Annotated in this window: 116 protein-coding genes and 1 pseudogene (2 of these 117 cut by a window edge); 91 read left to right on the forward strand and 26 right to left on the reverse strand. The window is 42.1% G+C overall.

What is annotated here, in order from left to right:
• The 4 genes from ACI48O_RS08835 to ACI48O_RS08850 form a co-directional block, all read left to right on the forward strand.
• Positions 1 to 920, forward strand: partial view of a right-handed parallel beta-helix repeat-containing protein gene (locus tag ACI48O_RS08835; protein ID WP_435561397.1) — the 3' portion only. Its footprint begins 376 nt before the window's first position; 920 of the gene's 1,296 nt are visible here — the last part of the coding sequence; the start codon falls outside the window, past its left edge; the stop codon is at positions 918 to 920.
• Positions 911 to 1,507: a nitrous oxide reductase accessory protein NosL gene (locus ACI48O_RS08840; RefSeq protein WP_435561398.1), complete on the forward strand. Its 597-nt coding sequence runs from the start codon at positions 911 to 913 to the stop codon at positions 1,505 to 1,507. The genes ACI48O_RS08835 and ACI48O_RS08840 overlap by 10 nt, the downstream gene beginning before the upstream one ends.
• Before the next feature lie 264 nt (positions 1,508 to 1,771).
• Positions 1,772 to 2,596, forward strand: a complete 825-nt coding sequence (locus tag ACI48O_RS08845) for an ABC transporter permease (RefSeq protein WP_435561399.1) — start codon at positions 1,772 to 1,774, stop codon at positions 2,594 to 2,596.
• The gene (locus ACI48O_RS08850) at positions 2,593 to 3,309 is read left to right on the forward strand and encodes an ABC transporter ATP-binding protein (protein ID WP_435561400.1); all 717 of its coding nucleotides are present in this window, start codon (positions 2,593 to 2,595) and stop codon (positions 3,307 to 3,309) included. The genes ACI48O_RS08845 and ACI48O_RS08850 overlap by 4 nt, the downstream gene beginning before the upstream one ends.
• Before the next feature lie 37 nt (positions 3,310 to 3,346).
• On the opposite strand, the gene ACI48O_RS08855 is transcribed toward ACI48O_RS08850, so the two are convergent.
• Together ACI48O_RS08855 and ACI48O_RS08860 are read right to left on the reverse strand one after the other, a co-directional pair.
• Entirely contained in the window at positions 3,347 to 4,012 is a 666-nt protein-coding gene (locus ACI48O_RS08855; protein ID WP_435561401.1) for a response regulator, read from the reverse strand.
• Between the two features lie 3 nt (positions 4,013 to 4,015).
• Positions 4,016 to 4,840 carry a sensor histidine kinase gene (locus tag ACI48O_RS08860; RefSeq protein ID WP_435561402.1) on the reverse strand — a complete coding sequence of 275 codons (825 nt, stop codon included), beginning with the start codon at positions 4,838 to 4,840 and terminating at the stop codon, positions 4,016 to 4,018.
• Positions 4,841 to 5,080: 240 nt separating this feature from the next.
• On the opposite strand from ACI48O_RS08860, the gene purU reads away from it, so the two are divergent.
• Positions 5,081 to 5,980 (forward strand): formyltetrahydrofolate deformylase, encoded by a 900-nt coding sequence (gene purU / locus ACI48O_RS08865; protein ID WP_435561404.1) that lies wholly within the window; start codon positions 5,081 to 5,083, stop codon positions 5,978 to 5,980.
• Between the two features lie 48 nt (positions 5,981 to 6,028).
• Here the strand turns inward: purU and ACI48O_RS08870 are convergent, their stop codons facing one another.
• Positions 6,029 to 6,370, reverse strand: a complete 342-nt coding sequence (locus ACI48O_RS08870; RefSeq protein WP_435561406.1) for a cupin domain-containing protein — start codon at positions 6,368 to 6,370, stop codon at positions 6,029 to 6,031.
• Between the two features lie 198 nt (positions 6,371 to 6,568).
• Here ACI48O_RS08870 and ACI48O_RS08875 point away from each other — a divergent pair, with 198 nt between their 5' ends.
• Positions 6,569 to 7,258, forward strand: a complete 690-nt coding sequence (locus tag ACI48O_RS08875; protein ID WP_435561408.1) for a Crp/Fnr family transcriptional regulator — start codon at positions 6,569 to 6,571, stop codon at positions 7,256 to 7,258.
• Positions 7,259 to 7,298: 40 nt separating this feature from the next.
• Here the strand turns inward: ACI48O_RS08875 and ACI48O_RS08880 are convergent, their stop codons facing one another.
• Entirely contained in the window at positions 7,299 to 7,547 is a 249-nt protein-coding gene (locus ACI48O_RS08880) for an amino acid decarboxylase (protein WP_435561410.1), read from the reverse strand.
• 193 nt (positions 7,548 to 7,740) lie between these two features.
• Between ACI48O_RS08880 and ACI48O_RS08885 the strand changes: the two genes are divergently transcribed.
• From ACI48O_RS08885 to ACI48O_RS08895, 3 genes are all read left to right on the forward strand, one after another.
• Positions 7,741 to 8,088: a YckD family protein gene (locus ACI48O_RS08885; RefSeq protein WP_435561411.1), complete on the forward strand. Its 348-nt coding sequence runs from the start codon at positions 7,741 to 7,743 to the stop codon at positions 8,086 to 8,088.
• A gap of 83 nt (positions 8,089 to 8,171) precedes the next feature.
• Positions 8,172 to 8,648, forward strand: coding sequence for a Cys-tRNA(Pro) deacylase (ybaK, locus tag ACI48O_RS08890; RefSeq protein ID WP_435561413.1), 477 nt, complete (start codon positions 8,172 to 8,174; stop codon positions 8,646 to 8,648).
• A 113-nt stretch (positions 8,649 to 8,761) separates the two neighbouring features.
• Positions 8,762 to 9,853: a PRK06851 family protein gene (locus tag ACI48O_RS08895; protein ID WP_435561415.1), complete on the forward strand. Its 1,092-nt coding sequence runs from the start codon at positions 8,762 to 8,764 to the stop codon at positions 9,851 to 9,853.
• 332 nt (positions 9,854 to 10,185) lie between these two features.
• Here the strand turns inward: ACI48O_RS08895 and ACI48O_RS08900 are convergent, their stop codons facing one another.
• Positions 10,186 to 11,460, reverse strand: coding sequence for a YjiH family protein (locus ACI48O_RS08900; protein ID WP_435561624.1), 1,275 nt, complete (start codon positions 11,458 to 11,460; stop codon positions 10,186 to 10,188).
• A gap of 294 nt (positions 11,461 to 11,754) precedes the next feature.
• Between ACI48O_RS08900 and ACI48O_RS08905 the strand changes: the two genes are divergently transcribed.
• From ACI48O_RS08905 to ACI48O_RS08915, 3 genes are all read left to right on the forward strand, one after another.
• The gene (locus ACI48O_RS08905; RefSeq protein ID WP_435561417.1) at positions 11,755 to 12,414 is read left to right on the forward strand and encodes a DNA alkylation repair protein; all 660 of its coding nucleotides are present in this window, start codon (positions 11,755 to 11,757) and stop codon (positions 12,412 to 12,414) included.
• 81 nt (positions 12,415 to 12,495) lie between these two features.
• On the forward strand, positions 12,496 to 13,353 hold the full coding sequence (locus tag ACI48O_RS08910) for an HAD family hydrolase (protein ID WP_435561419.1): 858 nt from the start codon (positions 12,496 to 12,498) through the stop codon (positions 13,351 to 13,353).
• 49 nt (positions 13,354 to 13,402) lie between these two features.
• The gene (locus tag ACI48O_RS08915) at positions 13,403 to 14,491 is read left to right on the forward strand and encodes a PQQ-dependent sugar dehydrogenase (protein ID WP_435561421.1); all 1,089 of its coding nucleotides are present in this window, start codon (positions 13,403 to 13,405) and stop codon (positions 14,489 to 14,491) included.
• A 244-nt stretch (positions 14,492 to 14,735) separates the two neighbouring features.
• Here the strand turns inward: ACI48O_RS08915 and ACI48O_RS08920 are convergent, their stop codons facing one another.
• The 4 genes from ACI48O_RS08920 to ACI48O_RS08935 form a co-directional block, all read right to left on the reverse strand.
• Positions 14,736 to 15,398, reverse strand: a complete 663-nt coding sequence (locus tag ACI48O_RS08920) for a TetR/AcrR family transcriptional regulator (RefSeq protein ID WP_435561423.1) — start codon at positions 15,396 to 15,398, stop codon at positions 14,736 to 14,738.
• 54 nt (positions 15,399 to 15,452) lie between these two features.
• On the reverse strand, positions 15,453 to 16,481 hold the full coding sequence (locus tag ACI48O_RS08925; RefSeq protein ID WP_435561425.1) for an ABC transporter permease: 1,029 nt from the start codon (positions 16,479 to 16,481) through the stop codon (positions 15,453 to 15,455).
• Positions 16,471 to 17,208 (reverse strand): ABC transporter ATP-binding protein, encoded by a 738-nt coding sequence (locus tag ACI48O_RS08930; RefSeq protein WP_435561427.1) that lies wholly within the window; start codon positions 17,206 to 17,208, stop codon positions 16,471 to 16,473. The genes ACI48O_RS08925 and ACI48O_RS08930 overlap by 11 nt, the downstream gene beginning before the upstream one ends.
• Positions 17,209 to 17,333: 125 nt before the next feature.
• A complete protein-coding gene (locus ACI48O_RS08935; protein ID WP_435561429.1) occupies positions 17,334 to 17,720 on the reverse strand; it encodes a FixH family protein in 387 nt (128 codons plus the stop codon).
• Between the two features lie 209 nt (positions 17,721 to 17,929).
• Here ACI48O_RS08935 and ACI48O_RS08940 point away from each other — a divergent pair, with 209 nt between their 5' ends.
• The gene (locus ACI48O_RS08940) at positions 17,930 to 18,670 is read left to right on the forward strand and encodes a Crp/Fnr family transcriptional regulator (protein WP_435561431.1); all 741 of its coding nucleotides are present in this window, start codon (positions 17,930 to 17,932) and stop codon (positions 18,668 to 18,670) included.
• Between the two features lie 92 nt (positions 18,671 to 18,762).
• Here ACI48O_RS08940 and bshB2 read toward each other — a convergent pair whose 3' ends face one another.
• The 3 genes from bshB2 to pdxK all read right to left on the reverse strand — a co-directional run bounded on the left by bshB2 (position 18,763) and on the right by pdxK (position 20,805).
• Positions 18,763 to 19,431 (reverse strand): bacillithiol biosynthesis deacetylase BshB2, encoded by a 669-nt coding sequence (gene bshB2, locus ACI48O_RS08945; RefSeq protein WP_435561433.1) that lies wholly within the window; start codon positions 19,429 to 19,431, stop codon positions 18,763 to 18,765.
• A 21-nt stretch (positions 19,432 to 19,452) separates the two neighbouring features.
• A complete protein-coding gene (locus tag ACI48O_RS08950; RefSeq protein WP_435561435.1) occupies positions 19,453 to 19,800 on the reverse strand; it encodes a YojF family protein in 348 nt (115 codons plus the stop codon).
• Positions 19,801 to 19,962: 162 nt separating this feature from the next.
• The gene (gene pdxK / locus ACI48O_RS08955; protein WP_435561437.1) at positions 19,963 to 20,805 is read right to left on the reverse strand and encodes a pyridoxine/pyridoxal/pyridoxamine kinase; all 843 of its coding nucleotides are present in this window, start codon (positions 20,803 to 20,805) and stop codon (positions 19,963 to 19,965) included.
• Between the two features lie 550 nt (positions 20,806 to 21,355).
• On the opposite strand from pdxK, the gene fdhD reads away from it, so the two are divergent.
• From fdhD to ACI48O_RS09020, 13 genes are all read left to right on the forward strand, one after another.
• Positions 21,356 to 22,120, forward strand: a complete 765-nt coding sequence (gene fdhD / locus ACI48O_RS08960) for a formate dehydrogenase accessory sulfurtransferase FdhD (protein WP_435561439.1) — start codon at positions 21,356 to 21,358, stop codon at positions 22,118 to 22,120.
• A gap of 48 nt (positions 22,121 to 22,168) precedes the next feature.
• Positions 22,169 to 25,156 carry a formate dehydrogenase-N subunit alpha gene (fdnG, locus tag ACI48O_RS08965; protein ID WP_435561440.1) on the forward strand — a complete coding sequence of 996 codons (2,988 nt, stop codon included), beginning with the start codon at positions 22,169 to 22,171 and terminating at the stop codon, positions 25,154 to 25,156.
• Positions 25,156 to 25,983 carry a 4Fe-4S dicluster domain-containing protein gene (locus ACI48O_RS08970; RefSeq protein WP_435561442.1) on the forward strand — a complete coding sequence of 276 codons (828 nt, stop codon included), beginning with the start codon at positions 25,156 to 25,158 and terminating at the stop codon, positions 25,981 to 25,983. Before fdnG ends, ACI48O_RS08970 begins: the two co-directional genes overlap by 1 nt.
• A complete protein-coding gene (locus ACI48O_RS08975) occupies positions 25,976 to 26,686 on the forward strand; it encodes a formate dehydrogenase subunit gamma (protein ID WP_435561443.1) in 711 nt (236 codons plus the stop codon). The genes ACI48O_RS08970 and ACI48O_RS08975 overlap by 8 nt, the downstream gene beginning before the upstream one ends.
• 118 nt (positions 26,687 to 26,804) lie before the next feature.
• Positions 26,805 to 27,626, forward strand: coding sequence for a formate dehydrogenase accessory protein FdhE (locus ACI48O_RS08980; RefSeq protein ID WP_435561445.1), 822 nt, complete (start codon positions 26,805 to 26,807; stop codon positions 27,624 to 27,626).
• 69 nt (positions 27,627 to 27,695) lie between these two features.
• Entirely contained in the window at positions 27,696 to 28,295 is a 600-nt protein-coding gene (mobA, locus tag ACI48O_RS08985; RefSeq protein WP_435561446.1) for a molybdenum cofactor guanylyltransferase, read from the forward strand.
• Positions 28,296 to 28,331: 36 nt separating this feature from the next.
• The gene (locus ACI48O_RS08990) at positions 28,332 to 29,564 is read left to right on the forward strand and encodes a molybdopterin molybdotransferase MoeA (RefSeq protein ID WP_435561447.1); all 1,233 of its coding nucleotides are present in this window, start codon (positions 28,332 to 28,334) and stop codon (positions 29,562 to 29,564) included.
• A gap of 13 nt (positions 29,565 to 29,577) precedes the next feature.
• Positions 29,578 to 31,500 carry a molybdopterin biosynthesis protein gene (locus tag ACI48O_RS08995; RefSeq protein ID WP_435561448.1) on the forward strand — a complete coding sequence of 641 codons (1,923 nt, stop codon included), beginning with the start codon at positions 29,578 to 29,580 and terminating at the stop codon, positions 31,498 to 31,500.
• 247 nt (positions 31,501 to 31,747) lie between these two features.
• Entirely contained in the window at positions 31,748 to 32,212 is a 465-nt protein-coding gene (locus ACI48O_RS09000; protein ID WP_435561449.1) for a molybdenum cofactor biosynthesis protein MoaE, read from the forward strand.
• Positions 32,205 to 32,438: a molybdopterin converting factor subunit 1 gene (gene moaD, locus ACI48O_RS09005; RefSeq protein ID WP_435561450.1), complete on the forward strand. Its 234-nt coding sequence runs from the start codon at positions 32,205 to 32,207 to the stop codon at positions 32,436 to 32,438. Before ACI48O_RS09000 ends, moaD begins: the two co-directional genes overlap by 8 nt.
• Before the next feature lie 21 nt (positions 32,439 to 32,459).
• A complete protein-coding gene (locus ACI48O_RS09010) occupies positions 32,460 to 33,479 on the forward strand; it encodes a thiazole biosynthesis adenylyltransferase ThiF (protein ID WP_435561452.1) in 1,020 nt (339 codons plus the stop codon).
• A 507-nt stretch (positions 33,480 to 33,986) separates the two neighbouring features.
• Complete coding sequence (locus ACI48O_RS09015) at positions 33,987 to 34,250, forward strand: YwdI family protein (protein WP_435561453.1); 264 nt, start codon at positions 33,987 to 33,989, stop codon at positions 34,248 to 34,250.
• 59 nt (positions 34,251 to 34,309) lie between these two features.
• Positions 34,310 to 34,681 carry a DUF423 domain-containing protein gene (locus ACI48O_RS09020; protein WP_435561454.1) on the forward strand — a complete coding sequence of 124 codons (372 nt, stop codon included), beginning with the start codon at positions 34,310 to 34,312 and terminating at the stop codon, positions 34,679 to 34,681.
• A 62-nt stretch (positions 34,682 to 34,743) separates the two neighbouring features.
• On the opposite strand, the gene gerQ is transcribed toward ACI48O_RS09020, so the two are convergent.
• A complete protein-coding gene (gerQ, locus tag ACI48O_RS09025; RefSeq protein ID WP_435561455.1) occupies positions 34,744 to 35,283 on the reverse strand; it encodes a spore coat protein GerQ in 540 nt (179 codons plus the stop codon).
• A gap of 181 nt (positions 35,284 to 35,464) precedes the next feature.
• The gene (gene hemQ / locus ACI48O_RS09030) at positions 35,465 to 36,211 is read right to left on the reverse strand and encodes a hydrogen peroxide-dependent heme synthase (protein WP_435561457.1); all 747 of its coding nucleotides are present in this window, start codon (positions 36,209 to 36,211) and stop codon (positions 35,465 to 35,467) included.
• Between the two features lie 291 nt (positions 36,212 to 36,502).
• Between hemQ and pta the strand changes: the two genes are divergently transcribed.
• Positions 36,503 to 37,480, forward strand: a complete 978-nt coding sequence (gene pta, locus ACI48O_RS09035; RefSeq protein ID WP_435561458.1) for a phosphate acetyltransferase — start codon at positions 36,503 to 36,505, stop codon at positions 37,478 to 37,480.
• A 257-nt stretch (positions 37,481 to 37,737) separates the two neighbouring features.
• Positions 37,738 to 38,580: an octanoyl-[GcvH]:protein N-octanoyltransferase gene (lipL, locus tag ACI48O_RS09040; RefSeq protein WP_435561459.1), complete on the forward strand. Its 843-nt coding sequence runs from the start codon at positions 37,738 to 37,740 to the stop codon at positions 38,578 to 38,580.
• 97 nt (positions 38,581 to 38,677) lie between these two features.
• On the opposite strand, the gene ACI48O_RS09045 is transcribed toward lipL, so the two are convergent.
• Positions 38,678 to 39,436, reverse strand: coding sequence for an RsfA family transcriptional regulator (locus ACI48O_RS09045; protein ID WP_435561460.1), 759 nt, complete (start codon positions 39,434 to 39,436; stop codon positions 38,678 to 38,680).
• Positions 39,437 to 39,711: 275 nt separating this feature from the next.
• Here ACI48O_RS09045 and ACI48O_RS09050 point away from each other — a divergent pair, with 275 nt between their 5' ends.
• The 3 genes from ACI48O_RS09050 (at position 39,712) to ACI48O_RS09060 (ending at position 41,958) form a co-directional block, all read left to right on the forward strand.
• A complete protein-coding gene (locus ACI48O_RS09050) occupies positions 39,712 to 39,933 on the forward strand; it encodes a YuzB family protein (protein ID WP_435561461.1) in 222 nt (73 codons plus the stop codon).
• Positions 39,934 to 40,076: 143 nt separating this feature from the next.
• A complete protein-coding gene (locus ACI48O_RS09055) occupies positions 40,077 to 41,375 on the forward strand; it encodes an HD domain-containing protein (protein ID WP_435561462.1) in 1,299 nt (432 codons plus the stop codon).
• A gap of 76 nt (positions 41,376 to 41,451) precedes the next feature.
• Entirely contained in the window at positions 41,452 to 41,958 is a 507-nt protein-coding gene (locus ACI48O_RS09060) for a YwgA family protein (protein ID WP_435561463.1), read from the forward strand.
• A gap of 25 nt (positions 41,959 to 41,983) precedes the next feature.
• Here the strand turns inward: ACI48O_RS09060 and ACI48O_RS09065 are convergent, their stop codons facing one another.
• The gene (locus tag ACI48O_RS09065; protein WP_435561465.1) at positions 41,984 to 42,169 is read right to left on the reverse strand and encodes a 2-hydroxymuconate tautomerase; all 186 of its coding nucleotides are present in this window, start codon (positions 42,167 to 42,169) and stop codon (positions 41,984 to 41,986) included.
• A 441-nt stretch (positions 42,170 to 42,610) separates the two neighbouring features.
• Here ACI48O_RS09065 and ACI48O_RS09070 point away from each other — a divergent pair, with 441 nt between their 5' ends.
• Together ACI48O_RS09070 and ACI48O_RS09075 are read left to right on the forward strand one after the other, a co-directional pair.
• Positions 42,611 to 43,210, forward strand: a complete 600-nt coding sequence (locus ACI48O_RS09070) for a site-2 protease family protein (protein WP_435561625.1) — start codon at positions 42,611 to 42,613, stop codon at positions 43,208 to 43,210.
• A 19-nt stretch (positions 43,211 to 43,229) separates the two neighbouring features.
• Complete coding sequence (locus ACI48O_RS09075) at positions 43,230 to 43,739, forward strand: YwhD family protein (RefSeq protein WP_435561467.1); 510 nt, start codon at positions 43,230 to 43,232, stop codon at positions 43,737 to 43,739.
• A 142-nt stretch (positions 43,740 to 43,881) separates the two neighbouring features.
• On the opposite strand, the gene ACI48O_RS09080 is transcribed toward ACI48O_RS09075, so the two are convergent.
• The gene (locus tag ACI48O_RS09080) at positions 43,882 to 45,957 is read right to left on the reverse strand and encodes a transglycosylase domain-containing protein (protein WP_435561469.1); all 2,076 of its coding nucleotides are present in this window, start codon (positions 45,955 to 45,957) and stop codon (positions 43,882 to 43,884) included.
• Between the two features lie 451 nt (positions 45,958 to 46,408).
• Between ACI48O_RS09080 and speE the strand changes: the two genes are divergently transcribed.
• The 5 genes from speE to ACI48O_RS09105 all read left to right on the forward strand — a co-directional run bounded on the left by speE (position 46,409) and on the right by ACI48O_RS09105 (position 50,839).
• Entirely contained in the window at positions 46,409 to 47,236 is an 828-nt protein-coding gene (speE, locus tag ACI48O_RS09085; protein WP_435561470.1) for a spermidine synthase, read from the forward strand.
• Positions 47,237 to 47,332: 96 nt separating this feature from the next.
• Positions 47,333 to 48,205 carry an agmatinase gene (speB, locus tag ACI48O_RS09090; RefSeq protein WP_435561471.1) on the forward strand — a complete coding sequence of 291 codons (873 nt, stop codon included), beginning with the start codon at positions 47,333 to 47,335 and terminating at the stop codon, positions 48,203 to 48,205.
• Between the two features lie 165 nt (positions 48,206 to 48,370).
• Positions 48,371 to 48,817, forward strand: coding sequence for a YwiB family protein (locus ACI48O_RS09095; protein ID WP_435561472.1), 447 nt, complete (start codon positions 48,371 to 48,373; stop codon positions 48,815 to 48,817).
• Complete coding sequence (gene argS, locus ACI48O_RS09100) at positions 48,814 to 50,490, forward strand: arginine--tRNA ligase (protein WP_435561474.1); 1,677 nt, start codon at positions 48,814 to 48,816, stop codon at positions 50,488 to 50,490. Before ACI48O_RS09095 ends, argS begins: the two co-directional genes overlap by 4 nt.
• Before the next feature lie 169 nt (positions 50,491 to 50,659).
• Positions 50,660 to 50,839 (forward strand): XapX domain-containing protein, encoded by a 180-nt coding sequence (locus ACI48O_RS09105; protein ID WP_435561476.1) that lies wholly within the window; start codon positions 50,660 to 50,662, stop codon positions 50,837 to 50,839.
• A gap of 80 nt (positions 50,840 to 50,919) precedes the next feature.
• On the opposite strand, the gene uvsE is transcribed toward ACI48O_RS09105, so the two are convergent.
• A complete protein-coding gene (gene uvsE / locus ACI48O_RS09110; protein ID WP_435561626.1) occupies positions 50,920 to 51,876 on the reverse strand; it encodes a UV DNA damage repair endonuclease UvsE in 957 nt (318 codons plus the stop codon).
• An 86-nt stretch (positions 51,877 to 51,962) separates the two neighbouring features.
• Positions 51,963 to 53,165 (reverse strand): cardiolipin synthase, encoded by a 1,203-nt coding sequence (gene cls, locus ACI48O_RS09115; protein WP_435561477.1) that lies wholly within the window; start codon positions 53,163 to 53,165, stop codon positions 51,963 to 51,965.
• Positions 53,166 to 53,387: 222 nt separating this feature from the next.
• On the opposite strand from cls, the gene ACI48O_RS09120 reads away from it, so the two are divergent.
• The 9 genes from ACI48O_RS09120 (at position 53,388) to ACI48O_RS09160 (ending at position 67,595) form a co-directional block, all read left to right on the forward strand.
• On the forward strand, positions 53,388 to 55,499 hold the full coding sequence (locus ACI48O_RS09120) for a (Fe-S)-binding protein (RefSeq protein WP_435561478.1): 2,112 nt from the start codon (positions 53,388 to 53,390) through the stop codon (positions 55,497 to 55,499).
• 331 nt (positions 55,500 to 55,830) lie between these two features.
• Positions 55,831 to 57,018 (forward strand): acetyl-CoA C-acetyltransferase, encoded by a 1,188-nt coding sequence (locus ACI48O_RS09125; RefSeq protein ID WP_435561479.1) that lies wholly within the window; start codon positions 55,831 to 55,833, stop codon positions 57,016 to 57,018.
• A gap of 54 nt (positions 57,019 to 57,072) precedes the next feature.
• Positions 57,073 to 57,924 (forward strand): 3-hydroxybutyryl-CoA dehydrogenase, encoded by an 852-nt coding sequence (locus ACI48O_RS09130; RefSeq protein WP_435561481.1) that lies wholly within the window; start codon positions 57,073 to 57,075, stop codon positions 57,922 to 57,924.
• A 34-nt stretch (positions 57,925 to 57,958) separates the two neighbouring features.
• Entirely contained in the window at positions 57,959 to 59,095 is a 1,137-nt protein-coding gene (locus ACI48O_RS09135) for an acyl-CoA dehydrogenase (protein ID WP_435561483.1), read from the forward strand.
• A gap of 98 nt (positions 59,096 to 59,193) precedes the next feature.
• Positions 59,194 to 60,333: an acyl-CoA dehydrogenase gene (locus ACI48O_RS09140; protein WP_435561485.1), complete on the forward strand. Its 1,140-nt coding sequence runs from the start codon at positions 59,194 to 59,196 to the stop codon at positions 60,331 to 60,333.
• 120 nt (positions 60,334 to 60,453) lie between these two features.
• A complete protein-coding gene (locus ACI48O_RS09145; RefSeq protein WP_435561487.1) occupies positions 60,454 to 61,104 on the forward strand; it encodes a TetR/AcrR family transcriptional regulator in 651 nt (216 codons plus the stop codon).
• Positions 61,101 to 64,367, forward strand: a complete 3,267-nt coding sequence (icmF, locus tag ACI48O_RS09150) for a fused isobutyryl-CoA mutase/GTPase IcmF (protein ID WP_435561488.1) — start codon at positions 61,101 to 61,103, stop codon at positions 64,365 to 64,367. Before ACI48O_RS09145 ends, icmF begins: the two co-directional genes overlap by 4 nt.
• A gap of 677 nt (positions 64,368 to 65,044) precedes the next feature.
• The gene (gene rpoE, locus ACI48O_RS09155; protein ID WP_435561489.1) at positions 65,045 to 65,617 is read left to right on the forward strand and encodes a DNA-directed RNA polymerase subunit delta; all 573 of its coding nucleotides are present in this window, start codon (positions 65,045 to 65,047) and stop codon (positions 65,615 to 65,617) included.
• A gap of 373 nt (positions 65,618 to 65,990) precedes the next feature.
• On the forward strand, positions 65,991 to 67,595 hold the full coding sequence (locus ACI48O_RS09160) for a CTP synthase (protein WP_435561490.1): 1,605 nt from the start codon (positions 65,991 to 65,993) through the stop codon (positions 67,593 to 67,595).
• A 193-nt stretch (positions 67,596 to 67,788) separates the two neighbouring features.
• On the opposite strand, the gene ACI48O_RS09165 is transcribed toward ACI48O_RS09160, so the two are convergent.
• Positions 67,789 to 68,307: a DUF2529 domain-containing protein gene (locus tag ACI48O_RS09165; protein WP_435561491.1), complete on the reverse strand. Its 519-nt coding sequence runs from the start codon at positions 68,305 to 68,307 to the stop codon at positions 67,789 to 67,791.
• A 94-nt stretch (positions 68,308 to 68,401) separates the two neighbouring features.
• Here ACI48O_RS09165 and ACI48O_RS09170 point away from each other — a divergent pair, with 94 nt between their 5' ends.
• The 9 genes from ACI48O_RS09170 to ACI48O_RS09210 all read left to right on the forward strand — a co-directional run bounded on the left by ACI48O_RS09170 (position 68,402) and on the right by ACI48O_RS09210 (position 76,696).
• Positions 68,402 to 68,551, forward strand: coding sequence for a hypothetical protein (locus tag ACI48O_RS09170; protein WP_435561493.1), 150 nt, complete (start codon positions 68,402 to 68,404; stop codon positions 68,549 to 68,551).
• Complete coding sequence (locus tag ACI48O_RS09175; RefSeq protein WP_435561494.1) at positions 68,548 to 68,919, forward strand: response regulator; 372 nt, start codon at positions 68,548 to 68,550, stop codon at positions 68,917 to 68,919. Before ACI48O_RS09170 ends, ACI48O_RS09175 begins: the two co-directional genes overlap by 4 nt.
• 339 nt (positions 68,920 to 69,258) lie before the next feature.
• Positions 69,259 to 70,116 carry a class II fructose-bisphosphate aldolase gene (locus ACI48O_RS09180; RefSeq protein WP_435561495.1) on the forward strand — a complete coding sequence of 286 codons (858 nt, stop codon included), beginning with the start codon at positions 69,259 to 69,261 and terminating at the stop codon, positions 70,114 to 70,116.
• 109 nt (positions 70,117 to 70,225) lie between these two features.
• Entirely contained in the window at positions 70,226 to 70,867 is a 642-nt protein-coding gene (gene fsa, locus ACI48O_RS09185; RefSeq protein ID WP_435561496.1) for a fructose-6-phosphate aldolase, read from the forward strand.
• Positions 70,868 to 71,181: 314 nt separating this feature from the next.
• A complete protein-coding gene (locus ACI48O_RS09190) occupies positions 71,182 to 72,468 on the forward strand; it encodes a UDP-N-acetylglucosamine 1-carboxyvinyltransferase (protein ID WP_435561497.1) in 1,287 nt (428 codons plus the stop codon).
• Between the two features lie 88 nt (positions 72,469 to 72,556).
• Complete coding sequence (gene glpX / locus ACI48O_RS09195) at positions 72,557 to 73,519, forward strand: class II fructose-bisphosphatase (protein ID WP_435561498.1); 963 nt, start codon at positions 72,557 to 72,559, stop codon at positions 73,517 to 73,519.
• Positions 73,520 to 73,901: 382 nt separating this feature from the next.
• Positions 73,902 to 75,167: a transcription termination factor Rho gene (gene rho / locus ACI48O_RS09200; protein WP_435561499.1), complete on the forward strand. Its 1,266-nt coding sequence runs from the start codon at positions 73,902 to 73,904 to the stop codon at positions 75,165 to 75,167.
• Positions 75,168 to 75,425: 258 nt separating this feature from the next.
• A complete protein-coding gene (rpmE, locus tag ACI48O_RS09205) occupies positions 75,426 to 75,626 on the forward strand; it encodes a 50S ribosomal protein L31 (protein ID WP_435561500.1) in 201 nt (66 codons plus the stop codon).
• Positions 75,627 to 76,054: 428 nt separating this feature from the next.
• Positions 76,055 to 76,696 carry a thymidine kinase gene (locus ACI48O_RS09210; RefSeq protein ID WP_435561501.1) on the forward strand — a complete coding sequence of 214 codons (642 nt, stop codon included), beginning with the start codon at positions 76,055 to 76,057 and terminating at the stop codon, positions 76,694 to 76,696.
• Here ACI48O_RS09210 and ACI48O_RS09215 read toward each other — a convergent pair.
• Together ACI48O_RS09215 and ACI48O_RS09220 are read right to left on the reverse strand one after the other, a co-directional pair.
• Entirely contained in the window at positions 76,689 to 76,811 is a 123-nt protein-coding gene (locus ACI48O_RS09215) for a hypothetical protein (RefSeq protein WP_435561502.1), read from the reverse strand. The genes ACI48O_RS09210 and ACI48O_RS09215 overlap by 8 nt on opposite strands.
• A 328-nt stretch (positions 76,812 to 77,139) precedes the next feature.
• Entirely contained in the window at positions 77,140 to 77,442 is a 303-nt protein-coding gene (locus ACI48O_RS09220; RefSeq protein ID WP_435561503.1) for a hypothetical protein, read from the reverse strand.
• 337 nt (positions 77,443 to 77,779) lie between these two features.
• On the opposite strand from ACI48O_RS09220, the gene ACI48O_RS09225 reads away from it, so the two are divergent.
• On the forward strand, positions 77,780 to 78,214 hold the full coding sequence (locus ACI48O_RS09225) for a hypothetical protein (RefSeq protein ID WP_435561504.1): 435 nt from the start codon (positions 77,780 to 77,782) through the stop codon (positions 78,212 to 78,214).
• Positions 78,215 to 78,308: 94 nt separating this feature from the next.
• On the opposite strand, the gene ACI48O_RS09230 is transcribed toward ACI48O_RS09225, so the two are convergent.
• The 4 genes from ACI48O_RS09230 to ACI48O_RS09245 all read right to left on the reverse strand — a co-directional run bounded on the left by ACI48O_RS09230 (position 78,309) and on the right by ACI48O_RS09245 (position 82,994).
• Complete coding sequence (locus tag ACI48O_RS09230) at positions 78,309 to 79,217, reverse strand: DUF362 domain-containing protein (RefSeq protein WP_435561505.1); 909 nt, start codon at positions 79,215 to 79,217, stop codon at positions 78,309 to 78,311.
• 80 nt (positions 79,218 to 79,297) lie between these two features.
• Positions 79,298 to 79,873, reverse strand: a complete 576-nt coding sequence (locus ACI48O_RS09235) for a DMSO/selenate family reductase complex B subunit (protein ID WP_435561507.1) — start codon at positions 79,871 to 79,873, stop codon at positions 79,298 to 79,300.
• Between the two features lie 84 nt (positions 79,874 to 79,957).
• Complete coding sequence (locus tag ACI48O_RS09240; protein WP_435561508.1) at positions 79,958 to 82,342, reverse strand: DMSO/selenate family reductase complex A subunit; 2,385 nt, start codon at positions 82,340 to 82,342, stop codon at positions 79,958 to 79,960.
• On the reverse strand, positions 82,332 to 82,994 hold the full coding sequence (locus ACI48O_RS09245; RefSeq protein ID WP_435561509.1) for a TorD/DmsD family molecular chaperone: 663 nt from the start codon (positions 82,992 to 82,994) through the stop codon (positions 82,332 to 82,334). Before ACI48O_RS09245 ends, ACI48O_RS09240 begins: the two co-directional genes overlap by 11 nt.
• A 529-nt stretch (positions 82,995 to 83,523) precedes the next feature.
• Here ACI48O_RS09245 and prfA point away from each other — a divergent pair.
• The 34 genes and pseudogenes from prfA to nuoL all read left to right on the forward strand — a co-directional run.
• A complete protein-coding gene (prfA, locus tag ACI48O_RS09250; RefSeq protein WP_435561510.1) occupies positions 83,524 to 84,597 on the forward strand; it encodes a peptide chain release factor 1 in 1,074 nt (357 codons plus the stop codon).
• A complete protein-coding gene (gene prmC, locus ACI48O_RS09255) occupies positions 84,590 to 85,447 on the forward strand; it encodes a peptide chain release factor N(5)-glutamine methyltransferase (protein ID WP_435561511.1) in 858 nt (285 codons plus the stop codon). Before prfA ends, prmC begins: the two co-directional genes overlap by 8 nt.
• Positions 85,448 to 85,813: 366 nt before the next feature.
• A complete protein-coding gene (spoIIR, locus tag ACI48O_RS09260) occupies positions 85,814 to 86,743 on the forward strand; it encodes a stage II sporulation protein R (protein ID WP_435561512.1) in 930 nt (309 codons plus the stop codon).
• Positions 86,744 to 87,078: 335 nt separating this feature from the next.
• Positions 87,079 to 87,522 (forward strand): GNAT family N-acetyltransferase, encoded by a 444-nt coding sequence (locus ACI48O_RS09265; protein ID WP_435561513.1) that lies wholly within the window; start codon positions 87,079 to 87,081, stop codon positions 87,520 to 87,522.
• Between the two features lie 156 nt (positions 87,523 to 87,678).
• A complete protein-coding gene (locus tag ACI48O_RS09270; RefSeq protein ID WP_435561514.1) occupies positions 87,679 to 88,734 on the forward strand; it encodes an L-threonylcarbamoyladenylate synthase in 1,056 nt (351 codons plus the stop codon).
• 109 nt (positions 88,735 to 88,843) lie between these two features.
• Positions 88,844 to 89,398 (forward strand): manganese efflux pump MntP, encoded by a 555-nt coding sequence (locus ACI48O_RS09275; RefSeq protein ID WP_435561516.1) that lies wholly within the window; start codon positions 88,844 to 88,846, stop codon positions 89,396 to 89,398.
• 187 nt (positions 89,399 to 89,585) lie between these two features.
• Positions 89,586 to 90,029: a low molecular weight protein arginine phosphatase gene (locus ACI48O_RS09280; protein WP_435561627.1), complete on the forward strand. Its 444-nt coding sequence runs from the start codon at positions 89,586 to 89,588 to the stop codon at positions 90,027 to 90,029.
• Positions 90,030 to 90,043: 14 nt separating this feature from the next.
• Positions 90,044 to 91,339, forward strand: coding sequence for a methyl-accepting chemotaxis protein (locus ACI48O_RS09285; protein ID WP_435561517.1), 1,296 nt, complete (start codon positions 90,044 to 90,046; stop codon positions 91,337 to 91,339).
• A gap of 154 nt (positions 91,340 to 91,493) precedes the next feature.
• Positions 91,494 to 91,931: a ribose 5-phosphate isomerase B gene (rpiB, locus tag ACI48O_RS09290; RefSeq protein ID WP_435561518.1), complete on the forward strand. Its 438-nt coding sequence runs from the start codon at positions 91,494 to 91,496 to the stop codon at positions 91,929 to 91,931.
• A 289-nt stretch (positions 91,932 to 92,220) separates the two neighbouring features.
• Positions 92,221 to 92,790 carry a TIGR01440 family protein gene (locus ACI48O_RS09295; RefSeq protein WP_435561519.1) on the forward strand — a complete coding sequence of 190 codons (570 nt, stop codon included), beginning with the start codon at positions 92,221 to 92,223 and terminating at the stop codon, positions 92,788 to 92,790.
• Between the two features lie 286 nt (positions 92,791 to 93,076).
• Positions 93,077 to 94,318, forward strand: a complete 1,242-nt coding sequence (gene glyA, locus ACI48O_RS09300; RefSeq protein WP_435561520.1) for a serine hydroxymethyltransferase — start codon at positions 93,077 to 93,079, stop codon at positions 94,316 to 94,318.
• A gap of 242 nt (positions 94,319 to 94,560) precedes the next feature.
• Positions 94,561 to 95,190: a uracil phosphoribosyltransferase gene (gene upp, locus ACI48O_RS09305; protein ID WP_435561521.1), complete on the forward strand. Its 630-nt coding sequence runs from the start codon at positions 94,561 to 94,563 to the stop codon at positions 95,188 to 95,190.
• 139 nt (positions 95,191 to 95,329) lie between these two features.
• Positions 95,330 to 96,475 (forward strand): non-hydrolyzing UDP-N-acetylglucosamine 2-epimerase, encoded by a 1,146-nt coding sequence (gene wecB / locus ACI48O_RS09310; protein WP_435561522.1) that lies wholly within the window; start codon positions 95,330 to 95,332, stop codon positions 96,473 to 96,475.
• A 315-nt stretch (positions 96,476 to 96,790) separates the two neighbouring features.
• Complete coding sequence (locus tag ACI48O_RS09315; protein WP_435561523.1) at positions 96,791 to 97,786, forward strand: nuclease-related domain-containing protein; 996 nt, start codon at positions 96,791 to 96,793, stop codon at positions 97,784 to 97,786.
• A 142-nt stretch (positions 97,787 to 97,928) separates the two neighbouring features.
• Positions 97,929 to 100,373: a S8 family serine peptidase gene (locus tag ACI48O_RS09320; RefSeq protein WP_435561524.1), complete on the forward strand. Its 2,445-nt coding sequence runs from the start codon at positions 97,929 to 97,931 to the stop codon at positions 100,371 to 100,373.
• A 390-nt stretch (positions 100,374 to 100,763) separates the two neighbouring features.
• Complete coding sequence (locus ACI48O_RS09325) at positions 100,764 to 100,988, forward strand: AtpZ/AtpI family protein (protein WP_435561525.1); 225 nt, start codon at positions 100,764 to 100,766, stop codon at positions 100,986 to 100,988.
• 2 nt (positions 100,989 to 100,990) lie between these two features.
• Positions 100,991 to 101,365 (forward strand): ATP synthase subunit I, encoded by a 375-nt coding sequence (locus ACI48O_RS09330; RefSeq protein ID WP_435561526.1) that lies wholly within the window; start codon positions 100,991 to 100,993, stop codon positions 101,363 to 101,365.
• Positions 101,366 to 101,385: 20 nt separating this feature from the next.
• Positions 101,386 to 102,096: a F0F1 ATP synthase subunit A gene (atpB, locus tag ACI48O_RS09335; protein WP_435561527.1), complete on the forward strand. Its 711-nt coding sequence runs from the start codon at positions 101,386 to 101,388 to the stop codon at positions 102,094 to 102,096.
• Between the two features lie 73 nt (positions 102,097 to 102,169).
• Positions 102,170 to 102,382 carry a F0F1 ATP synthase subunit C gene (gene atpE, locus ACI48O_RS09340; protein ID WP_006838507.1) on the forward strand — a complete coding sequence of 71 codons (213 nt, stop codon included), beginning with the start codon at positions 102,170 to 102,172 and terminating at the stop codon, positions 102,380 to 102,382.
• A 259-nt stretch (positions 102,383 to 102,641) separates the two neighbouring features.
• Positions 102,642 to 103,169, forward strand: coding sequence for a F0F1 ATP synthase subunit B (gene atpF / locus ACI48O_RS09345; RefSeq protein WP_435561528.1), 528 nt, complete (start codon positions 102,642 to 102,644; stop codon positions 103,167 to 103,169).
• Complete coding sequence (locus ACI48O_RS09350; protein ID WP_435561529.1) at positions 103,166 to 103,702, forward strand: F0F1 ATP synthase subunit delta; 537 nt, start codon at positions 103,166 to 103,168, stop codon at positions 103,700 to 103,702. Before atpF ends, ACI48O_RS09350 begins: the two co-directional genes overlap by 4 nt.
• Positions 103,703 to 103,726: 24 nt before the next feature.
• The gene (atpA, locus tag ACI48O_RS09355) at positions 103,727 to 105,235 is read left to right on the forward strand and encodes a F0F1 ATP synthase subunit alpha (protein WP_435561530.1); all 1,509 of its coding nucleotides are present in this window, start codon (positions 103,727 to 103,729) and stop codon (positions 105,233 to 105,235) included.
• A gap of 38 nt (positions 105,236 to 105,273) precedes the next feature.
• Complete coding sequence (gene atpG / locus ACI48O_RS09360; protein ID WP_435561531.1) at positions 105,274 to 106,131, forward strand: ATP synthase F1 subunit gamma; 858 nt, start codon at positions 105,274 to 105,276, stop codon at positions 106,129 to 106,131.
• Between the two features lie 112 nt (positions 106,132 to 106,243).
• Positions 106,244 to 107,665 carry a F0F1 ATP synthase subunit beta gene (atpD, locus tag ACI48O_RS09365; protein WP_435561532.1) on the forward strand — a complete coding sequence of 474 codons (1,422 nt, stop codon included), beginning with the start codon at positions 106,244 to 106,246 and terminating at the stop codon, positions 107,663 to 107,665.
• A 22-nt stretch (positions 107,666 to 107,687) separates the two neighbouring features.
• A complete protein-coding gene (locus ACI48O_RS09370; protein ID WP_435561533.1) occupies positions 107,688 to 108,095 on the forward strand; it encodes a F0F1 ATP synthase subunit epsilon in 408 nt (135 codons plus the stop codon).
• 747 nt (positions 108,096 to 108,842) lie between these two features.
• A complete protein-coding gene (locus ACI48O_RS09375; protein ID WP_435561534.1) occupies positions 108,843 to 109,217 on the forward strand; it encodes an NADH-quinone oxidoreductase subunit A in 375 nt (124 codons plus the stop codon).
• A complete protein-coding gene (locus ACI48O_RS09380) occupies positions 109,208 to 109,720 on the forward strand; it encodes a NuoB/complex I 20 kDa subunit family protein (RefSeq protein ID WP_435561535.1) in 513 nt (170 codons plus the stop codon). Before ACI48O_RS09375 ends, ACI48O_RS09380 begins: the two co-directional genes overlap by 10 nt.
• Before the next feature lie 48 nt (positions 109,721 to 109,768).
• A pseudogene (locus tag ACI48O_RS09385) lies at positions 109,769 to 110,695 on the forward strand (NADH-quinone oxidoreductase subunit C); the annotation flags it as partial.
• A gap of 3 nt (positions 110,696 to 110,698) precedes the next feature.
• Positions 110,699 to 111,805, forward strand: coding sequence for an NADH-quinone oxidoreductase subunit D (locus ACI48O_RS09390; protein WP_435561536.1), 1,107 nt, complete (start codon positions 110,699 to 110,701; stop codon positions 111,803 to 111,805).
• Positions 111,805 to 112,812, forward strand: a complete 1,008-nt coding sequence (gene nuoH, locus ACI48O_RS09395) for an NADH-quinone oxidoreductase subunit NuoH (RefSeq protein ID WP_435561537.1) — start codon at positions 111,805 to 111,807, stop codon at positions 112,810 to 112,812. The genes ACI48O_RS09390 and nuoH overlap by 1 nt, the downstream gene beginning before the upstream one ends.
• 21 nt (positions 112,813 to 112,833) lie before the next feature.
• Positions 112,834 to 113,253 (forward strand): NADH-quinone oxidoreductase subunit NuoI, encoded by a 420-nt coding sequence (gene nuoI, locus ACI48O_RS09400; RefSeq protein WP_435561538.1) that lies wholly within the window; start codon positions 112,834 to 112,836, stop codon positions 113,251 to 113,253.
• The gene (locus ACI48O_RS09405) at positions 113,250 to 113,765 is read left to right on the forward strand and encodes an NADH-quinone oxidoreductase subunit J (RefSeq protein WP_435561539.1); all 516 of its coding nucleotides are present in this window, start codon (positions 113,250 to 113,252) and stop codon (positions 113,763 to 113,765) included. The genes nuoI and ACI48O_RS09405 overlap by 4 nt, the downstream gene beginning before the upstream one ends.
• Positions 113,762 to 114,076 carry an NADH-quinone oxidoreductase subunit NuoK gene (nuoK, locus tag ACI48O_RS09410; RefSeq protein WP_435561540.1) on the forward strand — a complete coding sequence of 105 codons (315 nt, stop codon included), beginning with the start codon at positions 113,762 to 113,764 and terminating at the stop codon, positions 114,074 to 114,076. Before ACI48O_RS09405 ends, nuoK begins: the two co-directional genes overlap by 4 nt.
• A gap of 206 nt (positions 114,077 to 114,282) precedes the next feature.
• On the forward strand, positions 114,283 to 115,343 hold the 5' portion of the coding sequence (nuoL, locus tag ACI48O_RS09415) for an NADH-quinone oxidoreductase subunit L (protein ID WP_435561541.1). The gene runs 805 nt beyond the window's last position; the window shows 1,061 of its 1,866 coding nt (coding positions 1-1,061); its start codon is at positions 114,283 to 114,285; its stop codon lies beyond the right edge, outside the window.

Raw genomic sequence — 115,343 nt, forward strand, 5'->3', positions numbered from 1 at the left:
ATGAAGCAAGTAAGATAGTAGTAAAAGAAGTAAAAGTTGAAGGTCTGCCAGGAGCACAGAAAGTAGGAAATGGAATTGATCTTTTCCAAGCAAAAGAAAATATCATTGAAAACAACACGGTTTCGGGCATAAGAGATGGGATTTATGTGGAATCTAGTGGCGCAAACAAGATAACCGGAAATACTGTGTCGAATTCTCGCTACGGACTTCATTTTATGTATACGCAGGATAATATTGTGAGGGGTAATACATTCACCAATAGTCATACGGGAAGTATGATCATGGTTTCTTATAATGAGTTATATGAAAATAATTATCTGTTAGAAAACAGGAAAAATGTTAACTCACAAGGTCTTTATTTATATGATGTGCATGACTCGATGTTTAGAGATAATCATATTAACGATAATCGAATCGGTATCATGATTGATAACAGTTTTACAAATACAATTAGTAGAAATGAGTTCAAAGGGAATGCATTGGGCATCATCTTTAAACAATCTACGGATAATAACATCACGAAAAATGATTTTAAAATAAATGTAACAACGATTCTGACGTATGGAGATAACTCTAAAAACAATAATCTTATAAATAATTACTGGGATAATCAAACCGGTGTGGATGCAAACGGGGATCATTTTAGTGATTTAGAGGTTGTCGCAGATCCTTATTTTATGGAGATCACCGACAAAAATTCAGCTTTTCAGCTTTTATTCCAATCACCGGGAATGGTCTTGATGGAGAAGCTGTTTAAGAGTGCCGAGGAAAATCTAGTTAAGGACTCGTCTCCTGTGATGGTTCCGAATATTCAGGAAGATGGCCGAACTGAACTAAATATGGGTATTATGTTAATTTCTATATTATTCATACTATCAAGCTTAAGTATTTATTTAATGGGGAGGAAGAAATGGCAATGAAAAGAAAAATGGGGTTCTTAATGTTGGTATTATTATTAGCGTTTGCGGTTGCAGGCTGCAACTCTGAGAAAACGGAAAAAGAAACCGACAAAAGTAAGGAAACAAAAGTAGAGGAAAAAGAAACTTCAAAAGTAGAACCAAAAGCAATTGACGAAGCAGTAGACAAATGTGAAAACTGTAAAATGGCTGTAGCAGATAATGCGGATGCGACAGAAATTGTCCTAAAAGATGGGAAAGTGCTTGTATTTGATGACATCGGCTGTATGGTCAATAAGTGGATAAAAGCAAATGGTACTGACGAAATCGAAACTGCATTTGTCCGTAGCCATCATGACAAAGAATGGTTAGATTTTGAAAAAGCGGTTTATGTATTTGACCCAAAAATTACAACCGCAATGGGATATGGGGTTATTGCATTTAAAGATGAAGCAGGGGCGCAAGCTTTCATTGATAAAAATGGAATGGGAACAATCATGACAAAGGCTGAGCTGGATAAGCATACATGGCCACAGGATAAAAACAATATGACAATGAAAATGCATATGGACAGCACTGACGGTGAGCACGAAGAAATGAATATGCAGTAATAACTGAATGGCTCTGTTAAAGAACAATTTGATTTTTGAGCACACTGTTGATTGGAGCGGAAGGTGCGAGACTCCTGCGGGAGAAGGTGTCACGGGAGACCCCACAGGCGCTATGGCGCCGAGGAGGCTCCCGGACTCCCCCGCGGAAAGGGAGCACCTGCAGCGGAAATCAACAGCCAATTTTAACAGAGCCAACTGAATAAAAGTTTGAGTGGGGCTGACTTGTCAGCCTCATTCAAATGAGCAGAAAAGAGGGGAATTTGCTTGGATTCCTTTGTATTTTTTCGACAGGAATGGATAACTTCGCTAAGACAAAAGTCTTTTTACTTATTTGCTGGTTTGTTTTTATTAATTATGATATTTATTTTTCTTATCCAATTAAATATTGGTGGATTAAGCAGTTATACCAATGTAACAGCAACTGCTTTTAATGTACTATTATACTCCTTGCCGCTAATTGTCATGTTATTAGGGGCATTTTCGATTACGGAGGAACAGGAAGCCGGGCGGTTTGCCCTACTCCTTACCTATCCGTTCAAAATGAGATCTTATATTGTAGGTAAATATCTTGGTCAGTTTTTAACCCATTTTATTATTATCACCTTTAGCTTTGGTGTTTTTAGTGCGTTAAGTTTTTTATTTAAAGCAGCAGACTCAGGCTCAGTGAAAGGGATCCTGCTCATCTATTTATTTGCACTATTGGTTACAGCCTCATTTTTAGCAATTGGAATTTTAATTGGTGTCCTATCCTCCACACGTTGGCAAGCGATGATGATTGCCATCTCTTTATGGTTTATTTTAATTATGATTTGGCCGATGCTGCTGATAGGCAGTTTAAGCTTTCTTCGGTATATGATGGTGAAGCCCATCCTAATGGTATTAACCGTTCTAAATCCGGCAGAGCTATTGCGTGTTTTTTTTGTGATTCAGTTTGAAGGTGGGTCTATTTTTGGACAGCAATATTATCAAATAATCGATTTTTTAAAAGGCCCAGCAACGCTATTATACTTAATAGTCTACCTTCTCATCTACGTAATCGGAATGTTAGCTGGATCGACTTTTCTAATAGGAAGGAAAGTTAAAAAATGAATCAGCCTATCTTAGAGATTAATAATATTACGAAAACCTTTCAAAAAACAGAAGTTGTTTCGCCCTTTTCTTTACAATTGGATGAAGGACAAATTGGTGTTTTAGTAGGCGGGAATGGTGCGGGGAAAAGTACGATTATTAAAATGATCGGCGGAATCTTTCAACCTAGCAGTGGGGAAATAACGGTTTGTGGATTAAATTACCGTGATCGAAAAAACTATCCAAATAAAATTAGTTATATGCCGGATGACTTTCATTTTCCCAGTGGGCTAACTGTAAAAGAATGGCTGAATTTTTATGCAAAGTTAAGTAAAGTCTCTGAAGGACAAACGGATAAGGCCCTAAAATTAGTTGGACTACATACGAAACAAGGAGAAATGCTAAGTCATCTTTCCAAAGGAATGAGACAACGCCTTTTATTTGCTCAAGCTTATATAAGAGATAACGATCTAATTTTATTAGATGAGCCTACAAACGGATTAGATCCGTATTGGGTTTCAAGCTTTGCGGATATTTTATTACAGTTGCGCTCAGCCAAAAAGACAATATTACTATCCACTCACCAGCTTGATGTTGCGGCAACCATTGCGGATGTGGTAATTTTCCTCCATCAAGGCAAGATCTATCATGAAATTGAAGTGAATGATGTCGATAGAGATCACTTGCACTCAAGACTTTATCAAATAAATAAAGAAATATATGGTTTTAAATAAAAAAACAGAGGCTTTAAAGAAGTCTCTGTTTTTTCTATTATTGTTCCACCCAACCATTTTCGATGGCATATCGGGTGAGGTGAACGCGGTTTTTTATATCTAATTTTTTTGTAATATTTTTTAGGTGGTTTTTCACGGTATATTCAGAGATAAAAATCATGTTGGAAATTTCTTTATTTGTATAGCCCTTGGCAACTAGCTTTAATATTTCCATTTCACGCTGTGAAAGCGGATTGGCTGGATGTGTATGGGTAGAGCTTTTCCTTGGATGGCTTGAAATCGTTTGGATAACCTCATTTACAAGTTCGTAGGACACCGGGATATTGTCGGAAACGACCGATTTCAAATAAGGGTACCAATCGCCAGGGTTCACCTTTTTGATGAGAAACCCTTGAGCACCTTGCTTTAAAGCTTCAAATAGATGGGTGCTGTCTTCAGACACAGTTAAGATGACAATTTTAATATTGGGGTGCCGTTCTTTAATCAGTTTGGTTGTCTTTAACCCATCTAAATCCGGCATATTAATATCCATTAAAATAAGATCAGGATGAAGCTGATCGGATAAGAAGATTGCTTCTTCACCGCTTCTTGCCTCACCAATGATCGTAAAATCCTCATACTCGCTTAATTGTTCTCTAATCGCTTCTCTAGCATGCGCATGGTCATCAACAATTAGCACTTTCGTTATCTTTGTTTCAATCATGTTCTATCCCCCCTTTACAATGGAAAGAACTGTTCCTGTATGGCTTGTTTCAATATTAAGAAGCCAGCCAATGCTGCGGGCACGGTCATTCATTATTCTTAACCCGTGGTGACTTTCAGCGTCGTTCGATGGGGAGTACCCTACCCCATCGTCTTGGATCAAACAAGATAATCCGAGTTCCTTTTCTTTTGCACTAATATAAAGATTGGAGCACTGTGAATGCTTGCGAACATTCATTAATGCTTCTTTCATGATTGAAATGAGCTCGAGCTTTTCTTTGTATGAAAGGGCTCTTTCCGGAAAATCCCAATCTAAGTGTACCTTAATATCTGTTTCTGCTTTGATTTCCTTTAATAAACTTTTCAATGATTGGTATAAATAAATTTGGTCAGCCTCTTGGGGCGGTGTCCGTAAATTTTGAATGGAGTAGCGAATGTCATCATAGATGTGCTGGACGGTCTGTTTGATTTTATCAACTTCGGCTAATTCTGGACCAGTCAGGTGCTTTTCTAACTTATTTACTTTAACAGATAATAAAAAGAGAGATTGAGAGATTCCGTCATGGAGGTCTTGAGAAATATTTTGACGTTCCTCCATCATTGCCTTATAAGCACGCTCTTGGTTCAATTCTTCTTGAATTTTTTCCAGTCTTTTAAACAAAGGAGTTGAAAAAATTAACGTAAAGAAAATAACAATCAGTGGTGAAAGCCAGTTCCCTGTATCCATTGAAATATATGGAAGTAAGAATTCATGGCGAATGTACTCCCATAACCCCACCATAAATGCTGGTGAAAGCAAAATAGACCATTTAATCAATGAATAGGACATAATTTGAATCCCCTCTATCAATTTATCAGAATTTATCAGAATAGTACGTCGTTTATGTCGCCTTTAGTATAACATTAAAAGCAAAGCTGCTCCAAAAAAATCATTATTCCTACTAATTCCTATCCTCTATCATTAGTGAAAGCACTCTAAGGATTAATGTCGAATTTTTTTGAAAAAATATTTTAATTAAGGGAATACTACCGTATAATGTGAACTAAAAAGTGAAAAAGAGGATCATTTATGAACCAAGAAATTTTTTCGAAAATAAATCGCTTTAAGGAAGAACAAAAAAATCGCGGCCGTTTGCTGATTAATTGTCCTGACCAACCGGGAATTGTTGCTGCTGTTTCTAAATTTTTATTTGATCATAATGCTAACATTATTGAATCAAGTCAATATTCTACTAATCCCGTAGGTGGAAATTTCTTTATTCGAATTGAGTTTGAATGTCCAGGTCTACAAGCGAAAAAGGAAGAGTTGAATCGTCAGTTCCTTGAGATTGCCGAGACATTTAATATGGATTGGAAACTGTCGCTTGTTTCAGAAGTCAAAAAAATTGCTATTTTTGTTTCGAAGGAGCTCCATTGTTTAAGGGAGCTTTTATGGGAATGGCAAAGTGGTGACTTGATGACGGAGATTGCTTTAGTGGTTAGTAACCATGAAGATTCCCGGGAAATAATTGAATCATTAGGGATACCGTTTTATTATATTCCAGCAAGTAAAGAGAATCGCGCTGAGGTTGAATCAAAGCAATTGCAGCTTTTGAAAGAGCATGAAGTGGATGCGATCATTCTTGCCCGTTATATGCAAATCCTTACGCCAGCGTTTGTGGCGGCTCATCCATTTAAGATTATTAACATTCATCATTCCTTCTTGCCTGCATTTGTTGGGGCAAGACCTTATGATCGAGCCTATCAACGTGGAGTAAAGCTGATTGGAGCTACTTCGCATTATGTAACGAATGATCTTGATGAAGGGCCGATTATTGAACAGGATACGATGCGCGTGGATCACCGCGATCAAGTTGAGGATTTGAAAAAAATCGGTCGTTCCATCGAACGAAGCGTGCTAGCTCGAGCCGTCCGTTGGCACTTAGAGGACCGGATTATCGTTCATGGGAATAAGACAATTGTATTTTAACAATAAAGACAGGCTGGCTCGAGTGAGTCAGCCTATCTATTAGAATCGTTAAATATTTTGTACGTATCGTTCATCTGGAACCTTGTTTAACATAACGTATAAGCTGACAGGGTCATTTCCGTTATTTTCAAAGGCTAAATCCTCTTCACCGGAGCAATGGACAACATCATTTTGACTGACCTCTGTAGTTGCTCCGTCAATCGTGAAGGTCCCGCTGCCATTGAGAACCAATAAATACACTTCTGTTCCTGGATGTTTATGAGTAGGAAGAGCTTGTCCAGGCATGAAATTTAACACAAACACCGTGCTGTCCCCTTTTTGAAAAACAATTCTTTTCGTAAAGCGCTCATCATTATATTCCTTCGCTACATCAACTGATTTTTTTTCCATACTCAAATCCCTCCGAATAATTTATTATTTAGTCGTTTTGAAAAATTTAATATCTTATAGGTTAAGGATAACGATTTTTACTAAACTAATCCTTGATTTACATCAAGAATAGTATGATCTGTTATGGTGATTTATAGCACTATTTTTCTTGGGCAAATCGTTTATGATAATAGATAAAGAAATAAATGAGGTGAGATGATGAACTGCCATTGCCAAACGCATACTGGATCCTGTGTGAAAAATGTCCCGATATTCAAAGGCTTAGATGACGATGAATTATGCCTTGTTCAAAAGGCAGTTATCAGTCAAACCTACCGAAAGGGAGAATATATTTTTCAAGAAGGAGAGCCGTCTGATTCTCTCTATATTGTTCATAAGGGTCTTGTTAAGGTTTCAAAGATTTCTGATGAGGGGAAAGAACAGATTATTCGGCTCCTATTCCCAGGTGATTTTTTTGGTCAATATGCCCTTTTAGAAAATAAACAACACTATGCCCACGCAGAGGTACTAGAGGGAACGTCGGTTTGCCTCATCCACAAGGACAAATTCCGCTCCATCCTAGAACGCAATCCCAATATAGCGATGAAATATATGTTAGTGCTGAGTGAAAGATTACAAGCGGCTGATGAATGGATTGGAGCAATCAGTTTAATGGAGGTTGAACGGCGACTTGCTAAAGCCCTTCTCACATTTTATGAGAAGGAGCAAAAGGATGAGTTTGAGCTTCCGGTTTCAAAAAAGGATTTAGCTGCGTTAATCGGGACAACCCCCGAAACGTTAAGCCGAAAATTCGTTTACTTTCAAACACTAGACTTGATCGATTTAAAAGGCAGAAAAGGCGTTAAGATAAAAGATGTTGAAAGATGGAAGGAAATTGCTAACTATTAACAAACAAGAGGCTGATCCCAAAAAAGGGTCAGCCTCTTATTTAATTCATTTTTAATGAAAGCAAACGGTAATGTCCTGGTCCTAGTTCATTCATAACACACTCAAGCCCTAATTGTTCAAGTGCAGCAATGAGCGGTCGGCCCGGATGCGGCAAATGAATCTCAAAAACGGTCCCCTTACCGGCCATTTGAACCGTTTCAATAATTTCGTTGCGCGGATGGATCCCCTGTTTAACCATTTCACGAACATCAATAATCACTCTTACACCCTCATATTTTACTGGTAACATTTGTGCCCACTTCCTTTCACAGTATTTTGGATTCGTTATCTAAACTATACAAACATTTTTATTCATAATCCTTGATACATATCAAGTGGACGAATGGAAATAATAGAATCGGAAAAAACTATTTGGAAAAACATACATAATCAAAATAAAACTGGAAAATAATAAATTGACCAATAAAAAAGGAGGATTTTTAATGCGAAAATTACTATGGAGCACGATGGTCTGTTTGCTTCTTTCGGCTACTACCTTTTCGGTGGCTTATGGACAAAATAATGGAGATAAGCAAAACCTGCAAGCACAACCAGAAGTTCAGTTAACTGAACAACAGAAAACAGAGTTAGCAAAGTTACATAAGGATATTCTGGATAAAAAGAAAGAAATGGTTCAAAAATACGTTGAATTCGGTGTAATTGAAGAGGAAAAAGGACAAATGATGATCGCCCATTTTGAGAAACACTATGAAATGCTTGAACAAAATGGTTTCATGATGAAGCTCCCCCCTCACCCTATGAAAAGTGATATGCCTAAAAAACAACCATAAAAGAGAGCTCAGTCACGGACTGAGCTCTTTATTTACGATGAAAATCCGCTATACTGAAAGATATCAAAAAAGGAGCGGAGAGCATGGCACAGGCAAAAACAAATGCGATGAGGATATTGGATGCACAAAAAATCGCCTATCAAACGTACCAGTATGATAATAAAGATGGGAAAATTGACGGTGTATCAGTTGCAGAAAAAATAAATAAGCAAACAGTAATGGTATACAAAACGCTTGTGGCACAAGGAGCAAGTAAAAATGTATATGTGTTTGTCATTCCAGTTGAGGAAGAATTAGACTTAAAAAAAGCGGCAAAGGCTGCAGGAGAAAAGAAATTAGAAATGCTTCCTGTAAAAGATATTCAAGCATTTACCGGATATATCCGCGGCGGCTGCTCACCAATAGGCATGAAAAAGTTGTATTCAACCTTTATAGATGATTCAGCATTAAAATTAGAGTCGATGATTGTCAGCGGCGGGAAAATCGGTCTGCAAATTGAGCTTAACGTTGAAAGTCTAATAAAACTAACCGCCGCAGAAACTCAATCCATTACAAAATAAAGTTTTATACGACCTTTTGTTAAAGAATCTTACAAGATGGGCATACACCTATGAAAAGCATTTGGCATAAAGTGAAGGGAGTGTAAGTACTTTTAACAAAAAGGAGTGGGTGTATGGCTGCAAAGATTTTAAATTACTATGCAGGTGGTAATACAGCAAAGGGTTTTTACAGCTTATACGAATCAAGCTTAAAAGATTTAGATAAACTTTTTATTTTAAAAGGTGGGCCAGGGACCGGTAAATCAACATTAATGAAGCGAATCGGTCAATCTTTCTATGAAAAAGGCTTCGACATTGAATATTTACATTGTTCTTCAGATAATAGCTCAATCGATGGTGTAAAAATCCCAGCATTGAAAGCGGGCATTGTTGACGGCACAGCTCCCCATGTAATTGAACCAAAGGCGCCTGGAGCGGTTGAGGAATATGTGAATTTAGGTGAAGCGTGGTATACCGCGAGTTTAACAGCTCAAAAAGGCGTCATCCTCGAGCTGACACATAAAGTGAGTGAATCTTTTCAGCAGGCATACGCCCTATTTGCAGAAGCCCTCAAGATTCATGACGAATGGGAAGAAATCTATATAGATAACATGGATTTTCAGAAGGCAAATGAATTTACTAGCCAGCTAATTCAAGAGCTTTTTGCAAATAAGATCGGGACTGGGGAATCGGTTGTTCGTCACCGCTTTTTAGGAGCCGCTACCCCTAAAGGGGCGGTCGATTTTGTCCAAAACTTAACAGAAGATACACCAAATCGGTATTTTATTAAAGGTCGTCCCGGGTCTGGAAAATCGACCCTCTTAAAAAAATTAGTTAGCCACGCTGAGGCTAATGGCTTTGATGTAGAGGTTTATCACTGCGGATTTGACCCTAACAGTCTTGATATGGTTATTGTCCGAGAATTAGGCTTTTCCATTTTTGATAGCACAGCCCCTCATGAATATTTCCCGTCTCGCCAAGGAGACGAGATCATCGATATGTATGAGCATTTAATCACCCCGGGAACGGATGAAAAATATCAAAAGGAACTGACTGAAATCTCGAACCGCTATAAAGAAAAGATGCGAGAAGCCATCTCCTTTTTGGCTCAAGCTAAAGCTTATCATGATGAGCTCGAAGAAATTTATCGCCCGGCACTGAATTTCGAGAAATTAGATCAGATAGCCGAAGAAATCCAAACGAAACTAACTGCCTTAATAAAATAAAAATAAAGAAGGTATACCCCTGTTCGAGGTATACCTTCTTTATTTTTAGGCTCTGTTATTATTCATTGTTGATTTTCGAGTAGGTATGAGAACGTATAAGCGGAGAATTTCCGGCTAATGTATATAGAGTCAGCTTAATAAGCAAATATAAGCGGAGATATTCCGATTAACTGCTCTAAATAAGACAAAATTCAAAGATTTGGAACAAATAAGCGGAAAAACTCCGCTTATTTTTAAGGAAATATGAGTAATTCCCAATTTAAACGGAATTTTTCCGTTTATTTTTCAAACACAATGAAATCAACATTCAGTATTAACAGAGCCTATTTTTATTAAAAAATGATATGTGCAATAATTACGATAACAGGCAGGGTAATAATCGTTCTTTGCAAGAAAATAATCACTAAATCCTTAAATGATACCGGGATTTTTGAACCTAGCAGCAATCCCCCGACTTCTGACATATAAATTAATTGTGTTACCGAAACACTGGCAACGACAAACCGAGTGAGTTCACTTTCGATACTTGCTGCCATAACAGAAGGCAGGAACATATCAGCAAAACCAACCACCAAGGTTGCCGAGGCTGCCTTTGCTTCAGGGATTTGCATTAACTCCAACAGCGGAATAAACGGTGTTCCAAGCCATTGGAAGACAGGTGTATATTCAGCAATCATAAGTGCTGTTGTCCCAAGAGCCATAACAATAGGAGCAACGCCCATCCACATATCCAGAATATTTTTCCCGCCATCTATGAAAAATTCTTTTACACCTTTGTTTGATTGAGCTTTTTCAAGCGCCTGCGTTAACCCCCATTGGAATGGAGTATAACCTTCAGGGATTAGCTCTGAGTGCGGTTTTGTTTCGTTTCGAACATAGGAATCGGGTTTTCTTGATAATGGAGGAATTCGCGGGCAAACGATTGCCGCAACGACTCCTGCTAAAGTAACAGTTAAATAAAAAGGAACAAATAAATGCTCAAGCCCTACTTGAGAAATGACAACGAGACTAAACGTAATCGATACGACTGAAAAAGTTGTCCCAATAATCGCTGCTTCTCTTTTTGTATAAAAGCCTTCCTCATATTGCTTACTTGTCAATAAAACACCAATTGTCCCATCACCTAGCCAAGAAGCAACACAATCGACGGAAGAACGTCCAGGTAAATTAAAAATGGGGCGCATTACCTTTACTAATAAAGCTCCAAATAGTTCAAGCAAGCCGAAGTTTAATAGAAGCGGCAAAAACATTCCGGCAAATAGAAAGACTGAAAACAGAATCGGCAATAAGCTATTTAACAATAAACCGCCTGTATTTTCCGACCAAATCCACTCTGGTCCAATTTTGAACAAGGTTAACACGGCATATACGGCACCAAGAGCCCTTGCGGCAACCCATATTGGCGAAACATCAAATAATGTTTTTAGAAATGGATTTCTGGCAAGAATGGCAGGTCTTATCATTTTAATCATAATCGTCACAACAAAAGTAATGACGGTAATAGAGGTCATAATTTGTGGCAGAAAATTGGCTAATCCTGTTTGAACCAAACCGGAAAGGATCGCAATTGGAATTGTCATTTGACCTTGATAAGATATAGGTAACATAAACAAAATAATTCCTAAAACAGAGGGAACTAAGAATAATAATATATTTACAATGGGTGTTGGTTTTTGAACCGATAAGGAATCTTTCACAAGTATTCTCTCCTGAAGTATATTTATAAGCCGAAAATTATTTTAATGCAATATTTTCTGTTTGCCAATCCTTTTTGTCGAATTTTAAATATTACCTTTTTTAATTATATTTTGTAAAGATAGATTTAATATTTTATTATTTTTAGAAACTGATTTACAAATCAATCACTTATAAATAATGACTAAAGAAGGTGTTGGTGGATCATGAAATTAGAGCTTGTCAGGGAAATATTAGAGGAGCACCGAAATGCTGAAAATGCTGGTCCGATGGCAAAGTATTTGAAAAATAAATTTCCTTTTTTAGGGATCAAATCACCTGAACGAAGGGAACTAACTAAGCTGATTTTTCAACAAATCGATGTTAAGAATGAACCGGTAGATGTTGAGTTTATTTTAACCCTTTGGGATCAAGCCGAAAGAGAATATCAATACGTAGCCCTTGATTATCTTGCAAAAGTAATTAAGAAGGTAAATAAAGCTGAAATTGGACTAATGGAAAAGTTGATTACGACTAAATCTTGGTGGGATACAGTTGATACATTAGCATCCCAGCCAGTTGGAACGATTGTGGCCGATGCAAAGGAACTGATTCCTGCTGTCATCGACGGCTGGTCCATTCATGAAAACATGTGGTTACGACGAACCTCGATATTATTTCAATTAAAATACAAACAAGCTACAGATGAAGAGCTACTGTATCGTTACATATTGGCGAATGCCGGGAGCAAAGAATTTTTTATCCAAAAAGCGATTGGTTGGGCGCTTCGGGAATATTCGAAAACAAATCCGGAGTCGGTTAAACAATTTATCGAAAAGAATACGCTCATGCCGCTTAGTGTCCGAGAAGGCTCAAAGTACATTTAAAACAATATTCTCAGGCAACATGTTAAAATAGCGAGGAATGAACATCAATCAATGACAGCATTAGAGCAAAGGAGAATGGAAATGATTAGATGCATTGCTAGTGATATGGATGGAACATTATTAACGGGGAATTCGGGGATTTCAGAGAGAAATAAACAAGCGATTAAAATGGCTCAGGAAAAAGGAATCGAATTTGTTATTGCAACAGGGCGCTCCTTCCAGGAGGCACAATTTGCATTACAACAAGCGGGCATAATCTGTCCGGTAATCTGCGTCAACGGAGCTGAAGTACGGACTGGAGAAGGCAAGATTGTTTCGTCCCACCCTCTTTCGAAGGAAAAAGCAGGACAAGCAGCGAATCTATTAGCCGATCATGAGATTTATTTTGAAGTATATACGAACAAAGGCACATTTACTTGTAACGTTGAGCAAGCCTTATCCGTTATGGTAGATGTGTTCACGAGTGCTAATCATCATTTTTCTCGGGAAGAAGTAGAAGCATTTGCCAAGGAAAGAATTGAATCTGGTTTTGTTCAATTCGTCAACGATTATCAAGAAATATTGAATAGTCCTAGCTTGGAAATCTATAAATTCCTAGCCTTTTCTGCTGACTTAGAACAACTTGCAATTGCCCGACAGGAAATTTCAACAATAAGCGGGATCGCTGTTAGTAGTTCAGGAGATGGAAATTTGGAAATAACCTCCGCTGATGCGCAAAAAGGAATTGCACTGGAGGAATTTGTAAAGCAAAACGGAATTTCACTTATAGAAACGATGGCAATTGGAGATAACGATAATGACCTTTCAATGCTAAGCCGGGTCGGGCGTTCCGTTGCAATGGGAAATGCGGCAGATCATATTAAAGAAAAATGCCACTTTGTAACGGAAACAAATGATCAAGATGGTGTCGCCCATGCCATTTTTGAAGCCCTAGTATAATAGAATCGAGATAAGATAATGAAAGGTTAATTAGAGAGAGGTGACGATCATGTTGAGGCGAATATCAATGTTGTTATTGATTCTTCTGCTTGTCGGTTGTACAGCAGATTCTTCGGAAAGCAAAAAGGAAGTTAAACAGGACAAGGCTGTGACAAAAAATCCTTCCAATCTAGAGGTACTGGCAGATCAACTTCAAATTCCATGGTCGATCACAAAATCAGGGAACACTTTCTATCTTAGCGAGCGTACAGGATCGATTATAAAAGTGGAAAATGGTGAAAAAACAAGACAAAAAGTCAGGCTCAATAAGAGTTTAGCCTCTGCCATGGAAGCAGGATTTTTAGGCTTAGAGCTTGCTCCCGATTTTGAGCAATCGCAAAGAGCATTTGCCTACTATACGTATCAAGATCCGTCCGGTCAATTTAACCGAATCATCGAACTTAAATTGGCCAACGGGGTATGGAGTGAGACGAAAGTTCTGCTTGATAAAATTCCAAGTGGAAACGTTCATCATGGCGGCAGGCTGAAGCTCGGTCCGGATGGTAAGCTTTATGCGACTACTGGAGATGCAGCGAGTGAGCCGGAAATAGCTCAAGATCTTCAGTCGCTCGGCGGGAAAATATTGCGCTTAAATCTTGATGGTTCTATTCCAATTGATAATCCCTTTCGAAATTCCTATGTTTACAGTTACGGGCATCGTAATCCGCAAGGACTGACGTGGGGGGCGGATCGTACTCTTTACGCCAGTGAGCACGGCCCATCAGCTCACGATGAGATCAATAAAATTTTACCTGGGAATAATTATGGCTGGCCAATAATAGTTGGTGCTGAAACGAGGGCAGGGATGGAACAGCCTCTCTTTCAATCGGGAGACGATACGTGGGCTCCGTCGGGAATGGCCTTCTATAAAAACAAGCTTTATGTTGCGACATTAAGAGGAAATGCTGTTCGCGAATTTGATCTTGAGAAAAAAACAACCCGCCTGGTCGTAACTGGCTTAGGACGCATACGTGATGTATGGATAGAGGGAGACATTCTTTATTTCGTTACAAATAATACGGATGGCAGAGGAACGCCAGCTGAAAATGATGATAAGCTGTATAAGCTCGAGCTGTCGGGTGAAGCGATAGGATTATAAAAGTTCCATGTGAAACAATGCAAAAAAGGAGTAAATGGCCGGTTCGGCCTTTTACTCCTTTTTTGTGTTTTAGGAAACTATAGATTTCAAAGTTGTAAATAACTATTGCACGGTTAGACTCGTCCAGCTCCAGCGCCCAGCTCCTAGTGGACTTCGCCCACCTCCCTACGATAAGTCAACATCGAATCGCTATCGCTCTTCGTGTTTCCTTTATCTCAGTCGATGTTCTCCAGTCCATACGGAGCTACCCGGGCGCTTGCGCTTTTGTTCCTAATCCATGCATGATGAATTGAACCGTTCGTTCGATTTCGAGTTCGTCATCCCAATCCATTTCAGGGAACAGCAGATAACGCCCAATTAAATGACCGAGGATGGAAGTAGCCATAAACCTTACAACGCTATAAGGAGGAAGATTAATAATGCTCCCGTTTTCCTGATAGTACTCAACGATCCCCTTAAGACGACCATATACCTTTGGCAGAATATGGGCTTTAAATTGAGCTTTCAACTCTGGTTGAAAAGGGATCTCCTGCAGTAAAATTCTAAATAAGCTGAGGTTTTCCTGTAAAAATTTTTGCCGGTTTACGATCATTGCTCTAAGGAAATCTTCATAGCGCTCATACTTCGTATTCAGGACTTTATTGAAATCGTTGATGATGAACGGAGCAAGAAACTTCGCCATTGTTGGGGCGACAATTGCCATCAGTAAGTCTTTCTTCGTTTTGTAATGCCGAAATATCGTACCTTCTGCTACCCCTGCTTTTTTGGCAATTTCGTTTGTTGAGGTGGCAGCGTACCCTTTTTCTGAAAAGGTTTCAATTGCTGCAAGCAAAATTTGCTTTTGCTTTTCCGTTAAGTCCTCAGAATCCTCCAGCAATTGCTGCAACATCAAGTCTTGATCGGACATGATCCCGACTCCTTCTACGTCTTTATTTATTAATTTTTTCAAAAATAAACCGGATTAAACCTTCCGATATTTTTTTAGGGCAAAAATATTGAGGGTGATAAACAGCAAGGAAAATCCACTAAGAATAAGCAGGTCTTGGTAAATTGTTCCCCACCCCAACCCTCTAACCATTACGTCACGAAGTGCATTAGCAGCATAATAAAGCGGTGTGCCCACCCCAACCCAGCTAAGCCATTCGGTAATCGTCTCTAGATTAAACAATCCAGAGAAGAAGAGTTGTGGAACAACCACTAACGGGATAAATTGGATCATTTGCAGTTCATTATTCGCAAACGCAGATAATAATGTCCCGAGCGTAAGGGCTGAGAGAGACAGCAGTAAAATAATCAGCAATACATAACCGAATGTTCCAGCCATTTGCATGTCTAAAATATAGATGGCATACCATGCGATGATGGTTGCTTGTATCATCGTAAATAATCCAAATCCTAAAACATAGCCAATGACAATTTCCCATTTTCGGAGTGGGCTTGATAACAGGCGTTCCAGCGTTCCACTTGTCCGTTCACGTAAAAACGAAACACCGGCGATCAGGAAGACAAAAAAGAAAACGAAAAATCCGAGTAAAACGGGCCCGAAATAATCAAATTGCCCCATGTCGGACGAACCGTGTAAATAGATGACTTCAGCCTCTTTCACGAGACCTTGTGCCTGTAAAGGTTTAAACGATGTTTGGACCCATTTCATGACCGCACCGTTTATTGACGGGTCACTACCTTCTAAAGTGATGGACGGTTTCCCGTCAGCAAACTCAATATAGCCATCTATTTCTCGATTTTCTAATGCTGTATTTGCTAGTTTAGTTGTTTCATATTCTGTAATTTTTGCATCATCTAAGTTAAGTTGATCTTGCACTGGACTAGGAATTCCGACTAGTCCTATCTTCGGTTCATATGGGTCACCATTAAATACTAGGTTCAGCATCGTTAATATTAGGATAGGAGCCATAATCATAAGCGCCATCGTCCGTTTATCACGTACAAATTGACGCAGTATTCTTATTACCAGGGCCTTAATTCTCATGATGTGCACCTCCGTAAGCAAGGAATGCGTCCTCAAGCGTTAAAGTGTTCGTGTTTTGCTTCAATTCCTCAGGAGTCCCGACGGCGATTAATTCCCCGTTTCGAATCATCCCAAGCCGGTTGCATTTTTCTGCTTCATCCATAACGTGTGTGGTTACGATAATCGTTACCCCTTTTTTATTGAGCTGATAAAAGCTATCCCAAATGCTCTTTCTTAATAGAGGATCGATTCCGACTGTAGGTTCATCCAGAATGAGGAGCTCAGGCTCGTGAAGGAGAGCGGCTGCTAGTGAGAGCCGGCGCTTCATCCCACCGGAATAATTAAATACGAGCTTATTTAAATCGTCGTGCAAATTGACGATCTCCATAACCTCTTTAATTCGTGTCTCCTGTTGTTTGCCCTTAAGTCCATAAAGAGAGGAGAAGAATTGTAAGTTTTCCTTGGCTGACAGTTCACCGTACAGGGCGTCGGACTGAGCCATGTAGCCGATCCGCTCCATCAAGGCTAAGGACGGCATTTTTTTGTTAAATACATAGTTCTCCCCTGTACTTGGAGTATCAAGCCCGGCTAACTGCTTAACTAATGTTGTTTTTCCCGCACCGGAAGGTCCGAGGAATCCGAAGATCTCCCCTTTTGTAATCTCTAAATTTACATCCTTTAAAACCTGTTGTTTTCCAAATGATTTTGACACGCCACAAATAGAAACAATATTTTCTTGTTTACCCATTGGTTGCCACCTCGATTTAGTAAAGTGAGTAATCACTCACTTAGATCATAAACAAAAAACGGCTTTGTGTAAAGTGAGTAATCACTCATTTTTGTAATATAATTGGCTGTTGCTAAGGTCTTTGTTTAACTGCTGGCAACCCCATCAGCCTTTTGTACTTCGATTTCGAGAATCTTTTCGATCGTATAACCTTCTTTTTTTAATGTGAAAGTGGCCGTGTAGGTTCCTGACATGGTGAGTTTAGCTCTCCCCGTATATACGCCATCCTTACCTTCTTTTAATCTTAAATTGACAGAGCCATGGTCCATTGCAGGCATTTCTAGGTGGGCTTTTGCGCTTATATCCGTAACCGGTTTGTTTTCCTCGGTTACGATAATTTCAATCGTCGATTCCTCCCCCTGCTTAAATTGAACAGTCTTCGTTAAGTTTACTTCCCAATTTTCCCCGGCACTACAGCCAGCAAGTAAAAAAATGGAACAAATAATCGTTACAGCAATAATTTTCTTTAACATGGTGTCCTCCTATCCAGTTAGCAAAATTAAATTATCTTTGTTCAATTTTAACCGTAAATGGAAAATTTCACACATCATAAATATTATTCCAGTATTTTATTTGTGATGAGTTTAATGACAAGCAATCACCGACTGTGAGTTTACTCACTTAATTAACCGGTTTCATTCGTTATTATAGAAATAATGAGGTACAGGGAAGGAATGATGAAATGAGCAATAAGGCAATCGACTCCCATTTGGCCATTGAAAAAGGATTTTTAGTAGAAGAGTTTTTGGGCAAGATTGATGTATTTAAAAATCTACCCAAAAAAACAGTTCACCTACTAGATAAACGGATCATGAGGAAGGGATACAAAAAAGGAGAACAGATCATTTCTGAGTTTGAGGAAGCGAGAGGCGTATTTTTTGTCCATTCGGGAATTGTCAAATTAACGAAGCAGGATGAACAAGGAAATGAAATCATTGTCTGCATTAAGAAAAAAGGTGAGATTTTTGCAGAAGCTTGCCTATTTAATCAAAATGCAAACCTTTACCCCGCTACAGCAAGGATGGTTCAAGAGGGAGAAGTATACTTTCTAAATACTGACGATCTAGAAGCTGAGCTAATGAAGTCTCCTGAAATGGCCGTTCAAATCATCCGCTATATGAGTGAACAGTTAAGAGATTTTACATCGATTTTAAGAGATATGGCTTTGTTAGATGTTTACACCAAAACAATGAAAACACTAGAACGGCTTGCGGAAAAGTTTGGTGCCAACCATTGTAACCGAGTCCATATCGAAATTCCATTAACAGTACATGAATTTGCTTCATTGGTCGGAACATCACGTGAGAGCATCAGCAGGGTTTTTTCAAGATTGAAAAAGGATGGGGTAATTGATGTACAAGGCAAGAAAATCATTATCCTCGATTGGTGCCATTTTTGTTCGCTCACTCATCAAAAGTTTTAAGTGATTCAGTAAACAGTAAAGCCTGTCAAGCAAATGTGACAGGCTTTTTGTTGTTCAGTTCTCAAATCTTCTCGTTTAGGCATTCTTTTAATTTATTCAAAGCGATAGGCCCAAAATCGTTCGTAGAGCCAGCGTGTAATGATTTCAGGGTCATTTTCATTTAGCTTATCTAACATATCGGCAGCCATTAATTGTGTTTGTGATAAGTGGGCTTTAATGGCATTTACTTTGATTTCGGCAACAGTTGTAACGTTATTAACGATATCTGGCTCCCCAATTTCTGCTTCACAGTTTTTGGAAAATGCTACACAGTGAAGCTTTGGTCGTTGATTTTCCGGCAGCATACCAACGGCGGCCACAACAGCCGCACCTGTGGCATCATGATCAGGATGAACGGAATAGCCTGGATAAAATGAAATAATCAGTGATGGATTTACCTCCTTTATCAGAGCTGAAACCATTTCGATTAGCTTATTCTCATCTTCAAACTCAATCGTCTTATCCCGGAACCCCATCATCCTTAAATCACTAATTCCAAGGACGTTAGCCGCATTTTGCAATTCTGTTTTTCGGATTTTAGGCAGTGATTCACGAGTGGCAAAGGGCGGATTTCCCATGTTCCGTCCCATTTCTCCAAGCGTTAAACATGCATATGTAACCGGCGTTCCATTTTGAACGTGAAGGGCAATTGTCCCGGAAACTCCAAACGCTTCATCATCAGGGTGCGGAAAAATCACCAAAAGTTGTCTTTCTTTTTCCATTTGGAAAACTCCTTTCCATATCTATTCGAACGGCGTAGGACTTAACTCAAGGGCTACGGCGAGTTTTCCTTGACTATCATGTCCGGCTAATAATAGCCTTTGTTCGTCGTCAATTTCAAAATGGGTAATCCCCTCTGCATAGACCCACCCTATCGAAAGCTTAAGCCCGACACGGTAGGGACCACTGCCAACTATTTTTCCGCTTTCGTACTGAATCAAGGCATTGCGGATATAGGCTCCCGCAGAGAAAAACGATTCATTATGATGAGATGCATAGGCTCCATTGGTTGTTTCAAGGTGGAGGTACACATCTTGATTCACGTAACGATTAATGGCTTCCTGAACCTTCTCTGGGATCACTTTCTCCATAGAAAATCATCTCCTTTCTGTTTAACAGTGTCGATATCAACACACATTATTTATATTGATTCAATGGCGTATCTCAATATTACTAAAAACAATATAGATTTGCGAAAAATTAACACCTCTAAAAAAACAGAGCCTAATGTAGGCTCTGTGTATCCGTTATATTTATTCATTAGATAACTGCTCTGCTTCTAATCGACCTGCGCCATAAGTGCGGTAGGCTTTGTGCATGGTTGGACCTACATATTCATTTAATTTAAATCCGTACCGAATTGCTTCGGTAATAAAATCTTTTGCCACTTTAACCGCTTCTTCAACGCTTTTCCCTTTGGCTAATTCTGCAGTAATGGCAGCTGAGTAGGTACAGCCCGCTCCATGAATATAGGTCGTGCTGATTCGGTCAGATTCTAATAATTGGAAAGTGGTTCCGTCATATAAAAGGTCAACGGCTTTTTCGTGCTCAAGCTTGCTGCCTCCTTTGATTAGCACAAACTTAGCTCCTAAATCATGGATTTTAACAGCGGCTTCTTTCATAGCATCAATGGTGCGAATCGCCTTTGTTTTTGCAAGTTGGGACGCTTCGAAAAGATTGGGAGTTACCACTGTAGCTCGAGGGACGAGAATCTCTCTAAGTGCGTCCGCCGTTTCAGGATGCAGGACTTCATCCTCCCCTTTACATACCATGACTGGGTCAATCACTACTCGATCTAATTTTAACTTATCTATTTTTTTGGCAGCGAGCTCAATAATCTCCACAGAACCAAGCATCCCGGTTTTCATTGCATCAATCCCAATAGAAAGTACGGTTTCAAGCTGAGCTTCCAACGTTTCAATGGCAATCGGGAATACATTATGGTGCCAATGGTTTTTTGGATCCATTGTTACAATCGTTGTGAGAGCGGTCATTCCGTAGACTCCGAGTTCTTGAAACGTTTTTAAATCAGCCTGAATTCCTGCTCCCCCACTTGTATCAGAACCAGCAATCGTTAACACCTTTTTCATTGTCATATTAAGTCCTCCTTAATAAATACCAGATCAATATGGAACAAAATTCCTACCTTTTATTATACCAATATAAATATAATACGATAACTTTTAGAAGTATTATTGAATATGCCTGTTTTTGATTGGAGCGGAAATCAACAGACAAGTGTAACATAGCCTATTTATAAAAAAAGTTAATAAAAATGTCAAAAATATGTCCGAAACGTGAGAAAAGTTACTGTGAATATTTAGAACAGATATTAAGATAAAAAAGCAAGTATTTATCGTTATTCTTATTATTTTCTTATTAAAGATTGTTATTGTGGTAGTTCACAAATTGTCCAAGAAAATGACAAGATTTCGATAAACCTTTGTCACAATGCAAGCGCTAACAGCGACTGTTTTTCGTGTACATTTAACGTAGAGACTAGTTTATTCTATTTCCCTAGTGTTTAACGTGAATCTTCCTGCTGTGATTTATGTCGCAGAACGTATAATATCGAGTCTCTAAAATGTAAAAGGGAAACAATTCAGTAAATCCCGGAAGGTTCCAAGTGCCAGAAAGGGGTGGATTATGAACAGAAAAGGTTGTCCAGAGGAATATCCAATTACATTAATTGTCAATGGATTTGAAATAGCTGTTTTTCAATTAACAAACTCTGATCTCGTTGATTGGGCGTTTGGTTATCTTTTTTCAGAAGGACTAGTTGAAAAGGTTGACGACGTGATTGAAGTCCAAGTGAATGAAGAAAAGGGAACCATTAACGTAAGTCTTAATGAGGCTTTTGATGAGGAGATCTTTTTTTCTAAGAAAAAGCATTATACAGCAGGATGTGGAAGAGGAGTTACCTTTTTTTCAATGACTGATGTTAAGAGCTTTGATAAGGTAAATTCACCACAAACCTATCCGTTAAGCTATTTATTAAAGAAGCGAAGTCAGTTTGCTCAAAATTCGCCAATGTATCTGGAATCAGGCGGTATGCATGGAGCCTGCATTGTTCAAGAAGATGGTAGCATTGTTATTCGTGAGGATATCGGACGTCATAACGCAGTTGATAAAATCATTGGTTATGCTTTAAGAAACCGTCTGAATCCTGAAAAACTGATTCTTTTAACGACGGGCAGAGTTTCATATGAAATGCTCTCAAAAGCAGCAAAATACGGTTTTGCAGTTATAGGGTCACGTACAGCTGCTACAAAACAAGCTGTTCAACTAGCAAAATATTTAAATATCGAAGTCATAGGTTATTTGCGAGGAAAGATGTCCATTTCCTATACCTCGTTTGGCAGAGTAATTAATGACCTTGAGGAAAGAAAAGTTGGGGGTTCTTCCTATTAATTAGGGTTTTATAGATGTTTTATACAAGATGTGGAGGGGGCTAGAAAGATGGATTTTACAAGAAGACAATTTTTGAAATTGTCCGGTGCTACAGCTGTAACAATGGCTGTGGTAGAGCTTGGCTTTGATGATAAAAAAGCGAAAGCAAGCACAAAAGAATTTAAGATTGCAGCTTTAAAACCGACACCAACCATCTGTCCATTCTGTGGAGTGGGCTGCGGTATCCTTGTTTATGCAAAGGATGATGATGTCGTATATACAGAGGGAGATCCGGACAATCCGATCAACGAAGGTACCCTTTGTAGTAAAGGGACTGCGCTTCGTCAGGTTTATACTTCTGAAAAGCGTGTGAAAAAACCTATGTATCGCAAGGCAAAGGGCGATAAGTGGGAAGAAGTAGAATGGGATTGGGCTCTAACTAAGATCGCAGAAAAAATAAAAGAAACTCGCGATCGTACATTCGTCCCACAACTAAATGGCGTCACAGTTAACAAGGTTGAATCGATTGCGAGCATGGGTGGAGCAGCGCTTGATAACGAAGAGGTTTATCTATTAAGTAAATTAATGCGCGCAGGTTTAAACTTAACGTATATCGAACACCAGGCCCGAATATGACACAGCTCAACGGTTGCCGGTCTGGCACCTACAGTTGGTCGTGGAGCAATGACAAATCATTGGATTGACTTAAAAAATACAGATGTAGCGTTAATCATGGGCGCAAACCCTGCTGAAAACCATCCAATTTCATTTAGATGGTTAACAAAAGCAAAAGAACGCGGCGCGAAGATTATTTCAGTTGACCCAAGATTCACAAGAACATCGAGTCAGGCTGATATTTATGCCCCAATTCGTTCCGGCGCTGATATCGCATTCTTAGGCGGAATGATTAATTATATCCTAGAAAACAAGCTGTACCATGAAGAATACGTTATCAATTACACGAATGCTTCTTTGATCGTTACAGATGACTACACCTTCGAGGACGGTATTTTCAACGGTTACGATGAAAATACAAGAAGCTATGACAAAACTAAGTGGACATTCAAGAAGGATGAACAAGGGGTTTTAATTCGTGATAATACCCTTCAAGATCCTCGCTGTGTGTTCCAAGTAATGAAGAAACACTATTCAAGATATGATATCAATACTGTTGTGGAAGTAACTGGTACACCTAAGGAAGATTACTTGAAGGTTGTAAAAGCATTTGCTGAAACTGGTAAGCCAGGTAAAGCTGGAACCATTATGTATGCAATGGGTACGACACAGCATACCGTTGGTTCACAAAACGTACGCGCGTACGGTATTATCCAGCTTCTTCTTGGAAACCTTGGTTTACAAGGCGGCGGTATCAACGCAATGCGTGGAGAGTCTAACGTTCAAGGTTCTACTGACTTTGGATTATTATACAACAACGTAAACGGATATATGGAGACACCAACTTCAACACCTGAGGAAGCAACATACAAAGGATTTTTAGAGAAGGTAACTCCTAAATCCGGTTATTGGACAAACAAGCCGAAATTCTACACAAGCATGCTTAAAGCTTATTATGGTGATAACGCTACAGCGGCTAATGAATTTGGTTACCACTTCTTACCGAAATTAACACCGAAAAAAGATTACTCTCATATGAGAATCTTTGATGCGATTTATAAAGGTGAAATTGAAGGCTTAATGATGTTTGGAACAAACCCAGTAGTAGGTGGACCAAACTCAGGAAAAGAGCAAGAAGCGTTAAGTAAATTAAAATGGATGGTGGCTGTTGACCTTTGGGAAACAGAAACATCTGCATTCTGGCAAGAAGAGGCTGGTTCAAGACCTGCTTCCATTGATACAGAGGTATTCTTCTTACCGGCGTGTTCATCGTTTGAGAAAGAAGGGTCTATTTCGAATAGTGGACGCTGGATGCAATATCGCTGGCAGGCGCTTAAGCCAAAGCATGAGTCTAGAGGCGATTTAGAAATTATTCATGAGTTAGCTCTTAAATTAAAAGAAGTGTACAAGAACGATAGCAGCCCTTCAGCAGCTGCAATCAATGCTATGACTTGGAATTATGGTGAAGGCGAGCATATTGACATTGATCTTGTTGCACGTGAAATCAATGGTTATGAAACAGCAACGAAGAAACTAGTACCAGGTTTTGCAAAGCTTATGGATGATGGATCTACTGTAAGTGGATGCTGGATCTATTCTGGTTTTTATCCTGAAGAAGGAAAGAACCTGTCCAAGCGTCGTGATAATAAAGACACAGGAAATGGCAACTATTTAAATTGGTCCTTTGCTTGGCCAGCCAACCGCCGTGTTCTTGGAAACCGTTGTGCAGCTAAGCCGGATGGAACTCCATGGTCAACTGCAGAAGGCAAAGCGGTCATTTGGTGGGATCCAGCTCAAAACCTATGGGTTGGTAATGATGTTCCTGACTTCCCTAAGGATCGCGCTCCAGAAGCTCCTGGCGGAAAAGATGCATACTTCATGAACGCAACAGGTCTTGGAGGACTGTATGCACCAATGAATGAAGGACCGTTCCCAGAGCACTATGAGCCATACGAAAGCCCTGTTTCAAATGCATTCTCATCTGTTCAATTAAACCCTGCCACCAAATTTGGTGTTGAAGAGTTCATGACTCAAGGGGATGCTTCAAAGTATCCGGTTATCGCAACAACCTATCGTGTTCCTGAGCATTGGCAATCAGGTGCCATGACTCGTAACCAGCCATGGTTAGCCGAAGTTGCAGCGCACATGTTTATTGAGATCAGTGAAGAATTGGCGAAAGAGCGAGGCATTAAAAACAAAGATAGAGTTTTAATTACTTCAGCTCGTGGCGAAATAGAAGCATATGCAATGGTAACAAAACGATTTAAACCGTTTAAAATTAAGGGTAAAACCGTTCACCAAGTGGGTATGCCTTGGAACTTTGGTTACAAGGGTATCGCAAAAGGCGGCATTGCAAACCGTCTAACACCGCATATTGGGGACGCCAATACGAATATTCCTGAGTATAAAGCATTCCTTTGCGATGTTAGGAGGGCAAAATAATGGCGACAAAGTACGTTAAACTAGTTGATGTTACAAAATGTGACGGCTGCCGCGCCTGTATGGTTGCCTGCAAAAACTGGAATGACCTACCGGCAGAGCCTGAACCATTCCAAGGAAGCAATCAATCTCATGCAAAGGTAACGGCTCATACATGGAATGTCCTTGAATTCATCGAACACGAAAATTCAAAAGGAAATTTAGACTATTTATTCCGCCACTCTGCATGCTTCCACTGTCATGAAGCTGCTTGTGAAAAAGTTTGTCCTGAAGATGCAATTAGCTACACTGAATTTGGTTCCGTTGTAGTAGATCAAGATAAGTGTGTGGGCTGTGGATATTGTGTTCAGAACTGTCCGTTTGATGTTATCTCTTTAGCAACTTACAAGGATAAAGCAGGCAAGGAATATCGTAAGGCTTCAAAATGTACCTTGTGTACAGATCGAATTGAGGAAGGTTTACAACCTGCTTGTGTAACCACATGTCACCCAGGTGCAATGGAATTTGGTGAAGAAGCGGAAATGCTTAGAAAAGCTGAAAAGCGTTTAGCTGAAGTCAAAGGAAGATATCCAAATGCAATGATCTACAACCCAGATGGTGTAGGCGGAACAAGTACAATCTACTTGTTAGCTGAAAAGCCATCCGTGTATGGTCTTCCAGAAAAACCAAAGGTTCCGACTTCTGCAGTTCTTTGGAAGGATTACGCACAACCACTAGGTAAAATGATGATTGGTGCAACTACGATGGGCGTATTAGGATTGTTTGTATCCTATAAATTATTTAATAAAGATAAAGAGCATGAAGAGGTTGGAGGTGATAGCCATGAGTAATCCAAAAGGACCTCAAGTAATAGTTAGACGTTTTTCGAAGGCGTTCGTTTGGGCGCATGCTATCAATTTCTTTTCTTTCTTAGCGTTATATATTACGGCATTGCCAATGTATACTGAGGCCTTTGACTGGCTTTATCCAGTTCTTGGTGGACCAGCAAATGCACGATTGCTGCACAGAATATTTGCGGTAGTGTTTATCACTCCAACATTCATCTGGTTTATTTGGGACCGTAAAGGCTTATTCCGCTGGTTCAAAGAAATCGTTACTTGGAAAAAGCGCGATATTGAATGGTTTAAAGAATCAGGTAAAGAACTTACAGGATTTAAATTTAAGCATGTTTCACAATCTTTCTTTAATGCAGGGGAAAAAATTAACTCTTGGATTCAGATTGTGACAGCAACGTTAATTATCGGATCAGGATTCACGATTTGGTTCCCACAATACTTTCCAAAGTGGGCAACACAGTGGGGCTATTTCTTCCATAGTGCCAGCATGGGTCTTGCCATTGCAGTAGTGGTTGGTCATATTTACATGGCAGCGGTCCACAAGCATTCAGCTCCTGGTTTTAAAGGAGTTGTAACAGGAAAAGTTCCTGCATGGTGGGCAAAGAGCCACTATGGTGACTGGTATGATGAAGAAGTGCGCAAAGGTAACTTCCCTGATATCGAAGATCCGCACAAAGATGAGCACAAAGGCGCTTAAAAATATAGCGGAAGTGTTGAATTAAGGGTTAATTCCTAAAGAAGCACAAATAATAATAGTTGAATGGCTGTCTGTAAAAGGACAGCCATTCCCTTTAAAAATGAAAGAGGTGCAGCTTATGAAGACATCTGTTGTATCAAAAGAATATCTCAATCTGCAAAAAGAAATCATCGAGCTTCAAGACCAATGGAAATCAGCAATTAATCCGGATTCAGTTAAGCCAAACTTTGAACAAGCTGCAGTAGAAACAGGTGTGCCACTAGCCGCTTTCACGGCGGTGGATTTTGATATTTCACTATTTTTACAGTGGTTAAAGGATTTGAAAGACGTTTTAATAAAAAGCAATCCAAATATTGAACAACAATTTGCAGTTATAGAAGATGTAGTAGATGAAAAAGTTGCGGAGCGCTGGCTTGAAGAGGCATTTGCGATTAACCACCTCTACTTTCATGAATTTGCAGAGGCACACCAAGTGGAGCAATGGCTCCCACAGTTTTTGGCCGAAACAATCTTGCGCCCATACTTGCAGGTCATTGCCGAGAAAGCCCAGCCAAAACTTAATACAGAAATGAAAGTCGTTCCTGGTTGTGGATGTCCTGTTTGCGGTGAACCAGTCCGTTTAGGACAAATTGAAGGGAAAGGGCAAAAGGTTCTTCATTGCCCACGCTGTTCAGCTTATTGGTTAGATAAAAAAATCTCCTGTTCTCATTGTGGGAACAACGATCATGAAACGATTCAGTTTTTGACGATTGAAGGAGATGCCTCTTCGCAAATTCACGTTTGTGAAAAATGTAAAGGGTATACTAAAGTAATCGATACGAGACAACATATCTCAAAGCCAGCCATTACATTGCTTGACTTGAACACGATCCACCTTGATTATATTGCCCAGGAAAAGGGCTATAAGGTTACTGGTGACAACACCGGTCAAACAAATTAATTATCGTAATAAAGTTTTTGAGTTATAGTTTAAAATAGAAACAAACTTAGAAAAAAGCAGGTGCTGTTCATGAAAGCTGGAGCCATTATTTTGTCAGGGGGAAAGTCCAGTCGAATGGGGACGAATAAAGCCCTTCTGAAATTAAAGGATAAGCCGAATATTGAAAGAGTCAAAGATGAGCTAAGCACGCTTGTTGATGACATCATTTTAGTAGCGAATGAACCTGACACCTATCAATTTTTAAAGCTTAAAACTGTGAAGGACGAATATCCTGGACAAGGGCCATTAGCGGGGATCCATGCCGGTCTTAAGGCTTCTCGTCATGATATAAATTTAGTTGTGGCATGTGATATGCCATTTGTTACGGCAGATCTTGCTCGTATTCTGTTAGAACGTGCTGAAGGATATGATGCCGTTATTCCAGTTATTAACGGGAGGCAACAACAACTTTTTGCGGTCTACCATAAAGGAATTTTGCAAGAAATAGAGAAGTGTATGAAGGGGGATAATTTTGCGATTAAGCATATGCTCGATCCGTTTAATGTCCTCTATATATCTGAATTTGATTTTCATGAACATTCTACTGAAAGTTTAGAACGTATTTTTTTTAACATGAATCGTCCCGAAGAATATGAACATGCAAAAAAATGGGTCGAAAAGGGAGAATAGCTTTTTTCATCGTCAGAGAAAGGGTGTTGGGGAAAAGTGGAATTTTTCAAAGTTAAAACAGTCGAGGAGACCTTTTCCTTAATCGATAGGATGATTGCTAAGATTGGGGAAACAGAAAATAGACCAATTGCGGATGCCCTCCATTATGTGCTCGCTAAACCAGTAATGGCAAAGGAAGATGTTCCAGGCTTTGATCGCTCAACGGTTGATGGTTATGCCGTAAATGCAAAGGACACATTTGGAACTTCTGAAACGATGCCGGGCTTCTTAACAGTAGTTGGAGAAGTTAAAATGGGTGAACAAGCGGTAAAACCGGTAGGCCGGGGCGAAGCGATCTATGTTCCAACAGGTGGAATGATTCCCCCTGGAAGTGATAGTGTCATCATGATCGAGCATTGTGAGGATTTGAATGGACTTTTAAACACTTATAAGCAAATTGCACCAGGTGAGAATATTATTCGAGCTGGTGAGGATATAAAAGCTGGCGCTGTTGTTCTTGATGCCGGAGTCAAACTTCGACCACAGGAATTGGGGGCACTCGCCTCATTAGGTATTACGGAAGTAGAAGTTTTCCGTCGTTTGAAGGTCGCTTATCTTTCCTCTGGTGATGAAATTGTCCCATATCAAACAGAAAAGCTAGAGGTTGGCCAAATCCGTGATATTAACTATTTAACGATATCTGGTCTTGCCAAAGAATGGGATATGGATGTTATATATGGTGGAATTGTTCCGGATGATTTTGCTGTTTTTTCTAAGCAGGCACGAGAATTATATGAGCAATCAGACTGCTTAATTTTATCTGGAGGAAGCTCTGTCGGTGCAAAGGATTATACGACAGAAGTGATTCAATCTTTAGGGGACCCTGGCGTATTTGTTCACGGTATCTCAATTAAGCCAGGCAAGCCGACGATTCTATCCGTTGCGAACGGAAAGCCGGTGATAGGTCTTCCAGGTCACCCCGCTTCAGCGATGATTATCTTTCGTTTATTTGGAGAGCGTATTCTCCGAATCCTTCAAGGGGAAAAAATCGACCGTAAACCAGATCGGATTTTTGCTCGGATTACGAAAAATATTGCGTCCGCACCTGGCCGTTCTGATTATATACGCGTCCGATTATTTGAAAAAGAGGGTGAATGGTGGGCCGAGCCGATTATCGGCAAGTCCGGTTTGATCACAACTCTTGTAAAAAGTGACGGGATTGTCGAAATTGGTTCAGAAAAAGAAGGGATATCCCAGGGGGACTACGTTCCTGTTTTGCAATCAAGATAAGGGGGAGCCGAAAGTGGAAGGAAAAAGATACAATCGCAAAATCTATTTAGAAGATAAACCTAGAGAGCAAGCAAAGAATGAGCTGCTGGAAGCGTTTGTGCTTCCTTTAGAAAAGGAACTCATTCCAACCATCGGCTCCCTCGGGCGAGTGACGGCTGAGCCGATATTCGCAAAAGTTTCGATGCCGCATTACCATGCTTCGGCAATGGATGGAATTGCTGTGAATGCAGAAGATACATATGAAGCACATGAGCAAAATCCCCTCCGTTTAACGAGAGGTGAGCAGTTTGTTTATGTCGACACCGGGAATGCAATCCCTTCACAATTTAATGCCGTTATTATGATTGAATATGTTGATATCATTGATGAGAATACGATCGAAATCATAGAACCGGCAACACCGTGGCAACATATTCGCCCAATCGGCGAGGATATTACCCAAGAAGAGATGCTGTTTCCACAAGGCCATATTTTACGTCCGGCCGATTTAGGGGTACTATTGGCTGCTAAAATTATTGAAGTGCCAGTAGCAAAAAAACCAGTTGTGACCATCATCCCTACTGGAAACGAGCTTGTTTCTGCAGATGACTCGTTGGCGTCCGGCCGTATTATTGAATTTAACGGGACGGTTTTTTCAAGCTTTGTTAACGAATGGGGCGGCGAGCCTAATCTTCATGACATCGTAAGAGATCAGCCTGAAAAAATTAAGGATGCGCTGTTAAATGCAGTTGAAACCTCGGACATTGTTGTCATAAACGCTGGCTCATCAGCTGGCTCGAAGGATTACACTGTACATATTTTTGAAGAGATCGGAACTGTATTTACCCACGGAGTTGCAACTCGGCCAGGGAAACCGGTTATTTTAGGGAAAATTAACGATAAAGTGGTCGTTGGTGTTCCAGGTTATCCTGTTTCCGCTTATCTCGCTCTAGAATGGTTTGTAAGACCACTTATTTGCAAGTATTTGCAAATACCTGAACCAAAACGACAGACGATACAAGTCAAGCTTGGTCGCCGCATTGTCTCCACCATGGGAGCGGAAGACTTTGTTAGAATGAATATCGGCTATGTGAACGGACAATTTATTGCTAATCCGCTAACGCGAGCAGCAGGAGTTACCATGTCCTATGTTAGGGCAGATGCACTTTTGATTGTACCTCCTGATCAGCTTGGCTACGAACAAGGAGAGGTCGTTGAGGTCGAGCTGTTGAAGCCATTGGAGGAGATTAAAAACGCGATTGTCTTCAGTGGAAGCCATGATCTAACAATTGATCTATTATCCTCAAACCTTAAAAAACAGCGGACTGAAATGAAAATAGTTTCTTCCCATGTTGGGAGCATGGCCGGCATCATGGCTATTAGAAAAGGGGAAGCCCACGTAGCGGGTATTCATTTGCTTGATCCGGAAACGAAAGAATACAATGTTTCCTATGTGAAAAGAATGCTGGGGGATCAAGAGGTTGTGATCTACCCGTTTTTAAAACGAACTCAAGGCTGGATGCTGCCGCAGGGAAATCCTGATGGAATTGCTTCAGTACACGATATTGCTGAAAAAAATATTCATTATGTTAATCGCCAAAAGGGCGCGGGTACGAGAATTTTATTTGATTTATTGTTAAATGAAGCGGATTTGTCACCGGAGAGAATAACAGGTTATGATCGTGAAATGTTTTCCCATTTAGCCGTTGCCGCTGAGATTAAGGGAAGTGAACATTCCGCGGGGCTTGGAATATACCCTGCTGCAAAAGCGATGGGCTTGGATTTTATTCCGGTCGGGGATGAGTCATACGATTTGTTGATGACGAGAGCTTTTTTTGAAAGTGAACAAGGAAACTGGCTTATCTCGGTGATTCAGAGCGAGAGCTTTAAAGCGGAGGTCGAGCAAATCGGCGGTTATGCAGTAGTCGACCACCCCGAGCCAATCATTTTTCCGTAAAGCTATGTAAAAGTTCATTGTTTACCTTGATCATAATGTTGATTGGAGCGGAAGGCGCGAGACTCCTGCGGGAGAAGGTGTCACGGGAGACCCCACAGGCGCAAAGCGCCGAGGAGGCTCCCGGACTCCCCCGCGGAAAGCGAGCGCCTGAAGCGGAAATCAACAAGTTAACAAGCCTAACATAAAGAGTACTTCCAATTAAAATAGGTTATCAATCTATAACCTGATATTTAGGGGTGAATCAGCTATGAATTTTGAAATATCTAAAGAAAACATTGATATTCAATCGGTCATTAATAAAGTCGTTCAGCGTGATGCCGGTGCCATTACCACTTTTATTGGAACGGTCCGTGAAATGACAAAAGGGAAAAAAACACTCTATCTTATCTACGAGGCTTATGAATCAATGGCAGTAAAAAAATTGGAGCAAATCGGTTCGGAAATTATTGAACGTTGGCCGGGAACTCAAGTAGCGATAACACACCGTGTCGGCAGATTAGACATTACCGATGTAGCTGTTGTCATTGCGGTTTCAACACCACATCGTGCCGATGCCTATGAAGCGAATCGCTATGCGATTGAGCGAATTAAGGAAATCGTTCCAATCTGGAAAAAAGAACACTGGGAAGACGGAGAAAAATGGATTGGCAACCAACTAGAGACAGTATCATATCCAACCGGAAAACCAGAAGAGGGGGATTTGCGTGAATAAGGTTATGTTTTTTGCTCACCTCCGTGATACAGTCGGGGAAGAATTTATTACGTTGGAGCTTTCCGGTAAAACAATAGCTGATCTTAAACAAATCCTTGCTGAAAAATACCCGGTTTTGAAGTTGGATACGGTGATGACGGCCATTAATGAGGAATTTGCTGCTAATGATGAGGAAATTCACGAGGGTGATGTCATTGCTTTTATCCCGCCAGTAAGCGGTGGTTGATCCAAGGGAGGTACACACACGATGTCTGAACGATATTCACGCCAAACCTTATTCCCTCCCATCGGTTCAGGTGGTCAAGATAAGATTAGCAGTAAACATGTATTGATTATTGGAGCGGGGGCATTAGGATCTGGAAGTGCCGAAATGATCACAAGAGCTGGAATCGGTAAACTTACGATTATTGACCGTGATTATGTGGAGGCAAGCAACCTGCAGCGCCAGCAGCTGTATACCGAAGAGGATGTGCAGGAAAAACTTCCAAAAGCTGCAGCAGCAGAAAAGCGGTTGAAGGCGATTAATTCTGATGTAGAGATTCGGGCTATCATCGGCGATGCAACCGCTGAATTATTAGCTGAACTTGTTCCTGGTGTCGATTTAATTCTTGATGCAACTGATAATTTCGAAACAAGAATGACGATTAATGATATTTCTCAAAAATATAAAATCCCCTGGATTTATGGAGCTTGCGTAGGCAGCTTTGGGATGAGCTTTACCGTCATTCCGGGAGTAACACCTTGCTTAAACTGTTTATTAAAAGCAGTACCGATTCAAGGGATGACCTGTGATACGGGCGGAATCATTGCTCCTGCTGTACAAATGGTTATTGCTCATCAAGCTGCAGAGGCATTAAAGATTCTCGTTGAAGATTTTGATGCGTTACGGACAGGATTTGTCAGCTTTGATTTATGGCGAAATCAGTTTTCTACCATGAAAATGGGCAAAGCAAAGGACCCAAGCTGTTTATCATGCGGGGAACATCCAACTTACCCATATTTGGACAGCGAAAATATGACGAAATCAACGGTGCTTTGTGGAAGGGATACAGTTCAGATTCGTCCTCCAAAACAAGAACAGCTGGACTTATCACGCTTAGCAAACCAATTAATGTCTTTAGGCTATGGTGTAAAGGCGAACCCTTACCTACTATCAGTCGATTATGATGGAACAAGGATGGTCATCTTCGGAGACGGCCGTGCCCTAGTCCATGGAACAAAAGATCTAAACCACGCCAAATCCTTATACCAAAGGCTGCTTGGCTAACAGCAAAACTCGTATCCTTATACGGGTTTTTTGTTTTGGCTTTGTTAAAGAACATTGTTGATTTTGAGCAAGCTGTTGATTGGAGCGGAAGGTGCGAGACTCCTGCGGGAGAAGGTGTCACGGGAGACCCCACAGGCGCTAGGGCGCCGAGGAGAAGGAAAAGCGGAAGCGGCTTGCCCAGGGGCGACAGGCATAAGACGAGCCGGCAAGAAGGTCGTTCTTTGACCTTCTTGCCGGATTGGCTTATGACCCCGAGCCCCTAGCCGCTGTAGCTAGACAGGCTCCCGGACTCCCCCGCGGAAAGGGAGCACCTGCAGCGGAAATCAACAGCCACGTTTACAAAGCTTGTTTTTTATAAGCTAAGTATTGTGAAAATAAAAAACAAATGAGTTAGAATAGAGTCAGTTGTTCTTAGATAAATTCCGACGATAAATTCCCTGTTTCACGTGAAACAGACAAATTATTTACACCTAGCCATGCAGCCTGCAGAAAATGAGGTGAGTTCAAATGACAATCACGATTCAAAAACTATTACAAAAAATGGAACAAGAGCTAAAGGAAGCGAAAGCCTCCGCTTCACAATCGGAAATACGCGAAAAAATCCAAGCGATTAAAACCTTATGCGAGCTTGTCTTAGAAGAGCCTGTAAAAGAGAGAACCGTAACAGAAAAAAGTGCTCCCATTGCTAAGCCGCCGATGAGCAGCATAATAACGCAGCCGCTTAAGGTGGAAGATGACGAAGCAAACGGAGATTCATTGTTTGATTTTTAAGAGGGATGTTTAGGGAGATGACCGTTTACTCGGTTGAACATAAAGGATGGGGGATAATTATGAAAGTTTTTATTATTTTAGGAGCAATCAACGCCTTTTTATCTGTGGCTCTAGGAGCTTTTGGAGCTCATGGTCTAAAGGATAAGCTCGATCCGTATTATTTGGATATTTGGAATAAAGGTGTTCAATATCAAATGTACCACGCACTTGGCTTACTGGTTGTAGGGTTTTTAGTAGCTAAATTGCCAGCTAGTTCGTTAGTTTCAACTTCGGGCTGGTTAATGCTCGCAGGAATTGTATTGTTTTCCGGAAGCTTGTTTGTACTGGCACTAACGAAAATTAGTATTTTAGGAGCGATTACTCCTTTCGGTGGAGTTGCCTTTTTAGCTGCGTGGATTTTGATTATTGTAGCGGCAGTAAAATACTTATAGCTTATCAAAGTTGTAAATGAATGAAGCCCGAGCTTGTCGTAAAATAAGCTCGGGCTTTACTTTTATCGAGGAGGATATGATGCGAGCGCAGGACCTGCCCCAAAAGGATATTCATATTCGATTTCTTCGTCAAAGGTTGCATAGTCAAAATAGACCATCGGAATTAAGAAGCGCATTCCTGTTTGTGGATCAGACAGGATAAGGTGATCTCTCCCCGCAGCTTCAATGATCCCTTTAAATATTTTGGCATTCCATTCTCGATTATTTTCAAAAGTTGCATAAACAGTAACAAGCTTTCCTTTGTTTAAACGCAAAATATTTTCAATATATGACTCTTCAATCGGAAGCATGCCCGGAACCTGGGCTCCTGGAGCTTGCATTGGCTGAGGCTGAGGCTGAGTTGGTTGAAATCCAGTCGGCATCGGCGGAATTCCGCCGGATGCAGCTGGCGGGAAAGCTCCCTGTGCAGCAAAACTAGGCGCTTTACCAGTAAAACCGGGCATTTGACCGGGCATTTGCGGCATTGGTTGTGTCCCTGCTCCATAAGAGGAGTAAGCTTGCGGATATACTCTGTAATCCAAATAAGGATTTGAATAGCTCAATTAGTTTCCCTCCTAAAACCATATTTAATAAAATCACTAATTAAATAATATGAAGCGAATGGAAAAATATGAGTATTGAGTTTGGATTATCTCGATAATCGGATGTAATAATGAGGAATGTTTTTGAGGTTAACACAGCTTAAAAAACTCCCAGACTAGGTATCCGGGAGTTTTATTATTGTTAATTTACGTGTAAAAATTTACTAACCTGATCTTCTTTAAGTAAATTTCCAACGAAGAAAGAGCCAAATTCTCCGTACCGGGCACTTACTTCGTCAAAACGCATTTCATATACTAGCTTTTTAAATTGAAGAACATCATCGGCGAATAAGGTAACACCCCATTCGTAATCGTCAAAGCCGACAGAACCAGTGATGATCTGTTTTACTTTCCCAGCATACTTACGACCAATCATACCGTGGCTGCGCATCATATCGCGGCGGTCTTCCATCGGAAGCATATACCAGTTATCATTGCCTTGGCGTCGCTTATCCATTGGATAGAAGCAAACGTATTTTGATTTTGGCAAAATCGGGAAAAGACGAGCCAACACTTGAGGATTTTGATAAGGATCCTCATCTGCCGGAAGATAATTGCTCAATTCAACAACTGAAACATAAGAATGAGCTGGAATCGTATATTCAGCCAACTTAGTTTTATTGAATTCGGTTTCAATTTCATTTAATTCTTCCATTGTTGGGCGTAAAATCATCATCATAAAATCTGCTTTTTGTCCAACAACTGTATAAAGAGCATGGCTTCCCTCTTTACGAGATTGAGTGGAATTCCATTTTTCGACAAGGCTTAAAAACTCATGGATTGCTGTTTGACGCTCATCGCTAGATAACATTTTCCAAGTTGTCCAATCGACGGTTCGGAAGTCATGTAAACAATACCAACCGTCAAGGGTTTGTGCTGCTTCACTCATTACAAATCACTCCTAGTACGTTTCTAAAAATTCTCAACATTACTATACCATAGTTTAGCCGTGACACATACGAATAAACACTGCAGGTGGAATAAATTGTCATTCTATGTAGAAAAGCGGATATGTTTCCCTAAAATAGGAGAATATAAATATGTATCGATAGTATTCTTACAATTAAAAAATTTAGAATAGAACAACTTTTTATCTGGAAGCGCTATTGACTCAATGAAATATTGAATTTTTCGGGTGGTAGAGTATTCTAAAGAAGAGTGTACTTAAGGAGGATAATTTATGGCAGATCTATTTACAGATTTAAAAGCAAAAGTGAATGGTCGGGATGTGAAAATTGTATTTCCTGAAGGACTTGATGAGCGTATTTTAACAGCTGCTGGCAGATTGGCAACTGAGAAAATATTGACTCCAATCCTTATTGGAGATATTGCACAGATTCAGGCGAAAGCAGCTGAGCTTAATGTATCAGTGGAAGCTTGTGAAATTTATGATCCAAAGAATTACGCAGCAATGGATGAGCTGGTAGCGTCCTTTGTGGAACGTCGTAAAGGCAAGGCAACAGAGGAAGATGCTCGCAAAATTCTTCTAGATGAAAATTACTTTGGAACTATGTTAGTACATACGAATAAGGCGGATGGTCTTGTCAGCGGTGCGATCCATTCAACAGCGGATACAGTTCGCCCGGCATTGCAAATCATTAAAACGAAGCAAGGTGTTTCAAAAACATCTGGCGTGTTTATTATGGTTCGCGGTGAGGAGAAGTATGTGTTTGCAGATTGCGCAATCAACATTGCTCCGGACAGCAATGATCTTGCTGAAATTGCCGTAGAAAGTGCAAAGACTGCAGTGATGTTTGATTTAGAACCACGCGTAGCGATGCTAAGCTTCTCTACAAAGGGCTCTGCGAAATCTCCGGAAACAGAAAAGGTTTCAGCGGCGTTGGAACTGGCAAAAGAACGTGACCCACAGCTCATCATTGACGGAGAATTCCAATTTGATGCGGCATTTGTTCCTTCGGTTGCTAAGTCTAAGGCACCAGGTTCTGTGTTACAAGGTGATGCAAATGTATTTGTTTTTCCAAGCTTGGAAGCTGGCAACATCGGCTATAAAATTGCCCAGCGCTTAGGTAATTTTGAAGCGGTTGGTCCGATTTTACAAGGCTTAAACCACCCTGTTAACGACTTATCCCGCGGCTGTAATGCTGAGGATGTTTATAAGTTAGCGTTGATTACGGCTGGACAGGCGTTAAATCAATAATAGGTTTTATGAGCTGGTCTTTAGGGGCTGGCTCTTTTTTGTGGTTTTCGAGAATGGAACCTTTTTATTAGTTTTGTATATATGTGACAATGTCCACATTGGCTCATAAAATCCTGAGATGGGCTCATAAATTTATTAAAACGGCTCATAAAATCCCGAAAACGACTCATAAACTTGCCAAAACGGCTCATAAACGAACAAACCACCCCCAATATGGTATAATATCTTAAAATTTTTTATCAAAAAGGAGCAAAATCATGAATGAAGCTCTTAGTTTATTGAGCCAAGCCCAGTGGCGGATTATCGATCAATCCGGGTTAGGCGTTCATTTTGATGCATTGCAGTCCTTTGGAATGGACGATACGCTGTGCAACTCTGTCGGGTCAAAAACAGCGCCGGCCACGGCTCGCGCATGGGTCCACCATCAAACAGTCGTGCTTGGCATTCAGGATACGAAGCTCCCCTTTTTAGCGGACGGGCTCAAGTATCTTGAGGAACAGGGCTATCACTTTATCGTGAGAAATTCTGGCGGATTAGCTGTCGTTCTCGATGAAGGAGTCCTAAATTTAACATTGGTCTTTCCTGAGGCAGAAAAAGGAATTGATATAAATCGAGGTTATGAGGCAATGTGGCTGTTAATCAAGCGGATGTTTGCTGATTTTCCTCATGAAATTGAAGCCCGCGAAATCAGCGCATCATATTGTCCTGGAAGCTACGATTTAAGCATAAACGGGAAAAAGTTTGCAGGGATATCGCAGCGCCGCCTGCGAAACGGGGTTGCCGTTCAAATCTATTTGTGTGTAACAGACAGCGGTGCGAAACGAGCTGAGCTGATTAAGGGGTTTTATGACCGAGCAACGCAAGGTGTGCAGACAAAGTTTAAATACCCTGATATTAATCCGGAAGTAATGGCTTCTCTATCAGAGTTATTCGGTACGCAACTAAGTGTCTCCGATGTCATGTTACGATTTTTAAAAACAATAAAGGAAACCGGAGGACATATTTATTCCGGGCAGCTGACAGTCGAGGAAACTCCGCTGTTTGCCGATTATTATCAGCGCGTGGTTGAACGAAACGAGAAAATGCTGCAGGAGAGCTAGAAGCCCCCGCGAATCAAAGACTTATAAAACCGATTAGAAAAAGCCGCTCCATGATGGATGCGGCTTTTTTTAAAATAGATGCGTTGCCAATTCTCCCTTATTCCGCAACTTTTTCAAGATTGCCGTTTCGGTCCATCTTAAAGGTTGTCTGCGGACGATCTTCTTCCTCGAACAGAACTAGCTTTCTTGCTCTGTTCATAATTTTCATTAAGGTTTCATAGTCTTCTTGGATCGTTTCCGTATCCTGTTCAAGATGGTTTATTTTTGCTTGCAGCTCTTGATTATGTTTCTTTAAATCAGCCAGTTCACGTTTCAATCTTTCATTCTCACTTTTTAAAATATCAACATGAAGATTGGAATGATTTAAGTTTTGTAAATACGAAATGATTGTCTCTATTGACATGCCGCCCGTTTGCGAGATGGTTACTGAACTTGAAGCAGTTTTCGGGATGGTTACCGAACTTGAAGCTGGTGTAACCGCAATAGCTGGCATTGGGTTTAACTCCTCTGCAAATTCCTCTTCGCTAGGATTAGGGGCTGTAATCATGGTTGGTTCAAAGTCACTAACCTGAACAACAGGTGGTGTATAAAGAAGCTTTTTCTTTCCACCTTGGTCCTTTCCTAGTACTCTTTGTCGTTGTTTTCGTTGCTTTTTAGCTAAATCCAGAGCTTTTTCATATTGATGGCGGACAACAGCGTTCCAGCGGAAACCGCATGCGGCAGATGTTCTGTTAAGCTTATCGCCAACCTCTTCAAAGGCGTTCAACTGAGTGCTGCCTTCCCTAACATGCCTTAACACGGTTTCTGCCAGCAATAAATCGTTCTCCTCCGTCCATGCGTCTTGACGTACTTTCATTTCCTCAACTCCCAAATCAAATGATTGAATTTTACAATTGTAGTCCTATCATTCCCTGTTATTTCAAGTTTTATACAAAAGTAATGCAAGGATAATAGATTTTTGCATATTTTACTATTCTGTTTGTAAGTTAATCCCGTTTAGGATGAATGAAAGTTTCAACTTGCATTAGACAGAGAGAAACTGTAAAATACGCTTAGTATTAAGACTGAAACATTTATCACTGGAAAAAATATAAAAGTTAAAATATAGATCGGAGAAAGGGTTGTCCAATAATGGCAAACGAATTTAGAGTTTGCGACGACTGTCAGGGTGTTAATTTAAAAACACTCCTGCCCCGTTTAAAGCAAATCGATCCTGAAGCGAAAATAGAAATTGGCTGCCAATCCTATTGTGGGCCAGGCCGCAAAAAAACATTCGCCTTCGTGAACAATCGGCCACTTGCCGCTTTAACCGAAGATGAATTGATTGAAAAGATCATAAAAAAGGTCAAATAAAAATCACCTTCGATTCTCATCCTAGGTGATTTTTATTTTTCAATAATACTGAAAAATGTTCACTGAATCGCTCGTGAATTGAAATAAAAAACGGGCTATAATAGATACATGTATGCAAGGAATACGATGAAAAGGGGAAACTAATGGAATATGCGGCGGAGAAATTAAATGAGGAAAAAGTATTTAAAGATCCCGTTCACCGCTATGTTCACGTTCGGGACAAAGTGATTTGGGACCTGATTGGCACAAAGGAATTTCAACGGCTGCGCAGAATTAAGCAGCTGGGGACGACATTTTTAACCTTCCACGGTGCCGAACACAGTCGCTTTAATCACTCGTTAGGGGTATACGAAATTATTAGAAGGATCATTGATAATGTGTTTGAAGGGCGTCCGGAGTGGGATCAAAGTGAAAGATTGCTATCCTTATGTGCCGCCTTGCTCCATGATTTGGGCCACGGTCCGTTCTCACACTCTTTTGAAAAAGTATTTGATTTTGATCATGAGGAATTTACTCAAGCCATCATTTTAGGGCGTACCGAAGTAAATCAAGTGTTAACGAAAGTTAGTCCTGATTTTCCGACAAAAGTGGCTGAAGTGATAGCGAAAACGTATTCTAGTAAGCTGGTTGTCAGCTTAATCTCCAGTCAAATTGATGCGGACCGAATGGATTACTTGCAGCGCGATGCGTATTTTACTGGGGTTAGCTATGGTCATTTTGATATGGAGCGGATTTTGCGGGTGATGCGGCCGCGTGAAGATCAGGTTGTCATCAAACATAGCGGTATGCATGCGGTTGAAGACTACATAATGAGCCGCTACCAAATGTATTGGCAAGTTTATTTCCATCCGGTTACCCGAAGTGCAGAAGTGATCTTAACGAAAATCCTGCATCGAGCTAAATATCTCTATGAAAACAAGTATGCTTTTCAATTTGATCCGGTGCACTTTTCTTCTTTCTTTGAAAATAAAGTTAAGTTAGAAGACTATTTAAAATTAGACGAAGCGGTGATCCTTTATTATTTCCAATTATGGGAGGATGAAGAGGATCCAATTTTGCGAGACTTGTCGCGTCGCTTTTTGAATCGTAATTTATTTAAATATGTAGAATTTGATCCAGCTAAGGAATATCGCAAGCTTGCTGAATTATCAGCCCTTTTTAAAAAGGCTGGTCTTGATCCGGACTATTATTTGGTTGTTGATTCCTCTTCCGATTTACCGTATGATTTTTATCGGCCTGGTGAGGAAGAAGAACGACTGCCAATCCACCTGCTTATGAAAAACGGGGAGCTGCGCGAGCTGTCACGGGAATCTGACATAGTCGATGCCATTTCCGGGAAAAGACGCACGGACCATAAGCTCTATTACCCAGCTGATTTCATTGAAGATCTTTCATCGAAGAAAAATGTCAAAAAGCAAATTCGAGAGCTGTTAGAGCAGTGATCACGATAGATAAGGTAATAGATCATACATGCATTTTTGTTAATACTCCACTAGGAAAAATAGGAGCTGACTTGTTTTGTTAAAAGACCATGCGAAAATAGTCAACGCGATTGCCGTGTCCGGAGAAATTACCGGCCGGAAGAAATTGCAAAAGATGATTTATATTGCGAAAAAAATCTCGTTTCCTTTTCAAGAACGCTTCCAGTTTCATTTTTATGGTCCCTATTCCGAGGAGCTGACGTTAAGGATTGAGGAGCTTTGCAATATGGGCTTTGTTAATGAAATAAAAGAGAATAAAGGCGGTTATTCCCAATACCGCTATGAGCTGACGGATACCGGAAAAGAGTTTTTGAGTGTAAATGAAGTCGATATGCCGGCGCTTCCGGAATGCCTTGTTGATATGAACGGTCAGAATGCTAGATTTCTTGAGCTCGTTTCGACTGTTTTATATTTTAATAATCTTCCAAAGGAAGAGGTACAGGAAAAGGTGTTTACACTGAAAAGCAATCAACGTTACACGCTTGAAGAAATCGACGAAGCCTATGCCTATATTGATGCATTAAAAGAAAAAGCTAAGCACTAGTGCTTAGCTTTCTTTATTGCAAATATTACTTGTCGCTTAGGCGAACCCCAGCAACAGCGTAGTGATTTTTAGGCATTTCTTCAATAAATACAACAATATTTTCTTTAGGAGCTCCAGCAGTTTCACTTACAGCTTCAGTTACTTTTTCAACTAAGGCCTTTTTCTGTTCTTCAGTGCGGCCTTCTAACATTTTTACCGTTACGTATGGCATATGTAGTTCCTCCTTTTTCTATTGTCGTAAGTAGTTTTTCATATTTTCTATCATAAAGCAAGAGCCTATCCATCATTTTTCACATTCTGTCTTGTTTCATGTATACTTTTAGTGAGCCTTGTAATCATTATTAGTGGAATACGTATAGTAGTAATGAGAGAAACTTACAGCTAATCAAAAAAGGTCGGCTAAAACAACATGAAATAGTATGCTTTAAATAGATTTATTTTTTATCAAGGCTGTGTTAAAGCTCAGTGTGATTTTTTTACACAATGTTGATTGGAGCGGAAGGCGCCCGCCCCGCGGAAAGCAAGCGCCTCTCGCGGAAATCAACAGTCAAGTTTAACACAGCCTTTATCAAAAGGAGTTGAGGGAGTGGACCAGTTCGCTCAGTTTTTAAGATATTCAATACAGGATCTGCCTTATGTTATCATCACCTTAATGGTTGCCTTTACGGTGCACGAGTTTGCCCATGCTTTTGTGGCCTATAAGTTTGGTGATTCAACGGCGAAGAATCAGGGGAGATTAACCTTGAACCCTATGAAACATTTGGACCCGATTGGGACGCTGTTGATTTTTATTGCTGGTTTTGGCTGGGCACGACCGGTGCCAGTTAACCGCTTTTTCTTTAAAAATCCGCGGCTGGCTGGAATATCCGTTTCCATTGCCGGACCACTTAGTAATTTAGTGATGGCAATGCTCGGCTTTTTGACATGGTACGCCTCCGTCAGAGCAGGATTAGCGGAGGGAACGCTAATGAATCTACAAGATTTTCTAAATATCTTTATACAATTAAACCTCGTGTTGTTTGTGTTTAATTTATTGCCATTCCCGCCATTGGATGGGTATCGAATTGTCGAGGATTTAGTTCCAAAGCATATCCGACCACGGCTGACACAATATGAATCCTATGGCGCGCTTATATTTTTAATTTTGGTAATCACACCGCTTGACCAATACACGATTCATCCAATCATGAATTCGGTCATTCCATTTATTGCAGATGGGTTTAATCAGTTCTTTTCACAGTTGCTAATGTAAAAGTTAAGGGGGTATAAGAATGGAAGAAAAGAAAAAGAAGCCAATTGGCTTTAACATTATTAAAAATGATCCGACTGAAGGTCATGGAGGGTACGGGGCTGGAACACTCAGCCTGGATAATATTTCACCGGTTATCATTGATGTCGATGCCGGAGTGGCCGAGGTTGATGTCGGCGCGATGCATGCCCGAAGCGTTGTTGAAAAGGGGATTAAATTTCTGCCGAACCGTGACGAAGTGCCAAATGGCAAGCCGTATTGGCTCGTTTGGGTAACGATTGACCGCAAGGAAGAAGGGCCTTATTACGCTGGGGTGACAGCCTGTGAAATGACCGTTGACCGCGAAATCCGCCGCGGCTATAAATCATTGCCTGAGCATGTCAACCGGATGGATAAATCATTAAAGCGCCAGATTATTGTTGATCATATGGACCCAAAATCAAAGCAAATATTAACGGACTATTTGCAAAATCATAATTTGAAAATGTGGGAGCTATCCTCACAACAATTAAGAGATGATTTAACAGTTTGAAAATTTTTTTAATTAATATCTTGCAGGTTTTGGATAAAAATTGTAAACTAGTGACGAACGTTACGAGAAAATGAAGCTAGGACACGAAAAACCCCGGATTATTTCCGGGGTTTTTTGTTGGGAAAAGCGAGCTGGCTCTAGACTAGGAGCCGAATATTCGCTTAAACCAAGGCGCTTTATCGCCCTCTTCCTGTTGTTTCGTTTGTTTCGGCTTTTTCGCCTTACCAGGATTATCAATATGGTCAGTACAATAGTCAGTCGGCTCTGTACCGGCTGCAAAATACGTTTTCCGTTTAACAGGACAATCCTTTGTAGCGAGCAGACCGTTTTCGGGATCAATTTGGACCCCGACGACACCTTTTGGTGCTTTAAACTTTTTTACGGGTGCGTCCTTTAATGATTCTTCCATAAAGTTTACCCAAATGTTTTTTGCATATGTTTTTTCAACGGTCAGCTCGAGCGGCTTTCCTTTATCATAGCCCGTCCAGACTGCGGAGACGAGCTGAGGGGCGAAACCGATCATCCAGCTGTCCGACTCTGTCGTCCCAGATTTTCCGGCATACGGACGGGTCATTTTATTGCTGAGAGAGCCCCCTGTTACGCTTGCATATCCATTCAGTTTTTTATCAAACATCCCCGTCATCATCTGGGTCATCACATAGGCAAGCTCTGGCTGAAGGATTTGCTCCTTCGTTTGCTTGTTATTGTAGAGGATATTTCCATGTTGATCCTCCACTTTTTCAATTAATACAGGTTCCACACTTTTGCCGCCGTTGGCAAACAGACTATAGGCATTGGCCATTTCCAACATTCTTACCACTGAGGTGCCAAGCGCTGCGGACGGGACATTTTCAATCTTTGATGAAATCCCAAACCTTTTAGCCGTATTAGCGAGTGTATCCTCACCTAAAAATAAATGAGTTTTTACCGCAAAGACATTGTCGGAGACAGCAAGAGCTTGAGCCATGGTGATGTCTTTTTCTGCATACTGATTATTGAAATTATGAGGCGTATATTCCGGCTGATTGTTTTCAAAACGGAATGTTGTCAGCTCGCTTTTCATCGTTGTCGACGGTGTGAAGCCGTGCTCTAATGCTGCATAATACACAAGCGGCTTGATCGTTGAACCCGGCTGCCTTAACGCTTGAACGGCGCGGTTAAACGGGCTTTTTTGATAATCTCGGCCGCCGATCATGGCCTTTACCTGACCGGTGCGCGGATCCATTGCCACAAGTCCTGCTTGAATCTCAGATTCATTTGAAATGAGTTTTTTTACGGTTTTCTCGGCAATTTCTTGCTGCTTTAGATTAAGGGTTGTGTAAATTTTTAAACCGCCCAGCTCAATGGTTCGTTCGTCGATTTGCAAGTCAGATGTTAAGGCTTGGCGGACGGCATCCTGAAAGTACGGAGCAATTCCGGTTTTCGTATGCTGATGCTCGCCGACAATGGAAATCGGCTCCTTCGCTGCCGCATCTGCTTTATTTTTAGCAATAAGATGGTTGTTGACCATTGAATTTAGGATGAGCTTTTGACGTTGCTTGGCTTTATCCATCGAGACAAGCGGCGAATAGACGCCAGGACCTTTTGGAATTCCGGCTAACATCGAGGCTTCCGCCAACGTTAACGCGCCTGCGTTTTTGCCAAAATAATACTGGCTTGCTGCTTGTACGCCATAGGCGCCGTTACCAAAGTAAATGGTGTTTAAGTAGCCTTCTAATATTTCTTCCTTTGAGTAGTTCATTTCTAGGCGAATTGTGTAGAAGGCTTCGTGGAGCTTCCGTTTCCACGTTTTATCGTGCTCTAAAAAAAGGTTCCGGGAATATTGCTGGGAAATCGTGCTGGCCCCTTGTACCTTGGCCATTGCTCGAATATCGGCAAGCGCTGCCCCGGCAATCCGTTTATAGTCAAAGCCATTGTGTTCGTAGAAATTTCGGTCTTCTATCGCAATGATCGCATCTACTAATGAAGGAGAAATTTTTTCAAGCGGGAGCCAATAGCGCTTTTGCCCTGAATTGCTTTCCCCAATGATGGTCCCATCGTCGGCATAGTACAGGGTTGATTGTGGGACAGCAAGAGGCGGTGCCCCAAGGAATTTGGCATAGCCCAGCACGCCGAATAACAGAATCATCATGATAATGAATCCTAATAAACTTATAAAAAATAGCGCTCGTAAATATTTAATCGTTCTGCGAAAGCGATGATCCGTTATAATTTCCATTTGAGTCACCTCTCTTTTCTTAATAGTTTGTTGTGTTAATGCTTATTGTTGACTATGTTGATTGGAGCGGAAGGCACGAGACTCCTGCGGGAGAAGGTGGCACGGGAGACCCCACAGGCGCACGGCGCCGAGGAGGCTCCCGGACTCCCCCGCGGAAAGGGAGTGCCTGGAGCGGAAATCAACAGGCTAGTTTTTTGTAAAAAAACAATATTAACAGTATGGAATAAAAAGGGTATTTTTAAACATTTTTGTTTGGGAAAAAAGCGGGCTAGTATTTTTGCTTTTTAAAGAGCAACTTGATTGGGGGAGTTCCCCAATTTCGACAAAAAAATCTAAAATTCTGCTTGCAATTTTGCTAGTTTCCACTATACTTTTTCTCATGTTTGTAATTATTCGGATGGGGAAAGATAATTGAATATAGGTACTATTTTTAATAGAGGAGGCGTTAAGAATGGGTCTTTGGTTTACGGAAAAGCAAACAGAAAACTTCGGGATCACAATGAAAGTGGAACGCACCTTACATACAGAGCAAACAGATTTTCAAAAGCTTGAAATGGTTGAAACTGCGGAATGGGGCAATATGCTTCTGCTTGATGGTATGGTTATGACCTCTGTTAAAGATGAATTTGTCTATCATGAAATGGTGGCGCACGTGCCTTTATTTACTCACCCTAATCCGGAGAACGTTTTAGTAGTAGGCGGAGGCGACGGCGGCGTAATCCGTGAAGTATTGAAGCATCCCAGTGTGAAAGTGGCGACGCTTGTTGATATCGATGGCAAGGTCATCGAGTATTCGAAGAAGTTCTTGCCCGAAATTGCCGGAATGTTGGATGATCCGCGTGTGGATGTGCAGGTTGATGATGGCTTTATGCACATTGCGAACAGTGATAATCAGTACGATGTAATTATGGTCGATTCGACTGAGCCTGTTGGTCCTGCGGTGAATTTGTTCACGAAGGGATTTTACGCCGGCATTTCAAAGGCTTTAAAGGAAGATGGTCTTTTTGTTGCGCAATCGGATAATCCCTGGTTTAAAGCGGATTTAATCCGTAACGTCCAAAGAGATGTTCGTGAAATCTTCCCAGTTACGCGGCTTTATATTGCCAATATCCCAACATACCCAAGTGGAATGTGGGCGTTTACAGTTGGATCGAAGAAATACGATCCACTAGAGGTTGCGGAGGACCGCTTCCACGAAATCGAAACAAAATATTACACAAAAGAACTACATAAAGCCGCCTTCGTATTACCAAAATTCGTCGGCGATTTACTAAAGTAAAGCAGTGGGGGACAGTCCCCCGTTGCTTTACAGCGGTGCCGTGCTGGGGGACTGTCCCCCACTGCGGTGCTGTATTATAGGAGGAGGAGACTTTTTATGCGTTTTGATGAAGCTTATTCGGGTAACGTGTTTATTAAAAGCCATCCGAGCTTTGAGGAGAGTCAGGTTGTTCTTTACGGAATGCCGATGGACTGGACGGTAAGTTATCGTCCTGGCTCACGCTTCGGCCCCGCAAGAATCCGTGAGGTATCGATTGGATTAGAGGAATACAGCCCTTATTTAGACCGTGAATTAGATGAAGTAAAATATTTTGATGCTGGGGATATCCCGCTTCCATTTGGGAATCCACAGCGCAGTCTTGATGAAATTGAGGAAGTCGTTTCCCAAATTCTAGCTGCTGATAAATTCCCATTTGGAATGGGTGGAGAGCATTTAGTAACATGGCCGGTTATCAAGGCGATGTACAAAAAATACCCGGATCTTGCCATCATTCACATGGATGCTCATACGGACTTGCGCGAAAGCTATGAAGGCGAACCGCTTTCACATTCAACGCCAATCCGTAAAGCCGCCAATTTAATTGGACCTGGCAATGTTTTTTCATTCGGGATTCGCTCAGGCATGAAGGAAGAGTTTGAGTGGGCGAAGGAAGTGGGCATGCATATTTCCAAGTTTGAAGTTCTCGAGCCTTTGAAGGAAGTTCTGCCAAAGCTTGCGGGCCGTCCGGTTTATGTTACGATTGATATCGATGTTCTAGATCCGGCTCATGCTCCAGGAACAGGTACAGTAGACGCTGGCGGAATCACTTCTAAAGAATTACTCGCTTCGATTCACGCAATCGCTAATTCAAATGTCAATGTAGTGGGCGCGGACTTAGTCGAAGTGGCACCAGTTTACGATCATTCTGAGCAAACTGTCAATACAGCAGCGAAGTTGATTCGTGAAATGATTTTAGGCTGGGTAAAATAAATTTTGTTTTTAAGCGGGGACTGGTTGATGGTCTCCGTTTTTTTCGGTTTCACTCCTTGCGCTTTCCAAACGGTAAATTTATACTAAAAAGGTTATAATAGATGAAAAATGCCCAAAAATATAGACAATCAAACGAAAAGCATACCAACAAAGGGAGTGTTGCCGTTGCCTGCTAAGATGACGACGGAACCAATACCGGTAAAAATAAACGTAAAAACGATGATTGATCATGGTGATCATACCGAAACGTATGAGTTAACCGCCTTTGGCCGTTACCAGCAAACCGCAACGGCGAGCTTCCTGCGATACGAGGAAGCAATGGAGGTTGGCCCTGTCAATACAATGATCAAAATGGCCGAGAACGAAGTGTTAATTCTCCGCAATGGAGCGGTCAAAATGCGGATGGTATTCCGGAAAGGACTGGCAGTATCCGGAACATACCATTCCCCACACGGATTGATGGAAATCATAACGGAAGCCAAATCAATTGACCATTCCCATAACAAAGAAACAAACGAGGGAATGATCAATCTGCACTATGACTTATCGATGCAAGCAACCCTTGCCGGTACATATCATCTCGAAATCAAATACGAGGAGGAACGTAAATGAATATTGCTGAACAGGTTCAATCAAAGCTAAAGCAAGAAATCAAACAAGCTGTTATCAAGGCGAAGCTTGCCTCAGACACAGAAAACAATATTCCTGATGTTATTTTAGAAACACCGAAGGACAAGTTACATGGAGATTATTCCACGAACATGGCGATGCAGCTGGCTCGAATTGCGAAAAAACCGCCGCGTGCTATCGCGGAAGAAATCATCCAAAACTTCGATACCTCAAAGGCGTCAATTGAAAAGTTGGAAATTGCCGGACCGGGGTTTATTAATTTTTACATGAATAACAGCTATTTAACAGAGCTGATTCCGTCAATTTTAAATGCAGATGAACAATACGGCGAAACAACCGTTGGGAATCATCAAAAAATCCAAGTGGAGTTTGTATCGGCGAACCCAACGGGGGACCTCCACCTTGGACATGCCCGTGGTGCAGCTGTCGGTGATTCGCTTTGCAATATTTTAGCAAAAGCGGGCTACGACGTTTCCCGCGAATATTATATTAATGACGCTGGAAATCAAATCAATAACCTTGCCCTTTCCGTTGAAGCTCGCTATTTCCAAGCGCTCGGCATGGATAAACCAATGCCGGAAGACGGCTACCATGGGGAAGATATTATTGGAATTGGCAAGCGTTTAGCTGAAGAATTTGGCGACAAATACGTGCAAGTGGATGAACAGGAGCGTTTTGACTTTTTCCGCGAGTACGGTTTGAAGTATGAAATGGAAAAGCTAAAGAAGGACCTTGAAAACTTCCGTTGCGGTTTTGACGTTTGGTATTCTGAAACATCGCTTTATCATAATGGAAAAATTGATGCAGCACTAAAGACGCTAAGAGACAACGGTCATATTTACGAGGAAGAGGGAGCCACTTGGCTTCGCACAACGCCGATGGGTGACGATAAGGATCGTGTTCTTATCAAACAGGACGGCTCTTACACTTACTTAACGCCAGATATCGCGTACCATAAAGATAAGCTTGAGCGCGGTTTTGAAAAGCTGATCAATATTTGGGGTGCTGATCATCACGGCTATATTCCGCGGATGAAGGCGGCAATTGAAGCGCTCGGCTATGACCGAGAGGCACTTGAAGTAGAAATCATTCAGCTTGTTCACCTTTATAAAAACGGTGAAAAAATGAAAATGAGCAAGCGGACCGGTAAGGCAGTAACGATGCGTGAGCTTGTTGAAGAAGTGGGCCTTGATGCGGTTCGTTACTTCTTTGCGATGCGCTCTGCAGACACTCATTTAGATTTTGACTTGGATTTGGCGGTTTCCCAATCGAATGAGAATCCAGTTTATTATGCGCAATATGCTCATGCTAGAATTTCAAGTATCCTTCGCCAGGGAGAAGAGCAAGGCTTAACCCTGGATGAGAATGCTGAGTTCTCGTTAATTGGGGCTGAAAAAGAAATCGAGCTGTTAAAGAAATTAGGCGAGTTCCCGCAAGCCGTTTCTGAAGCAGCGCAAAAGCGGATGCCACACCGCATTACCAATTATATTTTTGATCTGGCTTCCACTTTCCACAGCTTTTACAATGCTGAAAAAGTATTAGATCTTGAGAATAAACAAAAGACAAAAGCGCGTCTCTCATTAGTAAAAGCAGTGCAAATTACACTTCGTAATGCCTTGGCATTGATCGGGGTTTCTGCACCTGAAAAAATGTAAACCATGCGTAACGAAGGCTGTCCCATTTCGGGTCAGCCTTTTCTTCGTTTTTCTCAAAAATGGCAATAATTTCAGACAAACAAACTTAGATGGCGTGGAAAGCTAATCATATGGTAAAATAACAAAGGTGGGCTGACGTCTGACATCTCTAACCGAAGGAGGTTAAAATATGAAAATCATTGCTCTATCTTTAATAACTGGATTTCTTGTTGGGTTTATTTTTGCTTTATTTAAACTGCCAATCCCTGCTCCTCCTGCCCTCGCTGGAATTACTGGGATCGTTGGAATTTATTTAGGTTTTCAAATGTTTATCAAGATATCTCCATGGCTCGGGAATTTCCTTAAATAATTTTATTAAAAAAGCAATATTTGCAAGCGGTTGCACATAAATGCAAACTCACCAGAACAGGTGAGTTTTTTTATGTGGATTTATTTAAGCTCAATGCAAGTACCAGTTAATCTTTTAATACCACGCTGCTTGCTTAAGTCCTCGACAAGCCTTAATAACGCTTGATCCTTCTTTTTCGCTTCAATCATAAAATCGACATCGATGTTAATTTTTCGAACGGCTGCAAGCAGGGGCTCGAGAAACACGGGGTCAACGAAATCAGCATGGGAGCGAAACGCTTGCATTGTTTTTGGTGAGGAAATATGGATTTTGGGCGGGTTATTCTTGTATTGCCAAGTTTGGAATGCTGCTGGTAGGAGCTCTTCCAGCGTCTTTTCGCCGGGATTAGCAACATGGTGGTGATAGTCGAATACAAACGGGACCGCTTCCTTTTGGCAGGCTAATAGGGTTTCATCAGCAGTGTACGTCTTATCATCATTTTCAAGGGTCATAATCTTTTTAATATTGGAGGGAAGGGAGCGGAGATTTTCATAGAAACGATCAATAGTCTCCAGCTTGTTTCCGTAAGCCCCGCCGATATGAATATTAATGACAGCATTATCATTGACCCCCATCGCCTCAAGCATTTGATAATGATAGATCATATCTCTAATCGCATTGGCGGTAACCTCTTCGCGAGGGGAGGTAAATAATGTGAACTGGCTTGGATGAAAGCTGACCCTTAGCTTAAAGCGGTTCACCATCTCACCAATTTCCTGCCATAAGTTCCGAAGCGGGGTGATGAAATCCCAAGCAACTTCAGGATGGGTAGCCAAGGGGGCGATGGAGCTTGAAAAACGGTAGACCAATATTTGTTGTCCGACATTGTAATGTAGCATCCTTAATGTATTGAGTAAATTCGCCCGCGTTACTTCTAAAAGCTTTTCCTGTCGTTCCGCTTTCGGCAATTGTTTGTATCTTGTAAAGGTAAGTGCTTTAGCTGGCGAAGCGTCCCAAAGGCTGACTGCATGAGAAACGTATCCAAATCGGATAATCAACATTATCGCTCCTTTTTCGAAATCTCCAGGTTGGTTCACTGACCCAGCCGCCTATTTTGAATAACAGGCTACGAAATCTATCCAGGCTACAAAAATCGAGCCATTGGTTTAGCAATGGTCTCTTTCACCTTAGTTAGCAGACCTACATGGGTTAAATCAGCTAAAGACAGCTTTTTGGAGGTTTGCAGATCTTTATTTATGAACGCTTTAATCTTGGTAACGGTTGTTTGATCAGCAATAAAACAATTGATTTCATAATTTAAAAATAAGCTTCGCTGATCAAAATTTGTTGTCCCAATATCACAAATCCTATCATCAAAAAGCATCATTTTAGCATGATAAAACCCGTTCAAATATTGGTGAACCTCAACCCCGGATTTGATTAAGCGGCGAAAATACCAATAAGAAGCCTCCTGTACAAGAGCATGATCCGTAATACATGGGACAAGAATCGTAATACGGACACCCCGTTTTGCGGCAGCCAATAAATCATTAAATAATAATTTACTTGGAATAAAATAAGGAGTGCCAATGAAGATCGATTTTTTCGCTTCACGAATTCGTTTTGAAAAAATCTCCTCCATAAACGCACCTTCGGATGTAATCGCCTGGATAATAGCCGGACCTCCTTCCGCAGCCGGAAAATAATTATTTGAATAGGTCTCTTCATTTTGCCTTGTTTTTTGCCAATCTTGTAAAAACTGTGTCTGCAAATCATGGACTATTTCACCGGTTAATTTCATATGATAATCTCGCCATGGTGAAAGCTTTGGATCTTGATTGATGTATTCCTTTCCGACATTAAAACCGCCTAAATAGCCTATTTTTCCATCGATAATCGTTATTTTACGGTGATTACGAACATTTGCTGTATAAAACAAATAAGGAAGCTTCGGAACATGACAAAAAGAAAACTGAACATTTGCTTCCTTTAGCTTAGCAATCATTTGTTTAGACACTTTATTACTGCCAAGCCAATCGAGAAGGAGGCGAACTTCAACCCCTTCTTTTGCTTTTGCTGTTAATAATGAAAAAAATTCATGGCTAATTTTGTCATTACGGACGATATAAAATAAAACGTGGACGTGATGTTTGGCCTGTTTTATTTCGTCAAACAGGTCTTTGAATAAATCCGGTCCTTTGTTAAAAAACTCAACATTTCCGGGCCTAGCCGGATATTCTTTTCGGTCACTCGTAGCGACATGTTTTTTTCTCCCGAGCGTATAATCTAAATAGAGCCATATGACAAGAATGAATAAAAGTGCTAACACAAAAAAGACAGTTTTCACATCCATTCTCTCCTCGATTCATTTCCACATAGTTTTTCCGAAACGACAACTTCTATGTTCCATTCATAAAATAAATCGAAAGTTTAACAAATAAATCATTGACTGAATGCTCATTCACAATATAATAGAGTTAAGAGTAAAATTCAGAATATTTGCAAAGAATATAATATTCTGTCGAAATTACACGAATTTATAATTTAATCGAAAGGAGCGTGGGTTTTGATGAACGGATTGTTGTGGGCAAATCTTATAGCTTTTTTAGCTGTAACCGCTTACGCGATAAGCTTGTTTGTGTATGTAATCAAGACAAGAATCTCGTACATCAAGCTCGGGAAACAAGTAGAGTTTGACAATCGGGTAAAGGAAAGACTCGACAAAATTTGGGTAAACGTTTTTGGACAAAAGAAACTGATGAAGGATAAGAAGAGCGGAATTATACATGTTATGTTCTTTTATGGATTTCTTCTCGTCCAATTAGGGGCAATTGATTTTATTTGGAAGGGGCTTAAGCCCGGTTCCCATTTGCCGCTTGGACCACTATATCCTGCCTTTAATTTTTTTCAGGAAATCGTCACATTAGTGATATTAGTGGCTGTCGTTTGGGCCTTTTATCGCCGCTATATTGAAAAATTGGTGCGCTTAAAGCGTGGTTTCAAAAATGGTCTTGTCTTAATTTTTATTGGTGGATTAATGGTCTCCGTTCTGATTGGGAATGGAATGGGAATGATATGGCATGGTCATGAGGCTTCCGCTTCTGAACCAGTTGCATCTTCGATTGCTGCCCTTTTTTCAGGAATCGGTGAAACAGCAGCGATCGCCGTGTTTTACATTGCATGGTGGGCACATTTATTATTCCTGTTATCTTTCCTCGTCTATGTTCCACAGGGGAAACACATGCACTTAATCGCAGGGCCAGCCAATGTTTATTTAAACCGCTTAGATAAACCTGGGAAATTAAAGAAAATAAACTTTGAAGATGAGTCACAGGAATCATTTGGTGTTGGAAAAATTGAAGATTTTACTCAACTACAGCTTGTTGATTTATATGCCTGTGTGGAGTGTGGACGCTGTACAAATATGTGTCCGGCTACTGGAACAGGAAAAATGCTTTCGCCTATGGACTTAATGCTAAAGCTGCGCGATCACTTAACTAATCATGGTGCGGCAGTAACATCGAAACAGCCATGGGTGCCAACCTTTGCATTTGCTAATACAAAGGGAAATCAATTGGCATTAGCTGCCGGCAGTCAAGGTGCAGAGGAAGCGGCTGCTGCCCTTCAATATTCACCAAGTCTAATTGGTGATGTCATTACTGAAGAGGAAATTTGGGCTTGTACAACTTGCCGCAATTGTGAAGATCAATGTCCGGTAATGAATGAACATGTTGAAAAAATTATTGACCTTCGTCGCTATTTAACGTTAACAGAAGGAAAATTGGATGCAGACGCACAACGGGCAATGACAAATATCGAGCGTCAAGGCAATCCTTGGGGCTTAAACCGGAAAGAGCGCGAAGCATGGCGCGATGTCCGTGAGGATGTTGTCGTGCCAACTGTAAAAGAAATGAAAAAAGAAGGCGAAGAGTTTGAATACTTATTCTGGGTAGGCGCAATGGGCTCATACGATAACCGTAGCCAAAAGATCGCTCTATCTTTCGCTAAGCTACTGAATGAAGCAGGCGTGAAGTTTGCCATTTTAGGAAATAAAGAAAAGAACTCAGGCGATACACCGCGTCGTCTTGGCAATGAATTCTTATTCCAAGAACTTGCACAAAACAATATCGATGAGTTTGAAAAGAATGAAGTCAAGAAAATTGTAACGATTGATCCGCATGCTTATAACATTTTTAAAAATGAATATCCTGATTTTGGTTTGCAAGCAGAAGTGTTCCATCACACCGAGGTTCTTGCTCAGCTTGTAAAAGAGGGAAGACTGGTGCCGAAGTATGAGGTGAATGAGACGATTACGTTCCACGATTCCTGCTATTTGGGCCGTTACAACGAAGTATATGATCCACCACGGGAGATTCTTAACTCAATTTCAGGAGTTAAATTAGTTGAGATGGAAAGAAATCGCGAAACAGGAATGTGCTGTGGCGCCGGCGGCGGTTTAATGTGGATGGAAGAAGAAACAGGCCATCGTATTAATGTTGCCAGAACCGAACAAGCATTAGCAGTGAAACCGTCCGTCATCAGCGCGGGCTGCCCATACTGCTTGACGATGCTTTCAGACGGAACAAAAGCTAAAGAGGTAGAAGAAACCGTTCAAACTTATGATGTAGCTGAATTACTAGAAAAAGCGGTTTGTGGTGACCAGAAGGAACTAGTGTCGTAATTTAGGAGCAATAGGGAAGGCATCGGTGCCCCTTGTTGACCCGAAGTGCCTCCCTGCTTATTTGATGTCAACCGTAAAAAATGTCGAACATTTAATATTTAGAATTTTTGGTAAAATTATTCAAATTCGAGTTACTCTGAAGTAATATAAATGTATAAAGCGTTTTCAAAAGTTGCTCCTTTATCATATAAAACAATTACTCTCGTCTCTGTGTGTGTAGGTCTATTCATTCAATGCGTCTGTTTGCCTGATGATTGAGCGAGCGTTCAGTCACTTCACAGCATCAACGCATTATAGCCGGTGAATTTAAAGACAAGGAGTGGAATTTTGAATGGGGAAAACAGTTATTTTAAGCGGGGTTCGTACACCATTTGCTAAGTTTGGTGGAGGATTGAGCCAATTAACAGCAGCAGAGCTTGGAGGAATCGCCGTTAAGGCCGCTATAAATCGTGCAAACGTAAATTCCGAAGAAGTCGATGAGGTTATTTTAGGAACCGTTCTTCAAGGGGGCCAAGGACAAATTCCGTCTCGTCAGGCTGCTCGAAATGCAGGGTTACCTTGGGATGTTAAGACTGAAACGATCAACAAAGTTTGTGCTTCCGGAATGCGCAGCGTCACATTAGCCGATCAAATTATCCGAGCAGGAGATGAGGAAGTCATCGTAGCAGGTGGAATGGAGTCGATGAGTAATGCTCCATACTTTCTTCCGAAGGCACGCTGGGGATTAAGAATGAATGATGCGGCTGTCAAGGATCTTATGGTCCATGATGGTTTAAGCTGCAGCTTCACCGGTGTTCATATGGGAAGTTACGGAAACTTAACGGCAGAGGAGCTTGAGCTCAGTCGTGAAGAGCAGGATAAATGGTCATTTAGAAGTCACCAACGAGCTATTGATGCGATTCAATCTGGAAGACTTGCAGAAGAAATCGTTCCGGTTGAAGTGCCAAGCCGTAAAGGCCAGTCAACAATTGTTGAGCATGACGAGTCTCCACGAAATGACACTTCACTTGTAAAGCTTGCAAAACTTTCTCCTGTGTTTAACGGAGAAGGTACGATTACAGCCGGTAATGCACCTGGGGTGAACGATGGGGCGGCCGCTCTTGTGTTAATGAGCGAAGAGCGTGCTAAAAAAGATGGAAGAAAGTCTGAAGCGTTCATTGTTGGTCATGCAGCCATTGCCTTAGAGGCAAAGGATTTTCCAAAAAGCCCAGGTATTGTCATCAATGAGCTTTTAAAGAAAACAGGCAAAACGGTTGATGAAATCGACCTGTTTGAAATTAATGAAGCATTTGCTGCGGTTGCACTAGCAAGCAAGCAAATTGCCGGGATTGATCCTGAAAAGATCAATGTCAATGGCGGAGCAGTTGCTTTAGGCCATCCGATTGGTGCAAGCGGAGCCAGAATCATCATTACCCTTATGCATGAGCTCAAACGCCGGGGCGGAGGTCTTGGTATTGCGGCAATCTGTTCAGGCGGAGGCCAAGGTGATGCCATCATGATCGAAGTGCCGAAACAATAAACAATTTACAAATTACTATGCGCCACGCGCTTTTCTTGAGGAGGATATTATCTAATGAACGTTCAAACGATTATGGTTATTGGTGCCGGACAAATGGGCTCTGGAATTGCCCAGGTTTGTGCCCAAGCAGGCTACAAAGTCCTATTAAACGATATTAAACAAGAATTTGTTGAGCGCGGCCTTGGGGGAATCAATAAAAATCTTTCCCGCAATGTTGAAAAAGGGCGGATCACAGCCGAAACTCGTGATCAAATAGTAGCCAACATTACTCCTTCAACCAATCTGCAGGATGCCGAGTCAGCGGACCTTGTAATTGAAGCAGCTGTTGAAAACATGGAAATCAAAACAAAAATCTTTTCACAGCTTGATCAAATCGCGCCAGAACATGCTATTTTAGCAAGCAACACATCTTCGCTGCCAATCACTGAAATCGCAGCAGCGACAAACAGACCGGAAAAAGTAATCGGTATGCACTTTATGAATCCAGTTCCAGTCATGAAGCTTGTCGAAATCATTCGCGGTTTAGCGACGGCAGATGAGGTTTATCAAACAATTGAAGAGATCACAAAAACGTTAGAAAAGGTACCGGTCGAAGTTAATGACTTCCCAGGCTTTATTTCAAACCGAATCCTTTTACCAATGCTTAATGAAGCAATCTATTGCCTATACGAAGGAGTAGCATCAGTAGAAGCAATTGATGAGGTTATGAAGCTTGGCATGAACCATCCAATGGGACCACTAACTCTAGCTGATTTCATCGGTTTGGATACATGCTTATACATTATGGAAACATTGCATGAAGGCTTTGGCGATGATAAATATCGTCCTTGTCCACTACTGCGTAAATATGTGAAAGCTGGCTGGCTTGGTAAGAAATCAGGCCGTGGGTTCTATGTCTATGAGTAAGGCAGCGCAAACGCTACTTCAGGAGGGAATGGCAATGAACCTCAAGTTTACTGACGAACAAGAAATGATGCGCAATATGGTTCGCGATTTTGCCAGAACGGAGATTACCCCTTTCATTGAAAAAATGGAGCAGGGTCATTTTCCCCGAGAAATTTTAGCCAAAATGGGTGAATTGGGCTTAATGGGAATCCCTGTACCTGAACAGCTTGGCGGAGCAGAGATGGATTTTCTCTCCTACATTATCGCCATTAATGAGCTGTCAAAAGTAAGCGCAACGATCGGTGTCATCCTCTCGGTTCACACATCGGTTGGCACGAATCCGATCCTTTACTTCGGTACAGAAGAACAAAAGCAAAAATACGTTCCTAAGCTTGCCGCAGGAGAATATTTAGGTGCTTTTTGTTTAACGGAGCCGCAGGCAGGTTCGGATGCAGGTAGTATCAAGACGAGAGCAGTAAAGGACGGGAACGATTATGTTCTAAACGGCTCAAAGATTTTTATCACCAATGGCGGTGAGGCTGATGTGTATATTGTCTTTGCTGTCACCGATCCAAATGCAGGGTCAAAGGGCATCAGCGCCTTTATCGTGGAAAAAAATACTCCAGGGTTTATTGTTGGAAAAGATGAGAAGAAAATGGGTCTTCACGGTTCGCGCACGGTGCAAATCACCTTTGAAAATATGAGAGTTTCAGAGGCGAACCTGCTTGGTCAAGAAGGGGAAGGCTTTAAAATTGCGATGTCCAATCTTGATGTTGGCCGGATTGGTATCGCTGCACAAGCATTAGGGATAGCCGAGGCAGCATTAGAAGCCGCTGCAACCTATGCCAAAGACCGTCATCAGTTTGGAAAGCCGATTGCAGCTCAACAAGGGATTGCTTTTAAGCTTGCTGACATGGCAACTGCTATTGAAGCGGCAAGACTATTAGTCTATCGCGCGGCGGACCTTCGTGCAAAAGGGCAGAAATGCAGCCTTGAGGCATCGATGGCAAAGCTGTTTGCATCGAGAACAGCTGTTGAAGTGACAACGGAAGCGATTCAAGTACTCGGTGGCTATGGCTATACGGAGGATTATCCGGTCGAACGTTACTTCAGAGATGCAAAAATCACTGAAATTTACGAAGGCACAAGTGAAATCCAACGCATTGTAATAAGTAAACATTTAACAACATAACCTCATGTGACTTTTCATTCATATAAATTGAACTAGTTAATTCATAGAAATATCTGTATCCATAATTAATCTAATATATCCAAATGGGGGAAGTAACAATGAATTTCCAATTAACTGAAGAACATGAAATGATTCGTAAAATGGTCCGCGATTTCGCGCGCAATGAGGTTGCTCCAAGTGCAGCTGAACGCGATGAAAACGAACGATTTGACCGTGAAATTTTCGATAAAATGGCTGAGCTAGGCCTTACCGGGATTCCTTGGCCTGAAGAATACGGCGGAATCGGCAGTGACTACTTAGCATATTGTATCGCAGTCGAAGAACTATCTCGTGTATGTGCGTCTACAGGCGTTACTTTGTCAGCTCACACTTCATTAGCAGGTTGGCCAATTTTCAAGTTCGGAAACGAAGAACAAAAGCAAAAATACTTGCGCCCAATGGCTGAAGGTAAAAGCATTGGCGGTTACGGCTTAACGGAGCCAGGCAGCGGTTCCGATGCAGGCGGCATGAGAACAACTGCACGTCGTGAAGGGGATCATTATGTTCTTAACGGCTCAAAAATCTTCATCACAAACGGCGGCGTGGCTGATATCTATGTTGTTTTCGCGTTAACTGATCCAGAAAACAAACAAAAAGGCACAAGCGCATTTATCGTTGAAAGTGGTTTCGAAGGCTTCTCAGTAGGTAAGAAGGAAAAGAAACTCGGCATTCGTTCATCACCTACAACTGAAATTATTTTCGAAGATTGCAAAGTTCCAGTTGAAAACCTACTTGGTCAAGAAGGCGAAGGCTTCAAAATTGCCATGATGACTCTTGATGGTGGCCGAAACGGAATCGCTGCACAAGCGGTTGGTATTGCTCAAGGAGCTCTTGATGCTTCCATCGATTATGCAAGAGAACGCGTTCAATTCGGTAAACCAATTGCTGCTCAACAAGGAATTGGCTTCAAATTAGCGGATATGGCTACAAGTGTTGAAGCGGCAAGACTATTAACCTATCAAGCTGCTTGGCTTGAGTCAAAAGGTCTTCCATATGGTAAAGAATCTGCAATGTCTAAGCTTTTTGCGGGTGATGCGGCAATGAAGGTTACAACAGAAGCTGTACAAATTTTCGGCGGTTATGGCTATACAAAGGATTATCCAGTAGAGCGTTATATGCGTGATGCAAAAATCACTCAAATCTATGAAGGAACTCAAGAAATTCAACGACTTGTTATTTCCCGGATGATTACAAAATAATCAACTTTAATGCGGCTGGCAGAAGTGGGTTTATCAGCCCATTTCGCCAGCCGTTTACTTTTTGGTTGTGTTTAACTAACTATTAATAAACGTAAGGAAGGTGGAAGGGCGGTTGGAATCATGAAAAAGCGTGAAGTGCATGCATCGGTTAAGGATGAACGTCTTGTGAAAATAAGGCGGAACCAAATGATAAAAAGCGCCATTGCTTTGTTTAAGCAAAAAGGGTTCCATCGCACCACTACAAGGGAGATAGCCAGAGAAGCAGGTTTCAGTATTGGAACTCTTTACGAATACATCCGCTCAAAGGAGGATATTTTATACCTCGTTTGTGACAATATCTACGATGAAGTTCAGGATCAATTAGCGCAGGACCTTGTCTCTCATCAAGGAACACTGGCCAGCCTAAGGCACGGTATCGAAAATTTCTTTCGGATCATGGATGGTGTCCAAGAAGAAGTCCTCGTCATGTATCAGGAAGCAAAATCTCTGACGAAGGATGCCCTGCCCTATGTACTAAAGAAAGAGATTGCAATGGTTTCGATGCTAGAAGATGTGATCCAATTGGTTGTCGATAAAGGAGAACTCAATATGACACCAAAAGAAGTGAACCTGCTTGCTCATAATATCGTTGTCCAGGGCCAAATGTGGGGGTTCCGGCGCTGGACGATCCAAAAGCAATACAGTCTCGATGACTATATCAAAATGCAAACTGATTGGATTTTTCAAGGCTTAAAGGGATATATGGTAAAAGAACCGGAGGGGAGAATATGAGTACGACAAAAGTTTATAAGCCAAAGCATCATATTAGATTTGTAACAGCTTCAAGTTTATTTGATGGTCACGATGCCTCAATTAATATTATGCGCCGCATTATTCAAGCGAGCGGTGCGGAAGTCATCCACCTAGGGCATAATCGCTCAGTGGAAGAGATTGTTAATGCGGCCATCCAGGAAGATGTTCAAGGGATTGCGATTTCCTCCTATCAAGGTGGGCATGTGGAGTACTTTAAATACATGTACGACCTTCTTAAACAAAGAGGCGCTGAACATATCCGTGTTTTTGGTGGCGGTGGCGGGGTTATTATCCCGAAAGAAATCGATGAACTTCATGAATACGGAATTGCGAAGATTTTTTCACCGGAAGATGGCCGTTTATTAGGCTTGCAAGGCATGATCAATTACATGCTTGAGCTTTCGGATTTTCCAACGGTTGGTCAAGACACAGCCGAAGATATTAAAAAACTGCAATCAGGTGAAGTCAATTCTATTGCCAAGCTTATTACTCTTGCCGAGCAGCATGTTGAACTCAATTCGGAAGCAGCGGCTGCAGCAGAATCTGTATTGACAGAAATAAAAACGTTACAGCACACTGTCCCTGTGATCGGGATTACCGGTACGGGCGGAGCGGGAAAAAGCTCGCTTACCGATGAACTGATCCGTCGCTTCTTAAACGAAATCCCTGAGAAAAAAGTAGCCATTCTTTCAGTTGACCCTACGAAACAAAAAACAGGCGGAGCACTGCTAGGTGACCGGATTCGTATGAACGCCATTTTTAATCCACGTGTTTATATGCGCAGCTTGGCAACAAGACATTCGAAAAGTGAATTGTCGTTAGCGATTAAGGATGCTATATCCGTCGTCAAAGCGGCCGGATTTGATCTTATCGTTGTTGAAACAAGCGGGATTGGTCAAGGGGATGCAGAGATCGCTGAAATTTGTGATATTGCCCTCTATGTGATGACAAGCGAATTTGGAGCGCCATCTCAGCTCGAAAAAATCGACATGATCGACTATGCCGATCTAGTTGTGATTAATAAATTTGAACGTAAAGGTTCAGAAGATGCTTTGCGTCAAGTACAAAAGCAATACCAACGCAGCCGTGAACTATTTGATCGCGATTACACAGAAATGCCAGTGTATGGCACGATTGCGAGCCAATTCAATGATCCGGGCACAAACGCTTTATTTGCCGCTTTAGTTGAAGTAATCAATCAAAAAGCCGGCACGAACTGGACAACAACCTTCTCAAAATCAGCTAAAGTTGAAAAGCAAAACGTGATTATTCCAAACGACCGCCGCTATTACTTGCGTGAAATCTCTGATACGGTGCGCGGCTATCATAAAAAGGCGGCCGATCAAGTTGCGGTAGCGCGCCGCTTGTTCCAGCTTGAAGGGGCCATCGAAGCCGTTAAAGAAAGAGAAGCCAATTCAGAAGTTCTTACTTCTCTGGAAGCTTTAAAGCAAGAAACAGAAGCAAAACTTACTCCTGAATCAAAAAGCATTCTTGCCAACTGGGAAAAGACAAAGGAGAAGTATGCAGCTGATAAATTTGTCACCAAGATTCGCGATAAGGAAATCGTGACAATTCTAAAAACCAAGACACTTTCCGGACTTGATATTCCGAAGGTTGCCTTACCAAGATATAAAGAATACGGCGAGATCCTAAGCTGGGTTTACCGTGAAAACGTTCCAGGCTTCTTCCCTTATACAGCCGGGGTATTCCCATTCAAGCGCGAAGGTGAAGATCCAAAGCGCCAATTTGCTGGTGAAGGTACACCTGAGCGTACGAATCGTCGCTTCCACTATCTTTCAAAGGATGATGATGCAAAGCGTTTAAGTACGGCATTCGACTCCGTTACTCTATATGGAGAAGATCCGGATCACCGTCCTGATATTTTTGGGAAAATCGGTGAAAGTGGCGTAAACGTATGTACATTAGATGATATGAAAAAGCTGTATGCCGGTTTTGATTTATGTCATCCGTCCACATCTGTTTCGATGACGATTAACGGACCAGCGCCAATCATTTTGGCGATGTTCATGAATACAGCGATTCACCAACAAATTGCTGTAAAGCAGGCGGAGCTCGGTCGCGAGCTGACTGTAGAAGAAGTTCAAGCAGTGAAGGAGCAAACTCTACAGACTGTTCGTGGTACGGTTCAAGCTGATATTTTAAAAGAAGACCAAGGTCAAAACACTTGTATTTTCTCAACAGAATTTGCTTTGCGTATGATGGGAGATATTCAGCAATACTTTATCGACCATAAGGTGCGCAACTACTATTCTGTATCCATTTCTGGCTACCATATTGCTGAAGCTGGAGCGAACCCTATTTCGCAGCTGGCATTTACGCTTGCGAATGGATTCACTTTCGTTGAGTACTATTTAAGTCGTGGTATGCACATCGATGACTTCGCGCCGAATCTGTCTTACTTTTTCTCAAATGGTCTTGATCCGGAATATACTGTTATCGGCCGCGTTGCTCGCCGTATTTGGGCAACGACGATGCGCGACAAGTATGGCGCAAATGAGCGTTCGCAAAAGCTGAAGTACCACGTGCAAACTTCAGGCCGCTCGCTGCACGCTCAAGAAATCGACTTCAACGATATCCGGACAACACTTCAAGCGTTGATGGCGTTGCATGATAACTGTAACTCGCTTCACACCAACGCTTATGATGAGGCGATTACGACGCCAACGGAAGAATCCGTGCGCCGTGCAATGGCGATTCAAATGATTATTACGAAGGAGCACGGCTTAACGAAGAACGAAAATCCGCTCCAGGGCTCATTCATTGTTGAAGAGCTAACTGATTTAGTGGAAGAAGCTGTTCTGAAGGAATTCGAGCGTATGGATGACCGCGGCGGGGTGCTTGGTTCAATGGAAACTCAATATCAGCGCGGAAAAATCCAGGATGAATCGATGTATTATGAAATGAAGAAGCATACTGGTGAGTTGCCGATTATTGGGGTCAATACGTATTTAAATCCAAACCCGCCTTCATTAGAAGAAATTAATAATATGGAAATTGCCCGTGCTTCTAATGAGGAAAAAGAGTTACAGATTACCAACTTACGCGAATTCCAGGCTCGCAATAAAGATAATATTGATGAAGCATTAAACCGCTTGAAGCAAGTCGCGATGAGTGGCGGCAATATTTTTGCAGAGCTGATGGAAACCGTCAAATTCGCCAGCCTTGGCCAAATTACCCAAGCCCTATACGAAGTAGGCGGCCAATATCGCCGCAACATGTAACGGGCAAAAAGCGAATTGTATTAAAAAAGAAATAGCAGAGCGTTTACTCTTAAAGAAAGGCTGTGTTATTTTGTTGATTGGAGCGGAAGGCGCGAGACTCCTGCGGGAGAAGCTGGTCTTGGGAGACCCCACAGGCGCAAAGCGCCGAGGAGGCTCCCGGACCGCCCGCGGAAAGGGAGCGCCTGGAGCGGAAATCAACAGGCAAGCTTAAAGCAGCCAAAGAATTAATGTAAAAAAGTGTAACAGGTCTGACACGAAAAGGGTTTTCCTTTAAAAGTCAGACCTGTTTTTATTAGAATATATCTTATATAATCAAATTGATGCAGTAAACAGAAAAACAAATACATAACCGAATTGGATGTGAAAAAAGTGAAGCAAGTCATTTTTTTTCTGTTAATCATTCTAGCAATTTTCATGACTTATTATCTCTATTCACACCAACTAGGTGCCGTTTCCTTTTTTCTTATCTCCTTTTTCCTCTTTTATCTTGCTTTTAAGCAATATAAAAATTTAAAGGAGAAAGAGAATCCTTCTGATGACTCACTTAAATAGTGAAAAAAAGTAGTCAGCTAATAGATAGAACTAGCATAAACGGTAAGATTTTGTTTATAATGAAGAATATGTATTTTGGGAGGAATATTCCTTCAGGGTGTGAATAGTGAAAGGAAGTGCGGAGATTGAGTCTTGAACAATACTCAAAAGAGCAAGTGCAAGAAATGTCCTTTATTGAAGTTTCTTACATTTTATTGGCAGAAAAAAAACAAGCGTTAACCTTTAAAGAAATTATGGACGAAATTACCAAAATTCTTAACCTTTCTGAGGCTGACGTAAAATCAAAAATTGCACAATTTTATACGGATTTAAATATAGACGGCCGCTTCTTATGTTTAGGTGAAAATCGTTGGGGACTTCGTGTTTGGTATCCATTCGATCAAACGGAAGAAGAAATTGTTACACCAGTTAAACCGAAGAAGAAGAAGGCGAAAAAGGTTCTTGATGATGATCTTGAAGATTACGATGATCTTGATGAAGATGAAGATCTTGGCTTTGATGACATTGATGAATTTGAAGAAGAGGACGAAGTTTTGGACGATGATGACATCTTCGATGAAGATTTAGACGAAGATTTAGAAGACGATGATGAAGATATCATTGATGAAGATGACGCACTTGAAGAAGAGTTTGATCTGGATGAAGACGAAGATCTTGCGGACGAAGACGAAGATCTTGATTTGGAAGACGAAGACTAAGATTTAATATGCAGCTTTAATAGAGCGAGCTGCCTTTAGCTTTTCTTATTATCAGCTTGACTTTTTTATAAGTGCCTTGTAGAATCATTTTTGGGCTCCTTAAAAAAGGAACGACGATTAGATTGCTCTTATAACGCTCCCTTACCCCAGCGGTAGGAGGAGCGTTTTTTTATTTTTCTACTAAAGGAATAAATTACATATTATTCTTATTTCATTCTGTAATTTATAAAAAGTAGAACAGTATCATAGGGCTTTATAAAAATATTTTTTATCAATGTATTAACCTGATCTTTCCCCACCATATGAATTTGCGATGTAAGTCTTTAAATAAAGGCTAAATTGTACAAACTGTTTTTAAGAGGAGGCATCTTTTATGACAAAGTATATTTTTGTTACGGGCGGTGTAGTTTCATCGTTAGGAAAAGGGATTACAGCAGCATCACTTGGGCGGCTGTTAAAAAACAGAGGGTTAAGTGTAACGATTCAAAAATTTGACCCATATATTAATGTGGACCCAGGGACAATGAGTCCATATCAGCATGGTGAAGTATTTGTTACCGATGATGGTGCGGAAACAGACTTAGATTTAGGTCACTATGAGCGGTTTATTGACATTAACCTAAACAAATTTAGCAATGTAACAACAGGTAAAGTTTATTCATCTGTTTTGAAAAAAGAACGCCGCGGGGACTACCTTGGCGGAACGGTTCAGGTTATCCCGCATATTACGAATGAGCTGAAGGAACGTGTTTTCCGCAGCGGTCATGAAACGAATGCGGATGTTGTTATTACCGAAATTGGTGGAACAGTAGGGGATATTGAGTCATTACCATTCCTTGAAGCGATTCGTCAAATCAAGAGTGATATTGGAACTCATAATGTTATGTATATTCACTGTACTTTGGTTCCTTATATTAAAGCGGCTGGTGAAATGAAGACAAAGCCAACCCAGCACAGCGTAAAAGAATTACGTAGTTTAGGTATTCAACCGAATGTGATTGTGGTACGGACTGAAAAGCCGATATCACAAGATATGAAGGATAAGATTGCTCTATTCTGCGATATTGATAAGAATGCAGTAATTGAAGCGCAAGATGCGGATACACTTTATTCGATTCCATTATCATTACAAGAGCAAAACCTAGATCAAATCGTTTGCGATCATTTAAAGCTGGCTGTTCCAGAAGCGGATATGACAGAATGGAAAGCTCTAGTTGAAAAAGTTTGTAATTTATCTTGCAAAACAAAAATTGCCCTTGTTGGTAAATATGTCGAGCTCCAAGATGCATATATTTCGGTTGTTGAAGCACTAAAGCATGCCGGTTATGCTTTTGATGCTGATATTGAAATTAAGTGGATTAATGCGGAGCATGTTAATGCTGGGAATGTTCACGAATTGCTTGCGGATGTCGATGGAATTCTTGTTCCAGGCGGATTTGGCGATCGCGGTGTCGAAGGAAAAATTCTTGCCACTCAGTTTGCCCGTGAACAGAAGAAGCCGTTTTTAGGAATTTGCTTAGGAATGCAGTTAGCGTCCGTTGAGTATGCTCGTAATGTCCTTGGTTTGAAGGATGCGCATTCATCTGAGTTGAATCCTGAAACAACAAATCCAGTGATTGACCTTCTTCCTGAACAGAAGGATATCGAGGATCTTGGCGGAACATTGCGCCTAGGTTTATACCCTTGTAAATTAACAGAAGGATCTAAAGCCTTTGAAGCGTACGGTGAAGAAGTCGTTTATGAGCGTCACCGTCACCGTTACGAATTTAATAATCATTACCGTCAAGCAATGGAAGCAGCTGGCTTCGTGTTTAGTGGTACAAGCCCAGACGGCCGCTTAGTAGAAGTGATCGAGTTAAATGATCATCCATGGTTCGTGGCTTCACAGTTCCACCCAGAGTTCAAGTCTAGACCAACTCGCCCACAGCCGTTATTCCGTGATTTTATTAAAGCTTCCTTACAATTTGGGGAAAAATAATCGTAAACAAACCTCGCCGAGCTGAGCTTCGGCGAGGTTTGTTTTTCTGATTTTACCGCAAAAATTGCTTTATCGGCGGTTTTCGGGGTTTTATCGGCGGTTTTTGCAAATTTATCGACGCAATTTCGATTTTTATCGACGCTTTTTAAACATTTATCGGCGCAAGTGGACAAAGTCACACACACTTCCCCTACTAAAAATCCTCCAAAATCTCCTCAAGCGTAAATTTTAAAGCGTAATAGACAAACAAGCCAGCCATCGCAGTTGGAAAACCAACCCGATTTCCAGTCTCAGTAGGCAACAAACCTTTCGACAACTTCAAATCGATGACAACATCTGCTAATTCGCCAATATTTTCCGCAGCATCCTCAACCACTGTACAAACGGCAACAAATGGGATCCCTCGCTCACCAAGTCTTCTTGCCAACTGAACAGCTTCGGCATCATTTGAAAATCGGCTAAACAAAATGACGCGGTCTGCCGAGGTCACCTTTTCAACACCATTCCACTTTTTCACAAAAGCTAAAGGTTCAGCGCCTTCAGTCGCTTCTACCGATACGGCGGCCATTTCAGCCACACCATATATATAGATGGCCCCATCACCAACAGCGGCTTGGGCCAACAAACGAGCTCCGTCCTCTAGTTCAAATTCATTCTGCTCCTGGATTTTTTTAAATAATCCAGAAAGCTGAGTCGAAAACATTTTTAACATTAAGCTCACGCCTCTCTTAACAAATTCTCTTAAACGATTATAGCCTTAATAAAATGAAATCTCCAAGTAGCAGCAAAGCTTGGTCGGCTGAAATATGAAAAAAATCGGAGAATCTGTCGAAACATTATTGACAGAAATATGGTCGCAAATATTGGGATTAGCAGGAAAACAAACGTTAAAACTAGAAATATACCTATTGGATAAAAAACAGAAGCATCAAAAATTAAAGAGGTGGATGGCATGAAAGGCAAGGTTTTAATCGTAGACGATCAATTTGGAATTAGAATACTACTTAATGAAGTACTGCAAAAGGAAGGTTATCAAACATTCCAAGCGGCTAATGGGGTGCAGGCGTTGGAAGTTGTAAATAAAAATTCGCCCGATCTTGTGTTGCTGGATATGAAAATTCCTGGAATGGACGGAATTGAAATATTGAAGCGCATGAAGGTGGTTGACCCTGATATCCGCGTCATTATTATGACTGCCTATGGAGAATTGGACATGATTCAAGAAGCAAAGGACCTCGGCGCATTGACTCATTTTGCTAAACCATTTGATATTGACGATATCCGAGCAGCCGTCCGTAAATATATTCCGGTATCTTCAAATTAATTTTTTTGGATCGAGAAGAAGCCGCGACTGCGGTGCAAAAATTTAACAAGAAAACATCTCGCAAAAAATCCCAATTTTTCTAAAAATTATTCGATGATTTTCTACAATTTTCAAGAAAATCACAAAGAAAACGTTTGCTTTATGAACAATGTTTAAATCGCTTGCTGAAGCATAGCATTTCTATTTTCTTTTTGGTATTATACTTATGAAGTTCGATAGGGTCGTTTGTTTCTTTTTACAAAAGCATCCCATACATAAACAAAAGTGTTGCAGGTTAACCTGTAAAAGAATACTGCTGTTGTTAAAGCGACTGCGATCATCAAGAAGGAGGAAATAAGAATGCCTTTAGTTTCAATGACTGAAATGTTAAATAAAGCAAAAGCAGAGGGCTATGCTGTAGGACAATTCAACATCAATAACCTTGAATTCACTCAAGCAATCCTTCAAGCTGCTGAAGCTGAAAAATCACCTGTAATCCTTGGTGTTTCTGAAGGTGCAGCTCGTTACATGTCTGGCTTCAAAACAATCGTAAAAATGGTTGAAGGCTTACTTGAGGACCTTAACATTACGGTTCCTGTTGCCATCCACCTTGACCATGGTTCAAGCTTCGAAAAATGTAAGGAAGCAATTGATGCTGGCTTTACATCTGTTATGATCGATGCTTCTCACCATCCATTTGAAGAGAACATTGCGACAACTGCTAAAGTAGTTGAGTATGCTCATTCAAAAGGCGTTTCTGTTGAAGCAGAATTAGGAACTGTCGGCGGACAAGAGGACGATGTTGTTGCAGAAGGCATCATTTATGCAGATGCAAACGAGTGTGTTGAGCTTGTTAAGCGCACTGGTATTGATTGTCTTGCTCCAGCACTTGGTTCTGTTCATGGTCCATACAAAGGTGAGCCAAAATTAGGTTTCCCTGAAATGGAAGAAATCGGTAAATTAACTGGCGTTCCGCTTGTACTTCATGGTGGTACTGGAATCCCAACTCATGATATCCAAAAATCTGTTTCTCTTGGAACAGCAAAAATTAATGTAAATACAGAAAACCAAATTGCTTCTGCGAAAGTGGTTCGTGAAGTATTGGCTGCAAAGCCTAACGAGTATGATCCTCGTAAATACTTAGGACCAGCTCGCGATGTAATTAAGGAAACCGTAATCGGAAAAATCCGTGAGTTCGGTTCTTCCAATAAAGCATAGTTCTGTTGTATAGTTCGTTATTGAAACCGTCCTCGATTAGAGGCGGTTTCAATTCATTTTTAAAAAACTAAAATATTTCGTTCAAACAATCATGAATGGGGGAAAAGAAATGAAGTTTTTTATTGATACAGCAAACATTGATGAAATTCGGGAAGCGCATGCATTAGGGATTTTAGCAGGAGTAACAACAAATCCTTCCCTAGTGGCTAAGGAAAAAAATGTTACTTTTCACGATCGTATTCGTGAAATCGCTTCACTAGTTCCAGGTTCTGTTAGCGCAGAAGTTATTGCACTTGATGCAGAAGGTATGATCAAGGAAGGAAAAGAGCTGGCAGCGATTGCGCCAAACATTACAGTTAAGCTTCCGATGACTCCAGATGGGTTGAAAGCTTGCTATGCTTTAACTCAGGAAGGAATCACTACAAATGTAACGCTTATTTTTAATGCAAACCAAGCATTGCTTGCTGCTAGAGCAGGTGCTACATATGTTTCGCCATTCCTTGGTCGTTTGGACGATATCGGTCAAAACGGTTTAGATTTAATTTCTACTATCTCAGAAATTTTTAACGTTCACGGCTTAGATACGCAGATTATTGCTGCATCAATCCGCCATCCAATGCACGTGACAGAAGCTGCGCTTAGAGGCGCTCATATTGCAACCATTCCGTTTAACGTTATTGCGCAATTAACGAAGCATCCGTTAACAGACAAAGGAATTGAAGCATTTCTAAAAGACTGGAATAACCGCTAATATATATATAAATTGCCTGTATAAAAATAAGTTTTTTGTGTGCAAAATGCTAGTAGAATCGACAATGCCTTTTGCGAATGGAAAATGATACCTGTATAATAGGGTATGGGTTTAGATTTATATTGAATATAGAAGGCGGAGGCCCCTGAAAAGCGAACGTTTCCAGTCGCCGGGCGGCTTGCGCTTGACACTGATTAAAATGCTATACTTCTTTTTTTTAAGAAGACAAGCCTTTAAAGGTGTGGTCTGTGTCAGTGCCTGATATTCATCAACAATCGACCAATCTTCACTTTAGGCTTAGAAGGGAGTAAAAAATGGAAAAGCTTAAAATTGCAGGCGGCTATCCTTTAAAGGGTACAGTTCGAATTAGCGGTGCCAAAAACAGTGCAGTTGCCTTAATTCCAGCGACAATTTTGGCCGATTCACCTGTAACGATAGAAGGATTACCAGATATTTCAGATGTTCAAATCTTAAAAGGGTTATTAGAAGAAATTGGTGGTAAAGTTGAAATTTCGAACAATGAAATGACAGTGGATCCGTCCTCAATGATTTCCATGCCCTTGCCGAATGGGAAAGTTAAAAAGCTGAGAGCTTCTTATTATTTAATGGGGGCTATGCTGGGTCGTTTTAAAAAGGCGGTCATTGGCTTACCTGGAGGATGTCACCTTGGTCCGCGTCCGATTGATCAGCATATTAAAGGCTTTGAGGCTCTTGGTGCCAAGATTACCAATGAGCAAGGAGCGATTTATTTGCGTGCTGACGAACTTCGAGGTGCACGTATTTATCTTGACGTTGTCAGTGTTGGTGCGACGATTAATATTATGTTGGCCGCGGTAAGAGCAAAGGGTCGGACTGTGATTGAAAATGCTGCAAAAGAACCAGAAATCATTGATGTCGCAACTTTGCTAACTAGTATGGGAGCGAAAATTAAAGGTGCCGGCACCGATGTAATCCGGATCGATGGTGTTGACCAGCTTCACGGATGCCGTCATACGATTATCCCGGATCGAATTGAAGCAGGAACCTATATGATTCTTGCAGCAGCAGTTGGGGAAGGTGTGCTGATCGATAACGTGATTCCAGAGCATCTTGAATCACTGCTTGCCAAGCTTCGCGAAATGGGAGTTCAGATCGAGGCAAGTGACGAACAGGTGTTTATTAATCCAACCGAAAAATTGAAAGCGGTTGATATTAAAACGTTAGTGTATCCGGGCTTTCCAACCGATTTACAGCAACCGTTTACTTCACTTTTAACAAGGGCTGATGGGTCAAGTGTTGTTACCGATACCATTTATGGTGCCCGATTTAAGCATATTGATGAGCTTAGAAGAATGAATGCCGGAATTAAAGTAGAAGGGCGCTCAGCGATTATCAATGGACCTGTTCAGCTGCAGGGAGCAAAGGTAAAAGCAAGTGATCTTCGTGCCGGTGCTGCTCTAGTCATTGCAGGCTTAATGGCCGAGGGGATTACTGAAGTAACAGGGCTTGAACATATTGATCGTGGTTACAGCCACATCGTTGAAAAGCTTCAGGGACTTGGTGCAACCGTTTGGCGCGAAGAATTAACGAAAGAAGAAAAAGAACAATTAAAAAATATATAGAGAAATAAGTGATATAATTTTTATGTTCAGTAAAAAGAGATAGACTTCCTAGAAATAACACCAAAGACAATTGGGAGGCGGGAAACCGATGGAGAGAAGTTTAACAATGGAGCTAGTCAGAGTAACAGAAGCTGCTGCACTTGGTTCTGCACGATGGATGGGTCGTGGAAAAAAAGACGAAGCTGATGATGCAGCAACATCTGCGATGAGAGATGTTTTTGATACGGTTCCAATGAAAGGAACGGTTGTAATTGGCGAAGGGGAAATGGATGAAGCTCCAATGCTATATATCGGCGAAAAGCTTGGAACTGGATTTGGTCCAAGAGTCGATGTCGCAGTTGACCCATTAGAAGGTACGAATATCGTTGCAGCTGGAGGTTGGAATGCTCTAGCGGTTGTTGCGATTGCTGATACTGGCAATTTACTTCATGCTCCAGATATGTATATGGAAAAAATCGCCGTTGGTCCTGAAGCGGTTGGGAAAATCGACATTAATGCATCTGTTTTGGAAAATTTACAAGCAGTAGCTAAAGCGAAAAATAAAGAGGTATGTGACATCGTAGCAACGGTCCTAAACCGTCCGCGTCATGACCACATTATTGCTCAGCTTCGCGAAGCGGGTGCCCGAATTAAATTGATTAACGATGGTGACGTTGCGGCGGCCATTAATACCGCGTTTGAGCACACTGGCGTTGATATTTTATTCGGTACAGGCGGAGCACCTGAAGGCGTTCTTTCAGCCGTTGCATTAAAATGTCTTGGTGGCGAAATTCAAGGGAAGCTAATTCCGTCTAACGACGAAGAAATCGCTCGTTGTCAGAAAATGGGGATTGAAGTGAACAAGGTTCTTTTAATGGACGACCTCGTAAAAGGTGATGACGCGATCTTTGCTGCAACAGGCGTAACAGATGGCGAATTGCTGCGTGGTGTTCAATTTACTGGAAAGTATGGAACAACTCACTCTGTAGTAATGCGTGCTAAATCCGGAACAGTCCGTTTCATTGAAGGCACTCATTATTTAAACAAAAAGCCACATTTTGTATGTAAATAATTAATCAATCAACTTTGAGGCTGACTAAAAAGGGAAAATTTCTACCACCTGCTGATTATGTTAGAATATTAAAAGTTGTAATTAGTTTTGTGGGAAAAATTCCCTAAAGAGTCAGCCTCCTCTATATAAAAGCCGCAAACGTCCTGCCCAACTTCAAATCGTTCCTTTTCTAAAAAAATTAGTTGCTTATTTTTTAAAAATAGAGGTACAATATTAATTGTTTTTTCTTAAAAAGTTTTCTGCATAATAACATACTCTTCTTTTACTTCTAGAAACCTTCTAACAAACAAATCTTACTTATTTTTCCATCCATATCATTTAAAAAGAATATTTGACCATTAATATGGGGGAACATACGAATCTGTTAAAGTGTGGTGTAATAATGGAACTTACCATTTCAAGTTTAGAAAATATGAAGCTCAAGGAACTTTACGAGCATGCTCGTCAGTTGAAGGTATCATATTACAGTAAATTAACGAAAAAAGAACTTATTTTTGCAATTTTAAAGGCGCGAGCTGAACAACAGGGCTATTTCTTTATGGAAGGTGTCCTTGAAATTATTCAATCCGAGGGCTTTGGCTTTTTACGGCCGATCAACTACTCGCCTAGCTCGGAAGATATCTATATTTCCGCATCCCAAATTCGTCGTTTTGACTTAAGAAACGGGGACAAGGTATCCGGTAAGGTCCGCCCTCCAAAGGAAAACGAACGATATTTTGGCTTACTCCACGTAGAAGCTGTCAATGGAGATGACCCGGAATCAGCGAAGGAAAGGGTTCATTTCCCTGCCTTAACTCCATTATATCCAGACCGCTTAATGAAGCTTGAGACTACTCCAAGACATCTGTCAACAAGAATCATGGATATCCTTGCTCCGGTTGGCTTCGGACAACGTGGCTTGATCGTTGCGCCGCCTAAGGCTGGTAAAACGATGCTACTGAAGGAAATTGCCAACAGCATTACCACGAATCATCCGGAAGCGGAATTGATAGTATTATTAATTGATGAACGTCCTGAGGAAGTAACAGACATTGAACGCTCTGTTGCCGGTGATGTTGTTAGCTCCACATTTGATGAGGTTCCAGAAAATCACATTAAAGTGGCTGAGCTTGTTCTCGAACGGGCGATGAGACTTGTTGAACATAAACGCGATGTTGTAATTTTAATGGATAGTATTACACGTCTTGCACGTGCCTACAACCTGGTGATCCCGCCAAGCGGTCGTACGTTATCAGGGGGGATTGACCCGGCAGCATTCCACCGTCCAAAGCGATTTTTCGGGGCAGCCCGTAATATTGAAGAGGGCGGCAGCTTGACGATTTTGGCGACTGCTCTTGTCGATACAGGCTCGCGTATGGACGATGTAATTTATGAAGAATTTAAAGGAACAGGGAATATGGAGCTTCATCTTGATCGCTCTTTGGCCGAGCGCCGTATTTTCCCAGCCTTGGATATTCGTCGTTCTGGTACTCGGAAAGAGGAGCTGCTGTTGCCGAAGGATCAGTTGGACAAACTATGGGCGATGCGCAAGGCAATGACCGATTCACCAGACTTTGCCGAAAAGTTCCTGAAAAAGCTAAGAACAACAAAATCCAACGAAGAATTCTTCGCCAAACTAGGCGAAGAAATGAAAGCAAAACGCTCATAACACTGTGGTGTGGTAAAGCAGTGGGGGACAGTCCCCCGGTGCTGTGATACGGTAAAGTGATGGGGGACAGTCCCCCAGTGCTGTGAAGTGGTAAAGTGTCAAACTGTGTATTTTGCCATAATTACTTTATTGCAAAACGGTGCCTTGCTTGTTATAATAATTTCAGTGTGTTTTTAAATTTACAGAGTTAGGAAATGATTCTAGCCTGTAGTATATAACTCTGTTTCGAAAGATTCAGGGCGGAAGGAGATGAAAAGAATGAAAGCAGGAATTCATCCAAATTACAAAACAATCACGGTGAAATGTGCTTGTGGTAACGAGTTCGAAACTGGTTCAGTTAAAAACGAACTTAAAGTTGAAACTTGTTCTGAATGCCACCCATTCTATACAGGTCGTCAAAAATTCGCTGAAGCTGGCGGACGTGTTGACCGTTTCAACAAAAAATACGGTCTTAAGTAATAAAGCGAAACTTTCTGTTGCGAAAGTTTTAATTCCCGCAATCGCGGGATAATTGCATAAAAACAGGCAAGAATGAACCATTCTCCTTGCCTGTTTTTTATTTTTCAATTAATCGACAACAGCAGGGTGGAATCGACCTAAACAGCTTACAGCTGTGGTGGTTTTTAACCAGGCTTTTATTGGATAGGCTGTGTTAATTTTGAGCACTCTGTTGATTGGAGCGGAAGGTGCGAGACTCCTGCGGGAGAAGGTGTCTCGGGAGACCCCACAGGCGCTATGCGCCGAGGAGGCTCCCGGACTCCCCCGCGGAAAGGGAGCACCTGGAGCGGAAATCAACAGCCCCAGTTAACACAGTCATTGGATAAATCGAGCAAATTCGTCAATGTTAAACATAAACATGTCAATGGACGTAAAAGGAGAGGCCGTTCATGTACGTAATGAAGCAAAGCGGTTGGGTTGAGGTAATCTGTGGCAGCATGTTTTCCGGAAAATCGGAAGAACTGATTCGCCGTGTCAGACGGACTCAATTTGCCAAACAAAAAGTAGTCGTGTTCAAACCAAAAATCGATAACCGTTATAGCAAAGAGGCTGTCGTTTCTCATAATGGTACTACAATTGTTGCAAATCCTATCTCTCATTCAAGTGAAATTTTCCAAAATATCGATGCAGAGGTAGACGTAATTGCCATTGATGAAGTCCAATTTTTTGATGAAAACATCGTTGCCGTCATACAACAATTGGCCGATAGCGGTTATCGCGTCATTACTGCGGGCTTGGACCAGGATTTCAGGGGAGAGCCATTTGGTCAAATGCCAGCGTTAATGGCTATTGCTGAGCAGATTACCAAGCTCCAGGCTGTCTGTTCTGTTTGCGGTTCACCGGCCAGCCGCACCCAACGCTTAATTAATGGCAAACCGGCCTCTTATCACGATCCGGTTATTTTAGTGGGGGCGGCAGAAGCGTATGAAGCGCGCTGCCGTCATCATCATGAAGTCCCGTTAACGGAACGACAAGCAGATCCATCCGAAGCATCCGCGGAAGAGGAAGTATCTGCGGAAATCATTAGCTAATTTGCTTTGGTAAGTTGTGGTTGCGAAAACAGGCAGTCAGTCGGAAGGCGTATAAATAGTACACCAAAAGCATGGATTCACGATGATCCATGCTTTTTGGTATATTAATTTGCATGATTTGGGTTCCTCCTAAAATTTTTGCCGGCCATCAGGTCCGTTATTTTCATGAAAAACAGCACTTTTTGATTTTTTCCGGACACTGAGTCCTCTATTTGCTAAAAAATCATCCAAAATGATAGCTTTTAAGCCAAATAAGGGATCGTATGTCCGCTAAAAGGTGGAAACCCCTGATTTTGATTGAAATAGCGGAACGTATGTCCGCTCAAACCGGCAAGCCCCTAAAATTTGTAAGCAAAACAGATTAGCATTTAAATAGTACACCAAAAGCATGGATTCACGATGATCCATGTTTTTTTGTATATTAACTTGCACAATTTGGGTTCCTAAATCTTTTGCCGGACATCAGGTCCGTTATTTTCATGAAAAACAGCACTTTTTGATATTTTCCGGACACTGAGTCCGCTATTTGCTAAAAAATCACCCAAAATGATAGCTTTTAAGCCAAATAAGGGATCGTATGTCCGCTCAAAGGCGGAAACCCCTGATTTTGATTGAAATAGCGGAACGTATGTCCGCTCAAACCGACAAGCCCCTAAAATTTGTAAGCAAAACAGATTAGCATTTAAATAGTACACCAAAAGCATGGATTCACGATGATCCATGCTTTTTTGTATATTAATTTGCACGATTTGGGTTCCTCCTAAAATTTTTGCCGGACATCAGGTCCGTTATTTTCATGAAAAACAGCACTTTTTGATTTTTTCCGGACACTGAGTCCGCTATTTATTAAAAAATCACCCAAAATGATAGCTTTTAAGCCAAATAAGGGATCATATGTCCGCTCAAAGGCGGAACCCCCTGATTTTGATTGAAATAACGGATTGTATGTCCGCTAAAAGGCGGGAACCCCTGATTTTGATTGAAATAGCTGATCGTATGTCCGCTCAAATCCACACCCACCTAAAATTTGTAAGCAAAAAGAATCATTTCCCCGGACATACTACGATCAGGAGGTATGTCAAAATGAAAAAACTGAATTTGCTCATCTTATTCCTACTATTGATCACCACTGGCTGTGCCTCAAATGAACAATATAGTGCAAAGAAAATGGAAAATCGCAATGACCAACGCATAAACACCCTTCAACAGGGCAATCAAGTGAATGAAATCCGCGGCCGGACGATGAGCGACCAAAATCCGAACCTGGTAAATATTAATGGGAGAAGCTACGACCGCGGGGATGATGTCGACCATGCCCGAAGTGTCATTAACCGGATGGAAGGATTTCGCCCGGGCGCAATCTGGATTAATGGAAGTGGAATGTGGGTAACAGCTTATAAAAAAGGAATGATGACGAATGACGAAAAAATTGATGCAGAAGCGAGCTTACATGAGCGTCTAACTCGGGCATTACCACGGTACCGAATTGAAGTCCGTGTGCTTGAGGACCGCTCCTAGCTGTTTCAAAAACCCAAAATCCGACCCAAACAAAAAGGACAGCCGCACATCTACGGCTGTCCTCAATAAATCGAACAAACAACAATCTTAAAAACTACGGCATAAGCCAATCCGATGGAATTTTGGTGCAAACGTGGCACAATCCGCCTTCATCATCTGCGAACGATAAATACGTTTGCTTGCATCGTTTACATTTTCCTTCCACAATCGAAAACCGTGATAAGGAACTTTCCCCTACATTTTCCGAAATTGAGATCGCCCCTTCAGGACAAGCATCCTCACAAAGCCTGCAATTTGGGCATTTCTGATGATCAATGACAAGCTCAGCATCAGTCACGCTGAAAACACCCTGAGGGCAAAGGATAAAGCAGCCCTTGCAAAGAGAACACTTTTCACGGTCCAGGCTAGCTTCGAAAAACTGAACATCAGGATAATAGAAGGGAAGTGACCAGGCATTGGAATTTTGCTTCCAGGAAGCAGGGGCTAAATCCTTGGCCAAGCTTTGCCCTTTATGCTTCGCGGTTACAAGTAATTGCCGCCTTGTCATTTCAGGTTCCTTCATTTCCTCTGCTTTTTGAAAAAAGAATGGCTGCATATTTAAGCTTAATAATATTTCATTCGCTTCACTGATTGCCTTTTTCCATTCAAGGTCTTGCCAGTAACTTGGAACCGATATTCCTTTAATCCCTCTTTTGCGAAAAATCAGCAATTCTTTAACGGTTGGACAGTAATGGGGCTCGTAGCAAAGCATTCCGTTTTTCACCGTTCGGTTCGGTACTGTTCCGTTAATGGCGCCGACTGGACAAGCGGTGATGCACCCGCCGCATGAATCACATTTATCTAAATCATGCCGAACTCTATTGTTTTCGATTGATAATGCCTCGACAGGACAATGATCCATGCAGGTGGTGCAGGTTGATTTCGGACTGACCTCCCGCGAACAACGCTCCGTAATCGTAACATCAATTGAAAGGCTTTCAAGCCATTTAAAAATAAGTGACATGTGCTCACCTGCTTAGAGAATGAATTTTAGCCTATTTATTTCTCTATGGCTTAAGAAATTGTTCGAAAAAATAATTCAAATTACAACTTGGCATCGCGGTGCGGTGTAATCACCAGGTTTGGACGGGTAACATCGGCGTTTGGCATTCCTTTGATTTGGTTGACATCCCCGTACTTTTTGCGCAACTCATCAATCGGTCCAAACTCAATGGCCCGCAGTGGACAGGTGGCGACGCAAACAGGATCTTCCCCTTTTTCGAGAAGGTCGATACAAAGATTGCATTTATTTGATTTCTTAATTTCTTCGTTATATTGTGGTGCTCCGTAAGGGCAGGCTTGAATACAATATCTCGTACCGATACAAACATCCTGCTTGATAATAACAACACCGTCTTCGGGACGCTTCTCAATCGCTCCGGTAGGACAATTTTTTAAGCACGCAGGTGCTTCACAATGATTGCAGGAGATTGAAAAAGTAAAAGCTTTAACATTCGGCGTAATCGCGTAGCCGTTTTCCGTATAATCGCCCTCTTCATAAGAATAAACGCGGCGGTAATTAATGCCCACATCCAGGTCATTTTTATCCTTACAGGAAACGGAACAGGCTTTACACCCGATACAAATGGCTTGATTTATATAAAATCCCAACTGCGTCAAGATTCTTCACTCCTTTAATAATGGGTTAAGTTCATCAATAAAAATTTCAGTGTTTTTCTAAAAGGTTTTATGAATGACTTGACGCTAAGCCCGCTCAATTTGAACAAGATTGGTTAGCTGTGGATTCGCCTTGGCCAGCGGGGTAGGGTGATGCTTCGTAAGAACATTCACTGAACCTCTTTGGTCAATTCCTTTTTCATTTGGAGTGTACCAGCCACCTTGTGGAATCGCGGCTACTCCAGGCATGATCCGGCTTGTCACCTTCACATCAATTTCAAGTTCGCCCCTTCCATTAAACACTCTCGCTCTGTCTCCGTCTTTGATTGAACGTGCCTTTGCGTCGACGGGATTAAGCCACATTTCCTGTTTTGCTGCTTCTTCAAGCCATGGGTTATTATCATGGGTTGAGTGAACTCTCCGCTTGTAGTGCCAGCTAATTAATTGCAATGGATAGGTTTCCTTCAGCGGATCCTCTGGACCTTCCCAAGCTGGAACATACTTGGCAATCGCCGGAATTTCCTTTGGATTGTTCATATCATAAAGAGCTTTAGAGAACAGTTCGATTTTTCCGGATGGCGTTTCGAACTTGTTGTTGGCCGGATCTTCAATTTGTTTTTGGAAGGCAATGTTCGGCGCATCGTGCTTGAAATAATAAACGCCCATTTTGCGGAACTCTTCAAATGTTGGGAAGTCAGGATGCATCTCTTCCTTCGTCCGCTTGATGCTTTCCTTCACCCAATCGAGTGCCGTTTTTCCTTCAGTAAATTTATCTTTAACGCCTAATTTATCAGCGATTTCGGCAAATACATCGTATTCGTTTCGGCATTCAAACAATGGATCGATAACTTTATCGCCAAAAATAACGTAGTCACCGGTACCCCATGGCGTTCCGATGTCATAACGCTCAAAGAAGGTCGTTGCCGGTAAAATAATATCGGCGTACTTCATGCTAGGCGTCATGAAAATATCGCTGGCCACGATAAATTCAACCTTACTTTCATCTACAAGAAGTTTATGGGTCCGATTAATATCGGAATGCTGATTGATCAGCATGTTGCCGGCCATGTTAAAAATAAGCTTAATATTTGTATTTAACTTATCGGCTCCTTGCAGGCCGTCTGCAGCAGTCAGCTCAGTGCCTCTTTCAACTGCTTCGGTCCACTGGTAACAAGGAATCGTCGCTTTAATCGGATTTTCGAATGTGATTGGGAAGACGATGCCTGAACGTGGTTCGCTATAACCTGTTCCAGCTGCCCAACCGCCAAGCTTACCAACATTTCCGGTTAAACATGCAAGCTGTGCGCCACCGCGCATAACCTGTTCGCCATAGGCATGACGCTGTGGTCCCCAGCCTTGAATTAATGCGGCCGGCTTCGCTGTTGCATATTCACGAGCGATTTGCCGGATTTTTTCGGCCGGAACGCGCGTAATTTTCTCAGCCCATTCAGGCGTTTTTGCGATACCGTCTTTTTCGCCAAGCAGATAGCTTTTCAATGATTCTTTTTTATCAACGCCGTCAGGCATGTGATCGCTATCAAAGCCGACGCAGAATTGATCCAGGAAGGCTTGATCATGTAAGTTTTCAGTAATGATCACATAGCCCATCGCGTCCATCATTGCATTGTCAGTGGTTGGTAAAATCGGAATCCATTCGTCGGCAAATGCAACAACCGTATCTGTGTAACGCGGGTCAATTACGACGATTTTCGTGCCGTTTTTCTTCGCCGCTAACAGGAAATCACGGTATGGAGTTGAGAAAATAATCTCGGCAGGATTTTGCCCCCAAAGGATGATATATTTTGAGTGAAGCAAGCTGTCATAGCTGTTTCCTGAATTATTTGATCCGTAAGTATACGGGGTAGCAACGTTACTTGCTCCGGAGCTATAATCATTCCGATAATGAAGGAAACCGCCGGTTAAGGCCATTAATCTTCTTGCACAAGTCCGTCCGGCATAAAGCCCTTGGTTACCGGATGCATAATTGGCATATCTTGAATCTGGGCCATATTTATCGCCGATCCTCTTCATTTCAGAGGCAATCGTGTCAACGGCTTCTTCCCAGCTGATTCGTTCGAATTTTCCTTCGCCACGCTTGCCAACCCGCTTCATTGGGTATTTCAGGCGGTCGGGATGATACAGCATCGAGCGATAGCTTCTTCCTCTGACACAAGCTCTTAATGCAGGAGTGGACAGATCGTCACCTTTGTTGGTGTCCGTACTAATCCGAACGACAACGCCATCTCGCACATGTGCTTTAATGACACATTTTCCACCGCAGTTGTTTACACTACAAGTAGAAACGACGGTTTCAGTAACCTCCTTAATCTCCGGACTTTTTACTTCCTTCTTATCTATTAAAAGCTTCGTGCCGATTCCCCCGGCAATAACCGGAACGGCTGCTGCACCAGTCCATTTTAAGAAGGTTCGGCGCTTCATATTCGTTGAAATTAACGGCTTTTTATCTGACATTTGCTAATGCCTCCTTTATCTCTATCAATGATTCATAATCAGATTCGATAAAATCCTCAAGCAGCATGGCTGCTCCTTTAAATAAAAGACTGTCAGTATTCTTAGTAATTTTCGCGCAAAAAGCCGGGATCCATTGACGTATGTGCTGGTCAAGAAAGTCAATTTGATGGTCTAACAGAGCATCAAGCTTGGCAAAATCCGCTTCCTGCAAACATAAGTTATTTACATGCATTAAAAACTCTAATTCAATCGTAATGTGGTCATCCGGTTCATTGTTTTCACGGACAAACTCTAGTCCAAACTCGTGATAACAACGGCGAACCTGGTAAGTGGATTCATCAAAAAGGAGTTGTTCTTTGCTCCGATAGACAGATTCCCAAGGAGGAGCCACGATCATACCCGGCCCTAAGAATAGGCGGTTAAACTCTGCCTCTGCTTCCTGAAGCTCGGATTCTGTTACTCTATTAAAAAATTGATAGAGATATTCGCCACCTTGATTAAGTTCTTGTAACCCTTGAAAGCTGCCTTGATCTTTGAGCTCGGAAATCGTTGTTGCGGAAAGAGGTTTGAAAAATAACAATTGTAAAAACTGGTAAAAATTTTGTCTAACCTTGAAGTAATCCAACAGTGGGGCAGCATCGATTGTTTGCATAAGTCCACTCCCTGCAGAAATTTGTATTTGTGAATAATTTCACAATATTTATAGCCATAGTTCTCCCATATAAAAAAATAGGGAAGTGAAATTACTCACATCATTCATTTCGGTATATCAATATAATGAAGATTTATCTATCATCTTGATTTTACAGCATTCCATATATATAGAAATTAAGCGTGGGAATTCTTCACATATTATTCAAAATGTGTAGACAAAATATGGACGATTTTATAAAATTAATATTTTTTTAATATATTGATGCAAGGGGACGGTTCTCCTGCATCAAAAAGGAGCAGGAGAACCGTCCCCATGATTCAAAAAGGAGCGGGAGAACCGTCCCCTTGATTGACTGGGGGGAGTGGCTGTACTATAATTAGAATGTTATGGGTTCTTTCTGAAGGGGCTTAAGCGGCGCACGGGAATCGTTATGAACGTGCTTTTTGAATGGATTTTGAAGATATTAACGCAGTGTATAAGACTGGTTTATTTTTATAAAAAAGAAAAAATTTAGAGGTGAAGAATCATGTTTGATCGTCTTCAAGCGGTTGAAGATCGTTATGAGAAGCTGAATGAGCTTTTGAGTGATCCGGATATTGTGAATGACCCGAAGAAGCTTCGCGATTATTCGAAGGAGCAAGCTGATATACAGGAAACGGTGCAAGCATACCGTGAGTATAAGGATGTTAGGGAGCAGATTGCTGATGCGAAGGCAATGCTCGATGAGAAGCTGGATGCGGAAATGCGCGAGATGGTGAAGGAAGAGTTAAGTGACCTGGAGGCGCAGAAGGTTGAGTTACAGGAGAGAATGCGGATTCTCTTGATTCCGAAGGACCCGAATGATGATAAGAACGTTATCTTTGAAATTCGTGGTGCTGCCGGTGGTGAGGAGGCTGCATTGTTTGCGAATACTCTTTACCGGATGTACAGCCGTTATGCGGAAACGCAGGGCTGGAAAACGGAAGTAATCGATGCGAATCCAACTGGTCTTGGCGGTTTTAAAGAGATTATCTTCATGATTACCGGTAAAGGTGCTTATTCGAAATTGAAGTTTGAAAATGGGGCCCACCGCGTGCAGCGTGTTCCGGAAACGGAATCTGGCGGCCGGATTCATACGTCAACGGCGACGGTTGCTTGTTTGCCGGAAGCGGAAGATGTGGAAGTGGAGATTCATGATAAAGATGTCCGCGTCGATACGTACTGTTCAAGCGGCGCCGGCGGACAATCGGTTAACACGACTGCGTCAGCGATCCGTGTTACGCACATTCCAACTGGGATTGTGGTAACGTGTCAGGATGAGAAGTCGCAGCATAAGAATAAGGACAAGGCGATGAAGGTATTGCGTGCCCGTGTGTATGATAAGTTCATGCAAGAGGCGCAGGCGGAATATGATGAGGTGCGTAAGAGCGCGGTTGGAACGGGTGACCGTTCGGAGCGGATTCGTACGTATAACTATCCGCAAAACCGTGTAACCGATCACCGTATTGGTTTGACGTTGCAGAAGTTAGATCAAATTATTGAAGGCCGACTCGATGAGATTATCGATGCGTTGATTTTAGAAGACCAGTCTAGCAAGTTGGAGTCTGGTTCAGATGAGTAAGATTTATGAAGCCCTGCACTGGGCTTCTTCTTTTTTAAAGGAGAAGGCTCGGGATGAGAATGCCGGGGAGCTGTTGTTGCGGTTTGTGACGGGGAAGTCGCGCTCGGAGTTGTTTGCGAGTTTTCATGATGAGCTTTCCGCTGATGTGGAGGCGCGCTTTCGGGCTGCAGTCGAGACGCATGCAGCGGGGCGGCCGGTTCAGTATATTATTGGGTATGAGGAGTTTTATGGACGGCGCTTTTTGGTGAATGAAGAGGTGCTGATTCCGCGTCCGGAGACGGAAGAGCTTGTGTATGGGATGCTGGAGCGCGTTGGGGCTGTTTTTGGTAAAAATAAAGCCGTGGACGTTGTCGATATTGGGACTGGCAGCGGCGCGATTGCGGTGACGTTGAAGCTGGAGAATCCGGCGTTGCAGGTTGTGGCGAGTGATTTAGCGTTGGCGTCTTTGGAGGTTGCGAGGGAGAATGCGTCGCGGCTTGGCGCAGCGGTGGAGTTTGTTCACGGCGATTTACTGCAGCCGTTTATTGCCGAGGGCCGGAAGTTTGATGTGGTGATTTCGAATCCACCGTATATTCCGGTAGGCGATATCGCCGGGATGTCCGAGGTGGTGACGGAGCACGAACCACACCGCGCGTTGTTTGCGGGTGATGATGGTCTGGATTTATACCGCCGCTTTATGGAGGAACTGCCGCTTGTGTTGAAGGAGCGGGCGCTGGTCGGCTTTGAGGTCGGCGCCGGTCAAAGTGAGGCGGTGGCGGAAATGCTACGGGCGACTTTTCCGGGGGCTTCGGTTGAAGTCGTGTTTGATATTAACGGCAAGGACCGGATGGTGTTTGCGACGATTGAATAGATTTTGGTGGCGTTCGCCGCGGTACTGAGTTTTAGTGCCGCGCTTTTTTGTTAGAGGGATGTTTGTGTCCCAAATACGTTTTGGCGGATAGAAGTGCTTTTTTAGCGGATAGCGCCCACGTTTTGGCGGATAACCGCTGCATTTTGGCGGATAGACACCACATTTTGGCGGATAGCAGCCTTTTTTTAGCGGATAGCCATTTCATTAGCAGGGGAACCGCCCCAATTTTATGCAAAAAATCAGAAACAGGCTATTCATTCGTAAATTTCCAGTATGAAACCTGCACTATCAAAATTTTTCATTTTACTAGTTTAAGAATGTTTGATGCTGTCCACAATGGGTTAGTGAGGGGACGGTGGCAGAGAGATGAAAAATAAAATTATCACAGCTTATATCATTTTATTATCATTCGCAACGATTTTTAGTTTATATATTCCAAAAAACGAAGTAACCGCTAAAGAGGAAATTGTCATTCCAAACGAGGCGATTCGCCTGCGTATTTTAGCCAATAGTGATGCAGAGGCGGATCAAGCGCTGAAACGAAAAGTTAGAGACGCGGTGAATGCAGAAATTACGAAGTGGGTTCAAGATTTAACTTCATTAGAAGAAGCTAGAACAGTGATTCAGTCGCATCTTCCGGAAATTCAACAGATTGCTGAGCAGGTGGTTGAAAGTGAGAATGCAACCCAAACGGTTACAGCTCAATTTGATAAAGTAGAGTTTCCGACGAAATTATATGGGCAGTTCTTGTATCCTGCTGGAGAGTATGAAGCGATTTTGATCACGCTTGGTGAAGGGGAAGGGGCCAATTGGTGGTGCGTTTTATTCCCGCCGCTGTGCTTCTTGGATATATCAAATGGAGTGGCTGTTAGTGACGGATTTGATGAAAAGAAACCGAAGAATGAAAAGCCTGCCAGTAAAAAAGTAAAACAAGCTGCTGAAGAAAGCAAAAATGCTCCATCAGCGCCGGAAGCAACCAGCACACCAGTTGAACAACCTAACGATGAAGAGGTAAACATCGAGACAGCTTCATCGGGCCAAACCCAAAAGGTTGCCCAGGCGTTAACTGCAACTCCTGCAAAAGTTGAGATGACGAAAGCGGAAGTTGCCCAAGCGGAAAAAAGTGAAGCTGTAAAATCAGCCCAACTTGAAGCAGAAAAACAAGCTTCACCGGCGGTGACCGCTGGAGAAAAAGCTGACAAAACGGAGCAAAAGGCACCTGTATACACAGAAGAAGACGAACAGGAAGTCGAAGTGAAATTTTTCATTAAAGAATTGTGGACAAAATTGTTTTAATAAACGAAACAGCCTTCATTTCCAGCCGTAAAGAAACTGGAAATGAGGGCTTTTTTATCGAAATGGCGGTTCTACTTTCTCTCTTTTTTCATATTTATGTTAATAGAATGGACAAAAGCGCAAGCGCCCGGGTAGCTCCGTATGGACTGGAGCACATCGACTGAGATAAAGGAAACACGAAGAGCGGTAGCGATTCGATGTTGACTTATCGTAGGGAGGTGGGCCGAAGTCCACTAGGAGCTGGGCGCTGGAGCTGGACGTCTCTTACGTCTTAAACCTTGTCCACAAAGTAAAAATCTATAATTTCCTATAACATGATAAAAGAGGTGGAATAAATGAACACAACGATACGTTTTGCTGACCGTCAAGACACCCTTAAAGTGCTGGCCTACTTAACGAAAGCCAATCTTGGCACGGAAGGGGTAGCGGATTCAATCGATTATTTTCTGTTAATGGAGGACTCGAAAGGGGAGATCTTGGCTACACTAGGAATCGAGCCGTGTGGAACGATCGGTTTGCTGCGCTCGTTAGCAATGTCCGCCACCCTAAAGGAAGCGGATATCCTCGCGCTGTTTAATCAAATGTATTTATTGGCCAAGGAAAAATCCTTGTCCACACTATACTTAGCGACCAATAAGCCCGATTCGGTGTCGTTTTTTCAAGTGTTAGGGTTTAATTTACTAGATTCAAAAGATGTGCCGGTGGAATTATTGGAACTGAATCACGTGCAGCATATTTTCACTGTGGATAACTCGTTTTTTATGCAGTTAAATCTTTGATCTGTGGATATATCCACAAAGTTATCCACGGATTGCCATTATTTATTCACATTTTGTGGATAAAACCTTGTATTCCCTCTCATCTTCTTTTATACTTTCAACAGAAATGAAGGTCAAACCGTAGATACATAGACCTATTTTTAAAGGTGGATGAAAATGAAAACTCATGTTTGGTCCGTGGATAAGTTTGTGGACAATCTTGAAAGTTACCCACAGATTACACAGGCAGCTAATTTTTTGAAAAATAATGAAGTGGTCGCATTCCCGACTGAAACCGTGTATGGACTAGGCGGCAATGCCGAAAGCAGCGACGCTGTAGCGAAAATTTTTGCTGCAAAAGGGCGCCCGTCCGATAATCCATTAATTATACACATCGCCTCAACGGAACAATTAGCGGCGTTTGTTAGCAGCATCCCGCAAACGGCGGCCGTATTAATGGACAACTTCTGGCCCGGCCCGTTAACGATTGTTTTAAATAAAAAGGAAGGGAAGCTTTCGGAGCTCGCGACAGCAGGGTTATCCACAGTCGCCGTCCGCATGCCTGACCATCCGATTGCATTGGCGCTTATCAAGCAGTCCGGTCTACCGATTGCTGCACCGAGTGCCAATCAGTCCGGAAAGCCGAGCCCGACGCTGGCACGCCATGTCTTTGAAGATTTAGATGGGCAAATTGCCGGTATTGTCGACGGCGGTCCGACTGGAGTGGGCGTCGAGTCAACGGTGATTGATTGTACTGAAGCGATTCCGGTCATCCTTCGCCCGGGCGGGGTCACGAAGGAGCAAATCGAAGCGGTAATCGGTGAGGTGGCGGTTGATCCGGCTCTTAAAAATGCGGAGGCGGCCCCGAAATCGCCGGGGATGAAATATCGCCACTATGCGCCGAATGCCCCGTTATATTTAGTCGCTGGAAGCCATGCTTTTTTACAAAAGCTTGTTAATGAACAGCGGGCAACTGGTGCAAAGGTTGGTGTTTTAACAACGGAGGAAGCGGTCCGCGACTATGATGCGGATTTGGTCCTGCCGTGCGGACGTCGTGATCAGCTGGAAACGGTGGCAGCTTCCTTGTATGGAACGCTGCGGGCCTTTAATGAGTCTCGAGTTGACGTTATTTTTAGCGAAATCTTCCCGGAGACCGGTGTAGGACAGGCGATCATGAACAGGCTCAGTAAAGCCGCTGCCAACCAAGTCATTACCGAACCCGTTGAAGGCTGAAGTGGCAATGCCATTTAGTTAAATCCGATAAACCTGGGCGCCAATTTCATATTCTAAACCCCTTTGGACGTGCATATGCTGAATTAGTAAGTCCAAGGGGGAAAGACAATTGGCGGCAATCATAGGGGAAATTTTCACATTAAGTATCATGGCATTTGCATTGGGTATGGACGCATTTTCCGTCGGCCTTGGGATGGGAATGATCAAGCTGCGCATGCGGCAAATCTTCAGGATTGGCATTACGATCGGCTTATTTCATGTTTGGATGCCCTTGCTTGGAATGATCGCCGGAAGGTTTCTATCAGATAAATTCGGCACGATTGCCGGCTATGCAGGAGGCTTGCTATTGCTTGCGCTCGGGCTGCAAATGATATGGTCCAGTTTGAAGAGTGATGACAGCAGGATGATCACCCCGGTCGGCTATGGCTTAATTGTGTTCGCTTTAAGCGTTAGCTTGGACAGTTTTTCGGTTGGACTGACGCTCGGGATCTATAAAGCCAAAACCGTGGCCGTTCTTGTTTGCTTTGGACTAGCCGCAACTGTATTAACGTGGGCCGGGCTGTTAGTCGGTCGAAAGGTGCAGGGCTTGCTTGGTACGTACAGTGAGGCACTCGGCGGGAGCATCCTCCTCGGCTTCGGGCTTAAGCTGCTGTTGCCGATATAAAATGAACCTACAACCTTAGTTAATCTGGCGCTAAGGTTTTTTTTGCGGAAATCGAGCTTCTTGAGCGGGAATCAACACCGCCATTATAAAACAAACAAGTTTGTCGCTTTTGAAACGTTTTTGTCTTATCACTATTTTAATAGGAAAATATTGCTTATAATGAAAATGGATAAAGGAGGCAGGGATGATGGTTCGAGTTTTGTTTGTTTGTACAGGAAATACGTGTCGAAGCCCGATGGCTGAAGCAATTTTAAAAAGTAAAGCAGTGGATGGGGTGGAAGTGAAATCCGCTGGTGTGTTTGCGATGAATGGCAGCCCGGCCTCAGCTCATGCTCGAGCCGTACTGGGTGAATACAATATTGCCGAGCAACATCAATCTACGATGCTAACCGAAACAGAAGTAAATTGGGCCACTTATATTTTTACGATGACAGAAGGGCACAAGGCTTCCGTCATTAGTCAGTATCCCGATGCTTCTGAGAAAACCTTTACGTTAAAAGAGTTTGCAGAAAGTGGCGCCATGAATAACGACATCGTTGACCCATATGGCGGTTCGATTGAGCTTTATCGTCAAACTTTTTCGGATATTCACGCTATGATAGATAAAATAATTGACCGGTTGACGAACTGATTGGGAGGAAGTACATGGAGACGGAGAAGCGATATAAATTTGGCCTTAGAAAAAAACTTGTTATCTACACTACGGTTCTGGCAGCGATTACGTATACATTCACTGCCTGGTTTATATTTTTCATCGATCCGTATCTCCAGGATATGTTTGGAATCAATGAACATATCACGATTTTTTTAACCTTGCTGTTAGGCGTTCTTTGGTCGGGAATTTTGGCTTTTTTTACAGCGAAGATTATTACCAATCCGCTGAATAAATTAGAGCATGTCGTTCGAGAGGCGGCGAAAGGGAAAATCAGTGTTGCGGCCGAAATCGGCAAGTCGGATGATGAGATTCGCTCGCTAAGCGTGGCTTTTAATGAGCTGCTGATCAACACTCGCGAAATCGTCCAAAGTATTGATGAGAATTTCAACAAAACGAACGAAAAGATGCAGTCTATTTCAGAAAAAACATCGCACGTAACAGAGCAGGCCCAGTCTATTTCCCAGACGATTAAGGAAATATCCGCCGGCGCGGACAGTTCAGCGTTCGCGATTCAATCCAATGCTGAATCGGTTGAAGAAATGATCAGGGTTGCTGAAGAGGTTCAGAAAAAGGCGAAGGCTTCAGAGGGAGTATCCAATGAGTTAGTGGAAGACCTGATTGATTCGAAAAAGGTGATTTACTCGTTGATTACCGGAATTGAGCAGTTGGCTAACAGCAATCAGCAATCGTTGCATACGGTTAGACGTCTCGAAGAACATGCAAAAAAGATTGAACAAATTACCGGACTCGTTGGCGATATATCCAGTCAAACGAATTTGCTCGCCTTAAATGCATCGATTGAAGCAGCTCGAGCTGGTGAGCATGGCCGCGGCTTTGCGATTGTTGCCGATGAAGTGAAGCGGCTTGCTGAAAAGAGTGCCAAATCAGTGCAAGGCATATCAGAATTAATTCAAAACATCCAAGAAGAAGTCCAAAATGTTGTCGTGATGATTACGAAGCAAGTCAATGTTGCCAATGAAGAGGCGCAAAAGGGTGCAAACACGAATGAGGCGATTGAAGGCATGGCGGAAACGGTCAACGAAATGGCCGAAGCGGTCCAAATGATTTCCCGATTAGTCGATTATCAATTGGAAAAAATACATCTAACGGCTACCCAATCACAGGAAGTCGCCGCAATTGCCCAGGAAACATCTGCCGGAGCCCAAGAATTGGCGGCAGCAACACAGCAGCAGACGAATGTGATCGAGAATGTTGAGGCATTGGTCATTGAACTAAAGCAGCAAGCAGAAAATTTAAAATCGACCATTTTGAAGTTTGAATTATAACGGTAATCATGTCAAAATAAATGTGGTTGGTAAGGCGGAAGCGCTTAAACCATGACGGTAAAGGTTCCAGTAACCGCTGGGCGCTTTGGCTGGACATGCATTTAATTACATAATTTATAACAAAACATTTTTAGGAAAACAGGAGGAAATGAAAATGAAAGTAGCAATTGCATCAGACCATGGCGGACTTGTCCTTCGTGAAGAAATAAAAAAATTAATGGATGAACTGGGTATTCAATATGAAGATTTCGGCTGTGACTGCGAAACATCCGTTGACTACCCAGATTACGCGTTACCGGTAGCGGAAAAAGTGGCAGCGGGTGAGTTTGACCGAGGAATCCTTATTTGCGGAACCGGAATTGGCATGAGCATTGCTGCTAATAAAGTTAAGGGAATCCGTGCTGCGCTCGTTCACGATGTGTTCAGTGCCATTGCAACCCGCGAACATAATGACAGCAATATTTTAACAATGGGTGAGCGCGTCATCGGTCCCGGCCTTGCACGTGAAATCGCCAAAGCTTGGTTAACAACTGAATTCCAAGGCGGCCGTCACCTAAACCGCATCAACAAAATTTCTGATATCGAAGCTTAAGAATAACACTGGCTATGAAAAACTGATAGTTGATTTTGGACACTTGTTGATTGGAGCGGAAGGTGCGAGACTCCTGCGGGAGAAGGTGTCACGGGAGACCCCACAGGCGCTATGGCGCCGAGGAGGCTCCCGGACTCCCCCGCGGAAAGCGAGCACCTGGAGCGGAAATTAACTCCCGAATTTAACAGCCTTAAAAGAGGGAATAATGATTTTTTAGGAATGGTTTACCAAGGTAGGCTTTTGGTTTTGATATCGCTGAGCTTGTGGGAACGGAAAGGAGGAAGGCCTTGTGTCAGTACAAAAATGGGAAATCCAGTTAGACGAAATCGTGAGCAATTTCCTAAACCAAGTGGAGCTTAAGCCTGGCAACGTCATCGTCATCGGCTGCAGCACAAGTGAGGTCATTGGTAAAAAAATTGGAACGGCAGGATCAGCCGAAGTTGCTGAAATGATTTTTCGTGTATTAACAAAGTTTCAAGCCCAAATCGGCTTTGAGCTGGCATTTCAATGCTGTGAGCATTTGAATCGCGCTCTTGTCGTCGAACGGTCAACCGCTTTGGAAAGACAACTTGAAGAGGTCTCCGTTATTCCGGTGCGAAATGCCGGCGGCGCAATGGCCACCTACGCTTTTGAGCATATGAAGGACCCGGTCATGGTGGAAGCTATTAAGGCCGAAGCCGGAATCGATATCGGTGAAACGATGATTGGCATGCATCTAAAGCATGTCGCGGTTCCAGTCCGGACCGAACAGCGAACCCTAGGCAGTGCCAGGGTTATACTTGCAAAGACGCGTCCGAAGCTAGTGGGCGGACCGCGAGCAGTGTATGAGAGAACTGGGGATAATTTGACCTGCCATTGATGGTAATTGTTTAGGTCGTGTTTGAGCATCCGGTCTAATTTTGATCAAATGAACAATGGGTGAGAGCGGATAATTCTGTACTCACCCATTTGTGATTTTTGGAAGATAAATCCATAGAATCTACTGAAATTTTCGCTTTGTTCGTATTTTTTAAAATGAATCCGTTTACTTTTCGTGCTAATGTGCTTTCGTTCTTTCTTTTTAGACAAAAAACGTGTAAAATGTAATAGAATTTTCAAATAATAGTTCGTAAATACGCTTGTTTTTTTATAAAAGGAGGATAAAAATGAAACATTTGGCTCTTCAAGACGAACAAGTATTCAATGCAATACAAAAAGAATTAGGTCGTCAGCGCAATAATATCGAATTGATTGCATCTGAAAACTTTGTTAGTGAAGCGGTTATGGAAGCACAAGGTTCTGTGTTAACCAACAAATACGCAGAAGGTTACCCTGGCAAACGCTACTATGGCGGTTGTGAGTTCGTAGACGTAGCGGAAGATATCGCCCGCGATCGCGCGAAACAAATCTTTGGAGCAGAGCATGTTAACGTGCAGCCACACTCAGGTGCACAAGCGAACATGGCTGTTTACTATTCAATCCTTAAGCATGGCGACACTGTGCTAGGAATGAACCTTTCAATGGGTGGACACTTAACTCATGGTAGCCCGGTTAACTTCAGTGGAATTCAATTTAATTTCATTGAGTACGGAGTGGACAAAGATACTCATTACATCGATTACGAAGATGTTCGTGCTAAAGCGCTTGAGCACAAGCCGAAATTAATCGTTGCTGGTGCTTCAGCATACCCACGTGTAATTGACTTCGCGAAATTCCGTGAAATCGCTGATGAAGTAGGCGCGTACCTAATGGTCGACATGGCTCACATCGCTGGCCTTGTTGCAGCTGGCTTACACCCAAGCCCAGTGCCATACGCTGAATTCGTAACAACTACTACTCATAAAACATTACGCGGACCTCGCGGCGGTATGATCCTTTGCCGTGAAGAATTCGCAAAACAAATCGATAAAACGATCTTCCCTGGCGTCCAAGGCGGTCCGTTAATGCACGTCATCGCTGCAAAAGCAGTTGCTTTCGGTGAAGCGTTGCAGGACAGCTTTAAAGATTATGCGAAAAATATCGTGGCCAACGCTGCTCGCTTGGCAGAAGGTTTGAAAAAAGAAGGCATCGAACTTGTTTCAGGTGGAACGGACAATCACCTTTTACTAGTAGACCTTCGTTCACTAAATCTTACTGGTAAAGTGGCAGAAAAGGTTCTTGATGAAATCGGTATTACCGTGAACAAAAATACGATTCCTTATGATCCTGCAAGCCCGTTTGTAACTAGCGGTATCCGTATCGGTACAGCTGCTGCAACATCACGCGGCTTTGGTTTAGCGGAAATGGACGAAATCGCATCCATCATCGCTTTAGCTCTTAAAAATCACGAAGATGAGGCAAAGCTTGCTGAAGCAAAGGAACGCGTATCTTCATTAACTGCGAAATTCGAGCTTTATCCTGAATATTAATTATCTAGATCGGGAGGATGCACAGTGCTGAGTGCTGTGTGCCTCTCGATTTTTTGGTGTTTAGAGCCGTTTTCTTGGTCGAGTGTCACCGGCGAATTTTTGTGTTCAGCATCGAAAATTAGCAATTCGATGAAAGTTAATGAACGTAGTTGCCTGTCGCACTTTTTTTCTGTAAAATTAGACGAAGTGTAGTCGTACTTTACATGGTACGACAAATTTTGATAAGCGAAGGAGCGATAGCTATGGCAAAAGTATACGTATTTGATCATCCACTCATCCAGCATAAGCTTACATACATTCGTGATAAGGCAACAGGGACAAAGGAATTCCGCGAACTTGTTGATGAAGTAGGAACGTTAATGGCGTTCGAAATCACCCGTGATATGCCGCTAGAAGAAATCGAGATCGAAACACCGGTAAGCAAAACGAAATCAAAAGTATTATCTGGTAAAAAATTAGGTCTTGTGCCGATTTTACGTGCAGGAATCGGAATGGTGGACGGAATCTTAAAATTAATCCCGGCAGCAAAAGTTGGCCACATCGGTCTTTACCGTGATCCAGAAACATTAAAGCCGGTTGAATATTACATCAAACTCCCTAGCGATGTGGAAGAGCGCGACTTCATCGTTGTGGATCCAATGCTTGCAACAGGCGGATCCGCAATCGAAGCAATCCACGCATTGAAGAAACGCGGCGCGAAGCACATTAAATTCATGTGTTTAATCGCAGCCCCAGAAGGCGTTGAGGCACTTAAAGAAGCACATCCAGACGTCGATATTTTCATCGCCGCCCTAGATGAAAAACTTAATGACCACGGTTATATCGTCCCTGGTCTTGGTGACGCCGGCGACCGCTTGTTTGGAACGAAGTAAGTAATTAGTTTTTCTAATCGGCTTGCTCGAAATACAGGGTATTCTTTTTAGAAAAAATAAAGATGAAACCGGCACCGATATTTGGTGTCGGTTTTTGTTATAATAAGGAATAAAGTACACAAATTGGAGTGAATCAAATTTGAAACCGCGAATTAAGGTTATGACCATTTTCGGGACAAGACCGGAAGCAATCAAAATGGCCCCGCTTGTTCTTGAGCTTCAAAAGCATCCTGATCATTTTGAATCGATCGTTACAGTTACGGCTCAACACCGTCAAATGCTCGATCAGGTTTTAAATATCTTCCAAATCACACCAGACTATGACTTGAACATCATGAAAGACCGCCAAACCCTTATTGACGTGACAACCCGCGGCTTGGAAGGCCTCGATCGCGTCATGAAAGAAGTACAGCCGGATATCGTATTGGTTCATGGCGACACGACGACTACGTTCGTTGCCAGTCTAGCAGCGTATTATAACCAAATCGTTGTCGGTCATGTCGAAGCCGGTTTGCGCACATGGAATAAATACTCACCATTCCCAGAGGAAATGAATCGTCAATTAACCGGTGTGATCGCCGACCTTCATTTCTCACCGACCTCAAAATCAGCAGATAATTTGCTTCGTGAAAATAAAAACGAAGAAGCGATCTTTATTACAGGGAACACCGCTATCGATGCATTGAAGACAACGGTTAAAACCGAATATTCTCATGAAGTATTGGATAAGCTTGGCGACGACCGTCTCATTCTGTTAACCGCCCATCGTCGTGAAAACCTTGGCGAGCCAATGCGCAATATGTTCAGGGCAGTAAAGCGAATCGTCGACGAGCAGCCAGATGTACAGGTGATTTACCCAGTTCATATGAATCCGGTCGTACGGGAAATCGCTTCTGAAATTTTGGGAGATGACCCTCGCATCCAGCTAATTGAGCCGCTTGACGTTATTGATTTCCATAACTTCGCATCACGTGCCTATTTGATTTTAACGGATTCCGGTGGTGTGCAGGAGGAAGCGCCATCACTTGGAGTGCCGGTGTTAGTGTTGCGTGACACAACGGAGCGTCCGGAAGGAATCGAAGCAGGCACATTAAAGCTTGCCGGAACCGACGAGGACACTATTTACGGACTAGCAACCGAGCTGTTGAACGACCCGGTTGCGTATGAAAAGATGTCTCGTGCTGCCAACCCTTATGGCGACGGTCGTGCTTCAGAACGGATTTGCGAAGCGATTCGTTATTATTTTAAACAGGTTGGGGAGCGTCCGGAAGAGTTTCGGGGGTAAGAACAAAAGATAGAGTTGCTTAAGCCGTTCCATGTGGGACGGCTTTTCTTATGGGAATTTGGTTTGTACGGTTTATTTTTTACGGGTAGGGGTGCTGGGGGCGGTGACTTAATTCACTTTGGCTCATAAAATTTGGATTACGGCTCATAAAAATCGAAATGCGGCTCATAAAAATCAAAAAACGGCTCACAAAAATACAATATCGGCTCATAAATTTTTCCGTTCATAAAAAATCCAAATCCAATTGGAAAAATTAGCAGGAAAATCGCATTTTAAACCGAAATTTAGGGGTATTTTTATAAAGGAGGAATAGATTTGAACGCCAAACCACGATTGATTCCGTTAATTGTTGAAGAAATTGACGCTGTTTTGAGCAGAATCCCATTATTTCATCCAAAAAGAGCCCAACTTGAGGAAGAGCGAAGGAACTATATGGCTGGATATAATGGTGAAAAGCAAATTGACCACTACCTTGATTCTTACATCAACGGAAACTACCTCTATTTTGCAGATCTCAGACTTATCTTCGAAAATCACGCCTTCCAAATGGATACCCTTATCGTAACCCCATTTTTCTTAGTGATTATTGAGTCCAAAAATATCGCTGGAATATTAACCTTTGAAAAAGACTCCACTCAAGTTATAAGAGAATACAATGGTAAGCTTCAAGGTTTTAAAAATCCAATTGTTCAAGTAAAAAGACAAAAAAAGCTTCTAACTGCTTGGCTCAAAAAACACAAATTTCCTCCTATCCCAATTGTTGACCTCGTTGGAGTTGCGGACCGAAGAACGATAATAAAGACTTCTAGTGACAATCGGCAAATATTCCAAAAATTGATTTACGCTGATGTTTTAGAAGAAAAAATTAAAACGTATGAGGATGGATATACTAAAAAACAATTAAGTGCCAGACAAATAACTAAACTCCATAAACTCCTTTTGGAAGAGCATACCCCTGCCTTGCCTTCAATTCTAAAATTTCACAGCATCGATGTATCTGAATTAATAAAAGGGATCCAATGTCCTATTTGCAAACAGTTTTCATTGGTTCGTCAAGTCAAGAATTGGTTTTGTGTGAAGTGTAAAATCTATTCAAAAAATGCTCATAAAAAGGCGATAGTTGATTATTTTCTATTAATATCACCATCCGTTTCAAATAAAAATTTACGGGAATTTATACTGGTTAATTCTCGTCACATCGTAAAGAAACTTCTCCAAAGTCTAAACCTCCCCACCTCAGGCTCCAACAAAAACCGTCAATATCATCGCCCAAAAGACGTGCAACATTGGATACAACGCCAGAGATCCTGATTCGTGCAAACCGCCCAAACCGTCCAACCCAATCAAACCCAATCAAACCCAACCCAACCCACTATCCATCACCCAAAAATCCCAATTGCATATTTCACCATCCATGAGAAAAACCTATGTAATAAAAAGGAGGTCACCCCTGATGCGCACACCACCGCTACTAATCCTTTTTGTTATTTTGATTAGCGTGCTAAGCCCCCAAACCAAAACCATGAACACTCAAGCCCAATCCCTGAACCATCCACCTATCCCAACTGAAAGCCCGGAAACCGAAAAAATCGCCATTGTTACTCTTAACAAACCGCAATCGCCGCGACAAATATTGGAAAAATACCCGGAACTAAAGCTTAGGTACGTTTTTGAGCATGTTTTAAATGGATTTTCGGTAAAAGGTCCAGCACGTGCCCTTGAGCAATTAGCCAAACAGCAACCCAATATTATCGATGTTTCATCAGTAGTAACCTATCAAACAGAAAATGCAACTCTGCCAGTGCGCCCAATCGAAATAAACCCGAAGCCATGCCCGAAGCCATGCCCGAATCCAATCACGAAAATCGGACCTATAAAACCCGAAACCAGCCAGAACCAAAACGTCCTAACCGAGAACCGTCCGAACCAAAACAGCATAACTCCCACCAAGAACCCCACCCCCACCGATGCCAATCTCCAAATCATCGGTGCCGATGAGGCCCGCGGTTTATTCGACAACCAAAACCGCCGTCTCACTGGAAAAGGGGTTACGGTTGGCGTCATTGATACTGGGATTGATTACACCCATCCCGACCTGAAAGCAAACTTCAAGGGTGGGCACGATTTTGTAGATGGTGATAAAGATCCAATGGAGACAAAAGGGATTCCCGGTCGTTCAACCCTTCATGGGACACACGTTGCTGGGATTATTGCCGCGAATGGCAAAATTAAAGGGGTGGCGCCGGAAGCATCGCTTATTGCTTACCGGGCACTTGGGCCAGGTGGGAGCGGAACGACAGAGCAAGTTATCGCCGCAATTGAGCAAGCCGTTAAAGATAAGGTCGATATTTTGAATCTCTCACTCGGCAACAGTGTAAACGGCCCAGACCTGCCAATCTCACTTGCGTTAAACAAAGCCGTTGAAAAGGGGGTTACCGCGGTAACTTCATCAGGAAATTCCGGACCGAACCGCTGGACCGTCGGTTCACCGGGTACAGCGTCAAAGGCGATTTCGGTTGGAGCCTCGACACCCCCGATGAAAATTCCGTACTTACAACTGTCCAACCAACATACAATTAGATTGGAACCGCTCCAAGGATCACCGGAGTGGAATCACAGCGAAACAGCCGCGATTGAATTAACTTATGGAGGCCTTGGGCGAACTAAAGAATTAAAGAATGTGAAAGGAAAAATCGTTCTTCTCAAAAGGGGGGAGCTAACCTTTACTCAAAAAGCAAAAAACGCAGCCAAAGCCGGAGCGAAAGGCGTCATTATTTTTAATAATACAAAAGGCAGTTTCTCAGGAAATCTTGAGGAAATGGTTTCGATACCGGTGATGGCAATTTCCAAACAGGATGGCGAACAATTAAGGAAACAAACCGTTCAAACAGCTAGGACTATATTAATAGAAGAAAGTGATATTCTTGCTGATTTTAGCTCGAGGGGTCCGGTGACCGTTACCTGGGAAATTAAGCCTGATGTCATTGCGCCTGGAGTGGCAATAAACTCAACAATACCAGGCGGATATTTGGAACTGCAGGGAACAAGCATGGCTGCCCCGCATGTTGCGGGTGCCTGTGCCCTCATTAAGCAGGCCCATCCAGAATGGGGGCCGGACGAAATAAAAGCTTCATTGATGAACACAGCCAAACCAATTACAAATCAAAAAAGCGAACCATACAAAACATTTGAACAAGGGTCTGGCAGAATTCAGCCCGTTCAAGCGATAAAAACAGAGTCGCTTGTCCAACCGGCTTCACTTCAATTTGGGAAATTTCAGCTCAGCGATAAACTGCATCAACATCAAGCGAGTTTAAAAATAAAAAATATCAGTAGCTCGAAAAAAAATTATTATTTTACAATACCAAAAACTGAGGAGGGTATTAATTGGCACTTCCCGTTATCGGTCACCTTAATGCCAGATGAAGAAAAGACCGTCACGATTGACATGACCGTCCAACCGGAGCATTTTACGAAAAAGATATACGACGGATATCTTCAATTAAATGAAGGCGCAAATCGAATCAACATTCCGTATCTGTATGTAGTAGAAGAGCCGGATTATCCAAGAGTGATGGGGTTTGAATTTGGGTTAGCCGATAAAGAAAAGACATACCGATATGAGGTTTACTTACCCGGCGGGGCAGACGAATTTGGAATTGCCCTTTTTCATCCTGGTAACCACCAATTTGTTGGTTACTTAGATTGGAGAAGGAAGGTGGCAAAAGGCGTACTTAAGAATGAAGTGAATGTCGATCTTCTCCCGGCTGAAGGATTATATGTAGCTAAGGTGTTTGCTAAAAAGCAGGGCAGAGAAGATATGATTGAAACAATGATTGAAATTTTGTCGAAAAGTGAGGAAAGTCCGTTCGAAAAAAATACAAAACTTGTAAAATAAACAAGACGAGTTGTCATCAAACCGTAAATGAATCAAAAATAGGGCTTGATGACAACCAGCAACTAATATTATTAGAATAATTTTATTAATTAAAAATTATTAATTTTTCAAAATTATTGTCGGAATTGTGACTTATTTCCTTATTTAACATTGACATTGCATGGGGGCTATTGTATGCTAACAAAGGGTGTGAATGATAGGGTTTACATGATAAGTAGTGAATTTTTACACATTTAAAACATTGTTATTTTGAGCAAGACTTTACAACAATCTACAAGAACTTCAACAAAAACCGCAAGATTTTTCTACAAAATTGGTAAAAACAACGCAGTCGATTGTGCAAAACTCTACAACCAAGTTACCATTCTCTTAAAGAGAGGATGTGTTTGCATGCGAAAAAATAACCGTCACCCTTTTCAAGCTTATGCCTTAATGACTGGGATTTTATCAGCATTAGTTGGATCCATTTTAGTTGGAATATTTTCCGGGAGAGCCCTGGATCATTGGCTAGGAACAACGCCGTTATTCCTTATTATCGGCTTACTAATCGGTCTTGCAGCTGGGGTATTTGCTATGATCCGCCTCGTTAATCAATTCTTCTCAGGGGATAAGTAGTCATGTCTGAAATTAAAGTAATGTACACGAGGCAAAGAAAGTACATATTCTTCTTATTATCTCTCTATGTTCTTGGCTGGGGTTTTACTCCGTATCAGTCCGTTTTCTTAGGGCTGGTGCTTGGGACAAGCCTGAGCTTGTTTAATTTATGGTTGATGGTTCGAAAAACGGACAAGTTTGGTGATGCAGTTTTGCAAGGGAAAAAGGTTCGTTCACTTGGATCTTTTTCGCGGATGGCTACGGCCGCATTGGCAGTAATGATTGCTCTCAAATATCCTGATTCGCTTCATCTTATTTCTGTTGTTTTGGGATTAATGACATCTTACATTGTCATTATGATAGATTTTTTTCTTCAATCTTTACATTCACATAAATAGCGCGGAAGAGAGGTGATACTGTGCATCATGAAGCTCCAATAGTTACGTTTCTTGGGCTGAATTTTAATTTAGCCAATGTTTTGATGATTACGGTCGCAAGTGTGATAGTTTTTCTAATTGCCATTCTGGCAACTCGAAAACTAGAGATGAAGCCGACCGGAATGCAAAACTTCTTTGAATGGATTATGGATTTTGTTAAAAACATTATTGACAGCACAATGGATTGGAAAACCGGTGGAAGATTCCACATTCTCGGAATTACAATCATCATGTACGTGTTTGTTTCCAATATGTTAGGACTTCCATTCTCTATTGTTATTGATGGTACACTGTGGTGGAAATCACCAACAGCCGATCCAGTCGTAACCTTGACCTTGGCTACTATGGTAGTAGGTTTATCACATTATTATGGTGTGAAGATGAAAGGTACTGCGGCATACGGGAAAGAATTCCTTAAGCCGTTTGCGTTCATGTTCCCAATTAAGATTATTGAAGAGTTTGCCAACACGCTGACTCTTGGTCTGCGTCTTTACGGGAATATTTATGCAGGTGAAATTTTGTTAGGTCTACTTGCAAGTGGTCTTGCCACCGGTGTAGGTGGTACGATAGCAGCTATTGTTCCAATGCTTGCATGGCAAGGATTCTCAATCTTTGTTGGTGCAATCCAGGCATTTATTTTTACAATGTTAACGATGGTTTATCTGTCTCACAAAGTGAGTCATGACCATTAATATATACGATGTTCAGCCATGAGCATCTTAAAAAAATTCTATTTTTTCACATAATTGAAGGAGAAACTTAATAATGGGTCTTTTAGCAGCAGCAATCGCAATTGGTTTAGCAGCACTAGGTGCTGGTATCGGTAACGGTCTTATCGTATCTCGTACAGTAGAAGGTATCGCGCGTCAACCAGAAGCACGCGGTATGTTACAAACTACAATGTTCATCGGGGTTGCGTTAGTAGAAGCGATTCCTATCATCGCGGTTGTTATCGCGTTCATGGTTCAAGGTCAATAATTTTTACGAAGCAAGACGTTCAATAATGGCGAAGATCATTCCATGAGAACCTTCGCCATTCTCTTATGTCCATTTGACGAACACTTAAAGCTTTAGGGTGAACTCGTCACAGTCAATCTTTAAAGCGATTCGGTCTTACTCGGCTTCGGCCTTGAGAGAGCGACATGCATTTTTGATTTAACTTTGACAAAATAAACGGTTTCATATACATGACCTTACAGTTTGTAAGTGAACGACTCTTGAAGGGAGTGAATCGAGGGTGTTAACAAGTAATTTAGTATTAGGAGCAACTGAAGCTGCTCACGGTATTAATGGTGGAGACATCATTTTCCAATTAGCAATGTTTATCATCTTGTTAGCATTATTGAAGAAGTACGCATGGGGTCCGTTAATGGGCATCATGAAACAGCGTGAAGACCACGTTGCTGGTCAAATTGATGCAGCTGAAAAAAGCCGTGCTGAGGCTAACAAAATTTTAGAAGAGCAAAGAGCTCTTTTAAAAGAAGCTCGTCAAGAAGCGCACGTATTAATTGAAAATGCGAAAAAACAAGGCGATGTTCAACGTGAAGAAATTATCGAAGCTGCTCGTGCAGAATCTGAACGCATTAAAGTAGCTGCAAGAATCGAAATCGAACAGCAAAAAGAAAAAGCTGTTACAGCTATTCGTGAGCAAGTCGCTACTTTATCAGTAATGATTGCATCGAAGGTTATTGAAAAAGAATTAACCGCAGCTGATCAAGAAAAGCTTATCAGTGAATATATTCAAGAGGCAGGAGAAAAGCGATGAGCAACTCTGCAGTAGCAAAGCGCTATGCGTTAGCTCTTTTCCAGCTTTCGAAGGAACACCAGCTTCTTGACCAGATGGAAACAGAACTTCGTGTAGTGAAAGAAGTAGTCACTAATACTCCGGGGTTAATAGCTTTATTGAAATCTCCAAAGCTTCCAAAGGATAAGAAGAAGGAGATTTTAACTGGAGCTTTTTCATCGGTAAATCCATTTGTGATAAATACAATTAAAGTAATGATCGATCGCGGACGCGCTGACAATATTGCGGCGTTAGCTGATCAATTTGTTGAGCTTGCTAATGAAGAAAGAGGAATTGCAGAAGCAGACGTATATTCAATTCGCCCATTAACAGCGGTTGAAAGCGAAGCTTTATCATCCTCATTCGCTGGCAAGGTTGGTAAAAAATCTCTTCTTATTAATAATATCGTTGATTCCAATTTACTAGGCGGCATCAAGCTCCGTATCGGAAACCGAATTTTCGACGGCAGCTTGTCTGGAAAACTGGAACGTTTAGAACGTCAATTGTTACGCTAAGATTCGTAGATAGGGGTGAAACTCATGAGCATCAAAGCTGAAGAAATTAGTGCGCTGATAAAAAAGCAAATTGAAAACTATCAGTCGGAAATTCAAGTGAGTGATGTAGGTACGGTTATCTCTGTAGGTGACGGTATCGCTCGTGCTCATGGCCTCGACAATGTCATGGCTGGAGAACTTGTTGAATTTTCAAACGGCGTTATGGGTATGGCACAAAACCTTGAAGAAAATAACGTCGGTATTATCATCCTTGGACCTTTCACTGAAATCCGTGAGGGTGACGAGGTTCGTCGTACAGGTCGTATCATGGAGGTTCCAGTTGGGGATGAGCTAATCGGACGCGTTGTAAACCCACTTGGACAACCTGTTGATGGTATGGGACCAATTAACACTACTAAAACTCGTCCTATCGAGTATAATGCACCTGGAGTTATGGCTCGTAAATCCGTTCATGAGCCGCTTCAAACTGGTATTAAAGCGATTGACGCGCTTGTACCAATCGGTCGTGGTCAACGTGAGTTAATCATCGGTGACCGTCAAACTGGTAAAACATCTGTTGCCATCGATACAATCTTGAACCAAAAAGGTCAAAACATGATCTGTATCTATGTTGCAATCGGACAAAAAGAGTCAACTGTTCGTAATGCGGTTGAAACTCTTCGTAAATTTGGCGCGTTAGATTACACAATCGTTGTAACTGCCGCTGCATCTCAACCAGCTCCATTATTATACCTAGCTCCTTATGCTGGTGTATCAATGGCTGAAGGATTCATGTACGAAGGCAAGCACGTATTAGTTGTTTATGATGACCTTTCTAAGCAAGCAGCTGCATACCGTGAGCTTTCATTATTGTTACGCCGTCCTCCAGGTCGTGAAGCGTATCCAGGGGATGTATTCTACTTACACAGCCGCTTATTAGAGCGTGCCGCTAAGTTAAGTGATGCACTAGGTGCTGGTTCAATCACAGCCCTTCCATTTATTGAAACACAAGCTGGTGACGTTTCTGCGTACATTCCAACAAACGTTATCTCAATCACTGATGGACAAATCTTCTTACAATCTGACTTGTTCTTCTCAGGGGTTCGCCCAGCGATCAACGCCGGTCTTTCCGTATCTCGTGTAGGGGGATCAGCACAAATTAAAGCAATGAAAAAAGTATCAGGTACATTACGTCTTGACTTAGCTTCTTACCGTGAATTAGAAGCGTTTGCTCAATTCGGTTCTGACCTTGATAAAGCGACACAAGCGAAGTTAAATCGTGGTGCGCGTACAGTTGAGGTATTAAAGCAAGATCTTAACAAACCGCTTGCAGTTGAAAAGCAAGTTGCGATCCTTTACGCACTTACTCGTGGATTCATCGACGATATTCCACTACAAGATGTTCGTCGTTTTGAAGCTGAGTTGCTAACTTGGTTAGACCACAACCGCAAAGACTTGTTAGACCATATCGTGAATACGAAGGATCTTCCTGCTGACGCTGATATGGCTGCTGCGATCAACGAATTCAAAAAGACTTTCGCAGTATCCGAGTAATTGGAACTAACAAACTTTGAAGAGGGTGGTGAGAAACTGTGGCATCATTACGCGATATAAAAAACCGGATCACTTCTACTAAAAAGACGAGCCAGATCACAAAAGCGATGGAGATGGTATCCGCTGCTAAATGGAACCGTGGGGTTATGAATGCAAAATCATTCGTACCTTACATGGAAAAAATCCAGGAAGTAACGGCATCAATTGCGATCGGCAGCAAGGATGCAAACCATCCAATGCTTGTATCTCGTCCTGTTAAGAAGACCGGTTATATAGTAATAACTTCAGACCGTGGATTGGCTGGAGCATTTAATAGTAACGTATTGCGTCAAGTCTACCAAACGATTCAAGAAAATCATCAATCAACTGATGAGTATGCAATTATTGCAGTTGGACGTGTTGGGCGTGATTTCTTCGTAAAACGTGGTATGCCAGTGATCCTTGATATTATCGGGGTTGCAGACCAGCCTTCATTTGAAGATATTAGAGACATTACAAGTAAATCAGTCGGTATGTACTCGGACACTACATTCGATGAATTATATATTTATTACAGCCATTATATTAGTGCCATTTCTCAAGAAGTAACAAAGAAAAAGCTGCTTCCGTTAACGGATATAACAACTTCTTCAAAACTTACTTCCTACGAGTTTGAGCCTTCGGCTGAAGAAATTTTAGATGTTCTCTTGCCGCAATATGCTGAAAGTTTAATCTATGGTGCACTTTTAGATAGTAAAGCAAGTGAACACGCAGCCCGGATGACAGCGATGAAGAATGCAACTGATAACGCTGGTGAGCTTATCCGTTCTTACACGCTTATGTTCAACCGTGCTCGTCAAGCGGCGATTACCCAAGAAATTACCGAAATCGTTGGCGGAGCTGCAGCGTTAGAATAAACGTGATTGCGCTCCAACCTTGATCTATTTTTATAAAAATAAAGCCGGGGAGCTCGTACGACGAGTCCTCAGGCTTCAATATTGTTTCTAGAGTATGTTAGGAGGGAAAACGATGAACAAAGGACGCGTTCTTCAAATTATGGGTCCGGTTGTTGACGTAAAGTTCGAAAGCGGTCAGCTTCCTGAGATCTATAATGCTTTGAAAATCGTCTCTGAAGCGCGTAACGAATCTGAAGTTGACATCAACTTAACCCTTGAAGTTGCCCTTCATTTAGGTGACGATACAGTTCGTACAATCGCAATGGCTTCTACTGACGGCTTAACCCGTGGAATCGAAGTAGTGGATACTGGTGCACCAATCTCTGTACCGGTAGGAAACGTTACACTTGGTCGTGTATTTAACGTACTAGGTGATGCAATTGACTTAGATGGAGAAATGACTGGAGATTTCCGCCGTGACTCTATCCATAGAGAAGCTCCTTCTTTCGAGCAGCTTTCTACTGAAGTTGAAATCCTTGAAACTGGTATTAAAGTAGTAGACTTACTTGCTCCTTACATCAAGGGTGGTAAGATCGGTCTATTCGGTGGTGCCGGTGTAGGTAAAACCGTATTAATCCAGGAATTAATCAATAACATCGCTCAAGAGCACAGCGGTATCTCTGTATTCGCTGGTGTAGGTGAGCGTACTCGTGAAGGTAATGACCTTTATCACGAAATGACTGATTCTGGCGTTATCAAGCAAACAGCGATGGTATTCGGACAAATGAACGAGCCACCAGGAGCACGTATGCGTGTTGCCCTAACTGGTTTGACAATGGCTGAATATTTCCGTGATGAGCAAGGACAAGACGTTCTTTTCTTCATGGACAACATCTTCCGTTTCACTCAAGCAGGTTCTGAGGTTTCTGCGTTATTAGGCCGTATGCCTTCTGCCGTAGGTTACCAACCAACTCTTGCTACAGAAATGGGTAAATTACAAGAACGTATCACTTCTACTAACGTAGGATCTGTTACTTCAATCCAAGCGATTTACGTACCAGCCGATGACTATACTGACCCGGCTCCGGCTACAACTTTCGCTCACTTAGATGCAACAACGAACCTTGAGCGTAAGCTTTCTGAAATGGGTATCTACCCTGCGGTGGATCCTCTTGCTTCAACTTCTCGTGCATTGTCACCAGAAGTTGTTGGAGAAGAGCACTATTCAGTAGCTCGTCAAGTTCAACAAACATTACAACGTTACCGTGAATTACAAGATATCATCGCCATCCTAGGTATGGACGAGTTATCTGATGACGATAAGCTAATTGTACACCGCGCGCGTCGTGTTCAATTCTTCTTATCTCAAAACTTCCACGTGGCTGAACAGTTCACTGGACAAGCAGGATCTTATGTTCCTGTAAAAGAAACTGTAAAAGGTTTCAAAGAAATTCTTGAAGGTAAATATGACCACCTTCCAGAAGATGCATTCCGTCTAGTTGGCCGCATTGAAGAAGTGGTTGAGAGTGCTAAAAAAATGGGTGTTGAGGTCTAATTTCGGTTCAGGAGGTTAAAAAATGAAGACGATTAAAGTCAATGTTGTTACTCCTGATGGCCCGGTGTACGATAAGGATGTTGAAATGGTAAGTTCAAAAGCTCTTACGGGCGAACTTGGTATCTTACCTGGACATATTCCAATGGTCGCACCGTTAGAAATTGCATCCCTTCGCCTTAAAACCGAAGGAAAAACAGAATATGTGGCCGTTAACGGTGGATTCCTAGAAGTGCGCCCAGACCAAGTAACGGTTCTAGCGCAAACTGCGGAGAAAGCTGAAGACATCGATGTCGAACGTGCCCTTCGTGCAAAAGAACGTGCCGAGCAGCGCCTACGTGATCAAAAACAAGAAAACCTTGATTTTAAACGTGCCGAGCTTGCACTAAAACGTGCCATCAATCGTATCACTGTTGCACAACATAGAGTTTAATGATTTAATGAACAACACCCCCGAGCAAGCGCTCGAGGGTGTTTTTTATTTTGCTGTGTCAAAGAACAATGTTGATTTTGAGCACTCTGTTGATTGGAGCAGAAGGTGCGAGACTCCTGCGGGAGAAGGTGTCACGGGAGACCCCACAGGCGCTTGCGCCGAGGAGAAGGAAAAGTGGAAGCGGCTTGCCCAGGGGCGACAGGCATAAGACGAGCCGGCATGAAGGTCGTTCTTTGACCTTCTTGACGGATTGGCTTATGACCCCGAGCCCCTAGCCGCTGCAGCTAGACAGGCTTCCGGACTCCCCCGCGGAAAGCGAGCACCTGGAGCGGAAATCAACAGCCAACTATAACAGAACCTTTATTTTAAAAAAATAACAATAAAATAAAGAACATAAAATATTATCGAATGTTCAACCATTTTTTAAGATTACGTGTCGAAAAAGTGAATATTTTTCTAAAAATGAAGAAAACTCTGTTTCTTCATTAATACAATACATAGGTTTGAAATAAATTGGAGTCGAATAAATAATAGAGTTATAGATTTACTTAATTTTGGAACTTGAGAAATTAAAGCCAAAAATGGTCGTAAAAGAGGTGAACGGAGCTGCAAAAATGGTATGATGTTCCATGGAAAATCAAAGCCTATTTTTTGGTGGACGTTTGTCGACACAAAATTGTAACAGTGATATAATGTTATCGGTTACAAACGGAATTATGAAAATTTTATGACATAGGAGGTTAGGGCATGGATTTACTCAACTTGTATCAGAATAATTATCTGATTGTCTTTGTGTTTCTATGTCTAGGAGTTTTATTGCCAGTTGTGGCATTGTTAATAGGGAAAATTTTACGTCCCTACAAGCCAAGTGCTGAGAAATACACCACTTATGAGAGCGGTCTCGACCCATTTCACGATGCACGGGTCCAGTTCAATGTCCGCTATTACGTTTTTGCCTTAATGTTTGTTATCTTTGATGTGGAAACCGTATTCTTGTATCCATGGGCCGTTGCCTATGAAAAACTTGGACTCTTTGCCTTAATTGAAATGATGATTTTTGTAATAATGCTTCTAATTGGACTCATCTATGCCTGGAAGAAGAAGGTGCTCAAATGGACTTAAAGCTTGAGAACATCTCACCTGCAGAAATGGAAGAAATCAAACGAACTGTGTTTTTCACAACGCTTGAACAAGTCAAAGCTTGGGCGCGGAGCAACTCACTCTGGCCAATGACATTTGGCTTGGCTTGCTGTGCAATCGAAATGATGGGAACAGGGTCAGCGCACTACGATTTAGACCGGTTTGGAACAATCTTTAGAGCATCGCCACGACAATCGGACTGTATGATTGTATCGGGGACGGTTACGAAGAAGATGGCTCCGATCTTACGACGTCTGTATGATCAGTTGCCTGAACCAAAATGGGTAATTGCGATGGGTTCCTGTGCAACAGCTGGTGGACCTTATGTGAAAAGCTATTCAGTTGTAAAAGGGGTCGACCAAATCGTCCCTGTTGATGTCTATATTCCGGGCTGTCCGCCGAATCCAGCGGCCTTAATTTATGGGATTAATAAATTAAAAGAAAAGATCCGCTACGAGGCGAAAACCGGGAAGAAGGTGTTGTAATCGATGAGCGGGGAAAAAGATATCGAGCAATTAAAGAAAGAAGCAGCCGCCAAAGCAAAAGCTGCTGCCGCAGCCAAAGCGAAAGCGGCAGCGTTAGCGAAACAAGCCGGAAACACAGAAGCCCCAGCTGCTGAAGCAGGAGCAGACGAGAAAGCGAAGGCCGCCGCAGCAGCAAAGGCAAAAGCAGCCGCAGCCGCGAAAGCAAAAGCAGCAGCGCTTGCGAAACAAGCGGGAGGAGCTGAAGCCCCAGCTGCTGAAGCAGGAGACGAGAAAGCAAAAGCGATTGCCGCCGCAAAGGCGAAAGCAGCCGCGGCAGCAAAGGCAAAAGCTGCAGCCGCCGCAAAGCAGGGTGGAGACGCACCGGCGGGTGTTGATGAAAAAGCGAAGGCCATAGCCGCTGCCAAAGCAAAGGCAAAAGCCGCAGCCGCTGCGAAAGCTAAGGCAGCAGGAGCAGCAACAGAAGCGGCCGCTGAACCAGTCGAGGAAGCAAAGCCTTCACCAAATCAACAATACCTTGATAAGTATGTCAAGGTGATTGAAGAGCATCTAGGAAACGATGTATTAGAAGATTCTTATATTAATAAACTGTCTAAAGATGTTCCAACCTTAGTGGCAAAGCGCGAAGCCTATTTCAAGGTGGCACAGTTTTTGAAATACAATGAACTGCTTGGATTTGATTATTTGTCTGAGCTTCACGGTACGGATTTTGAAACGCATATGGAAGTGTATGTCCACTTCTACTCTTATAAAAATCGCCAATCTGTCGCGCTAAAAGTAAAGATTGACCGTGACAATCCTGAAATTGAATCACTTGAACCGCTTTGGGCGGGAGCCAACTGGCCTGAGTGTGAAGCATACGATTTACTGGGCATCAAATTTATAGGTCATCCAAACCTCCATCGCATTATGCTAGGGGAGGATTGGGTAGGTCACCCTCTCCGCAAAGATTATGAACAGTACGATGTGGAGGTATAACCAATGAGTACAATACGAACAGAAGAAATGCTATTGAACATTGGACCACAGCATCCAAGTACCCACGGTGTTTTCCGCCTCGTCGTAAAGCTTGACGGGGAAATCATTACCGAAGCAACGCCGGTAATCGGCTATTTGCACCGTGGAACGGAAAAAATTGCTGAAAATCTGCAATATACACAAATTATTCCATATACGGATCGTTTGGACTATCTGTCTTCGATGACAAATAACTACGTTCTTGTTCATGCTGTTGAAACAATGATGGGCCTTGAGGTTCCAGAACGGGCGGAATATTTACGGGTTATTGTTATGGAGCTTAACCGGATTGCCAGTCACTTGGTGTGGTGGGGCACATTCCTATTAGACCTTGGGGCAACAAGCCCATTCTTATTCGCCTTCCGTGAGCGGGAAATGATTATTAACATGTTAACGGAAATTTCCGGTGCCCGCTTAACCTTCAACTACATGCGTGTTGGCGGGGTAAAATGGGATGCACCAGAGGGTTGGATTGAAAAGGTTAGAGACTTCATTCCGTATATGCGCCAGGAATTGGCTGGATATCACGATCTCGTATCAGGAAATGAAATTTTTCTAAACCGGGTTAAAGGAATTGGAATCTATACTAAAGAAGACGCGCTTAACTACTCCCTCAGCGGAATCAACCTTCGCAGTACAGGGGTTAAGTGGGATCTTCGTAAGGATGAGCCATATTCCATTTATGACCGATTCGAATTCGATGTTCCTGTCCGTACGGAAGGGGATTGCTTAGCGCGTTATCACTTGCGCCTCGCAGAAATGGAAGAATCGCTGAAAATCCTTGAGCAGGCGGTTGAACAGTTCCCGGCAGACGGTGAAATTTTAGCAAAGGTTCCGAAGATTATTAAAGCGCCAAAAGGAGAGGGCTTTGTCCGAATCGAATCTCCACGTGGTGAAATTGGCTGCTATATTGCAAGTGACGGGAAGAAAGAACCGTATCGCTTAAAATTCCGCAGACCATCATTCTATAATTTGCAAATACTCCCTAAGTTATTGAAGGGTGAAAATATTTCGAACTTGATCGCCATTTTAGGCGCGATCGATATTGTTCTCGGGGAGGTAGACGGCTAATGATCGAAGAGTTATTATATTCCAGCCCGGGTTGGTTAAATTTCGGGATCTTCTTCCTTCTGGCTACCATCTTACTTTTGGTCATCCTCGGATTCGTTACGTACGCGATCTTAGCCGAGCGTAAAGTAATGGGGTTTATGCAGCTCCGCAAAGGGCCGGATCAGCTCGGCGGCCGCTTCGGACTATTGCAAACCATTGCTGACGTCTTGAAGCTTTTATTAAAAGAAGATACGATGCCAAAGCTTGCTGACAAGCCATTGTTCATTGTCGCGCCAGTCCTTGCCTTTGCACCATCGTTCATCGTTATTGCAACGATTCCGTTTACCGACAAGCTTCAGTTTGCCGATATCGGTGTCGGATTGCTATACTATGTTGCTTTTTCAGGCATGACCATCGTCGGGATCTTAACAGGAGGCTGGGCTTCCAATAACAAATACTCGCTGCTCGGTGGGATTCGGGCAACGGCGCAGATGATTTCATACGAAATACCACTGGTTATGTCGCTCTTAGGGGTTATTTTACTAACAGGAAGCTTGAACTTAAATGATATCGTTGCCGCACAGCAGAATGGCTGGTTCATTTTGCTTCAACCGGTTGCCTTTATCGTATTCATCATTGCTGGAGTTGCAGAGCTAAATCGGGTGCCATTTGACTTGCCTGAAGCAGAAAATGAACTGGTAGCGGGATATTTTACCGAATACTCCGGCTTCCGCTGGGCGTTTTTCATGTTAACAGAGTATGTGTACATGTTTGCCATGTCGGCGCTGATTACTTCTGTATTCCTGGGCGGATGGCTGCCGCTTCCATTCTTGGGCTTTATACCGGGAGCTGTGTGGTTTGCCCTTAAATTCAGCTTAATCGTCTTCTTCCTAATCTGGATTCGCTCAACATTTCCGCGTGTCCGTGCCGACCAGTTGATGGAGTTCGGCTGGAAGGTCCTATTACCTGTATCATTGGCAAATATATTCTTAACAGCATTAATCAAAGAATTGATTAATTTGTTTTAAATAAAAAAGGGGTGAGACTACATGCTTGGTTTAGCGAAAGGCTTGAAATATACCCTGAGAAGTCTGACACGTGAAAAGCTAACATATGACTATCCAAACGAGCCGCTGCCGCTTCCAGATCGTTTTCGCGGCATTCAAAAGTTTTACCCGGAAAAGTGTATCGTTTGTAATCAGTGTTCAGCGATTTGTCCGACAGACTGTATCCAACTTACTGGGAAAAAGCACCCGGATCCGTCGAAAAAGGGGAAAATCATCGACACATATGACATTAACTTTGAAATTTGCATTTTGTGCGATTTGTGCACGGAGGTTTGCCCAACTGAGGCAATCGTCATGACCAATAATTTCGAATTAGCGGAATACAGTCGCGATGCCTTGTTTAAAAACCTCGAGTATTTGGACGAAAATGATGAAAATGTTCGGCAGGTGAATAAACCATGACGGGTGAATTAATCGCATTTATGGGCCTCGCGCTTATCGCCATCATCGGCGGTGTGCTGCTTTTGAACCTCAATAAAGTCGTTCATATGGTCCTTGCCCTTGTATTAACTTTTATCAGCATCGCCGGCATTTACGTTCTTTTATCAGCTGAATTTGTTGCCGGTGTTCAAATCTTGATCTATTCCGGTGCGATTTCGATTATTATGCTATTTGGAATCATGCTAACCCGTCATAACGACGAAGAAGAGCAAAAGCAGGGCGGCTTTCGGAAATTCTTACTTTTTCTAGGAGTTGTCGGCTTCGCAGCAGCATTCTATTTCGGAATATACGATCTCGATCTTCCGGTGAAAGATATTGGCCTTCACGAAGATAATACACAAAAGATCGGGAAAGCCATCTATTCAAAATTCGTGATTCCATTTGAAGTCACATCCGTCATTCTTTTAGTCGCATTAATTGGCGCGATCGTCCTGTCTAAGAAGGACGAGGAAAAGGGGGCAGATAATCAATGAGCTCAGCTCCTATTTCAGTCTATTTAACCCTGGCACTTATTCTATTCTGCATCGGGCTTTACGGAGCATTAACAAAGCGCAATACGATCATCGTACTGATCTCGATTGAACTAATGCTCAATGCAGTCAATATTAACCTGGTTACCTTCAGTAAATACGGTGTTGTTCCATCGATTGACGGCCAGATCTTTGCTCTATTTGCGATCGCCGTAGCCGCAGCTGAAGCAGCCCTAGGCTTAGCAATCCTCATATCGCTGTACCGCAACCGCAAAACGGTTAACATCGATGAAATGGATTCTTTAAAGCATTAATATTTTTTTAAAAATAAACCAGTTTTCAGCAGAACGATCGATTGTTGAGAACAGCTAGTTTTTCACAGCAATAAATTTGCAAAGAACAATGATTCGCCCGTGCTTTGGCGGCGAATCATAGACCCGCAACAGGCGGGCCTCAATCAGACGCGTGGCAAACAGATGACACAGCCAAATAAACGCGTTTAAAAAAGGGGAATGTGATATTGATGGAGAGTGCATGGATCATACCGCTTTTCCCGCTTTTATCGTTTCTAATCCTTCTTCTTATCGGTAAACGATTGAAAGAAGCGAGTGCTTATGTTGGAATTTTACTAACACTGGCCACTTTCATTTACTCTTTATTGGTGCTATTTGAGCGTTTTTCAGCGCCAACATATAAGAACGAGGCGATTTGGCTTACGTTCGGGGATACTCAGATAACAGCGGGTTTTGAAGTGAATCAATTAAATGCATTAATGCTAGTAATCGTTTCGCTAGTCAGTTTACTAGTTCATACCTATTCAAAAGGGTATATGCATGGAGATGAACGAATTCCGGTTTTTTACGCTTACCTAGGCTTGTTCACGTTTGCGATGCTCGGTTTAGTTCTATCACCGAATCTATTACAAACGTACATATTCTGGGAGCTTGTCGGTCTAGGTTCCTTCCTGTTAATCGGTTTTTATTTTTACAAAGAGGAAGCAAAGGCGGCAGCGAAAAAAGCATTTATCATGACAAGAATCGGGGATGTCGGCTTGCTAATCGGAATGATCCTGTTATTCTGGCAAGTTGGCAGCTTTGAGTATGATGAAATTTTTAAAGCAGTGGAAGAGGGAGCCGTATCGGCTGGGATGATCACGCTGACGGCGATCTTAATCTTTGTCGGGGCGGTCGGTAAATCCGGTCAATTCCCACTGCACACCTGGTTACCGGATGCAATGGAAGGTCCGACACCAGTTTCCGCATTAATCCACGCCGCAACGATGGTTGCCGCTGGGGTTTACTTAGTAGCCTCACTGTTCCCATTATTTACGGCAAGTGAAACAGCACTGTTAACGGTCGCTGTTGTTGGTGCGGTTACCGCGATTTTCGCGGCAAGCATCGGTCTTGTGCAAACTGATATCAAGCGAGTGCTCGCATACTCAACCGTCAGCCAGCTCGGCTATATGATGCTGGCGCTTGGTTCAGCAGGCTATGTTGCCGGAGTGTTCCATTTAATGACTCACGCATTCTTTAAAGCGTTGCTATTCTTGGCAGCGGGTAGCGTGATTCATGCGGTCCACAC

Origin of the sequence: Neobacillus terrisolis (assembly GCF_051233475.1) — a bacterium.
GTDB lineage: Bacteria > Bacillota > Bacilli > Bacillales > Cytobacillaceae > Bacillus_BU.

Coding starts and splice junctions, on each gene's coding strand:
- ACI48O_RS08905 (WP_435561417.1), top strand. CDS start 11,755: ATGAAATTAGAGCTTGTCAGGGAAATATTAGAGGAGCACCGAAATGCT.
- ACI48O_RS09375 (WP_435561534.1), top strand. CDS start 108,843: ATGGATTTACTCAACTTGTATCAGAATAATTATCTGATTGTCTTTGTG.
- ACI48O_RS09165 (WP_435561491.1), bottom strand. CDS start 68,307: ATGTTAAAAATGTTTTCGACTCAGCTTTCTGGATTATTTAAAAAAATC.
- ACI48O_RS08910 (WP_435561419.1), top strand. CDS start 12,496: ATGATTAGATGCATTGCTAGTGATATGGATGGAACATTATTAACGGGG.
- atpE (WP_006838507.1), top strand. CDS start 102,170: ATGGGTCTTTTAGCAGCAGCAATCGCAATTGGTTTAGCAGCACTAGGT.
- fsa (WP_435561496.1), top strand. CDS start 70,226: ATGAAGTTTTTTATTGATACAGCAAACATTGATGAAATTCGGGAAGCG.
- ACI48O_RS09280 (WP_435561627.1), top strand. CDS start 89,586: ATGGTTCGAGTTTTGTTTGTTTGTACAGGAAATACGTGTCGAAGCCCG.
- ACI48O_RS08930 (WP_435561427.1), bottom strand. CDS start 17,208: ATGGGTAAACAAGAAAATATTGTTTCTATTTGTGGCGTGTCAAAATCA.
- upp (WP_435561521.1), top strand. CDS start 94,561: ATGGCAAAAGTATACGTATTTGATCATCCACTCATCCAGCATAAGCTT.
- ACI48O_RS08870 (WP_435561406.1), bottom strand. CDS start 6,370: ATGGAAAAAAAATCAGTTGATGTAGCGAAGGAATATAATGATGAGCGC.
- prmC (WP_435561511.1), top strand. CDS start 84,590: ATGAGTAAGATTTATGAAGCCCTGCACTGGGCTTCTTCTTTTTTAAAG.
- prfA (WP_435561510.1), top strand. CDS start 83,524: ATGTTTGATCGTCTTCAAGCGGTTGAAGATCGTTATGAGAAGCTGAAT.
- fdhD (WP_435561439.1), top strand. CDS start 21,356: ATGAACAGAAAAGGTTGTCCAGAGGAATATCCAATTACATTAATTGTC.
- ACI48O_RS09285 (WP_435561517.1), top strand. CDS start 90,044: ATGGAGACGGAGAAGCGATATAAATTTGGCCTTAGAAAAAAACTTGTT.
- atpD (WP_435561532.1), top strand. CDS start 106,244: ATGAACAAAGGACGCGTTCTTCAAATTATGGGTCCGGTTGTTGACGTA.
- ACI48O_RS09180 (WP_435561495.1), top strand. CDS start 69,259: ATGCCTTTAGTTTCAATGACTGAAATGTTAAATAAAGCAAAAGCAGAG.
- glpX (WP_435561498.1), top strand. CDS start 72,557: ATGGAGAGAAGTTTAACAATGGAGCTAGTCAGAGTAACAGAAGCTGCT.
- ACI48O_RS09120 (WP_435561478.1), top strand. CDS start 53,388: ATGAACGGATTGTTGTGGGCAAATCTTATAGCTTTTTTAGCTGTAACC.
- ACI48O_RS08980 (WP_435561445.1), top strand. CDS start 26,805: ATGAAGACATCTGTTGTATCAAAAGAATATCTCAATCTGCAAAAAGAA.
- ACI48O_RS09065 (WP_435561465.1), bottom strand. CDS start 42,169: ATGCCATACGTAACGGTAAAAATGTTAGAAGGCCGCACTGAAGAACAG.
- ACI48O_RS09050 (WP_435561461.1), top strand. CDS start 39,712: ATGGCAAACGAATTTAGAGTTTGCGACGACTGTCAGGGTGTTAATTTA.
- ACI48O_RS08940 (WP_435561431.1), top strand. CDS start 17,930: ATGAGCAATAAGGCAATCGACTCCCATTTGGCCATTGAAAAAGGATTT.
- ybaK (WP_435561413.1), top strand. CDS start 8,172: ATGGCACAGGCAAAAACAAATGCGATGAGGATATTGGATGCACAAAAA.
- ACI48O_RS09240 (WP_435561508.1), bottom strand. CDS start 82,342: ATGTCAGATAAAAAGCCGTTAATTTCAACGAATATGAAGCGCCGAACC.
- ACI48O_RS09160 (WP_435561490.1), top strand. CDS start 65,991: ATGACAAAGTATATTTTTGTTACGGGCGGTGTAGTTTCATCGTTAGGA.
- nuoK (WP_435561540.1), top strand. CDS start 113,762: ATGAGCTCAGCTCCTATTTCAGTCTATTTAACCCTGGCACTTATTCTA.
- ACI48O_RS09015 (WP_435561453.1), top strand. CDS start 33,987: ATGACAATCACGATTCAAAAACTATTACAAAAAATGGAACAAGAGCTA.
- ACI48O_RS09190 (WP_435561497.1), top strand. CDS start 71,182: ATGGAAAAGCTTAAAATTGCAGGCGGCTATCCTTTAAAGGGTACAGTT.
- lipL (WP_435561459.1), top strand. CDS start 37,738: ATGAATGAAGCTCTTAGTTTATTGAGCCAAGCCCAGTGGCGGATTATC.
- spoIIR (WP_435561512.1), top strand. CDS start 85,814: ATGAAAAATAAAATTATCACAGCTTATATCATTTTATTATCATTCGCA.
- atpA (WP_435561530.1), top strand. CDS start 103,727: ATGAGCATCAAAGCTGAAGAAATTAGTGCGCTGATAAAAAAGCAAATT.
- bshB2 (WP_435561433.1), bottom strand. CDS start 19,431: ATGGAAAAAGAAAGACAACTTTTGGTGATTTTTCCGCACCCTGATGAT.
- ACI48O_RS09215 (WP_435561502.1), bottom strand. CDS start 76,811: ATGCAAATTAATATACCAAAAAGCATGGATCATCGTGAATCCATGCTT.
- ACI48O_RS08900 (WP_435561624.1), bottom strand. CDS start 11,460: ATGTTACCTATATCTTATCAAGGTCAAATGACAATTCCAATTGCGATC.
- ACI48O_RS09210 (WP_435561501.1), top strand. CDS start 76,055: ATGTACGTAATGAAGCAAAGCGGTTGGGTTGAGGTAATCTGTGGCAGC.
- ACI48O_RS09105 (WP_435561476.1), top strand. CDS start 50,660: ATGAAAATCATTGCTCTATCTTTAATAACTGGATTTCTTGTTGGGTTT.
- hemQ (WP_435561457.1), bottom strand. CDS start 36,211: ATGAGTGAAGCAGCACAAACCCTTGACGGTTGGTATTGTTTACATGAC.
- ACI48O_RS09390 (WP_435561536.1), top strand. CDS start 110,699: ATGAGTACAATACGAACAGAAGAAATGCTATTGAACATTGGACCACAG.
- ACI48O_RS09135 (WP_435561483.1), top strand. CDS start 57,959: ATGAACCTCAAGTTTACTGACGAACAAGAAATGATGCGCAATATGGTT.
- ACI48O_RS09405 (WP_435561539.1), top strand. CDS start 113,250: ATGACGGGTGAATTAATCGCATTTATGGGCCTCGCGCTTATCGCCATC.
- pta (WP_435561458.1), top strand. CDS start 36,503: ATGGCAGATCTATTTACAGATTTAAAAGCAAAAGTGAATGGTCGGGAT.
- ACI48O_RS09265 (WP_435561513.1), top strand. CDS start 87,079: ATGAACACAACGATACGTTTTGCTGACCGTCAAGACACCCTTAAAGTG.
- argS (WP_435561474.1), top strand. CDS start 48,814: ATGAATATTGCTGAACAGGTTCAATCAAAGCTAAAGCAAGAAATCAAA.
- icmF (WP_435561488.1), top strand. CDS start 61,101: ATGAGTACGACAAAAGTTTATAAGCCAAAGCATCATATTAGATTTGTA.
- ACI48O_RS08895 (WP_435561415.1), top strand. CDS start 8,762: ATGGCTGCAAAGATTTTAAATTACTATGCAGGTGGTAATACAGCAAAG.
- ACI48O_RS09270 (WP_435561514.1), top strand. CDS start 87,679: ATGAAAACTCATGTTTGGTCCGTGGATAAGTTTGTGGACAATCTTGAA.
- ACI48O_RS09010 (WP_435561452.1), top strand. CDS start 32,460: ATGTCTGAACGATATTCACGCCAAACCTTATTCCCTCCCATCGGTTCA.
- mobA (WP_435561446.1), top strand. CDS start 27,696: ATGAAAGCTGGAGCCATTATTTTGTCAGGGGGAAAGTCCAGTCGAATG.
- nuoI (WP_435561538.1), top strand. CDS start 112,834: ATGCTTGGTTTAGCGAAAGGCTTGAAATATACCCTGAGAAGTCTGACA.
- ACI48O_RS09045 (WP_435561460.1), bottom strand. CDS start 39,436: ATGAAAGTACGTCAAGACGCATGGACGGAGGAGAACGATTTATTGCTG.
- ACI48O_RS08840 (WP_435561398.1), top strand. CDS start 911: ATGGCAATGAAAAGAAAAATGGGGTTCTTAATGTTGGTATTATTATTA.
- ACI48O_RS09175 (WP_435561494.1), top strand. CDS start 68,548: ATGAAAGGCAAGGTTTTAATCGTAGACGATCAATTTGGAATTAGAATA.
- ACI48O_RS08935 (WP_435561429.1), bottom strand. CDS start 17,720: ATGTTAAAGAAAATTATTGCTGTAACGATTATTTGTTCCATTTTTTTA.
- glyA (WP_435561520.1), top strand. CDS start 93,077: ATGAAACATTTGGCTCTTCAAGACGAACAAGTATTCAATGCAATACAA.
- ACI48O_RS08925 (WP_435561425.1), bottom strand. CDS start 16,481: ATGAGAATTAAGGCCCTGGTAATAAGAATACTGCGTCAATTTGTACGT.
- ACI48O_RS08915 (WP_435561421.1), top strand. CDS start 13,403: ATGTTGAGGCGAATATCAATGTTGTTATTGATTCTTCTGCTTGTCGGT.
- rho (WP_435561499.1), top strand. CDS start 73,902: ATGGAACTTACCATTTCAAGTTTAGAAAATATGAAGCTCAAGGAACTT.
- rpmE (WP_435561500.1), top strand. CDS start 75,426: ATGAAAGCAGGAATTCATCCAAATTACAAAACAATCACGGTGAAATGT.
- ACI48O_RS08875 (WP_435561408.1), top strand. CDS start 6,569: ATGAACTGCCATTGCCAAACGCATACTGGATCCTGTGTGAAAAATGTC.
- ACI48O_RS09380 (WP_435561535.1), top strand. CDS start 109,208: ATGGACTTAAAGCTTGAGAACATCTCACCTGCAGAAATGGAAGAAATC.
- ACI48O_RS09125 (WP_435561479.1), top strand. CDS start 55,831: ATGGGGAAAACAGTTATTTTAAGCGGGGTTCGTACACCATTTGCTAAG.
- ACI48O_RS08855 (WP_435561401.1), bottom strand. CDS start 4,012: ATGATTGAAACAAAGATAACGAAAGTGCTAATTGTTGATGACCATGCG.
- ACI48O_RS09230 (WP_435561505.1), bottom strand. CDS start 79,217: ATGTCACTTATTTTTAAATGGCTTGAAAGCCTTTCAATTGATGTTACG.
- ACI48O_RS08970 (WP_435561442.1), top strand. CDS start 25,156: ATGGCGACAAAGTACGTTAAACTAGTTGATGTTACAAAATGTGACGGC.
- ACI48O_RS09350 (WP_435561529.1), top strand. CDS start 103,166: ATGAGCAACTCTGCAGTAGCAAAGCGCTATGCGTTAGCTCTTTTCCAG.
- speB (WP_435561471.1), top strand. CDS start 47,333: ATGCGTTTTGATGAAGCTTATTCGGGTAACGTGTTTATTAAAAGCCAT.
- ACI48O_RS09055 (WP_435561462.1), top strand. CDS start 40,077: ATGGAATATGCGGCGGAGAAATTAAATGAGGAAAAAGTATTTAAAGAT.
- ACI48O_RS09370 (WP_435561533.1), top strand. CDS start 107,688: ATGAAGACGATTAAAGTCAATGTTGTTACTCCTGATGGCCCGGTGTAC.
- speE (WP_435561470.1), top strand. CDS start 46,409: ATGGGTCTTTGGTTTACGGAAAAGCAAACAGAAAACTTCGGGATCACA.
- ACI48O_RS09070 (WP_435561625.1), top strand. CDS start 42,611: ATGGTTGCCTTTACGGTGCACGAGTTTGCCCATGCTTTTGTGGCCTAT.
- ACI48O_RS08950 (WP_435561435.1), bottom strand. CDS start 19,800: ATGGAGAAAGTGATCCCAGAGAAGGTTCAGGAAGCCATTAATCGTTAC.
- ACI48O_RS09225 (WP_435561504.1), top strand. CDS start 77,780: ATGAAAAAACTGAATTTGCTCATCTTATTCCTACTATTGATCACCACT.
- purU (WP_435561404.1), top strand. CDS start 5,081: ATGAACCAAGAAATTTTTTCGAAAATAAATCGCTTTAAGGAAGAACAA.
- ACI48O_RS08850 (WP_435561400.1), top strand. CDS start 2,593: ATGAATCAGCCTATCTTAGAGATTAATAATATTACGAAAACCTTTCAA.
- ACI48O_RS09020 (WP_435561454.1), top strand. CDS start 34,310: ATGAAAGTTTTTATTATTTTAGGAGCAATCAACGCCTTTTTATCTGTG.
- ACI48O_RS09170 (WP_435561493.1), top strand. CDS start 68,402: ATGAAAAAAATCGGAGAATCTGTCGAAACATTATTGACAGAAATATGG.
- ACI48O_RS08880 (WP_435561410.1), bottom strand. CDS start 7,547: ATGTTACCAGTAAAATATGAGGGTGTAAGAGTGATTATTGATGTTCGT.
- ACI48O_RS09245 (WP_435561509.1), bottom strand. CDS start 82,994: ATGCAAACAATCGATGCTGCCCCACTGTTGGATTACTTCAAGGTTAGA.
- ACI48O_RS09320 (WP_435561524.1), top strand. CDS start 97,929: ATGCGCACACCACCGCTACTAATCCTTTTTGTTATTTTGATTAGCGTG.
- ACI48O_RS08920 (WP_435561423.1), bottom strand. CDS start 15,398: ATGTCCGATCAAGACTTGATGTTGCAGCAATTGCTGGAGGATTCTGAG.
- ACI48O_RS08975 (WP_435561443.1), top strand. CDS start 25,976: ATGAGTAATCCAAAAGGACCTCAAGTAATAGTTAGACGTTTTTCGAAG.
- ACI48O_RS08860 (WP_435561402.1), bottom strand. CDS start 4,840: ATGTCCTATTCATTGATTAAATGGTCTATTTTGCTTTCACCAGCATTT.
- ACI48O_RS09000 (WP_435561449.1), top strand. CDS start 31,748: ATGAATTTTGAAATATCTAAAGAAAACATTGATATTCAATCGGTCATT.
- ACI48O_RS09140 (WP_435561485.1), top strand. CDS start 59,194: ATGAATTTCCAATTAACTGAAGAACATGAAATGATTCGTAAAATGGTC.
- ACI48O_RS09075 (WP_435561467.1), top strand. CDS start 43,230: ATGGAAGAAAAGAAAAAGAAGCCAATTGGCTTTAACATTATTAAAAAT.
- pdxK (WP_435561437.1), bottom strand. CDS start 20,805: ATGACAATGAAAAAGGTGTTAACGATTGCTGGTTCTGATACAAGTGGG.
- ACI48O_RS09130 (WP_435561481.1), top strand. CDS start 57,073: ATGAACGTTCAAACGATTATGGTTATTGGTGCCGGACAAATGGGCTCT.
- ACI48O_RS08885 (WP_435561411.1), top strand. CDS start 7,741: ATGCGAAAATTACTATGGAGCACGATGGTCTGTTTGCTTCTTTCGGCT.
- ACI48O_RS09325 (WP_435561525.1), top strand. CDS start 100,764: ATGCGAAAAAATAACCGTCACCCTTTTCAAGCTTATGCCTTAATGACT.
- ACI48O_RS09145 (WP_435561487.1), top strand. CDS start 60,454: ATGAAAAAGCGTGAAGTGCATGCATCGGTTAAGGATGAACGTCTTGTG.
- ACI48O_RS09330 (WP_435561526.1), top strand. CDS start 100,991: ATGTCTGAAATTAAAGTAATGTACACGAGGCAAAGAAAGTACATATTC.
- ACI48O_RS09080 (WP_435561469.1), bottom strand. CDS start 45,957: ATGGAAATTATAACGGATCATCGCTTTCGCAGAACGATTAAATATTTA.
- nuoH (WP_435561537.1), top strand. CDS start 111,805: ATGATCGAAGAGTTATTATATTCCAGCCCGGGTTGGTTAAATTTCGGG.
- rpiB (WP_435561518.1), top strand. CDS start 91,494: ATGAAAGTAGCAATTGCATCAGACCATGGCGGACTTGTCCTTCGTGAA.